Genomic DNA, 113,648 nt, shown 5'->3' with positions numbered 1-113,648 from the left:
CAAACCCGCGATCGCCGGCGAGACATGGGCGTTGGCAGGCCGCGCCGCATCGATGAAGACATCGCATTCGGAATCGAGCCCCATCGAACGGTTGTTCATGTTCGCCGAACCCACCCGCAGCACTTCGTCATCGATGATCATGAGCTTGGCATGGACATAGATCGGCGTGCCGTCCGCGGCGACCGGATAGTAGATGCGGAAGCGACCGGCACGGTCCGCCTCGCCCAGCGTCCGCACCAGTTCGACGCGCGCGGTATCCATCGCCACCTGCTCCAGCCAGCCGTCCGCCGTCAGCGGATTGACGATCAGGAACTCCGGCGGATCGTCTTCCAGCAGCCGTTCGCAGATCGCCTCGGCTATCGCGCGCGAGGCGAAATACTGAGTTTCGGCATAGACGAAGCGGCGGGCGCGGCGGATCTGCTCCACGAACAGGGCCTCGATCTCGCTGACCTGGGGGCACTCGCCATATTCGGCGCGGGTCCGGGCAATGCCGACTTCCACATTCTCGAATTCGGCGCGGAGCTTGTCAGGCCAGGGGCTGAAGTCCTGCGGCACGCAAGGCGCGATCTCCGCACCGCCCGCAACCTTCCAGCGCTCGCGCCCCAATTCGCCCAGCGCGGCGGCCACTTCGCCCTCCATCACCATCGTCACGTCGTGCCAGGGGCCATAGAGCCCTCCGGTCGGGCGGCGGCGCCGAGGGTCCTTGGGCAGATGGTCCGGGGTGTCCCAGCGATCGGAAGTCATGTCGATACCGCCGCACGCCGCGAAGACATCGTCCACCACCACGATTTTCTGATGGTGGCTGCAGCCGATCGGATGCGCACCGTCGAACTTGAAATCGATTCGCGCCTGCAGCGCCCAGCGGATCAGGTCGAAGACCATCGTCCCGCGAAAGAGCGACTTCACGAGCGAGATGTTCCACTTGAGCAGCAGGATCTCCAGCCGGGGGTTCGACTTGACCAGCCAGATGATGAAGGAACCGAGCCGCGCGGGAAATTTCTGGCGCCGCCCGCGTTGCCACCAGCGGCGGCCCGAGGCGAGCAGGATCCGCGAATCGAAATCCCAGCCGATCAGGAAGATGCGTTGCCGGGCTTCTTCCATCACGCCGCGCATCAGTTCGAAATAGTCGGCCGCGTCGATCACCACATAGGCGCGCTTCGCCATGGCGTAGCGCCAGACCGATGGCGAAGCCGCTGGGTCCTGGCCTCCCCCGTTAGCCGAGTTTTGTATCATCACTTACCTTGCTGGATCAGCCGTCGCCCGCGATCAAGGGTTGAGATCGAGGGATGTTCCGAAGGGCATTTGTCCGACATGTGACACGACCCGCCGCCCCTGAAACCTGCGAATGGCCGATTTCCGCCACTTCACCGTAAAAAAGAGCCGCTTTGACGGTTGATCCGGCACCGTTCAGCGGCCATTCCGTTGCAAGTGTGCAACATGCACCGTCAAAGTCCGTTCCTTCCCAGTGCTAACCCACGCGGAACGGGCTTCCAGCTTTCGGGTTGGAACAAATCGTCCGGGTCGTGAATTTTCCGGACCACCATTCACGCTTCCGCAGCGATTGCGCGTCGGAAGCCTCCGAGCCGGAACCGTTGGGTCGGTTCCCGCATCGAGAAGGAGTATGCCATGAAGAAATCTCTCATCGCCGCCGCGATCGCCGCCGCGACCTTGTCCCCGGTGACCGTCATGGCTCAGGGCACGGCTGCTGCCGCCACCGCCGCCCCGACGGTAGGTGCCAAGGTCTATGCCCCCGATGGCTCCGAAGTCGGTACCGTGGAAGCGGTCCAGAACGGTGTCGTCACCGTGAACACGGGCACGGCCCGCGCCGGCCTGCCCGGCACCGCTTTCGCCATGCGCGAAAAGGGCCTGACCATCGGCATGAACAAGGCCGACCTCGAAGCCGCCGTGAACGGCGCCAAGGCTGAGAGCAGCGCCGAACTCGCCACCGCCTTCGTGGCCGACAAGCCGATCAAGAGCAGCGACGGCGTCGTTCTCGGCACCGTGAGCAAGGTCGAAGGCGACGACGTCTTCGTGGCGCTCAACAACGGCTCGGTCGCCCAGCTCAAGAAGTCCTACTTCGGCCTCGGCGCAGACAAGTCGCTGACGCTCGGCATGACGTCCACGGCGTTCAACTCGCAGCTGCAGGCCAGCGCCGGCGGCCAGCCGGGTGCGGATGCCCAGGCTGCTCCCTCGGCCACTGCCGCCGCGGGCGAGACCCCCAGCGGCCAGTAATCGCCTGAGGGCAATCTGATCGAAAGGCCGGGAGCGCAGCTGCGTTTCCGGCCTTTTTCGTTTCAGTCTGATCCGGCCTCTCAGCCCGCCTGGTATCGCAGATACGAAAAACCCCGCTGGAGCCAGGCTCCGCGGGGTTTTCAGTGCATTGGTGCAAGTGGTGCGCCCGGAGCGATTCGAACGCCCGACCCTCAGATTCGTAGTCTGATGCTCTATCCAGCTGAGCTACGGGCGCACAATTTGCCCTATGTGGTGCCATTCCCTGCCGAAGGAGAGAATGGTGCGCCCGGAACGATTCGAACGTCCGACCCTCAGATTCGTAGTCTGATGCTCTATCCAGCTGAGCTACGGGCGCAAATGTCATTCTCCAACCAAAGACCATACCCCCGAAGGAGAATGGTGCGCCCGGAACGATTCGAACGTCCGACCCTCAGATTCGTAGTCTGATGCTCTATCCAGCTGAGCTACGGGCGCGTTGGAGAGGCGCCAATAGGAGCGCTTCGCCTTGCCGTCAACGCCTATATCGCGTTCTGCGCCAAGATTGTGGATAAGGCTGCGGCGAGCGGATAGTCGAGCGGCGGCATGTCGAGACCCGGGATCTCGCCGGGCATGTACCAGCCCAGCGCTTCGGCCTCATGGGCCTCCGGCTCGCCCTCCCAGGCACGGCACGCATAAAGAAGAATGACGATGGCACGGCCGCCCCCGCTCTTGGCCCTGACCTTGGCAGCCTCGTCTCCGGACGGCAGGCTCCCCGGCCCGCTCGCGAAGCCCACCGGCATGAGCGCTTCCGGCGCCAGCGCCACGCCCAGCTCTTCATGCAGCTCTCGCGCGGCAGCCATCTCGGGCGTCTCGCCTGCCTCGACTTTGCCGCCGGGGAACTCCCAGAGCCCGCCGTGTTGCGACGCCAGAGCCCGCTGCTGCATCAGCACGCGCCCGTCCGCGCGTAGCAGAGCCACGGCGACGACCAGCAAGGGTGTAAGGAAATTTTCCAGGGAAACGCCCTCCTTTAGGAACTCTTTAACGCTAAGTCGCTAATTCAATCAATGATTGGGGGCATTGCAAGTATTCATGACAGAATCATCATTTCTTGCCCGCCTTCTTCGAGATGAAGATGGCGCCACTGCAATAGAGTATGGCCTGATTCTGGCCATGATCGTCCTTGCCATACTTGTCGCGCTCAACAGCCTTGCATCGGAAACGATCGCCTTGTGGGCATCCGTCAGTGATAAGTCTGCAGCGGCTACATCCGGTCAGTAATTACTTTCTCTGTTTAAGTTTTTTTCAACACTTCCAGCCTAGATCCCAATCTGTCCAAAGCGCCGAAGCGAGTGCCTGGCGGGGCGGACCGGGTACACAAGACTGCTTTCATTCAGGAGACATGACATGAAGTTTCTCGCCAAGCTGCGCCGCAACGAAGAAGGCGCCACCGCAATCGAATACGGCCTGATCGCCGCTCTGATCGCCGTCGCCGCGATCGCCGCCATGCAGGGCCTGGGTTCGAACCTTAAGACGACGTTCACCAAGACCTCGACCGCGATCGAAGGCGGCAACACCGCATCTGAGAGCGAATAATAGCTCCATAAGCAATTCTAGAGGGCGGCGGGGAAACCTGCCGCCCTTTTTTATAAGTCGTATGTTTGAGGCCAACGCCGCGATCTACCTTAGCCGACGTCATCCTGAACTTGTTTCGGGATCCACCGCGGGCCATGAACCGCGGCGTCTTGTGCGGCACACATCCTGAAATAAGTTCAGGACAACGCTGGCAATTACCGAAACTAGGCTTCAATACGTCACCAGCTTCACCCGCTGCCCCGGAACCAGCCGCGCACCGCTCCCCAGTCCGTTGAGCACCAGAAACCGCTCCACGGCCCCATCGCTGTACGCCATGCGCGATGCCAGCGACTGCACGGTGTCGCCAGCCTTTACAGTCACGACCGCCAGCCTTCGCGGCTTGACTTGGCCCGCCTCGCCTGCGGAAATCCGGCGCATGCTCTTGAACATCGCGTTGAACGCGCCCGCGCCGCCGACGCGCGTGATCGTCAGGAAGTGATAGGCCTTGCCGCCGCCGAAGTCGTAGGCGAACACGGCCACATCCACCGGACCGCTGGACGCCTGCACTTGCGCCACGCCATAGGCCGCCGGAATGCCGTTCACGTTCGCGCTCTCGATGCTGGACGGCACGATCCGCGCCTGCCCTGATTCGGTGAGGCTGGAAAACACGGTCTGGATATAAGCATCCAGTCCCGTCCCCATCGGTCCGCCCGAGAACTGCGCCTTCCCCGAATCGCCGTTGATCGAAACCGCCTGGGTTCCATTCACGAGGTAGAACCCCTCGGGCGCCTGGAACGCCAGGCGCAGCTCGGGATGGGTGAAACGGTTGCCGTCGATAATTCCCTGCTTGGGATCGTCGCCGTAGACCAGACCATCGATCCGGGTGAGAAATTCGTCGCGGTTGGTCATGCCCGTCGCCGAGGCGCCTGCCTGGGCCTGCGCATCGCGCACGCGGGAGGCCGGGTCCGGGTGCGTTGAGGCCCACTGCGGAACCTGATTCGATGTGCCGCGCAGTTGCGCCTCCAGGGCCGTCTGGCGCGCGAGGCTATCCAGCACGGTCGCCATGGCCCGCGGATCGTAGCCCGCCCGCTTTAGGTAAGTGATGCCAAGCCGGTCCGCTTCCAGCTCCTGACTGCGCGAATATTTCAGCGTCAGCATTTGCGAGCCCTGTGAGGCCAGTTGCTGCCCCAGCCTGCCGAAAGCGCTGTCCCCCAGCAGGACACCCGACAGCAAGGATCCCAGTACGCCCAGCAACTGGTTGCGCGAGGCGGCTTCCTGTCGCTTGGCCGAATGCCGTGCGGCGACATGACCGACCTCATGCCCAAGCACCCCGGCCAGTTCCGCCTCGTTGTTCATCAGGGCCGTGAGCTGACGGGTGACGTAGATATAGCCGCCCGGGATCGCGAAGGCATTGTTCACCGGCGAGTTCAGCAACGTGACGGTAAAGTCGCCGCGCGCGTTCGAAAGGCCGGACTGGATTGCGATGTTCTTGCCGACCTGCTCGACATAACTGGCCTGAGGGCCGGTCACGGCGCCGCCGAATTCGGCGAGGAGATCGGGGTGCGCCTTGGCGCCTTCCGCCTTGTCGGCACGGCTGATGGCGTTGACAGTGGCCGGGCGGGCCGCGGCAGCGACGGCAACGCCTGTCGTGCTTGGCGCCAGGGCCAGCAGCGCGGCGCCCGCGCAAGTCGCGGCGAAAGCGCCCCTGAGCGCCCGAACCGGTTGGTATGCAGACATCTTCTTCCCCTCGGACGATGGCAATTCTTCGCGTTTCTCCCGTGAAGCAACGGGAAGGATAATGCGAGGTTCCCTCCGCTCAGCCGCGCGCCAGTGGATGGCGCGCGTTTACCAGCGCCACCAGCCGCGCGCTGTCGACATGCGTGTAGATCTGGGTCGTCGCGATATCCGCATGCCCCAGCAGCATCTGCAGAACGCGCAGGTCCGCCCCGCCTTCGAGCAGATGCGTCGCAAAGGCATGGCGCAGCACATGCGGAGACACGCGCGTGGGATCGATTTCCGCGCGCACCGCCAGCGCCTTCAGCAATTGAAACAGGCGCACCCGCGTCAGATGGCCGCTTTCCCCGGTGGAGGGGAACAGGAATTTCGACGTGCCGCGTCGTACCGCCAGCCACCGCGAGAGCACCATGCGCGCACGGCCGCTCACCGGCACCATGCGCTGCTGCCCGCCCTTCCCCGTCACATGCAGGAAAGGCGCATCGCGCGGCACCGCGGCGACCGGCAGAGAAACGAGTTCGGTGGCCCGCAGGCCCGAGCCATAGAGCAATTCCAAAAGCGCCAGCAGCCGCACCGCGTCGGAGCGCTCCCCCGCCGCCTCTGCCTCGGCCGTGGCCAGGAACCGCTCCACTTCCGCATGCGAAAGCATACGCGGCAAGGGCCTGCGCGTGCGGGGGCGCGGCAGCGAGCCGGAGGGATCGTCTGCACGCAGGCCCTCGTCCACCAGGAAGCCGTAGAATTGCCGGAGCGCCGAACAGCGGCGCGAAAGGCTGGATGCTGCGAGCCCGGTCCAGGCCTCTCCCAGGCCGGCCAGCGAATCGCCGTCGGCAGCCGCAAGATCGCCCAGCACCTCCTCGGCGGCCGCAAGATCGCGCCGATAGGCGGCGAGCGTGTTGGCCGCGGCCCCGCGTTCGGCCGCCAGCATCGCCAGGAACCGTTCGGCGTGGCTTCCGCCCGCCATCCCGGTCAGGCCCGTGCCACGGCTTCCGCGGCGATCATCCGCGCCTCGGCATCGAGGCCGACCGTGCGAAGCGCAGAGACGATGTGGTAGAGGTAACGCGGCGTCATCCGCTGCCAACTGCTGCCCTGCATGCCGAGACCGACAAGCAGGGCGACGCTGGCGGCATCGCCGTCCGTGGCCGCCTTGTCGATGGCGGCGGTGAAACGGGTCGCGCTGTCCAGCTGCATGCCCCAGTCGCCCGAATAGCGCGAGGCCGCGCCTTCATCGATCCGACCCAGTCCGGCAAGTCCGGCGACAAGGAAGGCGCTGCGGCGCTTGTTCTGGCTGTCGTCGGCCCCGTAATAGGTATCCACCGCGCCCGAATCCACGGCCCGGATACGGCCCGGCGCAGCGAGCGTCAGCAGGCCCCAGCCCTCGCTGCCCGACGCCACGATCGGCGACCAGGCCAGCGCATTGGTATCGTAACCCGCCGAAAGCATCGAGGCGATCAGCGCAGCGGCATCGTCCTCCATGTCCTTGCTCGGCGCAATGCGCGCTGCGGCTGCGGCGGTCAGCACCTGGCGGGCATAGGCAGCCTCCCCGGTCGTGCCGGTCCAGAGGTTCTGCATCGCGGAAAGGCGCGCGCCGGGCGCTTCCAGCGTATAGGCATCGCGCAGGCTTTCTGCGCGCTTCTGCCATTCGCCGGTCACTTCGGGATCGGCATAGACCTGCGAATAGAGGTCGACCATCGCGGCATTGGAAAGCACGCCGCTGGCCGCCGCCCGGTCGGCGGCAATGGCCCGGCGCTCCAGGCCGACCATCGGCGCAAGCGCGGTGGCATAGTCGTACATCCGCCCGGCGCCGGACATGGCGCTATCGGGCGGGGTGAGACCAACGCCGATCGCCAGGCCGTAGCGCCAGGGCGTCATCGTATCGACGCCGTCCCACTCGATCGTCACGGCCTTGCGTGAACGTCCCGCAGCGCCTGCGTACTTCTGCGCGAGCAGCGAATCGATCCGCGGCATCTTGCCGCTGACGCGGGCCCGCTCCAGCCGGGCGAGCGCGGCGGCGCCACTGCCCCGGAAGGCATCGCAGATCGACTGCGCGGCGCTCCATTCGGCAGTGTCGTCCTGCATGCCCTGGATCGAGAGCACCGGGCACATGCCGGTGAAATCGGCCGTGCGCTGGTAGATGTCGAAGGCCTCGCGGGTAATACCCGGCGTGAAGTTCGAGATATCCAGCCCCTGCAGGACCGCGCGGGCGGCGTCCGTTTCGCCCATCCGAATCAGCAGGCCTACGCGAAGGCCGAGGAATTGCTGCGGGCTCATGCCCGGCGGCGCCTGGAGCCGCGAGGCGAGCGCGCGGCGCAGCAGGATATGCCCCCAGCGCGAGACCAGCGCCCCGCGATTGGCGGCGATGGCGGTCTGCACCAGATAGGGGTTCTGGGCGGAGAGCGAAGCTGCGGCCATCCCGCCCTCGCTCTCGTCGACCAGACCGATCTGCTCCATCGAGCGGCGAGCGCCCGCCGGCATGTCGAGATCGAGCTTGTCGGTCAGCAACTGTTCGAAGGCCTCGGGCGACATGCCCTGCAGTTCTTCAAGCGTGGGCATGCGCGTGAGCGTGCTCTTGCCGCTGGCGTCGGTCGTCACGAAGCCGCTGGTGGGAAAGCTCGGCGCATCCTCCACCGGCAAGGCCTGGATCACCGGGGTCGAAACCGAGCGCGGCGCGCTCGACGGCGATGCCGGTGCGGCGACCGAAGGGCTTGCCGCCGGGCGACTGGAAGGCCGCGGCGGCGCAGCAGGCGCGGCGCTTGGCGTGGCGCGCGCGGGCGGTTCGTCGAACATCTTCGGCAGTAGCGATTCGGGCGCATCCTGCGCCACTGCCCACACCGAAGTCAGCGCCAGCGAAACGCCGGCCAGCAGATGCCAGGACCGTACACCCAGGCTCATCGGGGCAGCTCCGGCACCGGAATCGGCTCGACGATATCGCGCACCGGCGAACGGCCGCCGTCCGACCATGCCCAGGCGCCCAAAAGGACCGCCCCCAGGACTGCCACCGGAGCGACGATGGAAACGGCAGCCACGCCTGAGAACTTGCGCCTGCGTTTTTGTATCGTCACTCGCCTTCCTTCACCGATGCTTGCGCTGCGACCTAGCGCAACTATAGGCGATGGAGCAATGGACGTTCAACAAACCCGGTTTTCCGCGCAGGAAATTGCCGCACTCGCGCGGCGCATCGATCGCCCCATCGTGCTGGTGGGTATGATGGGCGTGGGCAAGTCCAGCGTGGGCAAGCGGCTCGCGACGCTTCTCGAATGTCCTTTCGTGGACGCCGATGAGGAAATCGAGCGTTCCGCGCAGATGACCATCCCGGAAATCTTCGAAACCTACGGCGAATCCTACTTCCGCGACGGCGAGCGCCGGGTGATCTCCCGCCTCATCGAATCCGGGCCGGATTCCAGGGTCGGACGCTGCGTGATCGCCACGGGCGGCGGCGCGTTCTGTAATGAGATCACGCGGCAGCTGATCCTGGACAAGGCCATCACGGTCTGGCTCGACAGCGAAGTGGAAACCCTGGTCGAGCGCACCGCGCGCAAGGACAACCGCCCCCTGCTCAAGGGCGGCGACCCGCACGAGATACTCGGCAGGCTGCGCGACGACCGGCGGCCGCACTATTCGCAGGCCCCGATCCATGTGCTCAGTCACAGCGGGCCGCACGTCCAGACGATCAACAACGTCCTGCAGGGAATTTCGCAATGGCTGTAATCCCCGTCGATATCGCCGGCCGCCCTTACGAAGTGCGCGTCGGCGCCGGCCTCCTGGCCGAACTCGTCCCGCAGTGCCGCGGCCTCCTGCGCAAGCGCGGCGTGCCGATCATCACCGACGTCAATGTCCACGCCGCCTGGGGCGCCGTGGTAGAGGCCAACCTGCGCGAAAACGGCCATGAGCCGCACTGGCGCATCCTGCCCGCCGGAGAGGCCACCAAGTCCTGGGAAGAACTGGCCGCCACCGTGAACTGGCTGCTCTCGCTGGAAGTGGAGCGCGGCGATCACATCCTCGCGCTGGGCGGCGGTGTCATCGGCGATCTCACCGGCTTCTGCGCCGCCGTGCTCAAGCGCGGCTGCAAGTTCATCCAGGTGCCGACCACGCTGCTGGCCCAGGTCGATTCGAGCGTGGGCGGCAAGACCGCGATCAACACGCCCGCCGGCAAGAACCTCGTCGGTGCCTTCCACCAGCCTTCGCTCGTCCTGGCCGACCTCTCCGCGCTGGAAACGCTGCCAGAGCGAGACTTCCTGGCCGGTTATGCCGAAGTGGTGAAGTACGGCCTCATCGACGATGCCGACTTCTTCGCCTGGTGCGACACCAACGCGGCCGCCATGATCGCCGGCGACAGCCAGTTGCGCGAATATGCGGTGGCCCATTCCGTGGCGAGCAAGGCCCGCATCGTTGCCGAAGATGAGTTCGAGACCACCGGCAAGCGCGCGCTGCTCAATCTCGGCCACACGTTCGGCCATGCGCTGGAGGCCGAGACCGGCTTTTCCGACCGCCTGCTCCACGGCGAAGGCGTGGCGCTCGGCATGGTGCTGGCCGCACGCTATTCCGCGCGCCGCGAACTCATGCCGCGCGCCAGCGCCGAGCATATCGCCCGTCATATCGGGGAGATCGGCCTGCCTGCCGGGCTTGCGCGGCTGGGTCTGGACTGCGACGGCACCCGCCTGGTCGATCACATGCTCCATGACAAGAAGATGGACGCGGGCACCCTGCCCTTCCTGCTGCTCAAGGGAATCGGCCAGACCTACCTCGACAAGCAGGTTTCGCTGGAGGACGTCGCCGCCTTCCTCGACGAGGAACTCGCCCGCCCGGACTGACCGGCTCTTGGCAAACCACGCCCGACCGACTGATTTCACTCGCAAATGTTCCGATGTCCCGTGCCTCGCGCGCGGTGACTGCCGAAACCCGATGCCTCTCCGCACGTTCTGATTCTGTCCCGCCACGCGGGAATGTGGCGCCGATCGCAAACCCTTTTTTGGGAGGTCCGGGGGCGTACGGGAAGGCGACAGGTCGATCGGGTCTGTCGCCTTTTCCCGTTTGAAGAGAGGCGCTTGGGCCTCGCAGGCCGTGCAATCCTTGGCCTGGCGTGACATTACCATGACGCGCCACTATGGTGCGCGCTTGGATAACAAAAGTACCGGGCCGCACCAGACCGCCATGACACTTTCCGAAGCCACTCCCGAACTCGACTTCCCCGAGGAAATCGAGCGCAACGACCGCGCATTCCTGGGCCACCCCAAGGGCCTGGGCTATCTCTCCTTCGTCGAGGGATGCGAGCGCTTCTCGTACTATTCGATGCAGACCCTGCTCGTGCTCTACATGGTGAAGTACCTGCTGCTGCCGGAGAACGTCGGCAAAGTCGCCGGCCTGTCCTGGCTGCGCGGCTGGCACTACGCCGGGCTGGAGGGACAGCCGCTGGCTTCGGCGATCTTCGGCGACTACACCTCGCTCGTCTACCTGACCCCGATCCTGGGCGGCATCGTCGCGGACCGCTGGCTGGGCCGCAAGGCCACCCTGATCGCGGGCGCCGTGGTCATGTCGCTCGGCCACTTCCTCATGGCGTTCGAGGGCATGTTCCTCTTCGCCCTGATCTCGCTGGTGGTCGGCGTCGGCCTGTTCAAGGGCAATATCGCCAGCCAGGTCGGCGAACTCTACAAGCCCGGCGATTTGCGCCGCGCCATGGCGTTCCAGATCTTCTACATCGCCATCAACGTCTCGGTGATCGTCGCGCCGCTGATCGCGGGCACGCTGGGCGAGGAAGTGGGCTGGCACTACGGCTTCGGCACGGCCGGGATCGTCATGGTGCTGGGCCTCGTCATCTATCTCAAGGCCGGGCACTGGCTGCCCGCCGACAACCGCGCGGCCAAGGGCGACAAGACGCCTCGCTCACGTCTCGCCCGCGGAGACTGGCCGCGCCTCGGCGCGCTGGCCGTGCTGGTGCCGGTGCTCGCCATCGCGATGATGACCAACCAGGAGATCTTCAACGCCTATCTCGTATGGGCGGACGCCAAGTTCCAGCTGACTTTCTTCGGCACCACCCTGCCGACGAGCTGGATGATCACCGTGGATGCGACCCTCAGCTTCTCCATGCTGGTGGCCGTAGCCGCGTTCTGGAAATGGTACGCGGATCGCACCGGCCGCGAGCCCGACGAACTGGGCAAGATGATCATCGGCTCGGTCTTTTCGATCATCGGCGGGTCATGCCTGGTCATCGCCGCCGCAACGGCCGGGGACGCCAGGATCGGCCTGTTCTGGCCGGTCATGTTCCACTTGTTCAATTCGATCGGCTTCGCGCACATCATGCCGGTAAGCCTCGCGCTCTTCACCAAGATCGCGCCGCGCGCGCTCAACGCGACGGTCGTCGGCATCTATTACCTGGCCTTCTTCGGTGCCAACAAGATCGTGGGCGAAGTGGGCGGCTGGTATTCCTCGATGGACACCGTGTCGTTCTGGCTGATCCACGTCGCTGCCGCAGCCGTCGGCCTGATCGCGTTCTCGGCCTTCAAGATCGCGCTGGGCAAGACCCTGGCAGGTGAGCCGGCGCCCGCCTGACAAGGCGGGATCGCCACCCGACTTTCGTCATCGCGCACTTAGCGAAGCGATTCAGGGCGGTTTACACCGCTCCGGATTGCTTCGTGGGCTGCGTCTCCTTGCAGGTGACGAAAAGGGCTGAGCAACTCAGCCGAACACCGCCACCGACTGCATCCCCGCAATCACCGGCGCGCCCGCAGCGCTCCACTGGAGAATATGCTCACTGGCCCCGCCGTCCCGCGCAAATGCGCTGGTGGTGCGCAGCAGCCACCAGCCGTCCTCGGTGACCGGCGCCGGTTCCAGCAGATTGATGTGCCAGTGCATCGAGCTGATCGGCACGCGGAAATTGAGCAGCGGCAGCACCGCCGTCGGCAAGGCATCGCCGACCAACACCGCTTCCAGCGCCGGATCGAGGCCGCCGCGCTCTTTCAGGCGCACCCACCAGCACATATCCGCCTCGCCCAGCGCCGATTTCGGCAAGGCGAACCGCGCATCGAAGTTCCGCTTCAGAAATTCGGGCGCCACGTCCAGCGGCACCGGCCTGGCATCGGCCACCGGGTTCACGCCCTCCGGCATCGGATAGCCGGCGATATCCGCCGCGCTCTCGATCTGGCGCATGAACACGAAGCTGGCGGTGAAACCCACGCACTTCTCGTTCGCAAGCTCGGCAGCTACCCAGGTGGCATTGCGCCCCTTGCGCACGATCCGCGCCCGCGCTTCCACGCGGCCAGCCAGCGGCGCGATCATCGCGAACTGGCCGGAACGCAGCGGCGGCAATTCGGGATCGAGCCGCTGCGCCGCCGCCAGCGCAACCGCCGAAGTCAGCCCGCCGTAAGCGGTGCGGCCCTGAAGCCAGTCTTCGGTGATATCGAAAACGAAACCGCCCTCGATCTCCTCCGCGCTCGCCAGAAGCGCAGCAAACCCCGTCATCAGAACAACCTCGAACCGTTGGGCACCGGCTGGTCCGGTGCGAAAAGGACCACCCGGCCCTCCTCGTCCGCGAAGCCGAGCGTGAGCGCCTCGGACACGGCCTTGCCGATCTGGCGCCTGGGGAAATTCACGACCGCCGCCACCTGCCGCCCGATCAATTCTTCGGGAGAATAGAGCGCGGCGACTTGCCCCACGCTCTTTCTCTCGCCAACGCCGGGACCGAAATCGATCCGCAATTTAAGGCTCGGCTTGCGCGCTCCCTCGTAGACTTCGGCGGCGACGATCGTGCCGACGCGGATGTCCACTTTCAGGAAGTCGTCGAAGCTGACTTGCTCAGCCGCAGGCGCGGCGGGGTCGTGGTCCAGGTGCATTTACTCCATTTCGAGGATGACGGCGTCCACCGCAAGGCTTTCGCCTGCCTTGGCATTGACCGCCTTCACCACGCCCGACTTCTCGGCGCGCAGGATGTTTTCCATCTTCATGGCTTCGACGACGGCCAGCGGCTGCCCTGCCTCAACCTTGTCCCCCTCGCCCACATGAAGCGCGACGAGCAGGCCCGGCATCGGGCAGATCAGGAACTTCGAGAGATCCGGCGGGATCTTTTCGATCATGTGCTTGCTGAGCGAAGCCACGCGGCTGGGCAGGATCTGCACATTGTGGATGCAGCCGCGCGTGGTCATCCTGAGGCCCGTGCGCGTCGGTGCGACGCGGATGCCGATGGCCTCGCCATCGATCTCGGCTTCGATCAGCCGGTCACCGGGGGTGTATTCCATTGCCAGTTCGACAAAGGCGCCGTTCACCGTGACGTCCTCGTCGTCGATGACGACTTCGTAGGCCGCCTTGTCGATGGTGACGGTCCATTCCGAGGGCGGCGACAAACGATGCGGCGCCAGTTGCCCGTCGACCCGGCGTGCCCGGTCTGCCCGCGCAGTGGCGACGAAAGCGGCGACGGCAGCCAGCTTGCCCTTGAGGTCCTCCGACGCGGGCGCGCCGGTAAAGCCCTCGGGATATTCCTCGGCGATGAAGCCCGTGGTCAGTTCGCCCGAGCGGAAGCGCGGGTGCTGCATGATGGCCGAGACGAAATCGATGTTGTGGCCAAGGCCCTCGATCTCGAACAGGTCGAGCGCGGCCACTTGCTTGTCGGCGGCTTCGTCGCGCGTTTCGCCCCAGGTGATGAGCTTGGCGATCATCGGATCGTAGAACATCGAAACTTCGCCGCCTTCGTAGACGCCGTCATCCACGCGCACGCCATGGATGCCGCGACGGCCGTTCTCGGCGCCGTCGTCGTCCCAGCCGTCCACCGGCGGCTGATAGCGCACGAGGCGGCCGGTCGAGGGCAGGAAGCCGCGATAGGGGTCTTCGGCATAGACGCGGTTTTCGATGGCCCAGCCGTCGATCTTCACGTCCGCCTGCGTCATCTCCAGCTTCTCGCCCGCGGCGACGCGGATCATCTGCTCGACCAGATCGACGCCAGTGATCGCTTCGGTAACCGGGTGCTCGACCTGAAGACGGGTGTTCATTTCGAGGAAGTAGAAGCTCTCGCCGGTCGCATCCGCGCCCGAGACGATCAGTTCGACGGTACCTGCCGAATAGTAGCCCACCGCGCGCGACAGCGCGACGCACTGCTCACCCATCGCCTTGCGCATCGCGGGGGTCACGAAGGGCGACGGCGCTTCCTCAACCACCTTCTGGTGGCGGCGCTGGATCGAGCATTCGCGCTCGTTCAGGTAGAGGATGTTGCCGTGCTTGTCGCCGAGGATCTGGATTTCGATGTGGCGCGGGTTGAGAATGAACTTCTCGATGAAGACGCGGTCGTCGCCGAAGGAATTGAGGCCCTCGCGCTTCACGGACTCGAAGCCCTCGCGCACGTCCTTTTCGTCGTAGGCCAGGCGCATGCCCTTGCCGCCGCCGCCGGCGCTGGCCTTCATCATCACCGGATAGCCGATCTCGTTCGAGATCCGCACGGCGTGCTCGGTGTCCTCGATCTCACCGACAAAGCCGGGGACGACGTTGACGCCCGCCTGCTTGGCCAGCTTCTTGGATTCGATCTTGTCGCCCATCGCGGCGATCGCGCCAACGGGAGGCCCGATGAACTCGATGCCCTCTGCGGCCAGCGCTTCGGCGAAGGAGGTGCGCTCGGAGAGGAAGCCGTAGCCGGGGTGCACCGCTTCGGCGCCGGTCTGCTTGCAGGCCTGGATGATCTTGTCGGCAATCAGGTAGGACTGCGCAGCGGGCGCGGGACCGATGTGAACCGCCTCATCGGCCATCTGCACGAACGGCGCGCGGGCATCGGCGTCGGAATAGACGGCAACGGTCTGGATGCCCATGCGGCGCGCGGTCTTGATCACGCGGCAGGCAATCTCGCCCCGGTTTGCGATGAGGATTTTCTTGAACAACCCCGTAACTCCCAAGTCAGCCGCCGTGCATGAAGAAGCCGGCGTCGATCACCAAAACCATCGCTCAGAGCGTCGCGGCGAGGATGAATATCCCCGCCGGCACACTCATCGTTCGTCTCCCTGAACTTGTTTCAGGGTCCATCGCGCCGCACAGGCCATCGGCCCGGGGCGCGAAATGGATGCTGCAGCGCGTCCAGCATGACGGGTTTGCAAGCGGAGAGCACCGGGCATCAGTTCCCCGCGCTCCCATAAGCGCGCAGCTGTTTCGTGCGCGCCTCGGTCAATCCCTTGAGGCAGCCGTTCTGCTGAAGCGGCCAGATCGTGCCGCTTTCCTCACGCGGGCCATTCTCCGAAAGGCACTGGGCGTCGCGCCAGGCGAGCCACTTGCGCTGCGCATCGAGCAGCCGATTGAAATTGCCAACGGGTCCCTGCTTGTCGGCAGCTTTCGCCTTGGCCACCGCCTTCCCCCAAGCCTCGTTCATCACCCGATCGGCGGACTGGAAGTCGCGATACGAACACACGTTCATGTCCGTCTGCGTCATCGCATTGGCGCAATCGATCGGGGGCTGCGAGGCCAGGAGAAGGATCGGCAGGATCATGCGCGGGTCACTCGGCCGCTTCCAGCTTCGCGCAGCCCTTGGGCATCCGCTGGGCTTCGACTTGCGCCTCGGTCAGTTCGATGGCCATCGGCTTGATGCCGAGGCGCGCGAACATCGCCATGTCGCTGTCGTCGCCCGCGTTCGGCGCGGTGAGCAGCTGGTCGCCCGTGAAGATCGAGTTCGCGCCGGCCATGAAGCACATCGCCTGCGTCATTTCCGACATCGACTCGCGCCCCGCCGAGAGGCGCACCATCGACAGCGGCATGGTGATGCGCGCGACCGCCACCGTGCGCACGAATTCCACGTCATCGATCTTGGCCAGCGGAGTGTCGGCCAGCATGTCGCCCAGCACGGTGCCCTTCACCGGAACCAGCGCGTTGACCGGCACCGACTGCGGGTGATCCGGCAGGGTCGCCAGCGTGTGGACGAAGCCCACGCGGTCGGCACGCGTCTCGCCCATGCCGACGATGCCGCCGGAGCAGACGTTGATGCCCGCCATGCGCACGTTCGACAGCGTGTCGAGGCGGTCATCCATCGTGCGCGTGGTGATGACCTGGTCATAGCGCTCGGGCGAAGTGTCGATGTTGTGGTTGTAGTAGTCGAGCCCGGCGTCAGAAAGCATGTCCGCCTGATCGGGCGTCAGCATGCCCAGCGTCATGCAGGTTTCCATGCCCATCGCGCGCACGCCCTTCACCATCTCGATGATGGCGGGCATGTCGCGGTCCTTGGGGTTGCGCCAGGCGGCGCCCATGCAGAAGCGGGTGGACCCCTGATCGGCCGCCTGCGCCGCACGCTGGAGCACCTGCTGCACTTCCATCAGCTTGGTAGCCTTGACCCCGCTGTTGGCCGAAACCGACTGCGAGCAATAGCCGCAGTCTTCCACGCAGCCGCCGGTCTTGATCGAAAGCAGCGTGGAAAGCTGCACTTCGTTGGCCTTGTGGTTGGCACGGTGCACTTCGGCCGCGCGGAACACCAGTTCGGTGAACGGCAGATCGAACAGTGCCGCGATTTCCTCACGGGTCCAGTCGGTACGGGGGCTGATGGAAGGGGTTTCGGTCATAGTCATTCCTCAGGCAGAGCGCGCGGGATGACGCGCGGCCAAACCCCGGTCATAGGGGCAAGCGCGGCGTCGATCCAGCGTGACCATCCTTATTCCGCCACTTCCAGCGAAGAACCGAGCGGCGGCATGTTGTGGCCGAGCAGGCGCAGCACGTCAGCCGCGCATTCGACGACGTTGGTGCCGGGGCCGTAGATGCCCTGAACGCCGGCACCCCGCAGGAACTCATAGTCCTGCGGCGGGATCACGCCGCCGGCGATCACCTTGATGTCGCTCCGGCCCGCTTCGCGCAGTTTCTGGATCAGTTCAGGGATCAGCGTCTTGTGACCGGCCGCGAGGCTGGACGCACCGACCACGTCGACCGCGCTTTCCAGCGCGAGCACGACGGTCTCTTCCGGCGTCTGGAACAGCGGACCCGAAACGACGTCGAAGCCCATGTCCCCGAAGGCCGAGGCGATGACGTTGGCGCCGCGATCGTGGCCATCCTGACCCATCTTGGCGACCAGCACCTTGGGCTTGCGGCCGAGACGGCGCTCCACCGCCTGCACGCCGTCCAGCACCTGCTGCCAGCGGCTGTCACCCTCGTAAGGCGCGCCATAGACCCCCTTCACCGGGGTCGGCTGGGTGCCGTAGCGCTGGAAGCTGTCTTCCATGGCCGAGCTGATCTCGCCCAGCGTGGCGCGGGCGCGGGCACACTCGACGGCGAGCGCGAGGAGGTTGTTCTCGATGCTGGACACGCCTGCCGCGCCGTCACGCAGCGCCTTCAGAGCGGCCTGGCACTTGGCCTCGTCACGCTCCGCCTTCATCTTGTTGATGCGGGCGATCTGGCCTTCGCGGACCTTGGCGTTGTCGACTTCCAGCGTCTCCAGCAGGTCCTCGCTGGCGAGACGGTACTTGTTGACGCCGACGATCACGTCGTCGCCCCGGTCCACCCGCGCCTGGCGGGCGGCGGCGGCGGTTTCGATCATCGCCTTGGGCCAGCCGGCAGCGACGGCCTTGGCCATGCCGCCCTCTGCCTGCACGCGTTCGATGATCTCCCAGGCCTGGTCGACCAGCTGCTGCGTCAGCGATTCGATGTAGTAGGACCCACCCAGCGGATCGACGACATTGCACATGCCGGTCTCCTCCTGGATGATGATCTGCGTGTTGCGGGCGATGCGGGCCGAGAAGTCGGTCGGCAGCGCGATCGCTTCATCCAACGCATTGGTATGCAGCGACTGGGTGCCGCCCAGCATCGAGGCCATCGCCTCGATCGTGGTGCGGATGACGTTGTTGTAGGGATCCTGCTCCTGCAAGCTCACGCCCGAAGTCTGGCAGTGGGTGCGCAGCATCTTCGAACGCTCGTCCTTGGCGCCCAGCTCCGTCATCACCCGGTGCCACAGCACGCGCGCGGCGCGCAGCTTGGCCACTTCCATGAAGAAGTTCATACCGATGGCGAAGAAGAACGACAGGCGGCCTGCGAACTTGTCGATATCGAGGCCCGATGCCACGCCGTACTTCACGTATTCCGCGCCGTCCGCGATGGTGAAGGCCAGTTCCTGCACCTGCGTCGCGCCGGCTTCCTGCATGTGGTAGCCGGAAATCGAGATCGAGTTGAACTTCGGCATCTCGCGGCTGGTATAGCCGAAGATGTCCGAGATGATCCGCATGCTCGGCTCGGGCGGGTAGATATAGGTGTTGCGGACCATGAACTCCTTGAGGATGTCGTTCTGAATGGTCCCGTCGAGCAGCTTGCGGTCGACGCCCTGCTCCTCACCGGCAACGATGAAGAAGGCCAGGATCGGGATGACCGCACCGTTCATCGTCATCGAGACCGACATCTTGTCGAGCGGAATGCCGTCGAACAGGATCTTCATATCCTCGACGGAATCGATGGCGACGCCCGCCTTGCCCACGTCACCCACGACGCGCGGGTGATCGCTGTCATAGCCGCGATGGGTGGCAAGGTCGAAGGCGACCGAAAGGCCCTTCTGGCCCGCCGCGAGGTTGCGGCGATAGAAGGCGTTCGATTCCTCGGCAGTGGAGAAGCCCGCGTACTGGCGGATGGTCCAGGGCCGGCCGGCATACATCGAGGCGCGCACGCCGCGCGTGAACGGCGCGAAGCCGGGAAAGCCGGGATCGACGGTCACGTCCTCGGCGGTGTAGAGCGGCTTCACCGCAATACCCTCGGGCGTGTTCCAGGTCAGGTCCTTACCCTTGACCTCCTTTTCGGCGGCCGCCTTCCAGTCATTGATGTCTGCCATTGTCCGCATCCCTTTCGGCCCGCTTTCATTGCGGCGGACCGTAATCTATCTCAGTGACCGCCTTTGGGCGTTTCCATGATCTCGGTAAGCTGACCGCCCATGTCCCTGGGGTGTACGAAGAAGATCAGCGTCCCGTGCGCGCCCACGCGCGGCTCACCCAGCACGCGCTTGCCGAGGCTTTCGAACCAGGCCTTGGCGGCGTGAATGTCCGGCACTTCGTAGCAAATGTGGTGCTGACCCCCGAGCGGGTTCTTCTCCAGCCACTTGCCTACGGCCGAGTCCGCGGCAGTCGGCTGGAGCAGTTCGATCTGCGTACCTGCCGTGCCACCTTCACCCGGCGTATTGACGAAGCAGACGCGCACCTGCTGGCTATCGAGCACGAACGGCTCGGTAATATCGGTAGCGCCCATCACGTCGCGATAGAACGCGATCGAGGCGTCGAGATCGGGCGTGGCGACGCCGATGTGGTTGAGACGGCCGAGCTTCACGCCACATTCTCCAGCACGAGAGCGATGCCCTGCCCGCCGCCGATGCACATCGTGACTAGCCCGTACTTCCCGCCCGTGCGCTTCAGCTCGTACATGCACTTAATCGCGAGCATCGTGCCGGTGGCGCCGACCGGGTGACCGATCGAGACGCCCGAACCGTTGGGGTTCACCTTCTCCGGATCGAAGCCCAGCACCTTGGAAACGGCGGCGGCCTGCGCCGCGAACGCCTCGTTGCTCTCGATCACGTCGATCTGGTCGAGCGAGAGCCCGGCGCGCTTCAGTGCCACGGGAACCGCCTTGATCGGGCCTTCGCCCATGTAGGCAGGCTCGACACCGGCATGGCCCCAGGCGACGATCTTCGCCATCGGCTTCAGGCCGCGCATTTCGACTTCCGAAGCGGTAGCCAACACCACGGCAGCGGCGCCGTCATTGATGCCCGAGGCATTGCCCGCCGTGACCGCGCCATCCTTCTTGAAGGCAGGCTTCATGCTCGCCAACGTCTCGGCCGTCGTGTCTGCCCGGACATGCTCGTCGGTGTCGAACACGGTCACGCCCTTGCGGGTCTTCACTTCGATGGGAAGGATCTGGTCCTTGAAGCGGCCTTCCGCGATGGCGCGAGCGGCGCGCTGGTGGCTGGTCGCGGAGAGCGCATCCATGTCCTCGCGGGTGACGCAGTGGCGCTCCGCCACGTTCTCCGCCGTGATGCCCATGTGATAGCCGCCGATGGCGTCCGACAGGCCGACCGTCAGCGCGTCTTCCTGCGTGTTCGCGCCCATCTTCTTGCCCCAGCGCACGCCGTGGTCGTGATAAGGCACGTTCGACATCGACTCCGCGCCGCCCGCGACGGTGATCCCCGCCTCGCCCAGCTTCATCATCTGCGCGGCCGAGACGATCGCCTGCACGCCCGATCCGCACAGGCGGTTGAGCGTCAGCGAGGGCACTTCGAACGGCACGCCGGCATTGATGCCGATCACGCGGCTGAGCATCTCATCCTTGGCGCTGGTCGGCATGACCTGGCCGATGACGATGTGGCCGACGTCCTCCGGCGAAACGCCCGCGCGGGCCAGTGCCTCGGTCACGACCTTGCCGCCGAGATCGGACGGCATGAACGACTTCAGCGAACCGCCGAAGTCACCGACTGCCGTGCGCACGCCGCTGACGATGTAGATGTCTTCCATGACCTGACTTCCCAATCTTGCTTCTGACACATGCCGTCTTTCGCGGCCTGGAAGAGATCGCGGAACTCTCAAAAAGGAGGTGTCCCGCGATCCTCATGCGCCATCAAAGCGGAATGTTGTCGTGCTTCTTCCACGGATTTTCGAGGCTCTTGGTCCGCAGCTTGCGCAGGCCCAGCGCGATGCGCTTGCGGGTCGAGTGCGGGTAGATCACCTCGTCGATGTAGCCCCGGCTTGCCGCCACGAAGGGATTGGCGAAGCGGTCTTCGTATTCCTTGGTCTTCTCGGCAATACCTTCGGACGAGAGGCCGCGGAAGATGATCTCCACCGCGCCCTTGGCACCCATCACCGCGATTTCGGCGGTCGGCCAGGCGTAGTTGAGATCGCCGCGGAGGTGCTTGGACGCCATCACGTCATAGGCGCCGCCATAGGCCTTGCGGGTGATCACGGTGATCTTCGGCACGGTCGCCTCGGCATAGGCGAACAGCAGCTTGGCGCCGTGCTTGATGATGCCGTTGTGCTCCTGGTCGGTGCCCGGCAGGAAGCCCGGAACGTCCACGAACGTAATGATCGGGATGTTGAAGGCATCGCAGAAGCGTACGAAACGCGCGGCCTTCTTGGACGAGTTGATGTCGAGCACGCCCGCCAACACCATCGGCTGGTTGGCGACGACGCCCACGGTCTTGCCCTCGATGCGGCCGAAACCGACGATGATGTTGCCCGCATGGAGCGGCTGAACCTCGAAGAAGTCACCCTCGTCGAGCGTCTTCCTGATCACCTCATGCATGTCGTAAGGCTGGTTGGCCGAAGGCGGGATCACGGTGTCGAGGCTTTCCTCGGCGCGGTCCCAGGGATCGGCACAAGGACGCTCGGGCACTTCCTCGCGGTTGTTGAGCGGCAGGAAGTCGAAGAAATCGCGCGCCGCCAGCAGCGCCTCGATATCGTTTTCCAGCGCCAGGTCGGACACCGAAGTCTTGCTGGAATGCGTGATCGCACCGCCCAGTTCTTCCTGCGTGACGACTTCGTTGGTGACGGTCTTCACCACGTCCGGCCCGGTGACGAACATGTACGAGCTGTCCTTCACCATGAAAATGAAGTCCGTCATCGCCGGCGAATAGACCGCGCCGCCCGCGCACGGGCCCATGATCAGCGAAAGCTGCGGCACCACGCCCGAAGCGAGCACGTTGCGCTGGAACACTTCGGCATAACCGCCAAGCGAGGCCACGCCTTCCTGAATGCGCGCGCCGCCGGAATCGTTGAGGCCGATGACGGGCGCGCCCACCTTCATCGCATTGTCCATCAGCTTGCAGATCTTCTGCGCGTGACGGTGCGAGAGCGAACCGCCGAACACGGTGAAGTCCTGGCTGAACACGAAGACGAGGCGGCCGTTGATGGTGCCCGATCCGGTGACGACGCCGTCGCCCGGGATGCGCTGGCTTTCCATGCCGAAGTCGGTGCAGTCATGTTCGACGTAAAGGTCGAATTCCTCGAAGCTGCCTTCATCCAGCAGAATGTCGAGGCGTTCGCGCGCGGTCAGCTTGCCCTTGGCATGCTGCGCGGCAATGCGCTTTTCGCCGCCTCCCAGCTTCGCTGCGTCGCGGCGCTTCTCCATTTCGGCGATATTGGCTGACATCCGGGTTCCCTTGGCAAGTGACCTTGGCGGCACGAATTATTGCCCCTGCTAGGCAGGTCGAGGGGGGAAGGTCAATAGTTTTAAGTGATCGGTTAAATGACAAAAGTGGCAGGTTCGCGCGGATTTCGCCCCACCGATGTGTTTGGGCGCGGTTCGATCGTCCCGGCGCGTTATCGCGCTGCCGCGGGGTTTTCCCGGCCTGACCCGCAAACGAAAGGCGCCGCCACCGAACCGACGGTGACGACGCCCTCTCGTTCCGCCTTGGCGGATCGGCCGACAGATTGCGGCAATAACCGCGTGGCGGGCAAAGCCGCCCGCCCGGCCGCCTTATTTCATGAGCACCAGTTCCTCCGACATGGTCGGGTGAACGGCCACGGTAGCGTCGAAATCGGCCTTGGTGAGCCCGGCCTTCACCGCAATCGCGGCGGCCTGGATGATCTCCGGTGCGTCAGGCCCGATCATGTGCAGGCCGACGACCCGGCCCGTCGTGCCTTCGCAGACCATCTTGTAGAGCGAGCGCTCGTTGCGGTGCGCCATGACGTTCTTCATCGGCCGGAAATCGCTGGTGTAGATCTCCACCGATCCGAGTTCCTGCCGCGCCTGCGCCTCGGTCATGCCCACGGCGCCGATCGGCGGATGGCTGAACACGGCCGAGGGAATGCAGGCGTAGTCGAGCGTGGTCGGCTTGTTGCCGAATACGGTATCGGCAAAGGCCTGCCCCTCGCGGATCGCCACCGGGGTAAGCTGCACGCGGTTGGTGACATCGCCCACGGCGTAGATGTGATCGACATTGGTCCGCGAATGCTCGTCGACCCGGATCGCGTTCTTGTCATCGAGCGCGACGCCGACATTCTCCAGCCCCAGCCCCTCGACATTCGGCACGCGGCCGGTGGCGAAAAGGACGCAGTCGACCTCGAGAGGCTCGTGATTGGTCATCGTGACCGTCAGCGAGCCGTCGGCATTCTTCTCGATGCCGCTGAAATCGGCATTGAAGCGGAAGTCGATGCCCTTGGTGAGCGAGATCTGCAGGAGGCGATCGCGCATGCTTTCGTCATAACCGCGCAGAAGCTGGTCGGAGCGGTTGATCAGGGTCACCTTCGAGCCGAACTGGTGGAAGATGCCGGCAAATTCATTGGCGATATAGCCTGCGCCCGCGATCAGGATGCGCTTCGGCAATGCGTCCAGATGGAACGCCTCGTTCGAGGTGATGCCCAGTTCGTGGCCCGGGCAGGACGGCACATGGGGCCGCGCGCCGGTGGCGACGAGGATGACTTTCGCGGTCTTCTTCGCGCCGCTCGCCAGCGTGATCTCGTGCGGGCCGGTGATCGTGGCGCGCTCGTGGAAGATCTCGACCTTGTTGTTCTCCAGGGTCTGCGTGTAGATCCCGTTGAGCCGGTCGACGTCGCCCAGCACGTTGTCGCGCAGCTTCACCCAGTCGAAGTGGCAGGCCGGGATTTCCCAGCCAAAGTGACGGGCATCTTCCAAATCCTCGGCGAAATGGGCGCCGTAGACGAGCATCTTCTTGGGCACGCAGCCCCGGATGACGCAAGTGCCGCCGACCCGGTACTCTTCCGCCACCGCCACGCGTGCGCCATGCGCCGCTGCGATCCGGCTGGCGCGGACGCCGCCCGATCCGGCGCCGATGGTGAAGAGATCGTAGTCGAATTCTGACATGCACTTGCTCCTGCTGCGCCGGCTTGCGTCCGGGCACGGCGCATATGGGGCATGGTGCCTTCGATTGCCAACGGACGTTTTGTCGGAACACGACCTCCGTTGAGCGCAAAAATATTGTCAACTAAAACAGTTGAGTTTATCGGAGTCGCATCACGTTCCGCATACCTACAGGACAGCCTGCGCCAGCGGACATCGGCAAAAGCCCCACTGCGGGCCTACTCCTAGTTTCGGGAGACGAGCGAAATGGCAAAGACGAACCAACATCCCACATCCCCGCAGGAGCCTCTCGTGCTTCTGATCCCCGGCCTTGACGGCAGCGGACCTGGCCACTGGCAGCGCCGCTGGGCCGAGGAGATGGACAATGCCCAGATGGTCGACCTTGGACTATGGGAAAAACCGCATCGCAATACCTGGATCAACCGCCTGAACCTCTCGGTCCAGCGCGCGGGTCGGCCGGTGGTGCTGGTGGCGCATAGCCTGGGATGCCTCCTCACGGCCTGGTGGGCGAAATTCGAGCAGCCCGCCTGGTCCTCGCCGGTGATCGGCGCCTTGCTGGTCGCCCCGCCGGAAGTGGACTTCTTCCCGCGCGACGACCGGCTCAACGGCTTCGCGCCGACGCCGAGCGACGAACTGCCCTTCCCCTCGATCCTCGTGGCCAGCCGCAACGACCCGTGGATCGGCTTCCCCACCGCCCGCCTGCTGGCACGGCAATGGGGCAGCCAGTTCGTGGATGCGGGCGATACCGGCCATATCAACGCGGATTCGAAGATCGGCAGCTGGGAGGACGGCAAGCAGTTGCTGCGCCAGTTGGCCGGAGGTGCCGCTTCGCCCCAGCCTGCGCACACGCCGCTTCATGCGGATTGGTCGGAAGGCCTTGAATACCGTTCCTGAAGCGCACAGGCCCGGGAATGGAGAACGGGGCAGGTCGCCATGCGGCCTGCCCCGTTTCTCATGAGACCGGAATTTCAGGGGGCCTTGTCTCGGCCCCCTATCTCAGGCGATTCCCGAAAGCTGCAGAAGTGCCTCGGTCGAGGGATCGAACGTGGTGCCGCCCTTCTCGATCTGCTTGGCGATTTCCTTGCCCAGCTCGACACCGAACTGGTCGAAGGGGTTGATCTCCATCAGCACGGCATTGGCGAAAGTGCGGTGTTCGTGGAACGCCACCAAGGCGCCGAACGTCGCCGGCGAGATTTCGTCCAGCAGGATCGTCGCCGAAGGACGGTCGCCCGCATAGGCCCGCGCCGGGTCCTCGCTCGCCTTGCCGGCCATCAGCGCCGCGCCCTGCGCGAAGCAGTTCGACAGGAGAATGCGGTGATGCGCGGGGTTGAGATCGTCGCCCGGGGCAATCGCGGCGATGAAGTCCACCGGCACCAGGTTGGTGCCCTGATGGAGCAGCTGGAACACGGCGTGCTGCGCGTCCGTGCCCACGCCGCCCCAGGTGATCGGCGCCGTCGGCCCGTCAACCGGCGAGCCGTCGTACTTCACGCTCTTGCCGTTCGATTCCATCTCCAGCTGCTGGAGATAGTCCGGCAGCAGCGCCAGCCGCTCGTCATAGGCGAAGACGGCGCGGGTCTGGCAGCCGCGCAGGCGGGTGTAGTACTGGTCGGCGAAAGCGGCGCGCAGAGGCAGGTTGGCGAGACCGTCGGTATCGCGGAAGTGCATGTCCATTGCCGCCGCGCCGTCGAGGAATTCGGCGAAATCCGGCCAGCCCAGCGCCATGGCGACCGGAAAACCGATCGACGACCAGAGCGAGTAGCGCCCGCCGACGCTTTCCGAGAACGGCAGGATGCGAGTCTCGTCCACGCCCCATTCCACGGCCTTTTCCGGCGCTGCAGTGAGGGCGACGACCCGTCCGTAGGGGTCTTCCACGCCGTTCTCGCGCATCCACGAAAGGACGCTTTCGGCATTCGTCATCGTCTCGATGGTGGTGAAGGTCTTGGACGCCACGGCCAGCATCGTCGTTGCCGGGTCGCACTTGGCAAAGGCCGCTTCGAGCGCACAGCCGTCGATGTTGGAAACGACCTGAACGTCCACCATGGCGCCGTCGCGCGCGAGCGCGTCGATCGCCAGCGCCGGGCCGAGGGCCGAGCCGCCGATGCCGACGTGGATCAGATGCTTCACTTCGCCCATGGCGCCGCGGTGAATGGCCTCGACAATGGCGGCCATGCGGGCGTGAAACTCATGCGCAAGTGCCACGCTCTCGTCGCTGCCGACGCCGCGCTGGGCGGTATGCTCGGCAGCGCGACCTTCTGTCGGGTTGACGATTTCGCCGGAAAACAGCGCCGCGCGGCGCCCGGCGAAGTCGGTGGCTTCGGCCAGTTCCTCGAAAGCGGCGATATGGGCGGCATCGAGGTGAGTTTTCGACCAGTCGAACCGCATGGCGCCGGGGCTGGTCTCGTCACCCAGCTCCAGGCGAGTGGCGAGCAGGTCGAGACGGGCCGGATCGGCGTCGAACAGCTCGGCAAGCGTCGGTTTGGGCAATCCTTTCAGCTTGTTCCATACCGTTTCGCTCATGCCATGGTTCCTTTGTTCGGGTTGGGGGCCAGCCTTATGCCCAGCAGGCGGCAGAAGGCCAAGGTCATTCTTGCACCCATCTCTGCGCAGGACGCACGTCAGGAACATGACGTTTTTGGTCGATACGGATGTGTCTCTGCTCGGTATGTCACTTGACGGATGGCCTCGCGCGCAACAAGGGTTCGAGCCATGAGCGACATCGAAACCGCGACTTCCGGCCCCGCATCCGACAAGTCTGAACTACCCTCATCGGGGCCTGCCTCAAGCGGCGGCGGCAAGCCGGTCGTGAAGGACGCCAAGAAGGATGCCAAGAAGGATGAAGGCTTCTTCTCCTTCCTGCTCTGGCTGGTGCTCGGCGTCGTGGTGCTGCGCAGCTTCATCATCTCGCCGTTCAACATCCCGAGCGAGTCGATGCTGCCCCGGCTGCTGAACGGGGATTACCTGTTCGCTTCCAAGTGGTCCTACGGCTATTCGAAGTATTCGCTGCCCTTCAGCCTGCCGCTGATCCCCGGCCGCGTCTTCGCCGGCCAGCCGGAACGCGGCGACGTGGTGATCTTCAAGGCGCCCCCAGGCAACGATGTCGACTACATCAAGCGCGTCATCGGCCTTCCGGGCGATGAAGTGCAGGTGAAGGGCGGACAGGTCTGGATCAACGGCAAGGCGGTTCCGCGCGTCAAGCAGCCCGACTTCGCGCTGCCGGTCACCGCGAACACCCATTGCTACGCCCCCGAGTTCGAAGGCAAGGATGCCGCCGGTGGCCCGGTCTGCAACTATCCGCAGTTCCGCGAGACCCTGCCGAACGGGAAGAGCTACAACGTGCTCGACCTTGGCCAGACCCCGCAGGACGACACTGGCGTCTACATCGTGCCCGAAGGCCACATGTTCCTGATGGGCGACAACCGCGACAATTCGCTCGACAGCCGTTTCCCGGCGATCGAGGGCCAGGGCATCGGCATCGTCCCGCAGGACAACCTGGTGGGCAAGGCCGCGGTGATGATGTTCTCCACCGACGGCGATGCGGAATGGCTCAAGCCCTGGACCTGGTTCACCGCCGCCCGCTGGAGCCGGATCGGGAGCGTGATCTGAGTGCTTGAAGCAAAGGACCGCGAGTTCCTCGCCGAAGTCACGGGCAACCTTCCGGGCGACGAAACGCTCTGGCTGGCCGCCCTCACTCACGGCAGCACCGGCGAGAAGCGCAATTACGAAAGACTGGAATTCCTCGGCGACCGGGTCCTCGGACTCTCGGTCGCCGAATGGCTTTTCGAAAACAGCGAGGAAGCGGAAGGCCGCCTTTCGCAGCGCCTCAACGCGCTCGTCAGCCGCCAGACCTGCGCGCAAGTCGCGCGGCAGATCGGCCTCGGCCCGCACATGCGCCTCGGCAAGCAGGCGCGCGACGACGGCGGGCTGGACAGCGACAATATCCTGGGCGACGTGATGGAGGCCCTGATCGGCGCCTGCTTCACCGAGCGCGGCTTCGAAGCGGCGCGCGTGATGGTGCGCAAGCTGTGGTCCGAATCGATGCACGGCAAGGCCGGCAAGCGCAAGCACCCCAAGTCCGCATTGCAGGAATGGGCCGCCGGAAACCGCCGCCGCATGCCCGAATACAAGCTGGTCGAACGCTCCGGCCCGGACCATGCCTCGCAGTTCACGGTGGAGGTCGCGGTCCACAATGTCGGCGCCGCGCGCGCCACGGCCAATTCCAAGCAGGATGCCGAGACTCGCGCTGCCGAAGAATTCATGAGAAAATTCGGCTGATCCTTCGGCAGGACCGACTGGAGCGAGCCGGGACACCAATCGGAACGTCCCGCGTTTAGCCCTGGACCTGTCGAAAACGAAAATCGCCGAAGACCCAAAGCACGCAGGCGCCGAGCCTGACCAAAGGAATGACAATGACTCAAAAATGCGGACTCGTCGCCGTGATCGGTGCGCCAAATGCCGGCAAGTCCACGCTGGTCAACGCGCTGGTCGGGCAGAAAGTGGCGATCACTTCGGCCAAGGCCCAGACCACCCGCGCGCGCCTGCTGGGCATCGCCCTTGCCGATGACGTGCAGATCATCCTGGCCGATACCCCCGGCATCTTCGAGCCGAAGCGCCGCCTGGACCGGGCGATGGTCGCTGCAGCCTGGGAAGGCGCGCAGGAGGCCGACGCCATCCTGCTGGTGGTAGACCCGATCAAGAAGCGCCGCCACGAGCTGGAGCCCCTGCTCGAAGCGCTGGCGACGCGTGCCGAACGCAAGATCCTGGTGATCAACAAGGTCGATGCCGGCGCCAAGGAACCGCTGCTGGTGCTGGCCCAGGAACTCACCGGCAAAGTCCAGTTCGACGAAGTGTTCTTCGTCTCCGCGCTCTCTGGCGACGGCGTGCCCGAGCTGAAGGCCCATCTCGCCGGGCTCATGCCGGAAGGCCCCTGGCACTACCCGGAAGACCAGGTCTCCGACGCGAGCGAGCGCCTGCTCGCCTGCGAGATCACCCGCGAGCAGCTCTACAAGCAGCTTCACGAGGAACTGCCCTACGACGCCGCGGTGCGCCCGGAAGCCTATGAGCAGCGCAAGGATGGCTCGGTGGAGATCCGCCAGCAGATCGTCGTCACCCGCGACAACCAGCGCGCCATCGTGCTGGGCAAGGGCGGCTCGAAGATCAAGTCCATCGGCGAGGCCGCGCGCAAGGAACTGGGCGAAGTGCTTGGGAAGAAGGTCCACTTGTTCCTCCACGTCAAAGTCGAGGAAAACTGGGCCGACGCCCGCGATTTCTACGAAGAGATGGGGTTGGACTGGGTCAAGTGATGGCACGTTTCACGTCGACGGCGTTGTCAGCCGCCGTCATGATTTCCGGCACGCTGGCGCTATCGGCCGCGCAGGCCCGGGCTGCCGAGGCCGAACAGAGCGTAGCCGTCGAGGAAAGCCTCGTCGGGCAGCGCTACGTGGCGATCGGCTCCTCCTTCGCGGCCGGCCCGATGCTGCCGCCGGCCAAGTCCGGCGCTCCGGCACGCTGCGGCCAGAGCATGAACAACTATCCGACGCTGCTGGCAGAGCGCTTCGGAATGATCCTGACCGACCGCACCTGCTCGGGCGCCACGACCAACAATGTCCTTGGCCCCTGGGGCGAGATCGGCCCGCAGATCAATGCCGTCACCCCGCAGACACGGCTGGTGACGGTGACGATCGGCGGCAACGACCTCAACTACATCGGCAATCTGTTCACCGCCACCTGCCTCTATCGCGCCAGCCAGATGCCGGCGGGCAGCAAGCGGGCCGCCTGCGGCGCCGTGAAGGTCCCCACCGAAGTCGACTACGCGCGCGACGAGATGCAGATGATGGAGATCGCGCGCCGCATCCGCACGGTCGCTCCGCGCGCGCGGCTCGTCTTCGTGCAGTACCTCACGCCCCTGCCCCAGGCAGGATCGCTGTGCGCCGTCACGCCGGTCAGCGAGGATCACGCCGCCGTGGTGCGCCGTACCGGACAGCGGCTTTCGGAAATCACGGCCCGCGTCGCGCAGGCCTACAATGCCATCGTCGTCGAGATGAACCAGTCCTCCTCCGCGCATACGCCCTGCGATCCGCTGCCCTGGATGATCGGATCGCCGGAAGGCTATGACGGCAGCCAGGGCCTGCAATGGCACCTGAACTTCGCCGGCATGCAGGCCACCGCCAACGACATCGCCTGGTGGCTGACCCGTAGCGGCGTGAAGGCGCCGCGGCCGACGCTGACCCTGCAGCCGCAAGCGGCGCCCGCGCCGATGATCGCCACCCCGCCCCCGCCGGCTCCACGGGCAACGCCCACGCCCGCACCTACCGGCAGCGCGGCCAAGCCCGGCATCAAGAGCCAGACCGGCGTCAAGTCGCGGCGCTAGGCCTTCTCGGCCAGGCGCCAGCGGGCCAGGCTCGCAAGGGCCGCCACCACCGCCAGCGAAGCGGCCATGAGCATCGGCGCCGGGCCTTGTCCGGCGCCGAGCGACAACATCGTCCCGATCATCGCCGCGCCCAGCGTCTGGCCGAAGAGGCGTCCGGTGGCGAGCAATCCGCCTGCCGCTGCCGACCGCGCGCGCGGGGCGTTGCCCACGACCATGCGGGCATTGGGCGAGAAGAACAGACTGAACCCGAAAGCTGCGACGACCAGCCGCCAGGCGATCGCAAAGGCGCCCGGCTGCGCGGGCAGGAACGCCAGCAGCACCAGCCCGGCGACGGCAATGCCCATTCCGACCAGCCCCATGATCGAGGGCGAGACATGGTCCGAGAGCCACCCCGCCACGGGCGCCACCACCAGCATCGTCAACGGGAACGGCAGGACCAGCAGGCCCACTTGCTGGGCGCTATAGCCCATGCCCTGCTCCAGCCGGAACGGCAGTGCCACGATCAGCGCCGCCGAACCGATGAAGGCGGCCACGGCGGCGATCGTGGAGAGGCCGATGGCCGGCCGGGCCATGAGGTCTACCGGGAAAACCGGATTGGCTTTGCCCCGCTCCCGCCGTGCCAGCAGCAGGGCCGAGCCCAGACCGCCCAGCGCCACGACGATGCCCAGTTCCACCATGCCGCCATGTGCCGCGAGTTCCAGGCCGCCGATCAGCATAGCGAAGCTGGCCGCACTCCACAGCCCGGCGGCCCAGTCAAACGGGGTTTCTCCCCGCTGCGGCTCAGGCAGGAAACGCCCGATGACGAGCGAGATCAGCGCGAACGGCACTGCCGCCACGAAGACCCAGCGCCAGTCCGCATGGGCCACGATGAAGCCTCCCAGCACCGGCGCTAGCGCGTTCGACGACGCCACGATCACCGAGTTGATGCCCAGCCCGCTGCCGAGCTTTGCCTTGGGGTAGATCTGCCGGATCAACGCGGTGCCCACGCTCATGGCCATGCCGGCACCCAGCGCCTGGCCGGCACGGATCACCAGCAGCATCGGCAGCGAATTGGCGAGGAACGCCAGCGCCGAAGCGGCCATGAAGATCACCTGCCCGGTCTGGTAGACCCGTCGCAGCCCCAGGCGCTCGCCCAGGTTGGCGAAAGGCAGGAGCGCCATGACCATGACGAGCTGGTAGACCGTCACCACGTTGACGACGACGCCCTCTTCCACCGAAAGCTCGCCCGCAATCGTCGGCAGGGCGACATTGGCGATCGTCCCGTCCAGCACGAACAGCGCCGTGCCGAACGAGATGGCCACGATCGCCCATATGCGGCGCGGCATCGGCAGGCCGCTATCGCCCTCGTCCTTCAAGGCGGCCGGGGTCACGCCTTCATCGTCTCGCATTCGCAGCATGATCTTCCAACGCCTGAGTTCCGCTCCGGTCGCAAGGTGGCTCGGGTAAGAAATTGTCGCAAGCCATCCGAAGGGTGGGTGGCGCCGGTGTCTCCATACCGCAACCTTGCCCCGGCATGACACGGCCGCGCCATCGCCTGCCCGCCGTATCGGGGCACGAGGGCGGGTGAAAAAGGGTCGAAGCAATGATCGGAATCGCGCGGCTGACGGCGGCGAGGATCGCCCGCGCGGGCAATGTCGCACCGGCACGGCCGGCGGTCGCCTCGCCCCTGCTCTACCTGGGCGCGGGACTGATCCTCCGGCTGATGATGTTCGGCAAGCCGGCTTTCCAATCGGATGAGCAATTCTACCTGCTGGTCGGCCAGCGCATGGCGCAGGGCGCCTTGCCTTTCGTCGATATCTGGGACCGCAAGCCTTACGGCCTGTTCCTGTTCTATCGCAGCCTGTTCGCCCTGCCCATCGACCCGGTGCTGGCATATCAGCTCGCCGGCCTGGTCTTTTCGGTTCTCACGGCGCTGGTGATCGAACGCATGGCCCGCGCCATCGCGCCTGCCCGGGCAGCACAGGCCGCGGGCCTTGCCTACCTGCTCTACCAGCCGGTGTTCAACGTGGCACTGGGACAGGCGCCTGTATTCTACAATCTCCCCGTTGCGCTGGCCGCCCTGATCGTGCTTCGGGCCATGCCGCGAAACCGGGATGCAAGGCTGGTCCTGCGGGGATGCGCCGCCATGCTGCTGCTCGGCCTGGCCCTGCAGATCAAGTATAGCGTCGTTTTCGAGGGCATGGGTTTCGGCATGATGCTGCTGCTTCGCGGGCGGCGGGACGGCTGGGGCCTGCCGCGGCTGGCTCTGACCGGCACGGTCTGGGCCGGAACCGCCCTCGCCCCCACTCTCGCCGTCTGGGCCGGCTATGCCGCGGCAGGGCACGGCGCGGCATTCGTCCAGGCCAACTTCCTCTCGATATTCGGCCGCGCCGTCGATCAGGCAGACGCTTTCGCGCAACTGGCGAAAGAGGGCCTGGCGATGACGCCCTTCGCGCTCGCCATCCTGCTCGCGCCGCGACGTCATGCGCTTCCAGGCGGAACTTGTCCCGCCATGCTTCCGGCCATGCGCGTCTGGGCGCTCGTCGCCGTGCTGGGATTCCTGGCTTTCGGCACCTGGTACGACCATTATCTCGGGCCGGTCCTCGTGCCCCTTTGCCTGCTGTCGGCCCCTGCCCTCGCCCGCGAGGCTCGCGGCGAGCGTTGGTACGGACGGCTCCTGCTGGGCTTCGGCCTGCTGGGCGCTCTGGTGGTTCCCGCCCTGCAAGTGCGCGAACGCGGCACGGCGGCGGACTTTGCCGCCGCCAGCCAGGCGGTCGCCCGCGAACTGCGGGGCCGCTGCCTCTATGTCTACGAAGGCGACAGCGCCCTCTACCGCACCACCAATGCCTGCATTCCCACGCGCTTCGCCTACCCAAGCCATCTCAATGCGATGAACGAGGCCGGCGCTCTGGGAGTCGATCCCGAGGCGGAAGTCGGCCGAATCCTGCAGAGCCGCCCCGGCGTGATCGTGGTCTCGGAATCGAGCCGTCCCAACCTGCCCAATCTGCGGACCCGCGCGCAGATACGAAAAGCCCTCGCGCACTCATATGAGCGCTACGAGGGCGTCATCGTCGGCACCCGGAAATTCGGGCTCTACCGGCTGAAACCGGCCTTCTGAACCAGGCCCGCTGCTTCAACGGCGAGCCCGGCTGGCGGGTCAGCGCGCCTTGGCGACCGCAAAGCCGTGCTGGCGCGCGGCATCCTTGGTCGATTCCTCGGTGCGGTTGAGCGCCTTGGCGATTTCCTTCAGACCCTTGCCCTTACCGGCCAGGGTCTGAAGCTTCTGCAGTTCCTCCGGCTTCCAGGGCTGCTTGTGCTTGGCGATCTTGTCGCTCATTCGGCTGCTTCCTTCTTGGGCTTTGCCGGAGCCTTGGCGGTGGCTTTCTTTGCGGCAGGCTTCTTGGCTGCGGGCTTCTTGGCTGCAGCAGGCTTGTCCCCGGCGTCCTTTGCGGCCGCTTTCTTTGCAGGCGCTTTCTTGGCCGAGGCCTTCTTGGGCGCCGCCTTCTTCTTGCCCTTCGCCGGGCCCTTGGCAGCCTTCTCGTCGATCAGCGTGATCGCCTGCTCGGCCGTCAGGTCCTCCGGCTTCTGGTCGCGCGGCAGGGTGGCATTGGTCGCGCCGTCAGTGACGTAAGGCCCGTAGCGACCCGCCAGCACCTTGATCTCGCCGCCCGATGTCGGGTGAGCGCCCAGAACCTTGATCGGCTCGGCTGCCGCACGCGAACCACGCCCGCCCGCGCCCGCCGCCGCTTCGGCAAGCTTGGTCACGGCCATGTTCATGCCCGTCTCGAACACTTCGGCGGTCGAGCGCAGGCGGGCATATTTGCCGTTATGCGCAAGATAGGGGCCGTAACGGCCGATGCTCGCGGTGATGTCGTTGCCGGTTTCCGGGTGCGGCCCGATGGTGCGCGGCAGGCTGAGCAGCTTGATCCCCCATTCCAGCGTGAGTTCATCGATATCCTTGGGTATCGACGCGCGCTTGGCTTCCTTGCCTTCGCCGAGCTGGATGTAGGGACCGAAACGTCCCGAACGACGCATGATCTCAAGGCCGGTTTCGGGGTCCTTGCCCAGGCCTTCGTCATCGCCGCCATCCGCGGCGCCGCCGGGCTGTGCGAACTTGCGGGTGAACTTGCACTCCGGGTAGTTCGAGCAGGCAACGAAAGCGCCGTAGCGACCGCCGCGCAGCGACAGGCGGCCCTCGCCGCACTTCGGGCAAAGACGCGGATCGGTACCGTCCGCCTTGGGCGGGAACAGGTAGTCGGACAGGAATTCGTCCAGCGCCTCGGTCACTTCCGAGGGCTTCTTTTCCATGACTTCGTCCGACTTCGGCTTGAAGTCGCGCCAGAAGGCTTCGAGCAGCGCCTTCCATTCCTGGCGACCGCCCGAAACGTCGTCCAGCTCGTCTTCCATGCCCGCCGTGAATTCGTAGGCGACGTAGCGCTGGAAGAAGCGTTCGAGGAACGAGGTGAGAAGTCGGCCCGATTCCTCTGCGAAGAAACGGTTCTTCTCGGTGCGGACGTAGTTGCGATCCTTGATGACCTGGATCGTCGCCGCATATGTCGACGGACGGCCGATGCCGAGTTCTTCGAGGCGCTTGACCAGGCTGGCTTCCGAGAAACGCGGCGGCGGCTGGGTGAAGTGCTGCTCGGCCGTGACGCCCTTTTTCGCCGGCATGTCGCCCGACTTCATGAACGGCAGCAAGCCGCCGTCGTCATCTTCGGACTTGTTGTCCTGACCTTCCTCGTAGACGGCAAGGAAGCCCGGGAACTTCACCACCTGGCCCGAAGCGCGCAACTCGTGCTGGCCGGTGCCGTCCCGGAGAGTGACCGTGGTGCGTTCGAGCGCGGCCGAGGCCATCTGGCTGGCCATGGCGCGCTTGAAGATCAGGTCGTAGAGGCGCGCCTCGTCGCCCGAGCCGAAACGGTCGCGGGTGAACTCGGTCGGCCGGATCGCCTCGTGCGCTTCCTGCGCATTCTTCGCCTTGGTCTGGTAGATGCGCGGCTGCTCGGGCAGGTAATGGCCCGAAAACCGGTCCGTGATCGCGGCACGGGCGGCCGAGATGGCGCTGGGGTCCATCTGCACGCCATCGGTACGCATGTAAGTGATCGCGCCGGCTTCATAGAGCGTCTGCGCCACGCGCATGGTCTGGCTGGCCGAGAAGCCGAGCTTGCGCGCCGCCTCCTGCTGCAGGGTAGACGTGGTGAACGGCGGCTGCGGGTTGCGCTTGTGCGGCTTGGTCTCGACCGATTCGACGGTAAAGGCACCGTTTTCGACAGCGGCCTTGGCGCGCATCGCCGTGCCTTCTTCGCCGATGCTGAGGCGATCGAGCTTCTTGCCCTCGAAAGCGACCAGCTTGGCGGCGAACTCGGTGCCGTCATGCGCCATCTGTGCCGCTACGGACCAGTATTCCTGCGGCTTGAAAGCCTCGATCTCGCGCTCGCGGTCGACGATCAGGCGCAGGGCCACCGACTGCACGCGGCCGGCCGACTTCGCACCCGGCAGCTTGCGCCAGAGCACCGGCGAAAGCGTGAAGCCGAACAGATAGTCCAGCGCGCGTCGGGCGAGATAGGCGTCGATCAGATCCTGATCCAGCTCGCGCGGGTGGGTCATCGCCTTGGTGACGGTATCCTTGGTGATGGCGTTGAAGGTCACGCGCTGCACGTCCTTGGGCAGCGCCTTGCGCTTGGCCAGAAGCTCGCGCACGTGCCAGGAAATCGCTTCACCTTCGCGATCAGGGTCAGTCGCGAGGATCAGGCGGTCTGCCCCCTTCGCGGCGTCGGTGATCGCCTTCACCTGCTTCTGCTTGTCCCCGTAAAGCTCCCAGTCCATCTCGAAGCCCTCGTCGGGACGGACGGAGCCATCCTTCGGCGGAAGGTCGCGGACGTGGCCGTAGCTGGCGAGAACCTTGTAGTCCTTGCCGAGGTACTTCTCGATGGTTTTCGCCTTTGCCGGCGATTCTACGATGACTAGCTGCATTCTTTCAGACTCTGTGTGCCCCTGGGCGACATGCGCCTTACGTGCGCATATACGTGTACGCATAGGGTGGGAAGCGATTGGGGCACTCGTCAAGCGCCCAGATATGGCATCTTCATTTCAAACCAAAATTCAGGTCAGGTTTCTGCCCTGGCTGCGGGAAACCCGCCTTTCCCGCCGCTCACCGCGACCAGGACGCTCAGGACAGACTGACCCTGCCCCCCGCATGACGCTGCAGACGGCCACCGATTTCGAGTTCGAGCAGCGCCATCTGCACCGATGGCGCGCCCGCGCCCGACTGGCGAATCAATTCGTCGACCGCTACCGGCGCGCTCGTCAGCAGGTCCGCCACACAGATTTCGGGCGGCGCCACAAGCGGCCGATCCTCGTCCTGCCACTGCGACTGGGCTTCCTGTAAGCTGGCGGTCATCCGCGATCCGGGTATGCCATCGAAACCGGAAAGCAGTTCGATGACGTCCTCCACCGATTGCACCAGCACGGCCCCGTCGCGAATGAGCTGGTTGCAACCATGCGAGCGCGGATCGAGCGGCGAGCCCGGCACTGCCATGACCTCGCGCCCCATCTCTCCGGCGAGCCGCGCGGTAATGAGCGACCCGGACTTCGGCGCCGCCTCCACCACCAGGGTCCCCGTTGCCAGCCCGGCAATGATGCGGTTGCGAGTGGGAAAGTGACGGGCCAGCGGCTCCGTCCCCGGCGGCTGCTCTGCAAGCAGCAGGCCCTCGCTGGCGACACGTGCCTGCAAGTCGGCATGTTCGGGCGGATAGGCGATGTCGATCCCGCTGGCGATCACGCCTATGGTCGAGCCGCCCGCCAGAGCGCCGGCATGCGCCGCGCCGTCTATGCCCCGCGCCAGACCGGAAACTACTGTGAAACCCGCCTCGGCAAGGCCATGCGCGAAGTCCCGCGCCAGACGCACGGCACCTGCCGAAGCGTTGCGCGCGCCCACGACAGCCACGGCCGGGCGGCCCAGAACGGCAAGATCGCCGCGATAGGTCAGGATCGGCGGCGCGCCGTCGCTATGGGCGAGAAGCTGCGGATAATCCGGCGAATCGTGAAAAAGATAACGCGCACCGGCCTTTCGCGTCGCCGCGATTTCCGCCTGGACCCGGTGTTCGGACGCCGCTTCGTATGGCCGTCCTGCCCGTCCGGCGAGATCCGGAAGCGCGCCGAGCGCCGCGCGCGCCTCTCCAAACCGGCCGAGAAGCTGCCTGTACGTAATCGGGCCGATATTCGGCGAGCGCAGCAGGCGAATGCGGGCGAAGGCTTCCTCCTGCGAGAGCGCAGCGGCCTCCCCCGGCGGTACGCCCTGCTCCGCGCGCCCCGCCCCGGTCACGGCTTCTTGCCGCTCCCGATCCTGGGTTCCGTTCCGGCGCGCAGGCGGGCGAGGTTCTCGCGGTGCTGGAACACCACGATAGCGGCGATCACGGCGAGCACGCCGGCCGCCTCACCATGACCCAGCAACAGGGCCGCAATCGGCGCGACGACGGCGGCCGTCATTCCCGCAACAGAGGAAATCCGCAAGGTCAGCAGCAGTCCGATCCAGGTCACGGCATAGGCAAGCCCCACCGGCCAAGCGAGCCCGAAGGCGATGCCGGCGGTGGTGGCGACCCCCTTGCCGCCCTTGAAGCCCAGCCAGACCGGGAAACAGTGGCCGAGAAACGCGCCGAGCGCGGCCAGCCAGGTCCATTCCGGCAGGAAATGAGCAGCGATCAGGACCGCGGCCAGGCCCTTCAGCAGGTCCAGCAGCAGGGTGGCGGCCGCCAGCCCCTTGCGGCCCGTGCGCAGGACATTCGTGGCCCCGATGTTGCCCGAACCGATCGAGCGCAAGTCGCCGGCCCCGGCCATGCGCGTAATCAACAGGCCGAAGGGCACCGAACCGAGGGCATAACCCATAAAAAGGGCGAGAATCCAATCCATGAACGCCTCTTAAGAGCCTGCGTGAAAATCCGCCAGAGGTGCATTCGCCGCGCCGCTGTTCGATGGCTCCATTTCGGCGCAGTCTTACCCGGTTACGCGCAAATCGCGAGCGGACTTGCAGCTTTGAACATTGCTCTTTCCCGTGCCGAGCGATTAACAGGGTACAAGGTCCAGGAAAAACGATGTCCCCAATGCCCCATGCGCTGCCCGCGACGTCCGTCGCTCCCGCTTCCGCCGATCCCACTTCCGTCGAACCCATTTCCGTCGAACGGGGCGCGCCGATCCTGCTTTTCGATTCGGGCGTGGGCGGGCTCACCGTTCTGGGCGAATTGCGCAAGATCCTGCCGCAGGCGCCGGTGATCTATGCCGCCGACATGGCCGGCCTGCCCTATGGCACCAAGAGCGAGGCGCAAGTCACCGCGCGCGTCGCCGGGCTGCTCGGCCGCATGACGGAGCGCTTTGCGCCGCGTCTGGTCTGCATCGCCTGCAATACCGCCTCCACGATCGCGCTCGGCATGGTGCGCGAAGTGCTGGAAGTGCCGGTTGTCGGCACGGTCCCGGCCATCAAGCCTGCCGCCGCGATGACCCGAACCGGCGTCATCGGCCTCCTGGGCACCCAGGCAACCGTCCGGCAGGCCTATGTCGACAGGCTGGAGCAGGAATTTGCGCCGGGCAAGCGCCTGCTGCGCTATGGCGGCCCCGGCCTGGTCGAAGCCGCCGAAGCCAAGCTGCGCGGCGAGCCGGTCGACCTCTCCGCGATCGTCCGGGCCGCAGAGGCTCTGCGCGCCATGCCCGGCGGCGAGGATATCGACACGCTGGTGCTGGCCTGCACTCATTTCCCTCTGCTCGAAGAGGAACTGGCGCAGGCTTTCGGCTCCGGCGTCCGCTTCATCCACGGCGCCGCGGGTATCGCCCGGCGCATCGCCCAGCTTACCGAGGGCCAGGAATACGCTCGCCAGCAGCCGGACCGCGCGTTATTCACCGGATCGGGAGAATTTCCCGGAGCGTATGGCGATGCGCTGGCTCGCTACGGGTTGCCGGAGGGTGGACGGTTTTGACGCCGCGACTGAACCTGTTGCTGCTCATCCTGGTGCTCCTGCTGGGCGTGCCGCTCTACTGGTTCCAGTTCGACGCCAGCGCCCCCGGCGCCAAACCGCTGCCGATCACCATGTCGCGCCTGCGCGAACTGGCCGAGGGCATCCCCGGGCCTGCCCCTGTCGCCTTGCGGCAGGAAGTCCTGGGCTACCATTCCGAACTCTACAACCGCATCGCCGCCGGCAGCGGCCTGCGGCCGGTGAGGCTGGCCCTGCGCGCTTTCGAGCTGGTCGTTCCGGGCCGTGCCCCGATCCTGATCGATGCCGGCACCACGCCCGTCGATGCCAGGAAACGGGACGTGGAGGATTTCGACTTCTCCGCCCAGAGGCGCGTCGACGAAGCGGCCGAAATCGCCACGATGAAGCTGGTTCTGCTGGATCGGCCGCTCCACCGGGGCAATCCGGCGCTGGCCTCGCCCGATGCCGTGCCGCTTCCCGATCTCGGTGAAGGGGAGCCGCGCGCGGTGGCGCCCGGCGTGGTCGCCATTCCGCTGAAGGGCCTGCCCGACCGCGCGATGATGGTCTACATCCGGCTTGAAGACGGCCGCGAATATCTCTTCACCGGCGATGTCGCCAAGATCGATGCCAACTGGATGGAGGGCCGCCCGCCGGCCCGCACTTTCGCGACGATGCGAAACGGCGATGAGCGCCGCCTGACCGTCTCCTGGCTCATGACCATCAAGGCCCTGAAGCGGGCCGCCCCGGCGATGATCGTGGTTTCCGGGCACGAACCGCGAGACGTGGCGGGGATTGCAAGCGGATTTGCAAAAGATCGATCACAGTCCGCAGGACAAGCTTCTGGCCATGTCCCGATCGATCATGTATTTGCCCGCAGCAACGGGTAATAGCCCTTGGGTAACAGCCCCTTCAAGGCGAACGCAGGATAGAGCCTAGGTGAACTACGAAAACATCTTCGATCAAGCGATCGAGCGCCTCCATTCGGAAGGCCGCTATCGCGTTTTCATCGACATCCTGCGCAACAAGGGTGCCTACCCGAATGCCCGCTGCTTCGCCGGTCACAATGGACCGAAGCCGATCACGGTCTGGTGCTCGAACGACTATCTCGCGATGGGCCAGCACCCCAAGGTGATCGAGGCCATGGAAGAGGCGCTGCACGATGTGGGCGCCGGTTCCGGCGGCACCCGCAATATCGGCGGCAACACGCACTATCACATCGAACTTGAAAGTGAGCTGGCCGACCTTCACGGCAAGGAAGGCGCGCTGCTGTTCACTTCGGGCTATGTCTCGAACGACGCGACGCTCTCCACCCTGGCGAAATTGCTGCCGGGTTGCGTGATCTTTTCGGACGAACTCAACCACGCCTCGATGATCGCCGGCATTCGCAATTCGGGTTGCGAAAAGAAGGTGTTCCGCCACAACGACCTTGAACATCTCGAGGAACTGCTGGCCGCCACCGACCCCGCGCTGCCCAAGCTGGTCGCTTTCGAGTCGGTCTATTCGATGGATGGAGACGTCGCCCCGATCCACGCGATCTGCGACCTGGCCGAGAAGTACAACGCCCTCACTTATATCGACGAAGTCCACGCGGTCGGCATGTACGGCCCGCGAGGCGGCGGGATCACCGATCGTGACGAAGCGGCCCACCGCATCGACATCATCGAAGGCACGCTGGGCAAGGCGTTCGGCGTGATGGGCGGCTATATCGCCACCAACCAGAAGATCATCGACTGCATCCGCTCCTACGCACCGGGCTTCATCTTCACCACCTCGCTTTCGCCGGTGCTCGTTGCGGGCGTGCTCGCCTCGGTGAAACACCTCAAGGGCTCCAGCGCCGAGCGCGAAGGGCAGCAGCGGTCGGCCGCCCTGATGAAGCAGATGTTCCGCGATGCGGGCCTGCCGGTCATGGATTCGACCACGCATATCGTGCCGCTGATGGTCGGGGATCCGGTGAAAGCCAAGAAGATCAGCGACATCCTGCTCGCGGAATATGGCGCCTATGTGCAGCCGATCAACTTCCCGACCGTGCCGCGCGGCACCGAACGCCTGCGCTTCACGCCCGGCCCGGCGCATACCGAGGCGATGATGCAGAGCCTCACCGAAGCCCTCGTCGAAATCTGGGAACGGCTGGAAATGCGCCTGGCGGCCTGACCGCCGCGCGCTTTCGCAGTCGCAACATTTTCTTTTGCAAAGGGCTCCCCGTTCCGACGGCGGAGCCCTTTTCATTTGCGCATCGGCCCCCAAGTTCCTCCCGTCGCCTCCGCGCGTCTCTCCCGACGCTTTCCCCCGCGACGACGTGACCAGAAGGACTTCCATGGCCAAGCTGTTCGAGCCGATCACCATCGGCAACCTCACTCTCGACAACCGCATCGTCATCGCGCCGATGTGCCAATATTCCGCCGAAAATGGCCGGGTGACGGACTGGCACACCATTCACCTCGGCAATCTGGCGCAGTCCGGCGCGGGCATCCTGACGATCGAGGCCAGCGCCGTCAGCCCCGAGGGCCGCATTTCCTACGCTGATGTCGGGCTGTGGGACGATGCCACCGAACAGGCGATGGGCCAGGTGCTGGAAAGCGTGCGCCGCTGGTCCGACATGCCGATTGCCATCCAGCTTGCCCATGCCGGACGCAAGGCCAGCACGGCCAAGCCCTGGGACGGCGGCGCGCAGATCGCGCCCGATCACGAGAACGGCTGGCAGACCGTCTCGGCGTCGGACCTGCCGTTCCTGCCCGACGAGAACCCGCCCGAAGCGCTCGACCGCGAAGGGCTGGCCCGCATTCGCGACGCCTTCGCCGACGCCGCCCGCCGCGCTGCCCGCCTCGGCATCGATGCCGTGCAGATCCACGGCGCTCACGGCTATCTGCTTCACCAGTTCCTCTCGCCGCTCTCCAACAAGCGCGAGGACGAATATGGCGGCAGCCTGGAAAACCGCATGCGCTTCCCCCTCGAAGTCTACGATGCCGTTCGCGCCGCTTTCCCGGCCGACAAGCCGGTGACGATGCGCGTTTCCGGTACCGACTGGGTCGAGGGTGGATGGGACGTGGAACAGTCCATCGCATTCGCCAAGGCGCTGGAAGCGCGCGGCTGCGCCGCCTACCACGTTTCCAGCGGCGGACTGGACGCGGCGCAGACGATCCCGGTCGGCCCGAACTATCAGGTTCCGCTTGCCCGCAAGGTCAAGGACGCGGTGTCGATGCCGGTGATCGCCGTCGGCCTCATCACCGAGCCCGAGCAGGCCGAAGCCATCATTGCGACGGGCGAGGCGGACATGATCGCGCTGGCCCGCACCGTGCTCTACGATCCGCGCTGGCCCTGGCATGCGGCTGCGGCCCTGGGCGCCAAGGTCAAGGCGGCCCCGCAGTTCATGCGCAGCCAGCCGCGCGCCTACAAGGACCTGTTCGTCCAGGCCTGAGGCAGCGCCGCCGTCCCGGACGCGATCCGGGACGGCAGCAGCACTCACGAAAAAGCCCGCCGGAATTGCTCCCGGCGGGCTTTTCTGTAATCGGATGGCTCAGATCAGCGCAGCGACACCACATTGTCGGAGACGCGCGGATCCTTGCGCTCGCCCGTGTAGAGGCTCGCCATCGGCTCGTCGGCGACGTTCAGCACTTCGCCCGTGCCGAAGCCGTTGAAGGCCGTGCGCATGGCCGCGCCGTAAGCGCCGAGCATGCCCACTTCGATCCAGTCGCCCGCCTTGATGTCGGCCGGGAGCATGAACGGGCCTTCCATGAAGTCCGCGTCGTCGCAGGTCGGGCCGTAGAACGAGAAGCCCTCGAGATCGTCCGAACGCTCGCCACCGACGGCGGCCTCACGCGAGATGCACTTCACCGGGAAGCGCCAGGCGACGTGGGCGGCATCGTAGAGCGCGCCATAGGCACCCTCGTTGATGTAAAGCTCATCACCGCGGCGCTTCTCGACCTTGACGATCATCGAGCTGTACTCGGCCGAGAGCGCACGACCGGGCTCGCACCACAGTTCCGCGTTGTAGGCGATCGGCAGGGCTTCGAAGTGACGGTGGATGACCTGGAAATAGTCTTCCAGCGGCGGCGGCTCCATGCCCGGATAGACCGAGGGGAAACCTCCACCAACGTCGATCATGTCGATGACGACACCGGCGTCGGCAATCGCGGCGCGTGCGCGCTCGAGGGCCTGGACGTAGGCGAAAGGCGTCATCGCCTGCGAACCGACGTGGAAGCATACGCCCAGCCAGTCAGCAACCTGACGGGTGGCCTGGAGCAGCTCTCCAGCATCGGCAAGATCGACACCGAACTTCGAGGCGAGGCTCAGTTCCGAATATTCGGAAGAGACGCGCAGACGCACGCAGAGGCGCAGGTCCGTCGCGCGGCTGCCTTCCGCGTCGGTGGTCGCTTCGAGGATCTTCTCGACTTCCTCGATCGTGTCGAGGCTGAAGGTGCGGACGCCGTGTTCGAAGTAGGCTTCGCGGATCGCGCTGGCCGTCTTCACCGGATGCATGAAGCACAGGGTCGCGTCGGGCAGTGCCCCGCGAACCATGCGCACTTCACCGATGGAAGCGACGTCGTAATGCGTGATGCCATTCGCCCAGAGGATCTTGATAAGATCCGGCGACGGGTTCGCCTTCACGGCATAGAGCGCCTTGCCCGGAAACTTCGTTGCGAAGAAACGGGCCGCGCGCGCAGCAGCATGCTGGCGGTTGAGAATAACGGGTTCGTCGGGCGCGATTGCGCGCGCTACAGCCGGTGCGTCAAGAAATTCGAGCAACTCAAGGGACCCCCAAACGGAATTGTTAATGACAAGAGCTGCCTTGCGGTTTGGAAGTCCCCATGGGGCAGCGAGGGGCGGGATATAGGGCTCTCAAGCTGAATCGCAAGTGAAAAAAGGTCCGTTTCACAGAAACGTCATAATCGGAAATCGGGCGTGAAATCATGCCGCCTCTCCACTTGGTTTTTCTGCGACTTTACAGAGCGTTAGCTCGCGCAACCCTAACCGGTCATCCGTCATGAAAGGGACACCTGGATATGCCGGTTTCACAGCTACAATGCAGGAGGGACCGGACGAGTTCTTTCGAGTCGACCAGGAGGGGACCGAGTGGGGGAATCGCGGGACGGATCGAGCCGTCCCGCGTTGATTTCAGGGGGTTCCCTTAGCTGAGACGGTCGCGGAAATCCTCGTAGCCGAAGCGGCGGATGCATTCGAGCGAGTCGGTCTCGGAATCCCAGAGCCAGATCGAGGGAAGCGGAACGCCGTTGAAGGTCGTGGTCTTCACCATCGAATAGTGCGCCTGATCGAGGAACGCGAAACGTGCTCCGGGCTCGGCGGCGACGGGCAGGACGTAATCGCCGATCACGTCGCCGGCCAGGCACGAAGGCCCGCCAAGCCGCACCGGCTCGCCTTCGCCCTCTTCCTTTTCCCCGAGCATCGCGGGCCGATAGGGCGCTTCGATCACGTCCGGCATGTGGCAGGTCGCGGAAATGTCGACGATCGCCACGGGCATGCCGTTATGCGCCACGTCGAGCACGGACCCCACCAGGATACCCGCATCGAGCGCAACGGCCTCACCCGGCTCGATATAGACTTCGGCGCCGGTGTCCTCCTGAAGGTCGATCAGGAATTCCACCAGCTCGTCGCGCTGATAGTCGGCGCGGGTGATGTGGTGGCCGCCGCCCAGGTTGATCCACTTGAACTGGCCGAAGAACGGTTCGAGGTAATCGAAGGCCTTGTCCCAGGTCCGCCGCAGCGGCTCGAAGTCCTGTTCGCACAAAGTGTGCATGTGGATGCCGTCGATCATCTCGACATGCTCTTCGGTGAGCTGGTCGATCGGGAAGCCCAGGCGCGAATGCGGTGCGCAGGGGTCGTACTTCGGCACTTCGCCTTCGGCATGCATCGGATTGACGCGCAGACCGATGTCGAAGTCCTCTCCGCGCGCGCGCGCCGCCTCGATCTGCGCCCAGAAGCGCTCGATCTGCATCGGTGAATTGAAGATCACATGGTCCGACAGGCGCAGGATCTCGTCGAGATCCTGTTCCTTGTAGGCCGCGCAATACGTCGCGATCTCACCATCGTAGAATTCCGAGGCGAGACGGGCTTCCCACAGGCCCGAGGTGCAGACACCGTCGAGATATTCGCCGACGATCTGCGAAGTCGACCACATCGAGAAGGCCTTGAGCGCGGACAGGACCTTGGCGCCCGATCGTTCGCCGACATCGGCCAGCACGCGCAGGTTGCTGCGCAGCCGGGCCGCATCGACCACGAAACTGGGGCTGTCGACGCGCGACAGGTCGAAATGGGCGAAAGCTCCCGGATCACCGGCGCGGGTTTCCATGTTCGTTCAGTCCTTTTCGGATGGCCCCCGCGAAGGGAGCCGAATTTGCAACCAGATGGCCCTGCCTGCGCACGGCTTCAAGAACACGTCAGCCGAACGGGCCCTTGAAGATGAACCAGGCCCCTGCCCCGACCAGCGCGAAGCCGACGATCTCGTTCAACCCCGGCTTCTGACCGAACAGCGCCCAGGCCACCAGGACGAAAGCCATGAGCGACATGGCCTCCTGCAGCACCTTGAGCTGGCCCAGCGAATAGACCTGGCTGCCGATCCGGTTGGCAGGCACGGCCAGGCAATATTCGAAGAAGGCAATGCCCCAGCTCATCGCCACGGCCACCCACAAGGCTTTGCCAGGCATCTTGAGATGGAGGTACCAGGCGGTGTTCATGAAGATATTGGAGCCCGCCAGCATGGCCACGGGCGCAACGAAGGTCCAGTTCACGGCCGCCTCAGTCGACGCAGATGGCGTTGACCGCCTTGCCCTGCTTGACCTCGGCATAGCAGCCATAGAGCTTGTCGTCGGCCTGGCAGGTCCCGCTCGCGGCCTTGTCCGGAGACACGGCGCCCGCACTGCCGACGCACTTGCCCTGGCACTGCGCGGAATCGGTGCAAGGCTTGCCCGCATCGGCGTAGGGATGGACGCATTGCTCCATGCCCAGCATGCCGCGGCGCTGCACGGTGCCGCCTGCGGACTGGCAGGCTGCGCGATCGTCCGCGCTCATGTCGCGGTTATAGTCCTGCCCCTCGCCCTTGTGTCCGGCCGGCTGGGTCGGCGGTGTCGGGCTGGCGGGTGCCGGGGTGGAAGGCGGCTGCGGACCGTCCTGCGGCGCGCAGCCGACCAGCGCGAGAGCGCCGAAGGCAGCGACGAGGACGGTCCGCAGCCCTGCCATCAGAACGCCAGCGGTCCGTCGAGTTCCTCGACCGTCCACGGCAGGCCATGCTGGTTGAGCATGTCCATGTAGGGATCGGGATCGAACTGCTCCATGTTGAACACGCCTGCACCGCTCCACTTGCCGGTCAGCAGCATGGCCGCGCCGATCATCGCCGGAACGCCGGTGGTGTAGCTGACGGCCTGGTTGCCGGTTTCGGCATAGGCGTCTTCATGGTCGCAGATGTTCTTGATGTAGAACGTCTTCTCGCCCGAACCATCGAGCGCTTCGCCGGTCGCGATGTCGCCGATATTGGTCTTGCCCTTGGTCGTGGGGCCGAGCGAGGCCGGCTCGGGCAGCACGGCCTTGAGGAACTGGAGCGGGATGATCTCGACGCCGTTGTAGATCACCGGGTCGATGCGGGTCATGCCCACGTTCTGCAGTACGGTAAGGTGCTGGATATAGGCATCGCCGAAGGTCATCCAGAAGCGCGCGCGCTCCATCTCGGGGATGAACTTCGCGAGGCTTTCCAGTTCCTCGTGATACATCATGTACATGTTCTTGGGACCGACGGCCTCGAAGTCGAAGCTCTGCTTCACGCCCATCGCCGGGGTCTCGACGAATTCGCCGTTCTCCCAGTGGCGGGCCGGCGCGGTCACTTCGCGGATGTTGATTTCCGGGTTGAAGTTGGTCGCGAAAGCCTGGCCGTGGTCGCCGCCGTTGCAATCGAGAATGTCGAGCGTGCGGATGGTCTTGAGCTTGTGCTTCTTCAGCCACATGGCGAAGACCGAGGTCACGCCCGGATCGAAGCCCGAGCCGAGCAGCGCGGTGAGGCCCGCTTCCTTGAACTTGTCCTGGTAGGCCCACTGCCAGTGATATTCGAACTTGGCCACGTCCTTGGGCTCGTAGTTCGCGGTATCCATGTAGTTCACGCCGGTCGCCAGGCAGGCGTCCATGATCGCGAGATCCTGATAAGGCAGCGCGAGGTTGACGACGAGTTCCGGCCCGATCGAGCGGATCAGCGCGCTCGTCGCGGCCACGTCATCAGCGTCGATCGCATAAGTGCTGATCGAGACGCCGGTGCGCGCCTTGACCGACTCGGCAATCGCCTCGCACTTGGAGACCGTGCGGCTCGCGAGGTGAATGTCCGAGAAGATGTCGGGATTCATCGCCATCTTGTGGACCGCGACCGAACCGACGCCGCCTGCGCCGATCACCAGAACCTTGCTCACCAATCTGTCTCCTTAACGCGATGCTCGCGAACAGCCGCATATAGAGGCCCTGTGTGACAACTCAACTGTGAGAGTTTTTGCCCGACCTGACGGGCGGGGCAAAAACGACGGAGGTCGAAGGCGTACCAAACAAAAGACTGTCATAATCCGCCATCGTCCCGTCATCGCGCGGTCACGCCGCGGAGGCATTGGAGCCGCACAAGCTTCTTACGGCCCGGGGGTCCGCCGAACGATGTCCAATGCCCATCCCGCATCCAACCTCATCGAAGGCGCCGTTGTCCGCCAGGAAACCAGGCGCGGTGCGCGCCTGCTCGACAAGGCCTTCGCGCTCGCCTTCAAGGGCCTGGTCTACGCGCAGATCTGGGAAGACCCGGTCGCCGACATGGAAGCCCTGCAGATCGGGCCGGATAGCCGGGTCATCACGATCTCCAGCGGCAGCTGCAACGCACTGTCCTATCTCACGGCAGACCCGGCCGCGATCACCAGCGTGGACCTCAACACCGCGCACATCGCGCTCGGCCGCCTCAAGATCGCTGCGATCCGCAACCTAACGGACTATGCGGACTTGCGCCGCTTCATCGGCGAGGCCGACCATCCCGGCAATTTCGCGACTTATCGCGAGCGTCTTGCGCCCCATCTCGACGAGGCCACCCGCCGCTACTGGGAAGGCCGCGACCTGGTGGGCCGCCGGCGCATCAAGGGCTTTACGCGCGGCATCTACAAGCAGGGCCTACTCGGCCACTTCATCGGCGCCGCCCACGTCCTTGCCAAGCTCTACAAGATCGACCCGAGCGAGATCCTCGGCGCGGAAACGCTGGAGGAACAGCGCCGGGTGTTCGACGAACGCTTCGCGCCGATTTTCGAACGCAAGCTCGTGCGCTGGCTGACCGACCAGCCCGCCTCGCTCTTCGGCCTCGGCATTCCCCCTGCGCAATACGACGCGCTGGCCGGCGGCAACCGCATGGCCGACGTGCTGCGCGCGCGGCTGGAGAAGCTGGCCTGCCACTTCCCGCTCGACGACAACTACTTCGCCTGGCAAGCCTTCGGCCGCGGCTATGGCCGTGAGGCCAAGGCGCCGCTGCCCCCCTATCTGCAGGAAGCCAATGTCGAGCTGGTACGCGAACGGCTGGGCCGGCTCACCTTGCGCCACGCAAACTTCACCCAGGTGCTGAAGGAAAGCGCCGAAGCCTCGCTCGACCGCTATATCCTGCTCGACGCGCAGGACTGGATGAGCGACGCGCAGCTGACCGAACTCTGGAGCGAAATCACCCGCACCGCCCGCCCCGGCTCGCGCGTGCTGTTCCGCACGGCCGCGGAGCCGACGCTCCTGCCGGGCCGAGTGCCCGAGGAAATCCTATCGCGCTGGGACTATCGCGAGGAGGAATCGCGGGCGGCAACCCAGGCGGATCGCTCGTCGATCTATGGCGGCGTCCACCTCTACGTGCTGCGCGGCTGAGCGCCGGACGATGACCGGAACCGCCGTTTCGCAGGATCATGCGGCCCTGATGGACAAAGTCTATCGCGGCCAGCGCCACATCTACGACTTCACGCGCAAATACTACCTGTTCGGCCGGGATCGCCTGATCCGCGAACTCGATGCGCGGCCCGGAATGGCCGTGCTCGAAGTGGGTTGCGGCACGGGCCGCAATCTCGAACTGATCGCAGCGGCATGGCCGGACGTGCAGTGCCACGGCTTCGACATCTCCAGCGAGATGCTGAAAAGCGCGAGCGCCCGGCTCGGCCCGCAGGCGCAGCTGGCGCTGGGCGATGCAACGCGGTTCGATTCGCAGGCCCTCTTCGGCCGAACCGGCTTCGACCGGGTCGTGCTCTCCTACACCCTCTCGATGATCCCCGGCTGGCAGGCGGCGCTGACGCAGGCCGCCGCAGCGCTGGCGCCCGGCGGTGTCCTCCATGCGGTCGATTTCGGCGATCTTTCCGGCCTGCCCTCTCCCTTGCGCGCGGCGCTCAGGGCCTGGCTGGGGAAATTCCACGTATCCCCGCGCCTGGACCTGCCGATGGTCGCTGCGCGCCTCGCGGGGGAGCATGGCCTGCGGATCGAGGTCCAGCGCGGACCGCTTGGCTATTATCAGATGGTGCGCCTGATCCGCTGAGGCTATGCCCCCGGGCATGACGCACTCGCCCGACTATCGCCCCACTGCCGCAGGCGTGGCCCTGGCTGCCCGCAAAGTCGCGGAAATCCTGCCGCGCACGCCCCTGCTTCCGCTAGAGTTCGAGGGCCGCACCATCTGGTGCAAGGCCGAGAGCCTCCAACCCGTAGGCGCCTTCAAGATCCGCGGCGCCTGGCACCGGCTCACCGCATTGAGCGAAACGGAGCGGGCGCGCGGCGTCGTCGGCGTCTCCAGCGGCAACCATGCGCAAGGCGTGGCCTGGGCCGCGCGCCGCCTGGGCATTGCCGCTGCCATCGTCATGCCCATCGACGCGCCCGCCGTGAAGCTGGACAACACCCGCGCCCTGGGCGCCGAAGTAATCCTCTACGATCGCCCCGGCGGCGAGGACCGCGATGCGGTGGCCGGTCGGATCTGCGCCGCCCGCGGCGCCACGCTCGTCCATGCTTTCGGCGACCCCTGGGTGATCGAGGGACAGGGCAGCACCGGCACTGAAATCGCCGCGCAAATGGCGGAACTGGGCCTTGAAGCCCCCGATCAGGTGGTGGCGCCCTGCGGCGGCGGTGGCCTCACGGCCGGCCTCGCCCTCGCCTTGCCGGACGCCCGGATCGTCCCGGTCGAGCCGGAAGGCTGGGACGATGTCTGCCGCAGTCTGGCGGCAGGAGAGATCCAGCGCGTGGCCGCCGATGCCCCTCCCACCGCCTGCGACGCTCTGCAGACGCCGGCGACATGGCCCGTCAATTTCGAGATCATGAAAGCCCGCTGTCCCTTCGGCCTCGTGGCGACACCGGCAGAAATCCGCGCTGCCCAGCGCCTGGCCTTCGCCAAACTGCGTCTCGTGATCGAACCGGGCGGCGCCGCGGCGCTGGCGGCCGTGCTGGCAGGCAAAGTCGACCTGACCGATCGCACCGCCGTGATCCTCTCGGGCGGCAATACCGATGCCGAAGCCTTCGCACGCGTCCTTCGGGAAGACGCCTGAACCCAGCGCTCCGCTTTTGGCGAAATCCCGTTTCGAGATGCTTTCATCTGAACGTATTTTCTGGACGAGGCCCCTGCTCCGTATTATTCTTGCCTCAAAGGGATAACTTTGGGTTGGGAGACGGGCGTGAGCACACGCAGCGAGTCATATTCGGTCGTCTCCATCCGCTGGGGTTTCGCAACTCTGGAAACGCTTCTGGTGCTGGTCACGCTGGCTGCGCTCACCAATAATCTGCTGGACGCGGACTGGGGCCTTAGCTGGTCGACTTTCTTCGTGGGCATGATCGGCAGCACCTGGGCTCTGGTGATCTACCAGCTCGTCGCAGCCCAGATGGCCGAAAAGGACGGCGATTCCTGACGGGTCTTCGCGATCCGATCTTCCGGTGCTAGGGCCGGGGCATGGATTTCGACGATCAGCTCCGCCGCTATTTCGGCACCGACGACCTTTCGACCATCGCACCCACCACGCTGGAAACCGGCATCGATCGCATGCGCGTCGATCTGGGCATGGAGAAGGACCGGAGCCGCCGGTTCGCGCTGTGGTCCCTGCTCTATCTGTTCAACGCCTCGCCGGACCTCGACGTCGCTTTCGACAATGATGAGGACCGCAACGCCGCGCGGGATTTCATGGACATGATGGCGAAAGCGCAACAGGCTGACTGATCCGGCGCCGCCGGTTCAGTCAGCACACATCCGCGCTTCAGGTAACCCGCAGCTTCAGGCGCGCTCGAAATAGCTCGCGAGTTCGACGTGGGTGGACCAGCGGAACTGGCCCACGGGGCGCAGTTCCACCAATCTGAAGCCCGCCTCGATCAGCCGCGCGGCATCGCGCGACCAGCTCGACGGATTGCACGAGATATAGACGACGCGGTTCACCGTGGACCCGGCGATGCACTCCACCTGCTCGCGCGCGCCGGCGCGCGGCGGGTCGAGCAGCACGGCCTCGAACTTGCTCAGTTCGTCGGGCTGGAGCGGGTTGCGGAACAAGTCGCGGTGCGCGCTGAACACCGGCAGTTGGGCGCTGTCCGCGGCGGACTTGCAGGCCAGATGCGCATCGCGCGCGGCTTCGGCTGCCAGCACTTTGGTCTGCGGTCCGGCCAATGCCAGCGCGAAAGTGCCAAGCCCGGAAAAGAGATCGGCAACCGTCGCCGCGCCCTGAAGCCAGCCACGCGCCGCTTCGACCAGCGCTTCCTCGCCGTCCACCGTCGCCTGCAGGAACGAGCCCGGCGGAAACGGCACATGCACGCCGCCGAGTTTCACGGTGACCGGCACCGGCTCCCACACGGTTTCGAAGCCGTAGCCGCCGTCCATGGTAAGGCGCGCGAGGCCATGTTCGCGCGAGAAGTCGAGCATCGCTTCGGTCGCGGCCAACCCCTCGGCAGTGAGTCCCTTCACGCCAAGGTCCACGCCCTGGTCAGTCAGGGTCATCTCGATATCGGCGGCCATGCGCGCCTGCTGGTGCCGGGCCGACTTTCCGGGCTTGCCGCCCTTCTTCGCCGGTGCCGCCTTGCCCATCATGATGAGCAGCTTGCGCAGCGGACCGAGCACCGCAAAAAGCTCCGGCGCCATGACCGGGCACTCGTCGAGCTCTACCAGCCGGTGGGACTTTGCCTCGCGGAAGCCGATGACGATGCGCCCGCCCGAGCTTTCGGCGCGCAGCGACACGCGGCGGCGCGCGCCCGGCGGGGACAAGTACGGAGCGGAGATCGTCTCCGCGCCCAGTTCCTGCGAGGCCGAGGCATTGGCGACGCGCCCTTCGACGAAGGCGGCCAGGCTTTCCTCGTCCAGCTGCTGGAGCTGGCAGCCGCCGCAGCGGCCGAAATGGGTGCACGCGGCCTGGATATGGTGCGGCCCCCATTCCAGGGTGCCGTCTTCGCGCAGCAGGTCGCCCGGCGCGGCGCCCCAGGCGAAGCGCCCGCTCGCGGTTACGCCGTCGCCCTTGGAGGCGATTCTCAGGATTTCTTCGGTTTCGGTAGTCACAGGCAGGCCGCTAGCGCAGCCGGGACCATTTGTCCAAGCTGACCGGCAGTAAAGGCAGGCGGACACCGCCGCGCGGCCTCTCCGTGGAGCCAGACGCCCTCGCAAGCGGCGGCAAAGCCATCCGCTCCGGCGGCGAGGCGGCTGGCGATGCAGCCGGCCAGCACATCGCCGGTTCCGGCCGTGGAGAGCCACGACGTCGCGCGGGGGGCGCAGGCCAGTCGGCCATCGGGCGCGGCGATCACCGTATCCGGCCCCTTGGCGACGACGATCAGCCCTGCCGCTTCCGCCAGCGCCAGCGCCCGGCGCGGCTTGCTGCCCGTGCCGTCGAGACCGAAAGCACGTTCGAGCGCCAGCAGTTCACCCTCGTGCGGCGTCGCCACGGTCGCCGCCTTGCGCTCGGCCAGATGGCGCGGGCCCAGCAGCACCAGTGCATCGGCATCCACCAGGGCCGCAGCCGAATCGGCCAGGGCGATCGCCAGTCGCTCGCGCGCGGCAGTGTCGCGGCCGAGGCCCGGTCCCACGAGAATGGCCGTGTTGCGATCATCGGCCAGTACGTCGATCAACTTGCCCTGGTCGACCACGAGGTCCGCGGGAACATTGCGCTTGCTGTTTGCGAACAGCTTCACATAGCCCGCTCCTGCTCCCTGCGCGGCCAGGCTCGCCAGTACCGCCGCGCCGGGCATTGCGCCGCCGACCACGGCCAGCAAGCCGCGCCGATATTTGTGCGCGTCAGGCCCGGGCGCCGAAATCCGCGGCTTGCTCACGGCCGTTGCCGCGCCCGACACCGGTTCCACACCGATCGGCACCAGGCGCAAAGCCCCCATTCTGGCGGTCGCCGGCATCAGGAAATGGGCGAACTTCCATGCCCCAAGCGCCAGGGTGAGGTCATAGCGCGGCAGCACTTCGTTCAGCACCATGCCGGTATCGGATTGTACGCCGCTGGGCAGATCGACGGCGATCCGGTGGTGATGCGCCTCGGCCAGACGGTTCAGCAGCGTGAATTGTTCCGCCGAGAGCGGCCGCGTCAGCCCGCTACCGTAGAGGCAGTCGACGAAGACATCGCCTTCGGCTGCGCCCGCCTGTCCGGCGTCCAGCACCCGGCCCTGATAGAGCGCGCGCGCATGCCGCGCGGCATCGGACTTCGGCTCGCCCGCGGCCACCACGGCGACCTGGCCCCCGCGCTCGCGGATGGCCTCGGCCATGACATATCCGTCGCCGCCGTTGTTCCCCGGGCCGCACAGCACCGTGACCCGCCGCCCGGCGCATATCCGCCAGATCCACTCGGCCGCGCCGCGCCCCGCCAGTTGCATCAGCGCATCGACGGAAGAACCCGCCGCCATCAGCGCCTCCTCCGCGCCGCGCATCTGCGACACGGTGAGGATCTGGCTATCGTGCGGGCTTGGACTCTGCGGCATGGGGCTTCCTCGTGACCGGAAACAGGTAACGGTCCGCCCCGAGGCTGACGTCGAGCCGATCACCGTCCAGCCTTGTTACCGCCACTTGCGCCCCATCGGCAACCGCCAGCCCGCTGCCGTCGGTCATGACCGTGAAGCGCCGGAACCCGCCGTCCGGATGATGGACCACCAGCACCAACCGGTCCTGCTCGCGCACGCGCTCTACCGCGCAGACCGGTTTAAGTTCCGCCGAACCGGCGACGGCGCAGGGAATGCGCTCTCCGCCTTCGGCCTGCTCCGGCACCTCATGCCCGGCAGAGCATGCCGCAAGAGCAAGGGAAAGCGGCAGGACGGTGAGGAATTTCATGGCCATGCGCCTTGCTACAGGCGCGAGCAGCGCGGCGCCAACGCCATGTGCAAGGCAGACCAAAATGGGACACCGCCTCCCCGGATCGCATCCGGGGAGGCGGCATGCATGCCTTAGCGACGCTTGAGCTGGGTCACGTCGCGCACCGCGCCCTTGGCGGCGCTGGTGGTCATCGCGGCATAGGCCTGGAGCGCGGCCGAAACCTTGCGCGGGCGCGGATGCACCGGCGACCAGGCATCGGCCCCGCGTGCTTCCTGCTGGGCGCGGCGATGGGCCAGAATCTCGTCCGAAACCATCAGGTTGATGGTGCGGCCGGGGATGTCGATCTCGATCGTGTCGCCGTTCTCGACCAGCCCGATAGCCCCGCCCTCGGCGGCTTCCGGCGAAGCATGTCCGATCGACAGGCCCGAGGTGCCGCCCGAGAAACGGCCGTCAGTCAGCAGCGCGCAGGCTTTGCCCAGGCCCTTCGACTTCAGGTAGCTGGTGGGATAGAGCATTTCCTGCATGCCCGGCCCGCCGCGCGGCCCTTCGTAGCGGATGACGACCACGTCGCCCGCGCCGACTTGCGCGCCAAGGATGCCCGCGACCGCCGCATCCTGCGATTCGTAGACGCGCGCGGTGCCGGTGAACTTCAGGATGCTGTCATCCACGCCCGCCGTCTTCACGATGCAGCCGTCCTGCGCGATATTGCCGTAGAGCACCGCAAGACCGCCGTCCTGGCTGAACGCGTGCTCCTTGCTGCGGATCACGCCGTTCTCGCGGTCGAGATCGAGTTCTTCCCAGCGGCGGCTCTGGCTGAACGCGGTCTGCGTCGGCACGCCGCCCGGCGCCGCCTTGAAGAATTCCTGCACCGAAGGCGCATTGGTGCGCGAGATGTCCCAGTGGTTCAGCGCATCGCCCAGGGTGCGCGCATGAACGGTCGGCAGGTCGGTGTGCAGCAGGCCCGCGCGGTCAAGCTGACCGAGGATCGCCATGATGCCGCCGGCGCGGTGGACGTCTTCCATGTGGACGTCGTTCTTCGCCGGCGCGACCTTGGACAGGCACGGCACCTTGCGGCTGAGGCGGTCGATGTCCTCCATCGTGAAGTCCACGCCCGCCTCCACGGCGGCGGCGAGCAGGTGGAGCACGGTGTTGGTCGATCCGCCCATGGCGATGTCCAGGCTCATGGCGTTCTCGAACGCGCCGAAGCTGGCGATATTGCGCGGCAGGGCGGTCTCGTCGTCCTGCTCGTAATAGCGGCGGCACAAGTCCACGGCGAGGCGACCGGCCTCCAGGAACAGGCGCTGGCGATCGGAGTGGGTGGCCAGGGTGGAGCCATTGCCCGGCAGCGAGAGACCCAGCGCTTCGGTCAGGCAGTTCATCGAATTGGCGGTGAACATGCCCGAGCACGAACCGCAGGTCGGGCACGCCGAACGCTCGATCGCCTGGACTTCCTCGTCGGTATAGCTCTCGTCGGCGGCGGCGACCATGGCGTCGACCAGGTCGAGCGCCTGCTCCTTGCCGCGCAGCACGACCTTGCCCGCTTCCATCGGTCCGCCGGAAACGAAGACCACCGGAATGTTGATGCGCAGCGCCGCCATCAGCATGCCCGGCGTGATCTTGTCGCAGTTGGAGATGCAGACCATGGCGTCCGCGCAGTGGGCGTTGACCATGTATTCCACGCTGTCGGCGATCAGGTCGCGGCTGGGCAGCGAATAGAGCATGCCGTCGTGGCCCATGGCGATGCCGTCATCCACCGCGATGGTGTTGAATTCCTTGGCGACGCCGCCGGCCGCCTCGATCTCGCGCGCGACCATCTGGCCCAGGTCCTTCAGGTGGACGTGGCCGGGCACGAACTGCGTGAACGAGTTCACCACCGCGATGATCGGCTTGCCGAAGTCCCCATCCTTCATCCCCGTCGCGCGCCAGAGGCCACGCGCGCCCGCCATGTTGCGGCCGTGAGTGGAAGTGCGTGAACGATAGGCGGGCATTGTGCGAACTCCGGGATTTTTCATGGGCACGGCGCGGGACAGCTACCGTCTCGACCGCGCCCCTACGACAAGTGCCTGGCTTTTGCGAGGCATAAAATTTCCAAAAACGCGCTTTTCGCTTTTCGGATCGTGCGGAACTAGCCTCGGGGCTCCGGGCCGAAACGGTTTTCACCGGGCTTGCCGGACCGGGCGAGCAGCAGGATTAGCGCGCCAAGGGCTGCAAGATAGCAGAGATTGTTGAGGAACAGCAGTCCGAACAGCCGGGTGTCGAACACCGGATCGGCAAAGAGCACGGGCATCCTGGAGAAACCGAAAAACAGGAACGGCAAGGGCAGCAGCGCCCAGGCGCCCGAACGCCCCGTGTCATGCAGGCGGCGCACCGCAGCGGCGGCGATCAGCACGATCAACACGGCCATCGTACCCTCCAGCGCCAGCACGAACGGGCCCATGTCCGGCATCAGTTCCGGATGATGGCCTTCTATGCTGATCTCATAATGGCCCGGCCCCGAAGTGATCGTCGCCTGATCGGGATGCTCCAGCGCGAACTTGCGCATCTTCGCCATGGACGCGAGCACTTGCGGCGTCATCGCGGCAACGCCGCCGAGCAGGACCAGCCCGACCACCACGGCCGCCCATGGCCAGAATGCCGCGCGGGTTTCACGACCGGAGAATTTCGCCAGTCGTACAAGGTGATAGCCGATCATGTTGCCCCCGGATCAATCTCCGGCAGCCTATCCGCGCCGCGCCTTCGCGACAACCCGGACGAATCAGCGAAGCCCGTCGGCGACCGCGCTGCAGATACGGGTCATCCGTTCCGCCCAGACCGCCTGTCCTGCCGCATCGGCGATCTGGTCCTGCCGGATCTCGATGGAGAGGTAGGGGCGGCCATGCCTTTCGGCGTGACGGTTCATCGAGGCGTTGAGCACTCGGCCCGAGTAAGGCTCCTGGTCGCCCACTGTCAGGCCTTCGGCTTCCAGCAGCGGAATGGCGAGACGGGCGGCGCGATCGTCCTCGTTGTAGAGAATGCCGATTTCCCAAGGGCGCGGCTTGTCGCAAGTCGCCAGGCCGGGAGTGAAGCTGTGAAGCGAGACGATCAAGGCGGGAGCGGCTTGCTCCAGCGCCTGTTCGAGCGCCGTGTGATAGGGATCGAAATAGGCCGCGACGCGCGCTGCCCGGCCTTCATCGCCGATCATGTTGCCGGGGATCGCATAGCCGTCCGAAACCTCGGGAAACATGCCGGGCATGCCGATATCGCGGTTGAGGTCGCAGACCAGGCGGCTGATCCCGGCGAGCCAGCCCCACACGCCCGGAGCCACCATGCGCTGCGCCACCCCCGCCACGCCGATGTCGATGGCGATGTGCTGGTTCATCAACTCGGCGGGAATACCTAGGTCGATCCCCTCCGGCACATGGTTCGAAGCATGATCCGCCACGACGAGAATGCCGCCCGCGGCCGGCGTGCCGAGCACCCGGTAGACTTTACCCGCCGCTTCGGGGTCTGAAATATCGGAAGTTTTCAACGCAGCTTCCCGGATAATTGCCACCAATCGGCATGGTCTGCCGCGATCCTTGCCGCGGCCTGGCTTAAGGCTTCCTGACTCTCGTAGAGGGCGAAGCACGTCGCGCCGGAGCCGGACATGCGCGCCAGGAACGGCGCGGTGTCCCGCAAGGCCGCGAGCACTTCGGCTATCACCGGGCATAGGGCGATCGCCGGGTCTTCCAGGTCGTTACGACCGGCCAGGGCGATCTGCCGCAAGGTTCCGCTCGGCATCGGCCCGCGGTCGCGCTGGTCCCAGGCCTTGAACACCGGCCCGGTCGGCACGGGCGCGCGCGGGTTGACCAGAAGGACAGAGCAGCCTTCGAGGTCGTTCTCCGCCACTTCGGCAAGATCGGTGCCCGTGCCGGTGCCGATGCAGGGCCGCGACAGCACGCAGGCGGGCACGTCCGCGCCCAGTCTTGCCGCCCGCGCATGCCAGTCCTCGGGCAGGCCATGGGCACGCTCGACCATGCGGAACACCGCGCCGGCATCGGCCGATCCGCCGCCCAGCCCCGCCGCAACCGGCAAGCGCTTTTCGAGATCGACCGCCCAGCCCTGCTTCCCCTCGCCATGCGGCAGCGCCAGCAGCGCCTTGGCGACGATATTGCCGAAAGGATCGTCGATCTTCCCGGCAAATTCGCCGTGCGTGGTCAGCCGGTCCGCCTCTGCTGGAGTCGCAGCCAAGGCGTCCCCCGCATCGACGAACGCGAACAGGGTTTCCAGCTCGTGATAGCCGTCCTCGCGTCGCCTGCGGACATGAAGCGCGAGGTTGATCTTGGCGTAGGCGATTTCGGTCAGCATCGCACCGTCCATGCCGCGCCGCGCGCGGAGAGGCAAGTTGAGCTTCGCCGGCCCGGTACTCCGCCGCTATTCGTCCGTACGCACTTAGAGACTGCTTCCGTCACCCGACCGGCAACGAAAAAGGGGAAGGCCTGGCCCTCCCCTTCTCGATCACATATTCGGATAGTTCGGGCCGCCGCCGCCTTCCGGCGTCACCCATTCGATGTTCTGGGTGGGGTCCTTGATGTCGCAGGTCTTGCAGTGGACGCAGTTCTGCGCGTTGATCTGGAGCTTGGCGCCCGCACCGTCCGGATCGACGAATTCGTAGACTCCGGCCGGGCAATAGCGCGCTTCCGGCCCGGCATAGAGCGGTAGGTTGATCGCGGTCGGGACGCTGGCATCCTTGAGCTTCAGGTGGACCGGCTGGTCTTCCTCGTGATTGGTGAACGAGTAGGACACGCTGGTCAGGCGGTCGAAGCTGATGACACCGTCGGGCTTGGGATAGGCGATCGGCTGGTAGAGATCGGCGCGCTGGAGCGTCGAGGCGTCGGTGTGATGCTTCATCGGCTTGGCCAGGCCGAAGCCGAACAGCGTGCGCAGCCACATGTCCGCGCCGGCCAGCACCGTGCCGATTTCCCCGCCCCACTTGGCGACCATCGGCTCGGCATTCTGGACGAGCTTCAGTTCCTTGGCGATCCAGCTTTCGCGCACCGCCGTATCGTATTCGCCCAGCGTGTCCTGCGCGCGGCCCGCGTTGATCGCCGCGGCCATCGCCTCGGCCGCCAGCATGCCGCTCTTCATCGCGGTATGCGTGCCCTTGATGCGCGGCACGTTGACGAAACCGGCCGAGCAACCCGCCAGCACGCCGCCCGGGAAGGCCAGCATCGGCACCGACTGCCAGCCGCCCTCGTTGATCGCGCGCGCGCCGTAGGCAACGCGCTTGCCGCCTTCCAGGATCGCGCGGATTTCCGGGTGCTGCTTCCAGCGCTGGAATTCCTCGAACGGGTAGACGTAGGGATTCTTGTAATCGAGCGCGGTCACGAAGCCGAGCGCCACCTGGTTGTTGGCCTGGTGGTAGAGGAACCCGCCGCCCCAAGAATCGGTCTCGCTCATCGGCCAGCCCTGGGTGTGGATGACTCGGCCGGGAACGTGCTTGTCGGCCGGAATGTCCCAGAGTTCCTTGATGCCGATGCCGTAGATCTGCGGCTGGCAATCCGCTTCAAGGTCGTACCTGGCCTTGAGCCGCTTGGTCAGGTGGCCGCGCGCGCCTTCGCAGAACACGGTGTACTTGCCCAGCAGGTTCATGCCCGGCTGGAAGTCGGCCTTGGGATTGCCCTCGCGGTCGACGCCCATGTCGCCGGTCTGCACGCCGATCACGGCGCCGCTCTCGTCATAGAGGATCTCGGCGGCCGGGAAGCCCGGGAAGATCTCGATCTCCAGCGCCTCGGCCTGTTCGGCCAGCCAGCGGCAGAGATTGCCCAGCGAGCCGGTGTAATTGCCCTCGTTCGACATGAACGGCGGCATGACCAGGTGCGGCAGACCGAACTTCTTCTTCTTCGTGAGATGCCAGTGCCAGTTGTCGGTCACCGGCGTTTCCGCCAGCGGGCAGCCGTCCTCGCGCCAGGTGGGCAGCAGTTCGTCGAGCGCCCTGGGATCGATCGTCGCGCCCGAAAGAATGTGCGCGCCGATCTCCGAGCCCTTCTCCAGCACGCAGACCGACAGCGCCGGATCGACCTGCTTCAGCCGGATCGCCGTGGCAAGGCCGGCAGGCCCACCGCCGACGATGACGACGTCATACGGCATCTCTTCGCGTTCAATCATTGCGTCCACTGAGCCTGCCCCTAATTTAGTCGCTCGATTAATTTTCTCGAAATGCCTTGATTGGTGGAAGCCAAGAGGTCAAGACCCAGCCGATGGATCAGGCCTCAAATCGGCAATTTCTGGACGATATCACAGGTGCGCTGGACTGGTGGCGCGAGGCCGGGGTCGATTTCGACTTCCTGGACACGCCGCGCCAGTGGATCGTGCCCGAGGAAGAACGCGACGAAAACGGCGGCCGGATTCCCCCGCGGCGGCGCCCCCCGGTGCAAGTCGACGCGCCGCCGGCCCTGCCTTCGCGGATCGATCCGGCGCTGCTGCCGGCCGACCTTCCGGCCTTCCGCGACTGGTGGATGCGCGAATCGCTGCTGGACGACGGCGGATCCGCCGGGCGCATCCTGCCCTCGGGGCAAAGCGGCGCGCCGCTCATGATCGTCGTCGAGACTCCCGAGCCGCAGGACCGCGAAACGCTGCTGACCGGCCCCCAGGGCAAGCTGCTGGACGCGATGCTGGCCGCCTTCGGCACCCGGCGCGAGGAAGTTTACCTCGCCAGCGCCCTGCCCCGCCACGACGCCCTGCCCGACTGGCGCGCCGCGGAGACTCGCGGCCTTGGCGATGCGCTGGCGCGGCACGTTAACCTTGTGGCCCCGCAGCGACTCATGGTGCTGGGCGGAAACGTCCTGTCGCTCATTGGCCACGAATCGCCGCAACGCGCTGCCGTTTTAAGACAATTTCATCATGAAGGATGTGTTATACCGCTTCTGGCCGGGTGGGGGCTCGCCGCGCTGATGCAACAACCGCGCGCGAAGGCGAGCTTCTGGAGCGCCTGGCTAGAGTGGTCAAAGTCTGAAACTGACAAGTCGGTATCAACCGCGCCGGAGGATCAGAAGTCCTGAAAGGACCGATTTCCGCCGGCGATTAGGTCGCACGATGCGGGGAATGAATTTGAAAAGATCCGGCATGGAGAGAAACCGCAAGGGACCCTGGCGCGCCAGCGCAGCCACAGGCGTCACTTTTGCCGTTCTCACCGTCATGTCCGCCCTGGGCGCAAGCCCGGCCATCGCCAACAGCGCGGCCGTGGAATATTTTCGCTCGCGCGCGGACAATACCGCGGTTCCCTCGCTGCTGAGCCAGGATGACCGCGCCTATTACAAGCAGGCTTTCGACGCCGTGGACTCGAAGGATTGGTCCACTGTCCAGCGCTTGCTGGCAGACCGTCCCGAGGGCCCGCTCCACCAGCAGCTTCGCGCCGCTTACTATCTTGCGTCCGGCTCTCCCAAGATCGAGCTTCCCGCGCTGCAATCGTGGCTGGCCGAAGGCACCGACCTGCCCGGCGCAGACCAGATCAGCCGCCTGGCCCTCAAGCGCGGCGCGCTCAACGTGCCCTCGCTTCCCGCCGAGCAGCAGTTCGCCCGCCTGCCGACCATGGTGAAGCGCGTGCGGCCCTCCTCGATCGACGACGGCACGATGCCCGCCATGATCGCAAGCGGCATCAACGACCGCATCAAGGCCGACGATCCCACCGGCGCCCGCATGCTGCTGGACGGCATCGACGCTGGCCTCAGCCCCTCGACCCGGGCCGAATGGCGCCAGAAAGTGGCCTGGAGCTTTTATATCGAGAATCAGGATGCGCAGGCCTATCAGCTAGCACAGCTTGCCGCGATGGGCACCGGCCCCTGGGTCGGCGAAGCGTGGTGGACCGCCGGTCTGGCCGCCTGGCGTCTGGGTGACTGCGACGGCGCGGCCGACGCTTTCGACAAGACCGCCAAGTCGTCCGAGAACGCCGAACTCACCAGCGCGGCGCACTATTGGCGCGGCCGCGCCCTCGTGCGTTGCCGCAAGCCGGAACAGGCTTCGGCAGCCCTGCGCCTCGCCGCCGCCCGCGACGAGACGCTTTACGGCATGCTGGCCGCCGAGCAGTTGGGCATGAAGCTGCCGGAACAGCATGCCGCGGCGGACTTCACCCAGAACGACTGGCAAGTGCTGCGCACCAACACCAACATCCGCACGGCCGTGGAACTCGCCGAGATCGGCGAGGACAGCCTGGCCGACGAAGTGCTGCGCCACCAGGCCCGCATCGGCACCCCGGACCAATATGCCTCGATCACGCGCCTTGCCCGCGATCTCGGCCTGCCCTCCACCCAGCTCTGGATGGCCTATAACGCGCCCTTCGGCGGCAAGCCCGAGCCGGCAAGCCGGTTCCCCACCCCCAAGTGGAACCCGGTCGGCGGCTGGAAGGTCGATCCGGCACTGGTCTATGCCCATGCCCTTCAGGAATCGATCTTCCAGACCAGCGTCGTCAGCCCGGCGGGCGCGCGCGGCCTGATGCAGATCATGCCCGCTGCCGCGCGCGATCATGCCAATTCGCTCGGCTACACCGGCAACGCTTCCGATCTCAACAAGCCGGAAGTGAACCTTGCCTTCGGCCAACGCCATCTTGAGATGCTGCGCAACGATCCGGGTACGCAGGGCCTGCTGCCCAAGGTCATGGCCGCCTACAATGCCGGTCCGCTGCCGGTGCGCCGCTGGAACTCCGAAGTGAACTGCCAGGGCGATCCGCTGCTCTGGATCGAATCCTTGCCGTACTGGGAGACGCGCGGTTACGTGAACATCGTGCTGCGCAATTACTGGATGTACGAGCGTCAGGCCGGAGGCCAGTCCGAAAGCCGCATGGCGCTGGCGCAGGATATGTGGCCGACGTTCCCCGGCCTCTCGGGCTCGCAGGCCGTCCGCATGACGGCGAACGGGGCAATCGTGCGTGGCCATTGATCCCGAGCGTGTCTTCAAGCCCATCAATATCGCCGTCCTGACCGTCTCCGACACGCGCGGCCCCGAAAACGACACTTCGGGCGACATCCTCGTCCAGCGCATTCGCGACGCCGGCCATGCCCTGGCCGACCGCGCGATCGAGCGCGACGATGCCGACGTGATCGCCGCAAGGTTGAACGCCTGGATCGACGATCCGAACGTGGACGCCATCGTCTCCACCGGCGGGACCGGCCTCACCGGGCGCGACGTCACGCCCGAGGCCATCGACCGGGTGAAGGAGCGCGACATTCCGGGGTTTGGAGAGCTGTTTCGCTGGCTTTCGTACAAGACCATCGGCACGTCCACCGTCCAGTCCCGCGCCTGCGCCGCCGTTTCGCGCGGCACTTACCTCTTCGCCCTCCCCGGCTCGAACGGCGCAGTGAAGGACGGTTGGGACGGCATTCTGGCCGAGCAGCTCGACAGCCGGAACCGTCCCTGCAACTTCGTGGAACTGATGCCGAGGCTGCGAGAGAAGTAAGCTCGGCGGCCCTCAGCCGCCCGGCCCGTCACCGCTTGGCGGACAAACTGAGCGTCTCGTAAGGGACTGCTTGCTCAGGCGAAAATCGGCAGTTTTGCAGCGTCTTCCTCGCTGAGCGTGATGCCGAACGTCTCGCCCAGAAGGCGGGCATATTCGGCGGCGGTTTCGATCTGGCGAACTTCGCTCTTGCCGTGACGGCCGATCGTGAACTGCCGGTCGCTCAAGGACGCGAAGCCGCCTTCCAGCACCACGCTGGCGACGCAGAGCGTGGTGAAGCGCGTGCCGGGCCGGGTCGAGGTCCAGTGGTTGCTCATCTCCAGGTCGTCCTGCGCGACATCATCGAGATCGAACACATATTGCGGCTGCCAGTCGCCGTGGGGAGCGCCGCGTCCATCGGTGGCGCCTGCGGGACCGGCGCGTTCGAGCCGCCATTCACCGCCCAGCGATCCGCGTTCTCCGCCGCGCAGAAGCCTGTGCCAGGCGCCGTCGCCGGTCTGCACTTGCGCGCCGTCTTCAAGCGGGAGCGGCGGAACGTAGCTGCCGCCGAAGCCGGCATCGGCAATCCAGGCCTCGCCGTCCAGATTGACCAGCAGCAGGGTATGGGTACGGGGCGGAACCACGCCCTCGCCCAGCCCCAGCAGCACGCGGGCCAGCAGGGGCCGGTTGACCAGCCCCATGGCCGAAAGCGCGTCGGCGTAGAGGCGGTTCTGTTCGAAGCAATAGCCCCCGCGACCGCGCGTCACGAGCTTTTCGAAGACGCTGGCACTGTCGATGCGGATGCCCTGTCCCAGCGGTATCGCGAGGTTTTCGAAACCGATCGACCGGCGATGCGCCGTCTGCACCGCGCCCAGCCCTTCCGAAGAGCGGGCCGGCATCTCGGAAAGGCCGATACGGGCGAAGTAACGATCGATGTCCATGTGCCGTTTCTGCACCGCTCGCCCCCGCGGGGCAAGCCTGTGGATAAGCTGTGCAAAGCCTGGGGACTGGCCGTGGAAAGCCGGTGGAGCGACAGTGGAAACCCTGTGGGTTTCCCGCTTCGCCCCGCCCCCTCCGGCAGGATCAGTTCGCTGCGGTCAGCGCTTCGTGGAAAGCCTTGATCGCGGCGGCTTCGTCGCCGTTCCAGACCGCCCCCGATACGGCCAGGAAGTCCGCGCCGGCCTTCACCAGAGGAGCACAGTTTTCAGGCGTGATCCCGCCGATGGCCACGCAAGGGATCTCGAAGATCGCCTGCCACCATTCGAGCAGGTCGACGCCCGCCATGTGCTTCACCTGCTTGGTCGTCGTAGGGAAGAAGGCCCCGAACGCCACGTAGTCCGCGCCGGCCTCCCCCGCATCCATGGCCAGGTGGCGGCTGTCGTGGCAAGTCACGCCGACTTGCGCATCGCGGCCGAGCGCATTGCGCGCCTCTTCCACCGTGCCGTCTTCCTGGCCGATGTGCACGCCATCGGCGCCGAGACGCTTGGCCAGGCTGATCGAATCGTTGACGATGAACGCCACGTCCCGTTCCCCGCAGATCTTCTGCAGCGGTTCCGCAAGCCGCGCGGCCTCGTGCTGGTCGAGGTCCTTGACCCGGAACTGGAACGCCGCGACCGGCGCCGCATCCAGCGCACGCGCCAGGCGATCGGGAAAGCCGCCGCCCACTTCGAGCGGCGAGATAAGATAAAGCTGCGTCGGTTCGCGTTCGTTTTCGTCCATGCCGCGGCCCTAGCGCGTCCTCGGGCTCAGGAAAAGGCTTCCTCGTCCGATGAGGCATTGGCGCAAGGGCTTCAGTTCGGGCAAGGTTCAGGCGCGATGCGGTTTCTCGGCGAGGAGCCGCCCCAAGTCCCTCTCCCCCTACCGTGTGAGGATCATGAGAAGCCGCGCCCTGACGACTGCCCTTTCGCTCGCGACCGCGTTGGTCGCGCTGTCTGCCTGCCGGATCATTCCAGCCTCCCCTGTGCGGCCCCATGCGCCCGCCTCGACTCCGGCACCAGCATCGGCCCCTGCCCCGCTCCCGCCGCCAACCGCCCCGGACCCGGAAGTGCTGGCCCCCGAACCGGATGTCCATGCAGGCGGTCCACCGGCCACCGATTTCTACACCCCGCAATCCCCCCCGCCGCGCGCGCCCTACGAGGGACCACCGCTCGCTTATACCCGCATCGGCGAGACGGTCTTCGTCGACGGCCCCAAGGTGACCCCGCTCGCGCTGCTGGAGGACAGCCGCTGCGCCGAAGGCACCCAATGCGTCTGGGCCGGCCGCCTGAGAGTTCGCGTTCGCGTGGACCTGGGTTCGGGGCCGCGCGAAGTGGAGATGACGCTGGGACAGCCCGTGCAGATCGCGGATGGACAGCTCGACTTGCTGGATGCCCTGCCTCGGCCCACTGCCGGCAGGAAACCGGCGCCTTTCGCCTACCAGTTCGGCTTCCGCTTCATGGGCGGCCTCTGACCGCTGCCAAGCAGCCAAGGACCTGACGAAAGGCCGTAACGGAAAAAGGCGGCGCCTTGCGGCACCGCCCTTCCTTCAAGCGAAAATCCCCGGGCAGGATCAGGCGGCGGTGGTCGCGCCGACCTTTTCGGTAGAACCCGCGAAGATTTCGTCGATCGCCTCGCTCAGCGCGGCGTCGAATTCCGCGTCGCTCATCTGCGAGCGCAGGTCTTCCAGCAGCGCGCGGCTGAAGCTGGCGATGATGCCCTTGTTCTTTGCCAGTTCGGCGCAGGCTTCGGTGCGCTTGTAGCCGCCCGAAAGCGCCACCACGCGCAGAACCTTGGGGTGCGAAACCAGCGGGTCGAACGTGCCCGGCACGATCGGCAGCGAAAGCTTGAGCATGACGCGCGTGCCTTCCGGCAGGGCATCGAGGTTCTTGAGGATCTCGGCCAGGAGCAGCGAATCGCACTCGGCGCGAGTCTCGCTCTTGATGTTCACTTCCGGCTCGATGATCGGCATCATGCCGTGCGAGAGCACTTGGCTGCCGATCTCGAACTGCTGCTTCACCACGGCGGCGATGCCTTTGGCATTGGCCGAATTGATCACCGAACGCTCTTTGGTGCCGAACACGCCGAGCGCCTTGGAACGCTCCAGCAGGGCATCGAGGGTCGGCATCGGCTTCATCAGCTGTACGCCGTTGGCTTCGTCTTCCAGGCCCTTGTCGACCTTGATGAAGGGAACCACGCCCTTGGCGATCAGCGCCTGCGGAGTGGGCACGCCGGCGACTTCGCCATCCATGGTCCGCTCGAACAGGATCGCGCCGATCACCTTGTCACCGGTGAAGGCTGGCGAGGCGATGATGCGGGCGCGCATCTGGTGGATCAGGCCGAACATCTCCTCTTCGCTCGACCAGGCGCCTTCCTCGATGCCGTAGCCCTTCAGGGCCTTGGGCGTGGAGCCGCCGCTTTGGTCGAGCGCGGCGATAAAGCCGTTCCCGCCGGCCATTTTGGCCGCCATTTCCGAATATTGCATGGTTTTCTCCTCCTAGTTGTATCGACAACCTGAAACGGGCTTATTCCCCGAGCCACCGTTTCGCAACTGCGGCAAAAGGCTATCCGTCGGTTGGGTGATCCGTTCCGGCGAAGACGCGCGCGCGCTTGCGGCGGCGCAGCATGTCGGACAGCAGCATGCGCGCGGGAACGTCGATCCAGCGCACGCAGAACCACGCGACGAGGAGGCACGCGCCCAGGAACGCGAAGGCCATCAGCACTTCGTTGTAGTGGAGGTCGTCCTTGAAGTAACGCATCGGCTCTATCAGCGCCCAGTGCACGGCATAGAGCGCGAACGACACCTCGCCAACGAACCAGGCCGCGGGCGCCAGCTTTCGCGAGGGTTCGACGCGCGATCCCAGCCAGACCAGCAAGGGGGACAGCAACAGCGTGCAGGCAAGGTCGTAGTGGCTGGCCGATAGCCAGTGGGGATCGGCCAGCAGCATTGCAGCGATCGCGGCGAGGCAGGCCAGCCCGCCGAGCGTCGCCGGCCGGTGCGCGGGCTGGCGCAGGCGCGCGATCAGCATGCCGGCGCAGAAGGAGTAGAGCGTGCGGGCCAGCGCCACCGACCACTCGTTCCAGATCGCACCGATATTGCCCGAGCCGTTCTCCAATACCGCCGGGGCGAACCACCATGCCGAAGCCGCGCAGACCGCCAGCAGGGCGAACCGCGGCAGGCGGAACAGCAGCAGGATCATCACCAGATTGGCGACAAGCTCGTAGAACAGCGACCAGGCCGGGACGTTGAGCGGAAACAGGGTGTTCGTCAGCGGGGACGGCAGCATCAGCGCATTGATGGCGGTGCTGATCACGATCGTCGGCACGCGCAGCGAAGTGTCACCGCCGGTATAGTGGCGTACCAGGCCCACCGTGGTCGTCAGCAGCACGCCGACGAGAAACAACGGATAGAGCCGGACCAGGCGCTTGGTCATGAAGTCGCCCGCGCCCATGCCTCCCTGCCAGCGCGGCAGGTAGCTGGTGCAGAGCACGAAGCCCGAGAGCGCGAAGAAGAAATCCACCGCGACGTAGCCGTGCGGTGCCTGGGAGATGTTGAAGTGGAACAGCGCCACCGCCAGCGCGGCAATCCCGCGCATGCCGTCCAACGTGACGTAACGCCCGTGCCACGGCGGCGCGACTTGGTCACGGTGGCTCATTCCTGCGGCATCCCCCTCTCGACGTCCCGGACCTGATCCGGGACCGCCGGCCCTGAACGGCCCCTTCGCGGCGGCGCGCTTCGCATCCCCGCCCAAAGACCTGTCATCGGTCCCGGATCAGGTCCGGGACCGATGGTGTAATCGACTCAGGCCGAAAGCGCGGCCACGCCCGGAAGTTCCTTGCCTTCCATCCATTCGAGGAAGGCGCCGCCTGCCGTCGAGATGTACGAGAAGTCGTCCGCCACGCCGGCGTGGTGAAGCGCCGCAACCGTATCGCCGCCGCCGGCAACCGAGACCAGCGAGCCCTCGCGGGTCAGCGCGGCAGCGGTTTTTGCCAGGGCCACGGTGGCCGCATCGAAGGGAACCGTCTCGAACGCACCCAGCGGCCCGTTCCACACGAGCGTGCGGCAGGTCTTGAGCACGTCGCCCAGGGCTTCGACGGCCAGCGGGCCGACGTCGAGGATCATCTCGTCAGCGGCCACTTCATGAACGTTGCAGGTGCGCAAGCTGGGCGGATTGGCGGCGAATTCCTTCGAGACGACCACTTCGTAAGGGAGGTGGACGGTGCAGCCCGACTGGTCGGCCACGTCGAGGATCTCGTTGGCCGTGCCGGTAAGGTCGTGCTCGCAAAGCGACTTGCCCACGTCCACGCCCTTGGCGGCCAGGAACGTGTTGGCCATGCCGCCGCCGATGATGAGGTGATCGACCTGGGTGACGAGGTGCTTGAGCACGTCGAGCTTGGAGGAAACCTTCGCGCCGCCGACGACGGCCGCGACGGGCTTTTCGGGCTTGCCGAGCGCCTTGTCGAGCGCCTCGAGTTCGGCCTGCATCGAGCGGCCGGCATAAGCGGGCAGCACATGGGCAAGACCCTCGGTCGTGGCATGGGCGCGGTGGGCGGCGGAGAAGGCGTCGTTCACGTAGAAGTCGGCATTGGCGGCAATGGCCTTGACCAGCTCGGGGTCGTTCTTTTCCTCGCCCTTCCAGAAGCGCGTGTTCTCCAGGATGGCGATGTCGCCCGCGCGCAGGATGCCGACCGTCTGCTTGACGACGTCGCCGGCGATCTCCGGCACGAACATCACTTCCTTGCCGAACACCTTTTCGACCGCGCCCACCACCATCGACAGCGACATGGTCGAGACGCGCTCACCCTTGGGGCGGCCGAAGTGGGCCAGCAGCAGCACCTTGGCGCCCTTTTCGGCCAGTTCCAGCACTGTCGGCGCCGCGGCGCGGATGCGGGTGTCATCCGTGACCTGCCCGTCGTTCATCGGCAGGTTGAGGTCGACGCGCACGAGCGCGACCTTGCCCGTCACATCACCAAGGTCGTCAAGGGTCTTGAAAGCGCTCATTGCTCGATCCTTATCTCGTCACCGACGGCGATCGTGCCGTCTGTCAGCACCGTGCCCAGCACGCCGCCCCGCCAATCCGGCAGGAGCGCGGCCATGAGCCCCGGCACCACGTCTTCCATGCGGCTGCATGGGTCGCATTCCATGGTCACTGCGATGCGCAGGCTTTCGCCGATGGCGATGACGCAGCCTTTCTCGCGCGGAAGGTGCATCCCGTTCACCCGCAGGCCTTCGACCAGCAAGTTGGCGCGCCGTGCATGCCAGGGCGGACAATCGCCCTCCGCCAATCCCAGGTCGCGCAGCGCGGCCAGCCAGTCTTCGGCTGCCAGCAGCGAGACCTGTCGGCGCGGCACCCGGCCCGGACGCACCGCGCCGCGAAAGTCCCCCTGGACTCCCGCGGCGGCAGTTACGGCGGCGGACCGCAATTCCTCCATCGGCGCGCGCGGCCGTTTGCGCCGCGCGATACCGATGAGGCGGCCCGCCTCCATCAACGCCTCAGAGCAGGCGCATCAGAGGAACTTGGCCATTACGCCGGCCGTGTCGACCATGCGGTTGGAGAAGCCCCACTCGTTGTCGTACCACGACAGGACGCGGACCAGCTTGCCTTCGAGGACCGAAGTCTCGAGGCTGTCGATGGTCGACGAATGGGCGTCGTGGTTGAAGTCGATCGAGACCAGCGGTTCTTCGGTGAAGGCGAGCACGCCCTTGAGTTCGCCCTCGGCCGCTTCCTTGAGCAGCGCGTTGACTTCTTCGGTGGTGGTGTCGCGCTTCGGCACGAAGGTCAGGTCGACGACCGAGACGTTCGGGGTCGGCACGCGGATCGACGAACCGTCGAGCTTGCCCTTCAGGTCCGGAAGAACGAGGCCCACGGCAACGGCGGCGCCGGTGCTGGTGGGGATCATGTTCATCGCGGCAGCGCGGGCGCGGCGCGGATCGCTGTGGATCTGGTCGAGGATCTTCTGGTCGTTGGTGTACGAGTGGATCGTGGTCATCAGACCGCGCTCGATACCGATCTTCTCGTGCAGAACCTTGGCGAAGGGCGCCAGGCAGTTGGTGGTGCACGAGGCGTTCGACACGACGACGTGATCGGCGGTCAGTTCCTTGTGGTTCACGCCGTAAACGACGGTGAGGTCCACGCCCTTGGCAGGCGCCGAGACGAGCACGCGCTTGGCGCCTGCGTCGATGTGCTTGGAGGCCGATTCCTTGTTGGTGAAGAAACCGGTGCATTCCAGAACGATGTCCACGCCCTGCGCGGCGTGCGGCAGGTTGGCGGGATCGCGCTCGGCCGTCACATGAATGCGCTTGCCGTTGATGACGAGATCGGTGCCGTCAACTTCCACGGTACCTTCGAAAGTACCGTGGACGCTGTCGCGCTTGAACAGGAGAGCATTGGCCTTGGCGTCCGCCAGGTCGTTGATCGAAACCAGCTCGAGGTCATGGTCCGTGCGTTCGAGAATGGCGCGAGCGACATTGCGCCCGATACGTCCGAAACCGTTGATCGCAACCTTGGTCGCCATTGCAATAATCTCCTCTTTAAACGCTGAGCTTGTTGAGAATCTTCGGAACGATCGCCTCGACGGTGAAGCCGAAGCGCGCGAACAGGTCCTTGGCCGGGGCCGAGGCGCCGAAGCGGTCGAGACCGATGTTCAGGCCGCCGTTGCGGCTCTGTGCGGTATAGCGTTCCCAGCCCATGGTCGTTCCGGCCTCGATCGAGACCTTCAGGATCGACGCATCATGGGGAAGGATCTCGTGCTGGTAGGCTTCGTCCTGCGCGGCGAAGAGTTCCATGCACGGCATCGAGACGACATCGGCGCCGATGCCCTGCGATTCCAGTGCGTCCTTCACCTTCACGGCCAGTTCGACTTCCGAACCGGTGGCGATCAGGATCACCTTGCGGTCGGCGCCGGCATGGCGGAGCGTGTAGGCGCCGCGGGCCGAGAGCATGTCGCCGCTGCTGCGAAGCTGCGGCAGGTTCTGGCGGGTAAGGGCCAGGACCGAAGGCGTTTCCTCGGATTCGAGCGCGATGTTCCAGCACTCCGCCGTCTCGATCACGTCGGCCGGGCGGAACACGTAGAGGTTCGGAATCAGGCGCATGGACATGACATGCTCGACCGGCTGGTGAGTCGGACCGTCTTCGCCGAGACCGATCGAATCGTGCGTCAGCACGTAGATCACGCGGGTCTGCTGCAGCGCCGAGAGGCGGATCGCATTGCGGCAGTAGTCCGAGAAGATCAGGAACGTGCCGCCGTAGGGGATCACGCCGCCGTGCAGGGCCATGCCGTTCATGGCCGCGGCCATGCCGAATTCACGGATGCCGTAATAGACGTAGCGGCCGCCGTAGTTCTCGGGATTGAACGGATCCTGGCACTTGGCCTTGGTGTTGTTCGAGCCGGTGAGGTCGGCCGAGCCGCCGATCATCTCGGGGATGGCCGGGGCCAGCACGTTCAGCCAGTTTTCCGACGCCTTGCGGGTGGCGACGGTGGATTCGCCTTCCAGCCATTCGGCCAGCTTGGCGCGGATCGCATCGGCTTCCGGCAGTTCGCCGGCCATGCGGCGGCTGAATTCCTCGCCCTTGTCGGAAGCGGCCAGGCGGCCGAACCATTCCACATGGGCAGCCGCGCCGGCTTCGCCCGTGGCGCGCCAGTCGGCCAGGATCTCTGCCGGGATCTCGAAGGGAGCCGAGGTCCAGCCAAGGTATTCGCGGGCCGCGGCGACTTCGGCATCGCCCAGAGCGGCGCCGTGAACGTCATGACCGCCCTGCTTGTTGGGCGCGCCTTTGCCGATCACCGTGCGGCAGGCGACGAGCGTGGGCTTGTCCGAAGCGGCGGCAGCGGCCAGCGCGCGTTCGATGTCCGCGAAGTCGTGGCCGTCGCAGTCCAGCGTTTCCCAGCCGGCGGCGCGGAAGCGCGCGGGGATGTCTTCGCTGGTGGAGAGCGCGGTATCGCCGTCGATGGTGATGTGGTTATCGTCCCACAGCACCTTGAGGCGGCCCAGCTTGAGATTTCCGGCGAGGCCGATGGCCTCGTGGTTGATGCCTTCCATGAGGCAGCCGTCACCCGCGATGACCCAGGTCTTGTGGTCCACAAGATCGTCGCCGAACGTGGCATTGAGATGACGTTCCGCCATCGCCATGCCCACGGCCATGGCCAGACCCTGGCCGAGCGGGCCGGTGGTGCATTCCACGCCTTCGATCAGGAAGTTTTCCGGATGACCGGCGCAGACCGAGCCGAGCTGGCGGAAGTTCCGGATGTCGTCCATCGTCGGGCTGGCATAGCCGGTCAGGTGGAGCAGCGAGTAGACCAGCATCGAGCCATGGCCGGCCGACAGCACGAAGCGGTCGCGGTCGGCCCACTTGGGCTGTGCGGGGTCGAACTTGAGGAACTTCGAGAACAGGACGGTCGCGACGTCGGCCATGCCCATGGGCATACCAGGGTGGCCGCTGTTGGCCGCCTGGACCGCGTCCATCGACAGCGCCCGGATGGCATTGGCCATCGGCGCGAGACGGTCAGCAGCAAGGGTCATCGTGAAGGCTCCGGAAACGGAAAGAATGGGACGATTCGAACTTGCCGACCCCCTTTAGGGCGAGGCCGTCTCCCGTCAAGTTCACCTAAGGAGGATTGGCCTGCCGCCTACATGAGGACTTGTACAGGGATGCGCCAATCATATGGTGGCACATTCGTCTCGTCTGATCGAATGCACTGTGAACAAGGCGGGGCAATTGATTGCCTTTTGGCGTTTTCACGGTAGCGCAGGCGGCAATGGAAAAGGTGACGAACGAGGCCGCTACAGAGCAGGCAATCGACAGGATCCGGGCCGCACTCGCACGGCTGGAAAGCGCGGTATCGCATAGCCGCGACTTGCAGGACCGCCACGGCCGCCTGCGCGGCACGGTCGAGGACACGCTGGGCGAGATCGACGCGCTGCTGGCGCAGCACCGCCAGCCCCAGCATCTCCCCCCGCAGCAGAAGCCCTGAGCCAATGGCAAACATCTCCCTGATGATCGGCGGACGCGAATTCATGCTCGCCTGCGCGGACGGCGAAGAGGCTCACCTCACCCGCCTGGCCGAGATGATCGACGAAAAGCTGGCCCAGGCCGGCGCAGTGGGACAGACCGAGCCGCGTATGCTGCTCTTCGCCTCGCTGATGCTGGCCGACGAACTGCACGAGCTGCGCCAGCGCGCCCAGCAACCCGCGGCGGCGCCGGTCGCCACCCCGCCGCCCGCGCCGGTACCGGAAATTCCCGAGGTGCTGGTCGAGGAACTGGCGCGGATCGCCGATCATGTCGAAAAACTTGCGGACCTCCTTGAGCAGAGCGCTCCGAACGCCTAACTAGGGGATGACGGGATCTGCCCGGCACGAGCCGTTCGAACATCCCTGAGGCTATAAGCAATCCAATGGGGTCTGTCCCTGCCCGGACCGTGGTCCGACGCACATGGTCCCCACCTGACGTCGAGGCGTCAGAGGATTTCTAGGCAACGACCCAAGGTGGACCCGTCACCCACTCCGCACAGGCCCCGAAGGCCCGCTTTCGGCCTTATCCTTTCGGCACGCGAGATGCCCGAATTCCGACATGCCGCGAAGGCGCTTCGGTGGTATTGTCGCGGTTCCGAACTTTCTGGCCTGATATTCTAGAATGGGACTCACGGTGGATTCGTCGCCTCCTCTCTCCCCCACGATCGAGAAAAGCGCCTTGCGCAAGGCGCATCGCGCCGCGCGTACGGAGCATGTCGCCTCGCTGCCGCAGGGCATGCGGGCGCTCGTCCTCAATCGCCCGCCCGCGCCTGTCGCGGAAATGATGCCCGAGGGGCTGACGATCGGCCTCTACGCCCCCGTGCGTGACGAAGCTCCGGCTTTCGGCTGGGCGCGATGGCTGTCCGAACACGACCGGCGCATCGCCCTGCCCTGGTTCTCGGAGCGCGAAAGCGCGATGGAGTTTCGGGAGTGGGCCAATCCCTTCGACGAGGAACAGCTGACGATCGGCCCCTGGGGCGCTCTTCAGCCCCTGCCCGACGCACGGCCGGTGGTCCCGGCCATCGTCGTGGTGCCGCTGCTCGCTTTCACGGCCCAGGGGCATCGCCTCGGCCAGGGCGGCGGCCATTACGACCGCTGGCTCGAAGCCAATCCCGACGTTCCCGCGATCGGCCTTGCCTGGGACTGCCAGTTGGCCGAAACTCTCCCCCTGGAGCCGCACGACCGCATTCTCGACGCGATCGTGACGCCGACCAGAATCTACGAGGGAGAGATCTGACTTGCGCGAAACCCCGACCTGGCGAATCCCCATCGGGGTGCTCGCGCTGTTTGCGGCGCTCTGCGTCTACGGCCTGCTGCTGGCGCGCTACCTGCCGCCGGTGATCGGCAACTGGCATGTGCTGCTGCAGACGCCGGTCTACCTAGCCCTCGGCATCGTATGGATATTGCCGCTGAAGCGGTTTCTGATCTGGATGGAGACCGGGCGCTGGGGATGATTCCCCGGCGCTTTTTTCTTGCCCCGCGCACGGCCCTGAAACGGAGCAGGCAAAAGAAAAGGCCGGGTGTTAACCCGGCCTGTTTCGTATCATTGCTTTACCACCTCCCGGGAAGGAAATGGCGCGAGTGACGGGGCTCGAACCCGCGACCTCCGGCGTGACAGGCCGGCACTCTAACCAACTGAGCTACACCCGCGCAGCAATGTATGTGAGGTTTTTAGACTACCTCAAGTCGCTGGTTTACCAGCATTTCCCCTGCCTGTCACAGGCAGGAAATTCCCAAGTGGCGCGAGTGACGGGGCTCGAACCCGCGACCTCCGGCGTGACAGGCCGGCACTCTAACCAACTGAGCTACACCCGCGTTCTTGCGGTTGCGTCCGCTTGGGAGGCCGCCCTCTATGTCAGCACCGGGTGCCTGTCAACGCACTATTCCAGGCCAGGGAAGATTTTTGCGACGACGCCGCGACTAGCCTGTGGACAGTTTCGACAGCCCGCGGATTTTCGTGAGGTTTAGGCCGGTTTCATGGCCCGAAGGCAAAGTCCGGTGCCTTCGCGCGAACAAAATGGCAGGAAAAAACTTTCCGGTAACGCCGGATCAGGCACGACAGGAGCGGAAGGCCGAGTTGGTCGAGGGGCGATTCTGCATCCTTGAGCCACGCACATCGGCAATCGGGCCCATCAACTCTGTCGGACTTGATATGGCACCGCCGCCTGGAGAGGCACGCCCGCCGATGCACCCCCCGCCCTGAGGCCTCACGCGCCCATGCGCGGCTTCTCGTACTTCCAGTTGCGCGTCTTGCCTTCGGCGATCCATTCGGCCGCCTGGGCCATGCGCTTGTCCCGCGTTGCCGCCGTCTTCGCCTCGGTGATCCATTCGAGATAGTCGCGCCTGTGCGAGGGCGCGAATCGTTCGAACGCCGCCTGCGCCTGCGGCACCGCCGCGAGCAAGGCGGCGAATTCTGCGGGCATGGGGATTTCCGGACGCGGCTTTCGTTCGGCTCGCGCCCTGGCAGGAGGACGGCCGCCAAGAATACGATCCGCCGCTTCGTGCAGCAGTGCCGACAATTCGGCTTCGCGGGGCATGTCCGCCTCGGATGCCACACGGATGAAACGGCGCGACATGGCATCGCCGTGGATACCGAAAGCGCAATGCGCCTTGAACGCGCTCATCCCGGCGACGTTCTTGCCCCGCACGGTAAAGTGGGGGACGCTCCACTTGATGGCCTCCTCGGCCTCAGGGAGCGCGCTGTGCGCCATGTCGCGCAGCTGTTCGAGCAAGGGGCGCAGCGGCTCAGCAGACCGGGCGATATAGTCATCGACACGCGGATCCCTGCCCATATGCGCTGCTCCAGCCCCTCAGCCTAACCCGCCAGAATAAGCGCCGGCGCCTCGATCAGCTTCTTGAGGTCCTGCGCGAAGCTGGCTGCATCCCACCCGTCTACCACGCGGTGATCGCAGGACATCGAGATATTCATGATCTTGCGCTTTTCGATGCGCTCCGCGCCGTCCGCGCCCTTCACGAACATCGGCCGCTCGACGATGCGGTTCGGACCGATGATCGCCACTTCGGGGCGATTGATGACCGGCGTGGTCGCCACGCCGCCCATCGGCCCGAGCGAGGTAACGGTGATGGTCGATCCCGAAAGCTCGGAAGACTTCGCAGACCCGTCTCGCGCCGCATTGGCGAGACGGCCGATCTCGGCGGCGAGTTGCCAGAGGTTGCGATCCTGCGCGTCGCGGATCACCGGGACCATCAGGCCCGCGGGAGTCTGCGCCGCCATGCCGAGATGCACGGAGCCATAGCGCGTCACCACGCCCGCCTCGTCATCGTAATGGGCGTTGAGCATCGGATACTTCGGCAGCAGCTTGCAGATCGCGGCGATGAGGAACGGCAGCATCGTCAGCTTGGGGCGACCGTCCACATTGGCTCCCCTCCCCGCATTGAGCTGTGCGCGCGTTTCCTCCAGCGCCGTCACGTCGAATTCCTCGACATAGGCGAAATGCGGGATCTGGCGCTTGGACGCCGCCATGTTCTCGGCGATGCGGCGGCGCAACCCGATCACGCGGACCTGTTCGTCCTGACCCTTTCGCCCGGCCGGCTGGAAACCGCCCGCGGCGTTATAGGACAGGAAGGCGTCGAGATCCGCATGACGCAGGCGGCCGTCTTCGGCGGGGCGCACTTCGCCAAGGTCGATGCCGAGATCGGCCGCCCGCTTGCGGACCGCCGGGCTGGCCATGACTTTCGAATGAGCGGCCGGGCGCGGCTGCGGGGCCTTGGCACCAGCGGCAGAAGGAGCAGGTTCCGGAGCGGGCGCCGGAGCCGGTTCGCGCTTCGGCTCGGGAGCCGGTGCCGCCGCCTGCTCGACGCGCGCGACATCATCGGCATCGGGCGTTTCCGCCGCGATCCGCTGCTCGACCACAGCAGCCTTCGGCGCAGGCGCACGGTCGACCTCGTTGCCGGCGCCTTCGACCTCGATCACCACCAGCGGCGAGCCGATGGCGATCACGTCGCCCGCCTCGCCCGCCACTTCGATCACGGTACCCGAAACCGGGCTTTCCATCTCGACCGTGGCCTTGTCAGTCATCATGTCGGCCAGACGGCCGTCTTCCTCGACCGTGTCGCCGACCTTGACGTGCCAGGCGACGATCTCGGCTTCTGCGATGCCCTCGCCGATGTCCGGCAGGCGGAATGTGAAACGACCCATCGGATCAATCCTTCATGAGCCGATCGACCGCCTCGCCAATGCGGACGGGACCGGGGAAATAGGCCCACTCGAGGCTATGCGGATAAGGCGTGTCGAAACCCGTCACGCGCTCCACCGGCGCCTCGAGATGATAGAAGCAGCGTTCCTGCACGAGCGTCACCAGTTCCGCGCCGAAGCCGGACGTGCGGGTGGCCTCGTGTATCACCAGACATTTGCCCGTCTTCTCCACCGACTTTTCCACAGTGTCGATGTCGAGCGGGACAAGGCTGCGCAAGTCGATGATCTCGGCATCGATGCCCTTCTCGGCCAGGACTGCCTCGGCCACATGGACCATGGTGCCATAAGTCACGACGGTCAGCGCCGCGCCCTCACGAACCACGCGCGCCTTGCCGAGCGGAATGCGGTAGTAGCCCTCCGGCACCTGGCTTCCCGGCAGACCCTTCCACGGCCGCGAAGGGCGGTCGTAATAGCCGTCGAACGGGCCGTTGTAGATCCGCTTCGGCTCGAAGAAGATGACCGGGTCGTTGTCCTCGATCGCCGCGATCAGCAGGCCCTTGGCGTCATGGGGGGTTGCCGGGATCACCGTCTTGAGACCGGCGACATGCGTGAACAGCGCCTCCGGGCTCTGGCTGTGGGTCTGGCCGCCGAAGATGCCGCCGCCGAACGGAGAGCGCACGGTGATCGGCGCGACGAATTCGCCGGCGGAGCGATAGCGCAGGCGCGCCGCTTCGGAGACGAGCTGGTCCAGGCCCGGATAGATATAGTCCGCGAACTGGATTTCCGGCACCGGGCGCAGGCCATAGGCGGCCATGCCCACGGCAGCGCCGATGATGCCGCATTCGTTGATCGGCGTATCGAACACGCGGTTCCTGCCAAACTTCTTCTGCAGCCCTGCCGTCGCGCGGAACACGCCGCCGAAGTAGCCGACATCCTCGCCCATGACGACGACATCGGGATCGCGCGCCATCATGATGTCGAGCGCGTCGTTGATCGCCTCGATCATGTTCATCGAACGGCTCGGCGCGTCGTGGAGGCTGACGGGGTTTTCCTCGATCATGGTCCTCACTCCTTCCACTCCGGCCATTTGATCTGTCGCTCGCGAATGGCCTGCTCGGCCTGTTCCTGGAGATGCCATGGCAAATCCTCGAACACGTCTTCGAACATGGTGTGGAACGGATGGTGCAGACCGTGGCCGAGGATGCCGTTCTTCTCGGCCTCCTTGGTGGCCGCCTTGACCTGCTCGGCCAATTCGCGGTCCATCGCCTGGTGCTGATCCTCAGACCATTCGCCCAGCGCGATCAGATGGCGCTTGAGGCGCATGATCGGATCGCCCAGCGGCCAGTCCTCCGCCTCGCGCGCGGAGCGGTAGGCGCTGGGATCGTCCGAAGTGGAGTGGCCTTCCGCGCGGTACGTGAAGTGCTCGATCAGCGTCGGGCCCTTGTTCGCGCGGGCCCTGTTGGCAGCCCATTCCATCGCCGCGTAGACCGCCAGGATGTCGTTGCCGTCCACGCGCAGCCCGGCGATGCCATAGCCCGCCGCCCGTGCCGCGAAGGTCGTGCGCTCCGCGCCGGCGAAGCCGGAGAAGCTGGAGATCGCCCACTGGTTGTTGACCACGTTGAGCACGACCGGCGCGTTGTAGACCGCCGCGAAGGTCATCGCCGCGTGGAAGTCGCCTTCCGCGCTGGAGCCTTCGCCCACGAAGCTGGTGGCGATGCGGGTGTCGCCCTTGATCGCGCTGGCCATGGCCCAGCCCACCGCCTGCGGGAACTGCGTGGCGAGATTGCCGGAGATCGTGAAGAAGCCGTAGTCCTTGGCCGAATACATGATCGGCAACTGGCGGCCTTTCAGGGGATCGGCGCGGTTGGAGTAGATCTGGTTGATCATCTCCACCAGCGGATAGCCGCGGGCGATGAGGATGCCCTGCTGGCGATAGCTGGGAAACACCATGTCATCCGCCGCAAGCGCATGGGCGCAGGCGATCGAGATCGCCTCCTCTCCAGTGCACTTCATGTAGAAGCTGGTCTTGCCCTGCCGCTGGCCGCGATACATGCGATCGTCGAAGGCGCGGGTAAGCGCCATCGTCGCGAGCATGCGGCGCAATGTCTCGGCATCGAGACCGGGATTCCACGGACCGACCGCGCGGTCGTCGTCGCCCAGCACGCGGATCATGTCCAGCGTCAGGGGCCAGGTATCCTGCGCCTCGCAGGCCTCGTCCGGCCGGGCCAGAAGGCCCGGTTCGGGGATTTCCAGGTGCGTATAATCTACCGTATCGCCGGGCCGATACTTCGGCTCGGGGACATAGAGATCGAGTGGCGGCAAATTGCCGCGTGGCTTGCCTGTGCGAACCGGGCCTTCGGCCATTCTGGTTATCCTCTCCCGATGTTACGGGCCGCGAAAACCTGAACTGCGCAAGGAAAAAGGGACGAACCTGGCGCGTTTCAAAATTCCACGGTCAGGTCATATTATTTCAACCTCCAGCAATGTCAATCCATAGTGAGAGGCATCGAAACCAGCCTCAAACCGCCACGGGAGCGGCGATATGGGCCTGCGGCGCGTAGCCCGAGACCACGAAATCCTCGATGCGGTAATCGAAGATCGAATCGGGCTTGCGGGCGATATCCAGATGGGCCTCTCCTTGCGGGACCCGCGAAAGCTGCTCTTCGACCAGCGCCGCGTGATTGAGGTAGAGATGGACATCGCCGCCCATCCAAACGGCCTCGCCCGGCTCAAGGTTGCATTGCTGTGCGAACATCCGCGTCAGGAGCGCCAGGGACCACATGTTGAAGGCGAAGCCCAGGCCCAGGTCGCAGCTTCGCTGGTAGAGCGCGCAGGAGAGCCGGCCATTGGCGACGTGGAACTGGTAGGTCTTGTGGCAAGGCGGCAGGGCCATGGCATCGAGTTCGGCGACGTTCCAGCCTTCGATGATGTGGCGGCGGCTGCCGGGATTGGCCTTCAGGCTTTCCACCACTTGCGCCACCTGGTTCACGCCGTCCGCACGCTTGCGGAACAGGCCCTCGCCCGCATCCTCGTAGACCGGCCAGTCGACCCATTGCTTGCCATAGACCGGGCCGAGATCGCCCCATTCCGCGGCAAAGGCCGCATCCTCGACGATGCGGCGCGAGAAATCGGCGCGCGCGATCGCCTCGCCGGTTTCGCGGCGATAGCGGTCCAGGGGCCAGTCGGTCCAGATTTCGACGCCTTGTGCGCAGAGAGGGCGGATATTGGTCTCTCCGGTCAGGAACCAGAGCAGTTCGCGGGTGGCCGTCTTCCAGTAGACCCGCTTGGTGGTGAGCAGCGGCATCGCCCCGCCGGACAAGTCGAACCGCACGGTCGCGCCGAAAACCGAGCGCGTGCCGACGCCGGTGCGATCCACGCGCTCGTCGCCCTCCTCCCAGATGCGGCGCATGAGATCGAGGTATTGCCACTCCCAGTGGCGCGCGGCCTTCGGGGCGGCGCCAGTATCGGGGCCGGAGTCAGGGCCGGAGTGAGAGGCAGAATCGGCGGTCAGTGTCTCGGTCATGCCGGGGAGCCTAGCCCAATGCCGACGCCAAGGAAAATAGCGGCGAGGCTTGCGGAGAGAAGGAAAGGAAAAAGGCGGCCTTCCCTCCACTGTTGCACCCAGGACACAGTTTCCGGCGAATGATCCTCGCGCATTGATAGTCATTCCTATTAGCGTTAACGGCGCAGTTATTGAGAATGACTTGCATGAGGGAAAGTCTATGAAATCCGCCCGCTCGCTCGCCCTTTGTGGCGTTGCGCTCCTTGCCGTATCGACCGCCGCCACTGCCCGTGCAGAGGATCAGGCCCCGAGCGTTGCTGGCGAAACCGGCGTGGAAGATGGCAGCATCGTCGTCACGGCCGGCGTTACCGGTACCAAGACGGAAACGCCGCTGATCCAGGTCCCGCAGCCGCTCACCGTCATCACCTCCGATACGTTCACCTCGCAGGGCGCCATCTCGATCAGCGACACGGTGAAATATGCCGCCGGCGTCCTGGCCAATCCCTACGGCCGCGATACCCGCGTGGACGGCTTCAACATCCGCGGCATCGATGCGCTGCAGTTCCGCGACGGCATGCGCGACATCTTCAGCTATTACGCCAGCATCACGGCCGATCCCTACAACTTCTCCCGCGTGGAAATCGTGCGCGGCCCGGCATCGGTGCTGTTCGGCCAGGGCTCGATCGGCGGCCTCGTGAACCTGGTCTCCAAGACCCCGGAGTTCAAGACCGGCGGTGAAGTGAACCTCGTCTACGGCAGCTTCGACCGCAAGGAAGCCATGGGCGACGTCAACCTGGCCCTGGCGGACAACCTGGCGATCCGCGCTGTCGGCCGCGTGCGCGATGCCGATACTTACGTCGATCACGTCCCCGACGACCGCGTGATGTTCGCCCCGTCGATCCGCTGGCAGCCCACCCCCGACACCGACATCGTGCTGACCGGCCTCTACCAGGAGGACGATACCGGATCGACTTCGCAGTTCCTGCCCATCGTCGGCACGTTCAGCCCCAACCCGGCGAACCCCACCGGCCGCCTGGGTCGATATACTTTTGTGGGCAAGGCGGGCTGGGATCGCTACGCTGGTCGCACGCTGCAGGGCGGCGGCGCGATCACGCACAAGTTTTCCGACGCTGTCCGCCTCAGCGTCAAGGCCCGCTACATCGACAGCGACCTCGAATACAAGACGCACTACGCCGACAGCTATTCCTATCCGCTCGATCCGTACTCGGTCTATGGCACCGATGGCCGCACCATCGGCCTGACCGCCGATGCCAGCGACGCGCGGATGAACGTCTTCTCGACCGACAACAACCTGCAGTTCACCTTCAACACCGGCGCCAACATCGAACACAAGCTGCTGGTCGGCCTCGACTACAGCTGGAACAAGGTCGGCAAGCGCAATGCCAGCGGCAACGAAGTGGTTGATCTCTACGACATCGACTACGATGCCTTGCTGACCTACGAGCCCACCGGGCCCTTCGCCAATGTCAGCCAGAAGCAGCTTGGCGTCTACGTTCAGGATCAGATCCGCTTCTACGACCGCGTCTCCGTCGTGGTGGGCGCCCGCCGCGACCACGTGACGTCGTCCGCAGGAACCGAGGACAACGCCACGACATTCCGCGCCGGGATCATTGGCGAGATCGGCGCCGGCTTCTCACCCTTCTTCAGCTATACGGAAAGCTTCCTGCCGCTGGCCGGCACGCTGGCCGACAGCACGGGCACGCCCGGCGCGCCCTTCAAGCCCCAGACCGGCAAGCAGTTCGAAGCGGGCGTGAAATGGCAGCCGGAGCCGAGCACGCTCGTGACGATCACGGCCTTCCACATCAAGCAGCGCAACCGCGTCATCTATGGCCCCGGCTCGGCCATCGACCAGTCCGGCGAACTGACCACGAAGGGCGTGGAATTCGAAGCCAGCCATACCCTGCCGGGCAACTTCGAACTGCTGGTGAACTACGGTTACAACCAGCTCAAATCCGAAGTGAACAGCAGCCTCGACTATATGCCCCGCCACACGGCATCGGTATGGTCGACCAAGACCTTCGGCGTCACCGACGACGCCCAGCTGCGCCTCGGCGCCGGCGTGGTCTACAGCGGCAAGAGCATTTCGACCGGACTGATGGACCCTTACGGCCTGAACCCCAGCGTCATTCCTGCCGGTTCGCTCTATTCGGTCGTCACGCCTTCGCGCACCACCGTCGACGCCCTGGCGGAGATCAACTGGGATAGCTGGCGCCTCGCACTCAACGCGACGAACCTGCTCAACAACAAGTACTTCGCCTCCTGCCTGGCGCGTGGCGACTGCTTCGTGGGCGCGCCGCGCAACGTCATGGCGACCCTGGGCTATCGTTTCTGATAGCCTGAGCGCAAAAAACCCGTGCTTCCGCATGATCGGAAGCACGGGGCTTGCAGGATCTGGCGAGTGGCTGCGACTTGAGAGTCGAACATGCCGTTCGCCGAACCTGGACAGCGGGGCGGGCCATGCCCGCCCCGTTTTCCTTACAGGCCGTCGAGGCCCTTGCTGACCAGGATGTTCACCGCAACGCGGCGGTTCTGGGCCTTGCCTTCGGCAGTGTTGTTGTCCGCCAGGGGATCGGCTTCGGACATGCCGGTCGGCGTCAGCATGCGATAGGGCTTCCAGCCGCAAGCCTGCTGCAGGTAGTTGACGACCTTGCCCGCGCGCTTCTCGCTGAGAGCCTGGTTGAAATCGGGGCTGCCCGTGGAGTCGGTGTAGCCGACGACCAGCAGCAGCGCGTTATCCATGCCCTCGGCCGAGCTGGCGGCCGCGCAAAGCTCCTGCTGTGCCTGGGGCGACAGGACGGCCTTGCCGGTGTCGAAGTTCACGTTGGTCGTGCTCTTGACGTTGTACTGGTCGATATCGCCCATGCGGCCGCGCAGGGCTTCGGTGGCAGCCGTCTGCTCGGCAAAGCGCTGGTCGGTGCCGTTATGGATCATCGAGGCGGTCTTCAGATCCTTGTTCTGAAGATTGATCTGGCTGGCGACCAGACCCGCGCCCGACTGCATCGTCTTCACCGTCACCGGCAGGCCGTTGAGCAGCTGGGTGGCGGGCAGCTTGTTGCTCGCCATGCCGAGGAAGCCGCCGCTGGCCTTGATCTTGGTGGCATCGTTGATGGTGATGACCGAATTGGCGCCATCCGCGCTGGTCACCTGCATGCGGGCGCCGCTGCGCGCGGAAATGATGCCCTTTACTTCGGGGCCTTCGGTCATTTCGCCCGCGTCAACCGGGCGATCGCCGTAAACGGTTGCCGAAACGTCGGCCGCAGGCGGTTCCTGTTCCTGCGCCTGGACAGACAGGCTGACCGAGGCAGCGCCGGTCAGCGTGGCGAGCAGCAAGAGAACTTTGGGGCTTTTGGACATGATAGACATCGCGCTACTCCTTCAAACTCGACCAATCGGGCCTGCGTACAGCAGCTTTTCGTCCGACTGCCGGCGGGGCCAAAATGCGCCCTCGGCTGTCGAAGCCCGTCCCTTTAGCTTCGTATGATATGCGGCACGGAGCCTCACCTGAACGCTATGGATCTTCTGGGTGTTCAGATTAACCTTGCGGGCGCATGAACACCCCCGGCATGCCGGGTGGTTGTGCAGGTAATTCGGGCGCGCCGTGCGACGAACCGTTGTCTACAGGGTCGCTCGGGGCATCATGTCTTGTTGAAGGCGCGCAATATAGAACCCGGCGCAGTGGTGATCCCTCGCCGTCAATACACAAAGCAATCGTCTGAGTTCACGGGCAAATTTGCCGCAGCGCTGCGACGGAGCGGCCTTAGCTGTTCGTCCGGGCCTGCGAATCTGTTGCGGCGCTGCCTGCGACAACTTCGAGCCCGAGCGGCCTCCTCTGCCGTCGGCTTTCAGACATGGCGCACATGTCCTTGGATAGGCGTGGTTTTTCGAGCGACCAACGACCGACGACCGGAGCAGCGAAAATGCTGCCGGTCATCGGGTGCGTTCGGTAGCGGGAGTTCAGGCCGAGGCTTCGGTGATGAGCCGGGCCTGCGCCATCGTCAGCTGGGCGATCACGTCGCTCAGCAGATAGACTTCGCGGCCGCGCGTCCAGGGCTGCGCGGAGCGGGGATCGTAGTGCACGGGCAGCGGCACTTCGCGCGCGGCGGCGGCGGTCATGCCGTGCTTGCGCGACACCAGGATGCAGCGCTTCACATGGTCGCGGTGGCCCACGACGGCCACTTTGCCCAGAGCCTGCGCCGTACCCGCCCGGGCGACGGCGGCTTGGGCCACTCCGTCCGTGCTGAGGTAGGTCTTGCGCCCATCCGCGCCCTTCACCGGAAAGATCGCGAAGACATCCTTCATCCGGTACTTCTCGGCCAGGATCTGCGCGATTTCCCACTGCGCGTAGACAGGCACGTCCCGCACTTGCCTGATGGCATGAACGGCATCGGCCAGCATGGCGTTGATCGGACCCGCCTCGGGCGTTTCCTCGCCGTCCGAAAGGCCGGTCCTGGGATCGACCTTGCCCGTGGCCGAGCGGTAGCCGAAGCTGTACGCGACGACACTCTCTGCCTCGCGCACGGGAAAGCTCGGATATTCCCAGCGAAATCCGGCGTCGGCAATATGCGATGCGAGCTGGCGCGCGGTGGCCTCGTCGCCCAGTTCGCCCTGCAGGGTCTGCGCCATCAGCTGTTCGAGGGAGCCGAGATCCGCCCCCCGTGCCCTGCCGGGATCGAGCGCCTGCGCCAATGCGGATGGTGCGGCCAGGAGAGTCGTCGGCGCACCGACAAGAAGCATTCGCCGTGTGGTCATGGCATGGTCCGTGATGGAAGGTGCAAGGAATTCCCGCCGCCATGTCGGTGGCGGCGGGACAGGTCTGCTTGCCGGGTTGGCGTCAGAATTCGAAGTTGACGAAGCCGCCCACCGTGCGCCGGGCATTGGGCGAGGTGTAGTGGAGCAGGCCCAGCACGCCGTACTGCTGCCAGCCAGTGGAGAAGTACTTGTCGAAGAGGTTGCGGGCATAGACGCCCACTTCCACGCGGCTGTTCGGCAAGGTGACGCTGACCCGGCCATTGACGAGGCCATATCCCGGCACGTTCGAATAGGCTGGCTGGCCGACGACGGTCCAGTACTCGCTGCGATAGGCATAGTCCGCGTGAGCGCGCAGTCCCATGCCCGAGCCGAATTCGTGGTCGTAGTCGATCGAAGCGGTGCCCGACCATTCGGGCGAGTTGGTCAGGCGCGTGCCGGTGTAGTTGGTCGTCGCGTTGTAGACGTAGTCGGTGAACTTGGCGTCGGTATACGTCACCGCGCCGGAAAGCTGCAGGCCGCGCATCGGTTGCACGACCAGGCTGCCTTCGATGCCCTGGGTGCGCAGGCCACCGGCATTGCCGATCACCGTGGCGTTGATCAGCCCCCCCGAACCGTCCGGGATCTGCGTCAGGATCGTCGCCTGGAAGTCCTTGAAATCGGACCGGAAGGCATCGAGGTTGAAGCGCAGCCGGCGGCCGAACCATTCGGACTTGATACCCGCTTCCCAGGCCTTGACCGTCTCGTCCGCATAAGGCGCGTACTTGTTGCCGACGAAGGCGATGCCGGCCGGCTTGTAGCCGGTGGAATAGCTGGCATAGACCATGACATTGTCGGCAAGCTGGTACTGCGGCGCGATGCGGAACGAGAAGTTGTCACCCTTCACGCGGCCGAAGTCGAAAGCCGGCGCGGCGCTGGAGGCCACGAAGTTGGGCGTATAGCCCGCGACCGATACCGGGTTGATGGTGACGTAGTCCAGGCTCTGCGAATTGTTGTCATGCGTGTAGCGGGCGCCCAGCGCCAGGCTGAGGCGCGGCGTGAAGTTGAACTTCAGCTGGCCGAAGGCCGCCATGGTCTCGTTCACGGCATCGAACAGCGAGGCATTGCCGTCCTCGCCAATGGCGCCGGTCAGCGCGATTAGCGTCGGCAGCGGCGTGCCGGCGGCATTGTAGAGCGGCTGGCCGCCGGTCGACCACTGGAGCTGGGTCTGGCGGGCATGAAGGCGGTTGTAGAAGGCGCCGACGAGATATTCCACGAAGCCGCCGGTCGGCGAGGCGAGGTGGATTTCCTGGCTGAACTTGTCGGTATCGAGCTGGCCCAGGTTGAAGGGGATATAGGCGTAGCGGTCGTAAGGCGTCAGGCTGGCCGGGGTCGAATTGTCGTAGCCGGTGACGCGGTAGGCCGTGATCGAGGTCAGGTCGTGATCGCCGATCTTGGCATTGGCGCGCAGCGAAGCGCCCCATTCCTCCGTGGTGATCTCACCGAACGAGGAGTCCGCCGTGTCCGCGCTCCGGGGGCCGGGGTAAACGCCCAGTTCGTTGAGGATCGCCGTGACTTCGGCCGGCTGGCCCGAGACCGGAGTACGCACGCTGCTGTCCCAGTGATAGGCATAGTCGCCGGAGACCGTCAGGTTGAAGCTGTCCGAAGGCTCCAGGTAAAGGCGCGCGCGGCCGCCATATTCGTGCTGCGAGCCGACCTTGCGGTTCAGCGTCACGTTGCGGCCGAAGCCGTCGAAGGCCTGGTCGAAGCCCGAGACGCGCAGCGCCGCGATCGGGCCGAGCGGGACGTTGACCGTGCTGTTGAGGATGCGTTCGTCATGCTCGCCGAAGCTGGCGCTGCCGCGCAGCGACCATTCCCCGATCTGCGGCTTGGTGGTCGTCACCGCGATCACGCCCGAAGTGGCGTTCTTGCCGAACAGCGTGCCCTGCGGGCCCATCAGCACATCGACGCGGGCGATGTCCACCAGGCCGGTCAGGCCGTTGGCGCGCTGCCCGTCCATCACCACGTCGTCGACGACCACGCTGACCGACTTGGCGTTCGAGAAGTCGAACGAGGTGCTGCCCACGCCGCGGATCTGGAAGGCCGCGCCCTGGGTCGGGTCATACTGCACGCCGGGCATCGTGTACTGAAGATCGGTGACCGACGTGTAGCCGGTCTTGGCCAAGGCCTCGCCGTCGATCGACTGGATCGCCAGCGGCACTTTCTGGCTGCTTTCGGCGCGGCGCTCGGCCGTCACGGTGATTTCGGGAAGGGCATCGTCCGCGTTCGGGCTCGCCTCTTCGGCATGCGCGGCCAGGGACCAGCACGGCGCCAGCGCGCCGGCGAGAATCGTCGAGAGAAGGTGGATGGTACGCTTGCGCGGGAAAGCAGACATGGGGGCTCCGTCCTGTTGACCGTGGGTCTCAGGACGCGCCTCTAGAACGGCATCATGACTCTTTCAGGACAGCCGTATTGTCTTTTTTTCGATATTTTACGTCATATCAAAACACCTGTACTGCCTTCCGTGAGAAGCCGGACCATATCCGGCCCCGGCAACCAATCCGCTTCCGTGGCCAGGCTGCGCAGGCCGTTGCCGATCGAGGCCACGACCAGCGCCTGGACCCGCGCACGGTCCGAATCCACGGGAACACCCAGCCACCCGGCATATTGGGCATGGACGTTTTCGGCGCGGCGACGGCGCATATCGATGGCGAAGGGCCGAAAACCCGGATCGGTCAGCGCCGCAAGCGCGCACTCGTGCGTCAGGCGGATGATGTCGCCGCTGCCCAGCCTGGCACCGGTGTCCCGGATCTGGCCGCGCAGCCGCAAGTAGACCGCCTCCACCCCCGCGAAGAGAATGTCGCGATGGGTGGGGAAATGGTGGGCCACGCTTGACGTCGCCACGCCCGCGACTTGCGCCACCGCACGGTGGGAAAGCACGCCCACGCCCTGCCCCACGATCAGGTCCGCGATATGCTCGGCGATGGTGCTCTTGGTTCCCTGCTGCGGCAGCGCGCTCTCGTCGAGCGCGGCGGCAGCGGGCACGGCCAGCCGCTCGACGAGGGCCATGTGCCACCGCGACCCGGCCGGGTCGCCGCTGCCCTGCCCGCCGCGCAACATGCCGCGCACCGTGGAATGGCGCAGCAGCCGGTAATCGGTCTCGTCGGACAGGACGATCGAGAAGACCTGCTCATCCAGGCAATAGCAGGCGATGAAGCGCGCCACCCGCTCGCCCTCCGGCGTGGACGGCAGAATGTCGCGCCAGAGCCCCTCGGCCTCTTCGAACAGCAAGGCGATGGCCGGCAGGGCGCTCGGCTCCCGAGCCGCCAACAGGGCCAGTTCGCAAGTGACGATCGCGGAAGTGCGGCGGCCATGCGCGCCCTCGTCCAGCCATTCGCAGACGAGATCGGCCAGTAGCCCCGAGCCGAGCACATCGTGCCCCGCCACGCGCGCGCCCCATTCCCGCCGCGCGCGGGCCATGAGTTCGATCTCCCGGTCAAGCACGGCCGCGATCAGCGCGGCACGATCGCCGATGCGATAGCTGATCGAACCGACGGAAGTCTCGGCTTCCTCGGCAACGGTGCGCAGGCTCATGCCCGAGATCCCGCGCGCCGCCGCCACGCTGCGGGCGGCATCGACGAGGCTGGTGATGTCACGCGGGTTGGAGCGGGTTTTGCGGTCGCCTGGGGATGTCATCCCACCGTGCATATCGCCCGTGGCGGCGCAGTCCAGACGGCGCCGCGTATTTCCGCATGGCGCAAGTGAGAAGGCGGCCGGTCGCGATGTCCGGCCGCCTTCGCGAAGCGGATCAGAACTCGATCGAGGCCGAGGCCTTGAAAGTACGCGGTCCGCCCTGGAGCAGCTGGGTGCCGAACACGGCGAAGGCGGATGCCCAGTACCGCTTGTTGGCCACGTTATCGACGTTGAAACGCAGCGTCAGCGGCCTGTCACCGCCCAGCAGCGCGACATAGCGCGCGCCGAGGTCGAAGCGCGTCCAATCGTTCAGCTCCAGCGTATTGGCCCGGTTCACCGCCTGCTTGCCGGTGTAGACCACGCGTCCGGTCAGGGTGAGCGCGGGAAGGAAGGGCATGTCCCATTCCACGTTGGCGTTCGCCAGCAGGTCCGGCACGCCCACCGCGTCATTGCCCTCATCCACGCCGCCATCGGTACGGCGCAGCTTGGCATCGTTGTACGTGATGCCGCCGATGACGCGCAGGCCGTCGGTCGGCTCGCCGTCCATGGTGAATTCGATGCCGCGGTTTCGCTGCGTGCCGAAGTTGCCGAATTCATAGAGGCCGAGGTTGTCCGCATCGGGACGATAGAAACTGTTCGGCTTGTCGATCTGGAACACCGCCAGCCCGGCATTGAAGCGGCCCAGGTTCACCTTGCCGCCCACTTCGTACTGGACCGACTTGACCGGCGGCAGGACCTGCCCGCCGTTGGACACGGCCACATCGACGCCGTTGATGTTGATCAGGCTCGCAGCCGCAGCGCCCTGAGCGAGGCCTTCGATGCGGTTGCCGTAGAGCGACAGACCCGCGACCGGCTTGACCACCACGCCGACCACCGGCGTGATCGCGTCCTTGTCATACCCTTGGGTTCTGGCGCCATCGCTATAGGCGTAAGATGTCGTCTTGATCTGCTGAAGGCGCAGGCCGCCGGTAACGAGGATGCGATCGTCCCAGAAACCGACCGTATCGGACGCAAAGACGCTGGCCACTCGCGTGCGGCTGATCGGGAACGGATCGTCCAGGTCGCCGCCCGAGAAGGAGGACGCCGGCCGCGCCACCTCGGGGGTATCGTAAAGGTTGGTCGTATAGCTCTGGAAGAAATCGTAGGCGTTACGGTTGACCTGCCAGCTTGCAGCCACCCCGACGTTCACCTCGTGGCTGACGCCGCCGCCGTTCAGCTTGACGCGAAGGCCAGCCGTCGCCGATTCGTTGTTGTCGGTGCGCGGGATCCGCGAGCCACTGCCCGTGGCGGCGCCGGTGGCCGGATCAAGCAAGGTGATCCCGGCCGTGATCTGGTCTTCCTTGCCGTCGCGCGCGCCGAACTTGGCGTAGACCATGGCATTGTCGGACAAGTCGTATTCCGCGCTGAAGGTGCCGAAGAAGTCCGTCGTCTGGATGAGGCTCCAGGGCTGGGAATAATTGGCATCGGCGCCCGGTACGCGCGGAATCACGTCGCCGATCGCGACTTTGGGGCGCCAGTTGGACTGGCGCAGGCGCTGGTAGTTGACGTTGAACATGGCACGCAGCGGGCCGCTGTCGTAATCGACCGTGGCGCCCACGACATAGCTCGAATGGAATTCGTCCTTGATCGCGATGTCGCCGCGGCGCGCCGATCCGTTGACGCGAATGCCCCACTCGCCGTTCTCACCGAAGCGGCGCGCGACATCCACGGCGCCCGAGAAGTGGGAATCGGAAGTATAGCCCACCGTCGCGCGGATCATGTCCCGCTCGGCCTTCTTGGGCATCAGGTTGACGCTGCCGCCGATGCCGCTGCCGCCGGGAGCCGCACCGTTCAGGAAGGCGCTGGCACCATTGATGACCTGCACCGAAGAGAACAGCTCCGGCGCGACGAGCTGGCGCGGGGTGATGCCGTAGAGGCCATCGAAGCCGATGTCGTCCGAATTGAGTTCGAAACCGCGGATGACGAACACTTCCCCGGCAATGCCGAAGCCCAGAGTGGTGCGGATCGTCGGATCGTTCTCCAGCACTTCGCCCAGGGTGTCGGGCTGCTGATTCAGGATCAGTGCCTCGTTATAGGCGCGCAAGTTGAACGGGATGTCTTCCGCCGCCTTGTTCCCCAGCGCGCCGAGGCTGCCGCTGCCGCTGACCTGGGTCTGGTTCATGCGCTGCGCGGAAACGAGAATTTCCGCAGCGCTTTCCGGCGCGGGATCGGCCTCCTGCGCCAGCACCGCCATCGGCGCCAGGGCGCTCACGCCTGCCAGGAGAAGCGCGGAAAAACGAAAGGTCTCGCGATTGTTGATTGTCATGAATTCCACCCTGAATCTTGTTCCCGGGTGCATGACGCATGTGCGAATGAGTTGCAATAACTGAAATATGGCGGTTACACGAAGCGTGCCCGGATGCCTGCCCCGCACTGCAGCATTGGCCGGCAATCTCGATAATGAGGACAGGCTCTTGCGGTTTCCTTTTGGAAGAACCCGGCTTCCGCCGCTGCCGGAGACCTGAGTCCGACGCGAACTCCAGACAGCAAAAAACCCAGCGTTTCCGCTGGGTTTCTAAGCCTCACCCGAAGGTGAAATGGTCGGGGAAAGAGGATTCGAACCTCCGGCCCCTGCCTCCCGAAGACAGTGCTCTACCAGGCTGAGCTATTCCCCGACCGGGTGGGCGTTCCGAAGAGCGCCCGGGGCAGGAGCGCGCCTATATAGGGCGACTCCGGGGGTGGCAAGGGCCCAATCCGATTTTTGTGCGCCATGACCCCGAATGAGCCCGCAAACACCCCTGCCCGCCACCCGAAAACCAAGGAAATTCCAGCAAAAACAGAAATTTCCACAGGCTCGTTTTTCTTGATCCTACCCTGCCGAAGCCATGCGCTTGCGGGTCCTGCTCTTGGTGAAAGGGCACGAATCGCGTGGTTCGCACGGGCGGATACCTCTTTCGGCCAGCCCTCTTGTCGCACCTCCGACGCTCGGGCAGAACGGCGGTGAGGATGCGCGGTCGCCAGGAGTGACGATGCGAAACCTGCCTTTCCGCCTTATCCCGCCAGTCTGCGCCGCCGTTTGCGCCGCCATCTGCTCGGCGCTGTCTGGCCCTGCCTTCGCATCCGGGCAGGAGGCCGTGCTGACGCCCCTTGCGCTCTCCCCCGGCCTCAACGCCGTGCCTGACATTGCCGGCACCGGACAGGAAGGCTCGATCGCGCAGCTCTGGCGGCAGAACAACAAAGTGCGCGGCCAGCACATCTTCCTGGTAAAGGTCGGCGAGATCGCCGCCACGCTGGAAGGCCGCGAGCAAATCATCGACATGCCCCATGTGGGTGACGACGTGATCCGGTCCGTCCGCTTCGCGCGCGGGAATTTTCGCGGCAAGTCCACACTCTATATGCTGATCGCCAGCCGCGATGTCGGCACTTCGCCCTATGAGGCAGCGACCACGCACATACAGTCCTTCGCTCTGGTGCAGGATCATGCGGCTTTCGACTTCGCGCCGGTGCGCAGTTTCGTGGCCGCGCAGAAGTATTGCCATGCCGACGCGGCGCTCCTGGCGGAGCTGAACTTCCCGCTCTCACCCATTTACGCCGGGCGCGTGACGCCGACGGGATGCTGAGGCCAGGCACCGAGCGGTAGCCGAACCCCGTCAGCGGCCTTGCACGAGGCCCGCGGCGACGGGCATTCAGCCGCCGCGAAGCAGTTGCACGCCCCAGTCGCGTTCGAACAGGTAAAGCAACAGGCGAGCCGCTTCCCCGCGCGGCCCGGCCAACCCGCCATCCCGCTCGATCAGCAGGCGCGCGTCGTCATGCGCCAGCGGCAGCAGCTTGGTGATCTGCTCCAGACTGGCGATGCGGAACGGAGTGTCGCCCGACTGCCGCGTGCCGAGCAGTTCGCCGCCGCCGCGCAGCTCGAGGTCTTCCTCCGCCAGCCGGAAGCCGTCCTGAGTTTCGCGCATCAGCGCCAGGCGCTGGCGCGCGGTTTCGCTGAGTTGCTGCCCGCGCAGCAGCAGGCAGGTCGATTTCTCGCTGCCGCGCCCTACCCGTCCGCGCAGCTGGTGCAGCTGGGCAAGACCGAAGCGCTCGGCCTGCTCGATGACCATGAGCGTCGCATTCGGCACGTCGACGCCCACCTCGATCACGGTCGTCGCCACCAGCACCGATGCCGCGCCGCTGGCGAAGCGTTCCATGCCCGCGTCCTTCACATCGGGCTTGAGCTGGCCGTGGACCAGCACCACCTGTTCGCCGAAGCGCTCCTTGAGCACGGCGTAGCGGGCCTCGGCCGCGGCCAGGTCGTCGTTCTCGCTCTCGCTGACCATGGGGCAGACCCAGTAGGCCTGCTGCCCGGTTTCGATATGACGGGCGATGGCCCCGGCCACGTCGTCCATCCGCTCGACGGAGACGACCCGGGTATCGATGGCCTGGCGCCCGGGCGGCAGTTCGTCGAGCTTGGAGACTTCCATCTCGCCATATTGCGCCAGGGTCAGCGTGCGGGGGATCGGCGTGGCCGTCATCGCCAGGGTATGCGGCGTGCGGCGGCCCTTGCGCGCGAGCATGAGCCGCTGGCCGACCCCGAAGCGGTGCTGCTCGTCGATCACCACCAGGGCGAGATTGCGGTAGGACACCGTGTCCTGGAAGATCGCATGAGTGCCGACGATAATGTCGATGGTGCCGCCGACCAGGCCCATGAGAATCGCCTCGCGCGCCTTGCCCTTGTCGCGCCCGGTGAGCAGCGCGATCTCGACGCCGGTGCCCTGGAGCATCCGCTCCAGAGTCTCGTAATGCTGCCGCGCCAGAATCTCGGTCGGCGCCAGCAGGGCCGCCTGCGCGCCCGCTTCCACCGCGATCAGCATGGCGTTGAGCGCCACCACCGTCTTGCCCGCGCCAACGTCCCCCTGAAGCAGGCGTAGCATCGGGGCGTTCTGGGCGATATCGCCCTCGATCTCGTCGATCGAGCGCTTCTGCGCGCCGGTCAGCGCAAAGGGCAGCTTCAGCCTGGCGCGCAGCGAGCCGTCGCCCTTCAGCGGCGTGCCGGATTGCTTCCGATTGCTCTCCCGCACCAGCATCAGCGCCAGCGCATTGGCCAGCAGTTCGTCATAGGCCAGGCGATCGCGGGCCGAGGCATGGATCCCGCGGTGCACTTCGCGCGCGGCGTCGTGCCAGGCCGGCCACTTCATCTTGTCGTAGAGGCTGGTCTCGATCCACTCGGGCAGCTCGGGCAAGACCTTGAGCGCCTGCTGGACAAGACCGGCGACGCGCCCCTGGGTCAGCCCTTCCGACAGCGGATAGACCGCCTCGCAAAGCTGGCCCACCGGCGCGGCACTGTCTTCCGAGACATGTTCGGGATGGACCATCTGGAGCATCTGGCCATACTGGTCGAGCCGGCCGGCCACCCAGCGCGTCTCGCCCACCGGCAATTGCTTGCGGGCGGTGAAGGACGCGCGGCCGAAATAAGTGATGGTGCAGACATTTCCCGCGGCATCCTCGGCCAGGACCCGGAACGGCCCGCGTCCGGCGGGGGAGCGATGCTCGCGCACCGTCAGCTGGACGATCACGTTCTCGCCCACGCTCGCGTCGTCGAGATTGGTGACCGCGCGCCGCTCCACGAAACGGTCGGGCAGATGGTAGATCAGGTCGCGAATACGCGTGAGCCCGAGCTTTTCGAGCGGACGCTTGAGCTTGGGTCCCACGCCGTCGAGGGCATCGGTCTCGGTGAACAGGCAATTCAGTGCTTCGGGCCGCATGGTCAGCCTCTTAGCGCGAGAACGGCTCCGTTCGCCAGACCGATGGGGAACGGATTTGCGGACAGCCACGTTGCTTTCGATGTCCCCCCCACCAGCATAGGAGAAATGCATGCTTCTTCCGCACGGAACCGTGTTCGCGATCGTCGACGGTGAAAACTTCGAACTTTATCGCAACTCGGGGCGCGAAGCCGCACCCAGGCTCACCTCGCTGGAGACCCCGGACCTCGAACCGACCAACTTCAGCGCGGGGTTCCGCCGCCATGATGCCCAGAAGCGCCATCAGGCGCGTACCGGCGACGGCAGCAACGACGCCCTGGACGAAAGCGCCCACGCCGCCGCCGTGGCCGGCTGGCTCAACCAGCAGGTGCTGGACCGGGAGATCGATCAACTGGTGATCGTCGCCGATCCCCGCTCGCTGGGCGAGATGCGGCGCCATTATCACAAGGAACTGAAGGGCGCTCTGCTGACCGAAGTGCCCAAGACGATGACCGGCCGCCCGAGCGAAGAGATCATCAAGGTGTTCCAGCGCTAAGCGCGCCGACAGACCCGACGGCGCCTGCCGGGAGGATCGCGAGAGATCCCGGCGGGCGCCGCTCGTTCGTTCCTCAAGGCCAAGGTTGCCCCGCCGAACCTTGCCCCAACCGGCGCGGCGCGGTAACGGCGCGGATATGACCGAACTTTCGCCTCAAGCCGCAGCGCGTCTCGCCAAACTGAAGTTTCGCGCCTGGCATCGCGGCACGCGCGAGGCCGACTACATGATCGGCTGCTACTTCGACCGGTTTCACGCCGAATGGTCCGGCAGCGATCTCGACCTCTTCGAAAAGATGATCGAGGAAGAGGACGTGGACATCATGGCCTGGGCGCTCGGCACCCTGTCGATCCCCGAAGAATATCGCGGCCCGCTCATGGACCGCATGATGAAGCTCGATTACGTCGACATTCCGCGTTGATGCCGTGCCCCCTCGGCACGCTCGGAACGCGGCATGAGCAGAGAATGACGCAAACTCTCGGACCCGCTCAGCCTGAGCTTGTCGAAGGCCCAACAACGACCAGATGACCGACTTCCAACGTATTCTCGCGGCGACTTCGCCCCTGACCCTCGCCTCGGTGACGCGGGGGGCACAGCCGCTGGTCATGGCGGATCTTGCCCGCGCCGCGGCAAGCAAGGCCGGAAACGGCCGCGCGGTCTTCATCGCCGACAACGAAAGCGCCATGCGCGCCGTGGCCGATGCCGCGCAGTTCTTCGCGCCGGAACTGGACGTCGTCGAATTCCCGGCCTGGGACTGCCTGCCCTACGACCGCGCCAGCCCTGCGCTCTCGGTCAGCGCGCGCCGCCTGGCCGCGTTGCACCGGCTTCAGCAGAAGCGCTCCGGCCCGCAGCTTCTGGTCACGACCGCCAATGCCGTGCTGCAGCGGGTGCTCACGCCGTTCCGCATCCGCGAATCGGTGCGCCTGCTCAAGCCCAATCTCGACATCGGCCACGAGAGCCTGATCGCGTTGCTGCGCCGCCAGGGCTACCAGCGCAGCGATACCGCCATCGACGCCGGCGAATTCGCCGTGCGTGGCTCGATCTTCGACATCGTCCCTTCGGGGCTGGATGGCGGCCTGCGCCTCGACTTCTTCGGTGACGAGCTGGAAACGCTGCGCCTGTTCGACACCGGCACCCAGCGCACGACCGGATCGGTGCAAGAACACCTCCTTCTCCCCGCGAGCGAGGCGCTGATCGACGACGACAGCGTCAAGCGCTTCCGCGCCCGCTACCGCGAGATGTTCGGCGCCAATGCCACGGCCGACCCGCTCTACCAGGCCGTCAGCGACGGCCGCCGCCTTGCCGGCATGGAGCACTGGCTGCCGCTGTTCGAGGATCGCCTGGTCACGGTGTTCGATCACCTTGCGGACGATGACCTGCTGGTGATCGACAGCTCCGCCCTGGGCGCCACGGACGAGCGCTTCAACGACATCGCGGACTATCACAAGGCCCGCCTCGAAACCTCGGGGCAGAAGGCGGGATCCTACCGCCCGCTGGCGACCGACGCGCTCTATCTCGCGCGCGAGGAATTCGAGCAGGCCGTCGCTGCCTTCCCGGTTCACCGCGCCGATCCTTTCGCGCAGCCCGAATCGAAAACGGTCATCGACTTCGGCTTCGGCAATGCCCGCGACTTCACGCCCGAACGGGCGCGCGGCGACAATGCCTACGAAGCCGCCGCCAGGCACTTGCACGCCGTCGCCAAGACCGGCCGCAAGGCGATCCTGGCCGCCTATTCCACCGGCAGCCGCGCCCGCCTCGTCTCGATCCTGGGCGAAGCGCAAGGCCCGGAACCGCGGCTCGCCGATACCTGGCAGGAAGCGCTCGGCCTGGCGGTTCAGGGGCGTAGCGCCGCGCTGGTGCTGCCGCTGGAAACCGGCTTTTCCAACGATACCGTCGAAGTCGTCACCGAGCAGGACATTCTCGGCGACCGCCTGGTCCGCCGGAAGAAAAAGAAGAAGGATTCGGACGCCTTCCTCGCCGAACTGGCGGCACTGACGCCGGGTGACCTGATCGTCCACATGGACCACGGCATCGGCCGCTACGAAGGGCTCCAGTCGATCCCGGTCGGCCAGTCGCCCCACGACTGCGTGATGCTGACTTACGCAGGCGGCGACAAGCTCTACATCCCGGTCGAAAACCTCGACGTTCTCTCGCGCTATGGCAGCGAGGCGGAAGGCGTCGCGCTGGACAAGCTGGGCGGCGAGGCATGGCAGAAACGCCGCGCCAAGCTGAAGGAGCGCATCCGCGAGATCGCGGGCGAACTGATGAAGACCGCCGCCGAGCGCGCCCTTCGCGTCGCGCCCGCGCTGCTACCCGAAAAGTCCTCCTACGATCAGTTCGTGGACCGGTTCCCCTGGCAGGAAACCGAGGACCAGGAACACGCCATCGACGACGTGCTGGGCGACCTTGCCGAGGGCAAGCCGATGGACCGCCTGGTCTGCGGCGACGTGGGCTTCGGCAAGACCGAAGTGGCCCTGCGCGCCGCTTTCGTTGCGGCCATGGCCGGCCAGCAGGTCGCGGTGGTCGCGCCGACCACCCTGCTCGCGCGCCAGCACTATTCAAGCTTTGCCGAGCGCTTCAACGGCTTTCCGCTGGAAGTGGGCCGTCTCTCGCGCCTCGTTCCTGAAAAGGAAGCCAAGGCAACGCGCGACGGGCTCTCCGCCGGCACTATGGATGTCGTCTGCGGCACGCATGCGATCCTGTCGAAAACGGTCAATTTCAAGCGCCTCGGCCTCGTCATCGTCGACGAGGAACAGCGCTTCGGCGTGAACCACAAGGAGCGGCTGAAGCAGCTTCGCACCGACGTTCACGTCCTGACGCTCACCGCCACGCCGATCCCGCGCACCTTGCAGATGGCAATGAGCGGCCTACGCGAACTCTCGACCATCCAGACCCCGCCGGTCGACCGCCTGGCGGTGCGCACTTACGTGATGGAATGGGACGAGATGGTGATGCGCGAGGCCCTGCTGCGCGAACACCATCGCGGCGGCCAGAGCTTCATCGTCGTGCCCCGCATCACCGACATGGCCGAAGTCGAGGAATGGCTGGCCAAGAACGTGCCCGAGGTGAAGGTCATCTCCGCCCACGGCCAGATGAGCGCGGGTGAAGTGGAAGAGCGCATGAGCGCCTTCTACGAAGGCAAGTACGAGGTCCTGCTCTCGACCACCATCGTCGAGAGCGGCATCGACATTCCGCGCGCCAACACGATCATCATCCACCGCGCCGACCGCTTCGGCCTGGCCCAGCTCTACCAGTTGCGCGGCCGCGTGGGCCGATCCAAGCTCCGCGCTTATGCCTACCTGACGACCCCTGCCGGCAATGCTCTTTCCGAAGTGGCCGAAAAGCGGCTCAAGGTCCTGAGCGACCTCGATTCCCTGGGCGCCGGCTTCCAGCTGGCCAGCCACGACCTGGACATTCGCGGCGCCGGCAACCTCCTGGGCGACGAGCAGTCGGGCCATATCCGCGAGGTGGGCTTCGAACTCTACCAGTCGATGCTGGAAGACGCGATCCTGGCCGCCCGCGCAGGCGGGGTGGGCCTGGAGAAGGATACCTCCGGCCTGTCCCCGCAGATCACGGTGGAAGCGCCGATCATGATCCCAGAGGAATACGTCCCGGATCTGGCCGTGCGCATGGCGCTCTATCGCCGCCTCAACGATGCGGACAGCAAGGACGAGATCGAATCGCTCTCGGCCGAGATGATCGACCGCTTCGGCCCCCTGCCCTCGGCGACCTCGAATCTCATCAAGCTCATCCAGATCAAGCGTCAGGCGATCGAGGCGCATATCGCCAAGATCGACGTCGGCCCGCGCGGCACTCTCGTCAGCTTCCACAACGACAGCTTCCCGAACCCGGCTGGCCTCATCGCCTATGCCGAGCGCCTCCAGGGCACCGTCAAGCTCCGTCCGGACAACAAGCTGGTCCTGCAGCGCGCCTGGGGCGATCCGAAAAGCCGCCTGAACGGCCTGCTGCAACTGACCAAGGGCCTGGCCTCGGTCGCCCGCAAGGGCTGAACCGACAACGACACCGCGCCTCCACGCCCGTCATCCTGAAACCAGTTCGGGATGACGGACGTGCGCGGATCCCCCCGGACAAGCCGAGGCCGCTGACGCGCCGATCTACATCAACGGCACCCTGATCCGCGCGATCAGCCCGCCGCAGGGCGACGTAGCGAAGGACAGGTCACCCCCGAAACGCATCATCAGCCGGTGCGCGGTGGGGATGCCCAGGCCGAAGCCCGGCGTATCGCGGGTACGCGCCTCGTCGAGCCGGAAGAACGGCGTCAGCACGTCCTGGAAATGACCGGGCGGAATGCCGGGGCCGGTGTCCTCCACTTCGATGAGCCAGTCCGCGCCTTCGCGGCGGATCGCGACCTCGGCCCGGCCCCCGAAGTGGATCGCGTTCTCGACCAGCGCGCCTGTCGCCAGGGCCAGCGGCTGGGGGAAGCTCTCGACCACGACTTTGTCCGCGCCGGACAGTCGCGCACGATCTTCATAAGGCGCGATCACCGCCCGCACCAATTCGCCCAGATCGACCGGTTCGGCCTCGGCAGACATGTGCTGCGCCCTCAGGTATCCCTGGAGCGAGGCCAGAAGGCCTTCCATCTCATCAATGCTGGCCTGCATGATCTCGGAGATCTCGGGATCGTCGATGAGATCGGTGGCGATCTGCTGGCGTGAGAGCGGTGTGCGCAAGTCGTGGCTGATCGCTTCGAACGACCGCGCCTGGTCTTCGAGCAGGCGGGCGATCCGCTCCTGCATGACATTCATCGAATGGGCGAGATTGCGAAGGTCCTCCGGCCCGCTCTCGCGGATCTCCACCCGCTGGCCGTGGCCGATGGCGTCGGCGGCCTGCGTCAGGCGGCGCAGCGGATTGGTCAGGAGCCTGAGGGCGATCAGACCGATGGCGATACAGGCCAGCGCCGTGCAGAACATCAGCGCGCTGGCCCGCAGCGCTATGGGCCACATCGAAGTGATGTCGCGCGAGCGGAAATTCAGCCACTTGCCGTCGTCGAGGCGGATCGACCCGATCAGGTCGCTCTTGCCGCCGCTGGCATCGGCCGTGGCGAGATTGAGCGGACGCGAGGCGAGCGAGGGTTCCCATTCGATCACCTGCCCGGCGATCTTGTGCAGCGTATCCGAATCCATCATCGCACGAACCGCCGGTTCGGGCGAGAACTCCGCCTTGAGATGTCCGGTCGTCATGATCGGTGCCGCCAGATTCGGTTCGAGCGAATGAATGCGGTCGCTGACGACGATGAGTTCCGCAATTCGCCGCGCATGGTCGGCGCGCAGGGTCTGCCGGTCGATCGCCTGGTAGAACAGCAGGCTGCCGATCAACTGGACGATGCCAAGCCCCAGAAAGACGACGGCAGCTAGGACCGCCAGGCGCGGGATGCTGATTCGGACCACGTTTCCTCTCGCAGGATGCCCGATTGTCATTCGCGATCTAGCGGGGGCGCCCATAACCAGCGCTCTCACCGGATGCGCCGTTCGTCAATGCGAAGTGGAGTTGGGAAACGTTTTGACACTTGCGGCCTTGCCGCAAACCCTTGCTCAAATGCATGTAAGGTGCAGAGCGACTTGCTTTCTTCCTCCGGTCCGGAGGGAAGAAAGAAGTGGCTCCCCGAGTAGGATTCGAACCTACGGCCATTCGATTAACAGTCGAATGCTCTACCGCTGAGCTATCGGGGAGCAGCCTGTCAGTGTTACCACCGCCGGGCAGGAGTGCGCCTATAAAAGGGGTATTCGGGGTTGGCAAGCACTCTGTAATGAAAATGTCGAGAAAACTTTTCCACAGGTCGATACCCGCGGTCAGACCTGGAACTGCTCCGCGAAGATGCGTTCTTCCAGCGTGAAGCCCGGGTCGAACAGCAGGGTCAGCTCCTTCTCCGCATTGGCGACGATGCGCACGGTCTTCACGTCGCGGACTTCCTTCTGGTCGGCCACGGCGGCGACGGGCCGCTTGCCGGGCTCGCGGATACGGAATTCCACTTCGGCGCTCTCGGGAAGGATCGCGCCTTTCCAGCGGCGGGGGCGGAAGGGGCTGAGCGGGGTCAACGCCAGCATCCGCGAACCCAGCGGCAGGATCGGCCCATTGGCCGACAGGTTGTAGGCCGTGGACCCGACCGGCGTGGCCACGAGCACGCCGTCGCCGACAAGCTCCTCCATCCGCACTTTGCCGTTGATCGTCACTTCCAGCTTCGCCGTCTGGCGCGTCTCGCGCAGCAGCGAGACCTCGTTGATCGCGTAATAGACGAAGCTGCGGCCATCGTGGCTGGTGGCATGCATCTGCAACGGCCGCACCGGCACGGCATGCGCCTCGGCAATGCGATCGGCGATCGGCACCCCGTCGTGCGGGCCGTTCATCAGGAAGCCCACCGTCCCGAGGTTCATGCCGTAGACGGGCTTTATCACATCGCGGTCGAGCATTTCATGCAGGACATGCAGCAGGAAGCCGTCGCCGCCCACCACCACCAGCACCTCGGCCTCTGCCGGATCGACCCAGGCGTGCGCACGCCGAAGCTCCGCCGCGCCATATTGGGCCTTGGCGCTGTCCGATACGATCAGTCCCAGCGTGGGTACGTCAGCCATTGAAATCCCCGGCGTAAAGCGGCGCTCGCACCGAAAGGGAGGCCCGTTCCGAAGAATGCATCGGCGCCCGTCTCATTTTGAAGCCCTTTTCATGCCGCGGACCTTTCGAATTTTGCATCGTTTGGCAAGGCCTTTGGCTATAGCACTCGCGATGGGCGAACGACGCAAGGGGCTGCCGCGAGGCCATGCCCGCCGGCTTGAAGACAGACTGACCGGGATTCCCGGCCTCGAAGCCGTGCGCGAACGCATCGCCGGGTGGCGCAGCGACGCCGAAAGCGCGCCGCAACATGCCCATGTCCATGCCATGCTGGTGGCGCTGCGGCGGCTCGACACGATCAACATGGCCTACGGCGCCGAAGCGGGCGACGGCGCCCTTGAGGAAGTCGCCGGCCGCATTGCCCATTTCGCGGGCGAGGAACTCGACGGACCCTGGCTGGTGGCCCGCGCCGGCGGTGGCTCCTTCGTGCTCGTCGCCAACGAGGCCTGCAGCCGCGAGCGCTGGCACCTCGTGGCCGACCAGCTGGCCGACGCGATTGCCCGCCCGATCGCGCTGCCTACCGGCGTGCTGCGCCTTTCGCCGCGCATCGCCCTGATTCGCGCCCTCACCGGGGAAAGCGTCGATTCGATGCTGGACCGGCTCGGCCATGCGCTGACAGGCCTGCAGGACCAGTCCGCCACGCGGCTGGGCTGGGCGGACGGCGAAGTCACCGTGCCGGGCCGATCGGCCGCGCAGCTCGAAGCGGACCTCCTGGGCGCCATCGACGGTGACGAGATCGAGATCCTGTTCCAGCCGCAGTTCAGCCTGGTGGACGAATCGCTCACCGGCGCCGAGGCCCTCGCCCGCTGGAATCACCCCGTCCTCGGCCGCATCGGCGCGGGCGCCCTCTTCGCGATTGCCGAGCGCGCCGACCACATCGGCCCGCTCTCGCGCCACATCGCCGCCAAGGCGATGGCGGCGGCGGGGCAGTGGCCGGGCGACTTGCGCCTTTCGATCAATGTCACCCCGGCCGACCTCGCCTTCGGCACGTATGTGCGCCAGATGCTGGACCTCGTGCGCGAGAGCGGTTTTCCGCCGCGCCGACTGACGCTGGAGATCACCGAGCAATCGCTCATCAGCGACATTACCCAGACCGCGCAGATGATGGCGGAATTCTCCTCGCAGGGCATTCGCATCGCCCTGGACGACTTCGGCGCGGGGTTCTGCAACTTCCGCTATCTCAAGGTCCTGCCGATCCACTATCTCAAGCTGGACCGCACGATGATCGAAGGCGTCGCCACCGACCGCCGCGACGTGGCGGTGCTGCGCGCGATCGTCGCCATGGCGCGGGCGCTGGACCTCGAAGTCATTGCCGAGGGCATCGAGGAAGAAGAACAGCGCGTCGTCGCCGCGCGCGAGGGCTGCGCCTATTACCAGGGCTTCCTGCGCGCCCAGCCGATGTCGGTGGCGATGTTCGCCAAGCTGGCGCGGGTCGGCGGCGAGAAGCCGAAGGACTGACGGGGGTCGGGGTGCGAGTTCGGCATTCCGTCCCCTCTCGTTCGTTAGCCGCCTTCCCCTCCTTTCGTCATTGCGAGCGTAGCGAAGCAATCCAGAGCCGCGCAGAGCCGCCCTGGATTGCTTCGCTACGCTCGCAATGAGGAGGGGGGATAATTGCGAGAGGGACTTGGATAACCGCGAGCGGTTTGGATAACCGCGAGCGGCTGTTGCAACGGCGAAGATGACAAACCCATCGCGCTAAACCGAAGCCGCTAGATCAACCTTCACAGCAAAACGCGCGCTTTCAGCCTTTCTGAAAGCGCGCGTGGCTTTGCCCGCGGTCCCGGATCAAGTCCGGGACGACAGTTTCCTTTAACTCTACCCGTTACGCCAAGGCGCCGTGGCAGTGCTTGTACTTCTGGCCCGAACCGCAGGGGCACGGCGCGTTGCGGCTGATCGGCAGGTCCGCATAGGGGTTTTCTCCCGCGGCACCCGCACCGACATTGGCCTGCGGGCTGCCTGCCAGCGAGCCGAACAGTTCCGGCATGAAGGCCGAGCCATCGCCATCGTTCGAATTGTCGAGGCCGGTCAGCGGATCGATGTGGCCGGTCAGGAAGTCCGGGAGTTCCGGCAGTCCGGCAGGTTCCGGAATGCGCAGTTCGCTCACCGAGAGAATGCGCGTCACGTCTTCGCGGATCTGGTCGAGCAGGCGTTCGAACAGGCTGAAGGCCTCGGTCTTGTACTCGTTGATCGGGGTCTTCTGGGCATAGGCGCGCAGGAACACCACCTGACGCAGCGCGTCGAGGGTGGAAAGGTGCTCCTTCCAGTAGTGATCGAGCCGGTCGAGCAGGATCGACTTCTCGACCTGGCGCCAGATCGCGGGATCGTCCTGCGACATCTTGGCGGCCATGTGCTCGTTGGCCATGGCGGCGATGCGCTCTTCGACCACTTCGGGATCGATGCCGTTTTCCTCGATCCAATCCTCGATCGGCACGTCCACCGCCAGGATATCCAGCGCCCGCGCCTTGAGTTCCGGCAGGTTCCAGTGCTCGGGATAGGAGCCGGCCGGGCAGGTGTCGGCGACGATGGCGTTGACGGTGTCGTTGCGCATGTCGACCACGACTTCGTCGACCGTTTCCGAATCCATGATGTCGGCGCGCTGCTCGTAGATGACCTTGCGCTGGTCGTTCATCACGTCATCGTATTCAACGACCTGCTTGCGGACTTCGTAGTTGCGCGCCTCGACCTTCTTCTGCGCGGTCTCGATCGCCTTGGACAGCCACTTCGAACCGATCGCCTCGCCATCGGCCAGGTTGCTGTTCATCATCTTGGCGAAGAGCGTGTCCGGGCCGAAGATGCGCAGGAGGTCGTCCTCCAGGCAGAGATAGAACTTCGAAAGGCCCGGATCACCCTGACGGCCCGAACGGCCGCGCAGCTGGTTGTCGATGCGGCGGCTTTCGTGGCGCTCGGTGCCGATCACGCAGAGGCCGCCGGCTTCGAGCACCAGGCGCTTCTGCTCGGCCACTTCCAGCTTGATGCGCGCGATCGCCTCGTTGCGCTCCGGCCCCTCGGGCATGTCGCGCAGCTCGTCCTCGACGCGGAACTCGACGTTGCCGCCCAGCTGGATGTCGGTGCCGCGGCCCGCCATGTTGGTGGCGATCGTCACGGCGCCCAGCGAACCCGCCTGCGCGACGATATGCGCTTCCATCTCGTGGAAACGCGCGTTCAACACCGAGTGCTTGACGCCTTCCTTGTTGAGGAAGTCCGACAGCAGTTCCGACTTCTCGATCGACACGGTGCCGACGAGCACCGGCTGGCCGGTTTCGTAGCGCTCACGGATGAGCTTGGCGATGGCGCCGAACTTGTCGTGCGTGTTCTTGTAGAACTCGTCTTCCTCGTCGACGCGCTGCACCGGCACGTTGGTCGGGATGGTGACGACGTTCATCTTGTAGATGTCGTAGAATTCCGGCGCTTCGGTGGCGGCCGTGCCGGTCATGCCCGAAAGCTTGGGATACATGCGGAAGTAGTTCTGGAAGGTGATCGAGGCGAGCGTCTGGTTCTCGGGCTCGATGCGGACGCCTTCCTTGGCTTCCACGGCCTGGTGCAGGCCGTTCGACCAGCGGCGGCCATCCATCATGCGCCCGGTGAACTCGTCGATGATGACGACTTTGCCGTCCTTGACGATGTAGTCGATGTCGCGCTTGAACATGACCACGCCCTTGAGGCTCTGGTCGAGGTGGTGGACCACCTGGGTGTTCTCGACGTCGTAGAGGTTCGATCCCACCAGCAGACCGGCGGCTTCGAGCATGCGCTCGGCCTTCTCGACGCCGTCCTCGGTCAGATTGATGTTCTTGGTCTTCTCGTCCATCTCGTAGTCTTCGGGGACGAACTGCTTAACGACCGCGTCGACCTGCATGTAAAGTTCCGACTTGTCGTCGGTCGGGCCCGAGATGATGAGCGGGGTGCGCGCCTCGTCGATGAGGATGGAGTCCACTTCGTCGACGATCGCGAAGTTGAAGGGGCGCTGCACCATCTGGCTGCGCTCGTGCTTCATGTTGTCGCGCAGGTAATCGAAGCCGAATTCGTTGTTGGTGCCGTAAGTGATGTCGGCGCCATAGGCTTCGCGGCGTTCGTACTCGTTGAGGTTCGGCACGATCACGCCGATGGTGAGGCCGAGGAAGTTGTGGAGCTTGCCCATCTGCTCGGCATCGCGGCGGGCGAGGTAGTCGTTGACGGTGACGATGTGGACGCCCTTGCCCTCAAGCGCATTGAGGTAAGTGGCGGTGGTGGCCACCAGGGTCTTGCCCTCACCCGTGCGCATTTCGGCGATCTCGCCGCGGTGGAGCACCATGCCGCCGATCATCTGCACGTCGAAATGGCGCATGCCGAACACGCGCTTCGAGGCTTCGCGCACGGTGGCGAAAGCTTCGGGCATGATCTGGTCGAGCGTGCTGCCATTGGCCAGCATTTCGCGGAACTTGGCGGTCTGCCCGGCCAGTTCCTCGTCGCTCATGGCCTCGAAAGCGGGTTCGAAGGCGTTGATCTGGGCGACGATCTTGTCGAGCGACTTGACGTAGCGTTCGTTGGACGAACCGAAAATGGACTTGGCGATGGCGCCGAACATGGCGGAGATCCCTGTTTTTCGTGAATGCGTATGTCGGATAAGCGCGCCTGCGTAGCGCGCAGGCACGGGAAAGGTTTCGCAAAAGAGCGAATGGGCAGCGCGCTTATTCGCGCGCGCGGTCTATCCCGGTCAGAACCGCGGGGATCATGCGCGAAACCGGCGCGGCCACCAGCGGCGGCGCATGACGGCGGGTATTGCGCAATCCGGGTTCGGGAAGCTGGGCAAGGGCGACCGGGGCACGCGGCGCCTTGGCGGCGACGGCGGCTTCGGTCAGCACGACCTGCAGGCTCGCCACCTGCGAAGCGCGCGCTTCGGCAGGGCCGATCTGCGCGGCAAAACCCGTCAACAGGGCCAGCAGGGTCAAGAGCAGGCGATTTGCCATGGCGGACCAGATAGGGGGCGCTTGACCCCGTGTCCACACAAGAGAGCGCCGCGCCCCAAATTACGCACGGAAGATCGCCGCAGGACTTCTCCGTTACTTCGCCGATGCAGCGACTCTTGACCTGTCACACCCACGCGCTACGCACCCGCCATGGCCTATCCCACCTCCCCGCTCGCCTCGCCCTTCCCCGCCATGCCGCCGATCGCCGGCGTCACGCCGCACGTCGTGCGCGCCGGGTACAAGGACTGGGGCCGATGCGACCTGACTTATGTGGAGCTGGACGAAGGCACGGCCGTCGCCGGGGTGTTCACGAAGAACCTCTGCTGCTCCAGCGAAGTCGAACTTGGCCGTGACAACGTGAAGCAGGGCCAGGCCCGCGCGCTTGTCGTCAACGCGGGCAATTCCAACGCCTTCACCGGCTATCGCGGGCGCGAGGCCGTCGAGCAGATCATGGACCAGGTCGCCGCCCATATCGGCTGCCCGCGCGAACAGGTCTTCGTCTCCTCCACCGGCGTGATCGGCGTGCCGCTGCCCAAGGACAAGGCGCGCGAAGGCGTGGAGAAGGCCCTCACCGCCGGGCCCTGCTCGTGGGAAGAGGTGGCCAACACCATCTCAACCACCGACACGTTCGCCAAAGGCGCGACGGCAACCGCGATGATCGGCGAGACCAAGGTCACGCTCGCCGCCGTCATCAAGGGTTCGGGCATGATCGCGCCGGACATGGCGACGATGCTCGGCTATGTGTTCACCGACGCCGCCGTGGAGCCCGCCTTCCTGCAGGAATGCCTCTCGGCCGCGAACTTCCGCACGTTCTCGTGCATCACGGTCGATTCGGATACGTCCACCAGCGACACCGTACTCGCCTTCGCCACCGGCAAGGCCGGGAATGCGCCGCTCTCGACCATCGCCTCGCCCGGTGCCCATGCCTTTGCCGCCGCGATCCATGACGTCTGCCGCCAGCTTGCCCACCTTGTCGTGCGCGACGGCGAAGGCGCGCAGAAGTTCATTGAGGTCGCCGTCTCCGGCGCCGTCTCGGACGAGAGCGCCCGCAAGGTCGGCATGGCCATCGCCAACTCGCCGCTGGTGAAGACCGCCATCGCCGGTGAAGACGCCAACTGGGGCCGCGTCGTCATGGCCGTGGGCAAGGCGGGCGAACCGGCCGACCGCGACAAGCTCTCGATCGGCTTCGGCGGCACCTGGGCCGCGCGCGAGGGCCTGCCGCTGGCCGACTACGACGAGGCTCCCGTCGCCGCCCACCTCAAGGGGCAGGACGTCACCATCGAGGTCGATCTCGGCCTTGGCGAAGGCGCCGCCACCGTGTGGACCTGCGACCTGACGCACGGCTACATCTCCATCAACGCCGACTACAGGAGCTGACGATGGCCACTCCGCAGTTCACGATCTGGGGTCGCCTCAACTCCCACAACGTCAAGAAAGTCGCCTGGTTCGCCGAGGAGCTGGGCCTGAACTACGTGCGCCACGATATCGGCGGCCAGTTCGGCTATACCGAGGAGTACCTCGCGAAGAACCCGAACCGGCTGGTGCCGATGATCGAGGACGGCAAGCTCTCGCTCTGGGAATCGAACGCGATCCTGCGCTACATGGCGGCCGAATATGGCGGCGAGCGCTGGTTTCCCCGCGATCCCATCGACCGGGCGCTGGCGGACCGCTGGATGGACTGGCAGATCACGTATGCCGACGCCCAGCGCGTGCCCTTCCTGGCCATGGCCCGCACCCCGCGCGAACAGTGGGACATGCCCGCCATCGCGCGCGACGTGCAGGCCTGCATCGCCCACCTTGCCGTGCTGGAGCGTGCCCTGAGCGAAAAGCCCTGGCTCTCCGGCGGACAGTTCGGCCTGGGCGACATTCCCATGGGCGTCTACGCCTATACCTGGTTCAGCCTGCCGCTCGACCAGTTCGGGCTGGACCGGCCCGAGTTTCCGGCCCTGACCGAATGGTACGCCCGCATCCGTGAGCGCAAGGGTTATGCCCAGCAGGTCATGATTCCGCTCACCTGAACCTCCCGCAAAGGCCTCCCGCATGATCACGCCCACGCTCAACGCCGCCGTCGAAACGATCATGCGCGAGGTTTCGCGGGATGTGATCCTGCCGCATTACCAGTCGCTTACGGCCGCGCAGATCGTCAGCAAGGCGGTGAACGACGTCGTCACCGTGGCCGACCAGGAGAGCGAAGCGATCCTCACCGAGCGCCTCACCGCCCTGCTCCCCGACGCCTCGGTGGTGGGCGAGGAAGCCACTTTCGCAGACGAGAGCGAGCTGCTCAAGCTGAAGGACCGGCTGTGCTGGATCGTCGACCCGCTCGACGGCACTAACAACTTCGCGGCCGGCAAGCCCCCCTTCGGCATGCTGATCGCACTGGCCGACCGGGGCGAGACGCTGGGCGGCTGGATTCTCGACTGCCTGACCGGCCGCTTCTGCCGCGCCTCGCTGAACGGCGGCGCCTGGGTCAACGAGGAACACCTCACCGCCCAGGCCACCGGAGAACAGCCGCCCGTCGCCGCGATCTCGCTGATCTTCACCGAGGAATCGCGCCGCGAACGCCTGCGCACCGAAGTCGCCCCGCACTACCGCATGGTCGACATCCCCCGCTGCGCCGCCGAACAATACCCCCGCCTTGCCCTCGGCCAGAACGACGTGGCGGTGTTCGAACGCACCTTGCCCTGGGACCACGCGGCGGGCGCCCTATTCCTCAACGAAGCCGGCGGCAAATGCGCCCGCCCGGACGGCACCCCCTACCGCGTCGACCAGTTCGACCGCAAAGGCCTGATCGGCGCCGCCTCGCCCGCCTTGTTCGAAGCGCTCGCCAACCGCTTGTCCGCACTGGAAGATTGAGGGACACTCGTCTGCGATAACGCAAGAACATCTCGCAGCCGGAGAACCCGAGCGGACCCTATTCGATCGTCACACCCGCGACACGCCAACTGCCGTCCTGTCGTGAGAGGGAGACCGTCTCCACCGCGTTCGCTTTATTAGCGAAACTGGTGCGGAATTTCACGACCTCATACCCCGAAGGCGGTGCCGGAAGGTTCTCCTGACGAAGAAACGTCCGAGAGATCACCGGCCCTAACGGTATGCGCACATTTTGATTGGTTTCGGCCCACACCTCCAACGTATTCAGCTTCTGGAAGGCCGAGCCGGTTCCCTCGTAACTTTTCTTCCATTGCCCCTGATCGATCAGGGTCAACCAATGACGGGCAATCTCTACCACTTCCGAACTGGCAGGCGTGGTCGAAGGAGCCGGTTCGGTGGGAGATGTCGGCGTAACCTGCGTAACGGTAACTAGCGCCAGAAGGCCAAGAGCAATCGACATGAGCAATACTCCGGTAACGATCCGGGGAGAGCGATCCGCCCGCCCCGCGCCGCCGATCGGCGCGCTGGCCTGATCGATCTCCCGCCGCGCCGCGTCATCCCCGATTGCCGTGTCCCCCAAGGAATTGGGGGAAGCCGTCTGCCCGTTTTCGCCTTCCGCATCGAGCAACAGGCGCGCCGCCTCGCGGCTGCTCGACACTTCCATCTTGCGCCGTGCTTCGCGAAGGCGCTCGTTGATCGTATGAACGGAAAGCCCCAGGCAGCGCGCGGTCGACTTTGCATCATGGCCGCGCACGATCAGACGGAGGGTCTGTTTTTCCTTCTCGGTAAGCCCCCAGAGAATATCGTTCACCGGCATGTTCATACTCTCTGCGGGTAAGTTCGACGCGCTGCCTTCACTACCCCAAAAAATCTGTACCCAAGGCGCGGATCAAGGGTTTTCGTCCTCCTCGCTATTTCCGAACCACACGGGCGGTCCTGCTCGCCCCAAAGAAAAACCCCTCCCGCCTCGCGGCGGAAGGGGTTTTGCTATCCGTCTTGGAACCGGCCGAAGCCGCAACGAACGCTTAGAGTTCGCCTTCGATCCAGCCCTTCAGCGCGCTCTTGGGAGCGGCGCCGAGCTTCTGGGCGACGGGCTTGCCGTCCTTGAACAGCACCATCAGCGGGATCGACTTCACGCCGATCTCGGCAGGGATGCCGGTGTTGGCCATGATGTCCATCTTGGCGATGGTCACCTGCTCGGAAAGCTCTTCGCTGATCTCTTCCAGAGCGGGGCCAATCATCTTGCACGGGCCGCACCAGTCCGCCCAGAAATCGACGAGCACGGGCTTGTCGGACTTGAGAACGTCTTGTTCGAAGCTGGCGTCGGTAACAGCGATGGTCGCCATGAATTGAAACTCCTCGGGTATCTCGGTTGAACGCAATCTAGGGACGAATTGCCATGAGGCAACGCTTGCACGGCCATAGGTTTACTGCGGCGGGGAAAAGTCCGGCTTGTGAGCGGCCAGAACGTCCGCCGGAACCGCGATCAGGCGCGGCACGGCGGTGTAGAGCAAGGCCACTTCCACGCGCTTTCCCGGGAAGGCCACTTCCAGCGCGGCGGCATAGGCGCCCATCTGGCGCAGCACCCCGCGCGGCACCTGTTCCAGACTCTCGGGCGGGCGGCGCGCGGTCTTGTAGTCGACCAGCCGGACGCGGTCTGGCTCGACCACCAGACGATCGATCGTGCCCGCCACCACCTGCCCGCCGACCACGGCGGCCACCGGAACTTCCGCAAGACTGGCCGGGCCGAATATCTCGGACCACGCGGCATTGCCAAGCACCGCCATGGCGCTGGCCAACATGGCCTCGCGGGCGTCTTCGGCCAAATCGGCAGCGTTGCGCGCGAGCCATTGCCAGCCCGCTTCCTCGCGCAAATCGGCAGCGACTTGCGGCAGGCGTTCGAGCAGCTTGTGCACCAGAGTGCCACGCCGCAAGGCATCGCGCCCGGCCCCCGGCGGGAACGGCGGATCGGGTGCGTCGTCCTCGCCCAGCGAAGAGGGCGCCAGCGGACGGGGCGGGCGCGGCTCCGCAGGTGGCGCCCGCTCCAGCCAGCGCGGCAGGGGTTCGCGCAAGGGCAGTTCGACCGCGCGAACTTCCGCCGGGAGCGGCTCCGGCGGCTGCCCGTTCTCGCACCGCGTGCCCCAGATCGCGTCCTCGACGTCCGCCTCGGCCGGGAACAGGGCGCGCAGCCGGGCGTACCAGCTCTTGTCGGCCGGGCCGTCCTTGTCGCGCCGCCCCAGCGCGCCGCCGATGAACAACGCCTCCTCGGCGCGGGTCATAGCGACGTAGAGCAGGCGCCAATGCTCCTGCTCGTCGCCCTCGCGGTTCTCCGCGATCCGGGCGGCGATACGGCCGACCTTCTCGTCCTTGGACAACGGCGGCAGCGGCACCTTGCGCCGCTCGTCGCGCGGATCGGCCAGGTCGAAACCGCGTTCGCGCGCAGCTTCGGGGTTGCCGGTCGCGTCGGCCAGGATGACGATGGGCGCCTGCAGGCCCTTCGAGCCGTGGACGGTCATCACGCGCACCAGGCCCGAGGCGGCATCGGCCTCGCGCTTCAGTTCTCCGTCGCCGGCATCGAACCAGGCCAGGAACCCGGCGAGGCTGGGCGTATCGGTGGCGACATAGGCCTGGGCGGCATTGACGAGTTCGTCGATGGGATCGTTGGCCTCGCTGCCGAGCCGGGCGACCAGCTTGCGCCGCCCCTGCCACGGCCCGACGAGCA

99 protein-coding genes and 7 tRNA genes (2 of these 106 running past the window's edge) are annotated in these 113,648 nt (G+C 65.6%); 38 read left to right on the top strand and 68 right to left on the bottom strand.

The features are described 5' to 3' along the window. Positions 1–1,233 carry the 5' portion of a phospholipase D-like domain-containing protein gene (locus ACZ1J6_RS09725; RefSeq protein ID WP_431568011.1) on the bottom strand. 303 nt of this gene lie to the left of the window's left edge, so only the first 1,233 of its 1,536 coding nucleotides appear in the window; its start codon is at positions 1,231–1,233; its stop codon lies off the left edge, out of view. Positions 1,234–1,626: 393 nt separating this feature from the next. Here ACZ1J6_RS09725 and ACZ1J6_RS09720 point away from each other — a divergent pair, with 393 nt between their 5' ends. Further along, the gene (locus tag ACZ1J6_RS09720) at positions 1,627–2,232 is read left to right on the top strand and encodes a hypothetical protein (protein WP_132262253.1); all 606 of its coding nucleotides are present in this window, start codon (positions 1,627–1,629) and stop codon (positions 2,230–2,232) included. Positions 2,233–2,390: 158 nt separating this feature from the next. On the opposite strand, the gene ACZ1J6_RS09715 is transcribed toward ACZ1J6_RS09720, so the two are convergent. The 4 genes from ACZ1J6_RS09715 to ACZ1J6_RS09700 form a co-directional block, all read right to left on the bottom strand. Beyond that, positions 2,391–2,467 (bottom strand) — tRNA-Arg (locus ACZ1J6_RS09715). Positions 2,468–2,510: 43 nt separating this feature from the next. Next, positions 2,511–2,587 (bottom strand) — tRNA-Arg (locus tag ACZ1J6_RS09710). A gap of 42 nt (positions 2,588–2,629) precedes the next feature. Continuing rightward, positions 2,630–2,706, bottom strand: a tRNA-Arg gene (locus tag ACZ1J6_RS09705). A gap of 44 nt (positions 2,707–2,750) precedes the next feature. Next, positions 2,751–3,203, bottom strand: coding sequence for a (deoxy)nucleoside triphosphate pyrophosphohydrolase (locus tag ACZ1J6_RS09700; RefSeq protein WP_465128069.1), 453 nt, complete (start codon positions 3,201–3,203; stop codon positions 2,751–2,753). Between the two features lie 97 nt (positions 3,204–3,300). Here ACZ1J6_RS09700 and ACZ1J6_RS09695 point away from each other — a divergent pair, with 97 nt between their 5' ends. Further along, positions 3,301–3,489 carry a Flp family type IVb pilin gene (locus ACZ1J6_RS09695; RefSeq protein WP_431568009.1) on the top strand — a complete coding sequence of 63 codons (189 nt, stop codon included), beginning with the start codon at positions 3,301–3,303 and terminating at the stop codon, positions 3,487–3,489. A 126-nt stretch (positions 3,490–3,615) separates the two neighbouring features. Further along, on the top strand, positions 3,616–3,804 hold the full coding sequence (locus ACZ1J6_RS09690) for a Flp family type IVb pilin (protein WP_465128068.1): 189 nt from the start codon (positions 3,616–3,618) through the stop codon (positions 3,802–3,804). A gap of 210 nt (positions 3,805–4,014) precedes the next feature. On the opposite strand, the gene ACZ1J6_RS09685 is transcribed toward ACZ1J6_RS09690, so the two are convergent. From ACZ1J6_RS09685 to ACZ1J6_RS09670, 4 genes are all read right to left on the bottom strand, one after another. Then, complete coding sequence (locus tag ACZ1J6_RS09685; RefSeq protein WP_431568007.1) at positions 4,015–5,520, bottom strand: M48 family metalloprotease; 1,506 nt, start codon at positions 5,518–5,520, stop codon at positions 4,015–4,017. Positions 5,521–5,599: 79 nt separating this feature from the next. Next, positions 5,600–6,478 carry a tyrosine recombinase gene (locus tag ACZ1J6_RS09680; RefSeq protein ID WP_431568006.1) on the bottom strand — a complete coding sequence of 293 codons (879 nt, stop codon included), beginning with the start codon at positions 6,476–6,478 and terminating at the stop codon, positions 5,600–5,602. A 5-nt stretch (positions 6,479–6,483) separates the two neighbouring features. Further along, positions 6,484–8,406, bottom strand: a complete 1,923-nt coding sequence (locus tag ACZ1J6_RS09675) for a hypothetical protein (RefSeq protein WP_431568005.1) — start codon at positions 8,404–8,406, stop codon at positions 6,484–6,486. Then, on the bottom strand, positions 8,403–8,576 hold the full coding sequence (locus ACZ1J6_RS09670) for a hypothetical protein (protein WP_166675155.1): 174 nt from the start codon (positions 8,574–8,576) through the stop codon (positions 8,403–8,405). The genes ACZ1J6_RS09675 and ACZ1J6_RS09670 overlap by 4 nt, the downstream gene beginning before the upstream one ends. Before the next feature lie 58 nt (positions 8,577–8,634). Here ACZ1J6_RS09670 and ACZ1J6_RS09665 point away from each other — a divergent pair, with 58 nt between their 5' ends. The 3 genes from ACZ1J6_RS09665 (at position 8,635) to ACZ1J6_RS09655 (ending at position 12,060) form a co-directional block, all read left to right on the top strand. Beyond that, positions 8,635–9,222 (top strand): shikimate kinase, encoded by a 588-nt coding sequence (locus ACZ1J6_RS09665; RefSeq protein WP_132262242.1) that lies wholly within the window; start codon positions 8,635–8,637, stop codon positions 9,220–9,222. Continuing rightward, positions 9,213–10,325, top strand: coding sequence for a 3-dehydroquinate synthase (aroB, locus tag ACZ1J6_RS09660; protein ID WP_431568004.1), 1,113 nt, complete (start codon positions 9,213–9,215; stop codon positions 10,323–10,325). The genes ACZ1J6_RS09665 and aroB overlap by 10 nt, the downstream gene beginning before the upstream one ends. Before the next feature lie 340 nt (positions 10,326–10,665). Continuing rightward, on the top strand, positions 10,666–12,060 hold the full coding sequence (locus tag ACZ1J6_RS09655) for a peptide MFS transporter (RefSeq protein WP_134092713.1): 1,395 nt from the start codon (positions 10,666–10,668) through the stop codon (positions 12,058–12,060). A 126-nt stretch (positions 12,061–12,186) separates the two neighbouring features. Here ACZ1J6_RS09655 and ACZ1J6_RS09650 read toward each other — a convergent pair whose 3' ends face one another. From ACZ1J6_RS09650 to gor, 10 genes are all read right to left on the bottom strand, one after another. Continuing rightward, positions 12,187–12,969 (bottom strand): thioesterase family protein, encoded by a 783-nt coding sequence (locus ACZ1J6_RS09650; RefSeq protein WP_431568003.1) that lies wholly within the window; start codon positions 12,967–12,969, stop codon positions 12,187–12,189. Next, positions 12,969–13,340: a tRNA-binding protein gene (locus ACZ1J6_RS09645; protein WP_431568002.1), complete on the bottom strand. Its 372-nt coding sequence runs from the start codon at positions 13,338–13,340 to the stop codon at positions 12,969–12,971. The genes ACZ1J6_RS09650 and ACZ1J6_RS09645 overlap by 1 nt, the downstream gene beginning before the upstream one ends. Further along, positions 13,341–15,365, bottom strand: a complete 2,025-nt coding sequence (locus tag ACZ1J6_RS09640; protein WP_431568001.1) for an ATP-binding protein — start codon at positions 15,363–15,365, stop codon at positions 13,341–13,343. 230 nt (positions 15,366–15,595) lie between these two features. After that, on the bottom strand, positions 15,596–15,964 hold the full coding sequence (locus tag ACZ1J6_RS09635; RefSeq protein WP_431568000.1) for a lysozyme inhibitor LprI family protein: 369 nt from the start codon (positions 15,962–15,964) through the stop codon (positions 15,596–15,598). Between the two features lie 7 nt (positions 15,965–15,971). Then, positions 15,972–17,024, bottom strand: coding sequence for a biotin synthase BioB (gene bioB / locus ACZ1J6_RS09630; RefSeq protein ID WP_134092708.1), 1,053 nt, complete (start codon positions 17,022–17,024; stop codon positions 15,972–15,974). A gap of 89 nt (positions 17,025–17,113) precedes the next feature. Next, positions 17,114–19,264 (bottom strand): methylmalonyl-CoA mutase, encoded by a 2,151-nt coding sequence (scpA, locus tag ACZ1J6_RS09625; RefSeq protein WP_465128067.1) that lies wholly within the window; start codon positions 19,262–19,264, stop codon positions 17,114–17,116. A gap of 50 nt (positions 19,265–19,314) precedes the next feature. Beyond that, positions 19,315–19,752 (bottom strand): methylmalonyl-CoA epimerase, encoded by a 438-nt coding sequence (gene mce, locus ACZ1J6_RS09620; RefSeq protein WP_431567998.1) that lies wholly within the window; start codon positions 19,750–19,752, stop codon positions 19,315–19,317. After that, complete coding sequence (bktB, locus tag ACZ1J6_RS09615; RefSeq protein WP_431567997.1) at positions 19,749–20,930, bottom strand: beta-ketothiolase BktB; 1,182 nt, start codon at positions 20,928–20,930, stop codon at positions 19,749–19,751. Before bktB ends, mce begins: the two co-directional genes overlap by 4 nt. Before the next feature lie 103 nt (positions 20,931–21,033). Then, positions 21,034–22,560 (bottom strand): acyl-CoA carboxylase subunit beta, encoded by a 1,527-nt coding sequence (locus tag ACZ1J6_RS09610; RefSeq protein WP_431567996.1) that lies wholly within the window; start codon positions 22,558–22,560, stop codon positions 21,034–21,036. 327 nt (positions 22,561–22,887) lie between these two features. Beyond that, the gene (gene gor, locus ACZ1J6_RS09605; protein WP_134092703.1) at positions 22,888–24,234 is read right to left on the bottom strand and encodes a glutathione-disulfide reductase; all 1,347 of its coding nucleotides are present in this window, start codon (positions 24,232–24,234) and stop codon (positions 22,888–22,890) included. A 288-nt stretch (positions 24,235–24,522) separates the two neighbouring features. Between gor and ACZ1J6_RS09600 the strand changes: the two genes are divergently transcribed. Further along, entirely contained in the window at positions 24,523–25,125 is a 603-nt protein-coding gene (locus ACZ1J6_RS09600) for an RBBP9/YdeN family alpha/beta hydrolase (protein WP_431567995.1), read from the top strand. Positions 25,126–25,227: 102 nt separating this feature from the next. Here the strand turns inward: ACZ1J6_RS09600 and pgi are convergent, their stop codons facing one another. Next, positions 25,228–26,748, bottom strand: coding sequence for a glucose-6-phosphate isomerase (gene pgi, locus ACZ1J6_RS09595; protein WP_134092701.1), 1,521 nt, complete (start codon positions 26,746–26,748; stop codon positions 25,228–25,230). Positions 26,749–26,937: 189 nt separating this feature from the next. Here pgi and lepB point away from each other — a divergent pair, with 189 nt between their 5' ends. From lepB to ACZ1J6_RS09575, 4 genes are all read left to right on the top strand, one after another. Then, entirely contained in the window at positions 26,938–27,834 is an 897-nt protein-coding gene (gene lepB / locus ACZ1J6_RS09590; protein WP_132262214.1) for a signal peptidase I, read from the top strand. After that, a complete protein-coding gene (gene rnc, locus ACZ1J6_RS09585; RefSeq protein WP_132262213.1) occupies positions 27,835–28,503 on the top strand; it encodes a ribonuclease III in 669 nt (222 codons plus the stop codon). Positions 28,504–28,637: 134 nt separating this feature from the next. Further along, positions 28,638–29,531 carry a GTPase Era gene (era, locus tag ACZ1J6_RS09580; protein ID WP_465128066.1) on the top strand — a complete coding sequence of 298 codons (894 nt, stop codon included), beginning with the start codon at positions 28,638–28,640 and terminating at the stop codon, positions 29,529–29,531. Continuing rightward, a complete protein-coding gene (locus ACZ1J6_RS09575; RefSeq protein WP_431567993.1) occupies positions 29,531–30,598 on the top strand; it encodes an SGNH/GDSL hydrolase family protein in 1,068 nt (355 codons plus the stop codon). Before era ends, ACZ1J6_RS09575 begins: the two co-directional genes overlap by 1 nt. Here the strand turns inward: ACZ1J6_RS09575 and ACZ1J6_RS09570 are convergent. Further along, complete coding sequence (locus tag ACZ1J6_RS09570; protein ID WP_465128065.1) at positions 30,595–31,986, bottom strand: MFS transporter; 1,392 nt, start codon at positions 31,984–31,986, stop codon at positions 30,595–30,597. The genes ACZ1J6_RS09575 and ACZ1J6_RS09570 overlap by 4 nt on opposite strands. Positions 31,987–32,180: 194 nt before the next feature. On the opposite strand from ACZ1J6_RS09570, the gene ACZ1J6_RS09565 reads away from it, so the two are divergent. Then, positions 32,181–33,695, top strand: a complete 1,515-nt coding sequence (locus ACZ1J6_RS09565; protein ID WP_431567991.1) for a hypothetical protein — start codon at positions 32,181–32,183, stop codon at positions 33,693–33,695. 39 nt (positions 33,696–33,734) lie between these two features. On the opposite strand, the gene ACZ1J6_RS09560 is transcribed toward ACZ1J6_RS09565, so the two are convergent. From ACZ1J6_RS09560 to plsY, 4 genes are all read right to left on the bottom strand, one after another. Next, positions 33,735–33,914 (bottom strand): hypothetical protein, encoded by a 180-nt coding sequence (locus ACZ1J6_RS09560; RefSeq protein ID WP_132262204.1) that lies wholly within the window; start codon positions 33,912–33,914, stop codon positions 33,735–33,737. Continuing rightward, entirely contained in the window at positions 33,911–36,550 is a 2,640-nt protein-coding gene (gene topA / locus ACZ1J6_RS09555; RefSeq protein WP_465128064.1) for a type I DNA topoisomerase, read from the bottom strand. The genes ACZ1J6_RS09560 and topA overlap by 4 nt, the downstream gene beginning before the upstream one ends. Positions 36,551–36,746: 196 nt before the next feature. Then, positions 36,747–37,901, bottom strand: coding sequence for a DNA-processing protein DprA (gene dprA, locus ACZ1J6_RS09550; RefSeq protein WP_431567990.1), 1,155 nt, complete (start codon positions 37,899–37,901; stop codon positions 36,747–36,749). Continuing rightward, positions 37,898–38,485: a glycerol-3-phosphate 1-O-acyltransferase PlsY gene (gene plsY / locus ACZ1J6_RS09545; protein ID WP_134092695.1), complete on the bottom strand. Its 588-nt coding sequence runs from the start codon at positions 38,483–38,485 to the stop codon at positions 37,898–37,900. Before plsY ends, dprA begins: the two co-directional genes overlap by 4 nt. A 182-nt stretch (positions 38,486–38,667) precedes the next feature. Here plsY and murI point away from each other — a divergent pair, with 182 nt between their 5' ends. From murI to ACZ1J6_RS09525, 4 genes are all read left to right on the top strand, one after another. After that, entirely contained in the window at positions 38,668–39,543 is an 876-nt protein-coding gene (gene murI, locus ACZ1J6_RS09540; protein ID WP_431567989.1) for a glutamate racemase, read from the top strand. After that, positions 39,540–40,424, top strand: a complete 885-nt coding sequence (locus ACZ1J6_RS09535; protein WP_465128063.1) for a hypothetical protein — start codon at positions 39,540–39,542, stop codon at positions 40,422–40,424. The genes murI and ACZ1J6_RS09535 overlap by 4 nt, the downstream gene beginning before the upstream one ends. Before the next feature lie 49 nt (positions 40,425–40,473). Continuing rightward, the gene (gene hemA, locus ACZ1J6_RS09530; protein WP_132262196.1) at positions 40,474–41,688 is read left to right on the top strand and encodes a 5-aminolevulinate synthase; all 1,215 of its coding nucleotides are present in this window, start codon (positions 40,474–40,476) and stop codon (positions 41,686–41,688) included. 163 nt (positions 41,689–41,851) lie between these two features. Next, the gene (locus ACZ1J6_RS09525) at positions 41,852–42,952 is read left to right on the top strand and encodes an NADH:flavin oxidoreductase/NADH oxidase (protein WP_431568021.1); all 1,101 of its coding nucleotides are present in this window, start codon (positions 41,852–41,854) and stop codon (positions 42,950–42,952) included. Between the two features lie 104 nt (positions 42,953–43,056). Here ACZ1J6_RS09525 and ACZ1J6_RS09520 read toward each other — a convergent pair whose 3' ends face one another. From ACZ1J6_RS09520 to ACZ1J6_RS09500, 5 genes are all read right to left on the bottom strand, one after another. Beyond that, a complete protein-coding gene (locus tag ACZ1J6_RS09520) occupies positions 43,057–44,280 on the bottom strand; it encodes a type III PLP-dependent enzyme (RefSeq protein ID WP_431567988.1) in 1,224 nt (407 codons plus the stop codon). 382 nt (positions 44,281–44,662) lie between these two features. Next, the gene (locus tag ACZ1J6_RS09515; protein WP_132262190.1) at positions 44,663–45,841 is read right to left on the bottom strand and encodes a carboxynorspermidine decarboxylase; all 1,179 of its coding nucleotides are present in this window, start codon (positions 45,839–45,841) and stop codon (positions 44,663–44,665) included. 88 nt (positions 45,842–45,929) lie between these two features. Beyond that, positions 45,930–46,280 carry a DMT family protein gene (locus ACZ1J6_RS09510; RefSeq protein WP_132262188.1) on the bottom strand — a complete coding sequence of 117 codons (351 nt, stop codon included), beginning with the start codon at positions 46,278–46,280 and terminating at the stop codon, positions 45,930–45,932. 7 nt (positions 46,281–46,287) lie between these two features. Then, the gene (locus tag ACZ1J6_RS09505) at positions 46,288–46,728 is read right to left on the bottom strand and encodes a hypothetical protein (RefSeq protein WP_431567987.1); all 441 of its coding nucleotides are present in this window, start codon (positions 46,726–46,728) and stop codon (positions 46,288–46,290) included. Further along, positions 46,728–47,939, bottom strand: coding sequence for a saccharopine dehydrogenase family protein (locus ACZ1J6_RS09500; protein WP_431567986.1), 1,212 nt, complete (start codon positions 47,937–47,939; stop codon positions 46,728–46,730). The genes ACZ1J6_RS09505 and ACZ1J6_RS09500 overlap by 1 nt, the downstream gene beginning before the upstream one ends. Positions 47,940–48,171: 232 nt before the next feature. Here ACZ1J6_RS09500 and ACZ1J6_RS09495 point away from each other — a divergent pair, with 232 nt between their 5' ends. The 5 genes from ACZ1J6_RS09495 (at position 48,172) to ACZ1J6_RS09475 (ending at position 51,706) form a co-directional block, all read left to right on the top strand. Continuing rightward, on the top strand, positions 48,172–49,395 hold the full coding sequence (locus tag ACZ1J6_RS09495; RefSeq protein ID WP_431567985.1) for a BtaA family protein: 1,224 nt from the start codon (positions 48,172–48,174) through the stop codon (positions 49,393–49,395). Between the two features lie 10 nt (positions 49,396–49,405). Then, positions 49,406–50,050, top strand: a complete 645-nt coding sequence (locus ACZ1J6_RS09490; RefSeq protein WP_132262181.1) for a class I SAM-dependent methyltransferase — start codon at positions 49,406–49,408, stop codon at positions 50,048–50,050. A gap of 16 nt (positions 50,051–50,066) precedes the next feature. Beyond that, positions 50,067–51,044 carry a threonine ammonia-lyase gene (locus ACZ1J6_RS09485; protein ID WP_431567984.1) on the top strand — a complete coding sequence of 326 codons (978 nt, stop codon included), beginning with the start codon at positions 50,067–50,069 and terminating at the stop codon, positions 51,042–51,044. Between the two features lie 126 nt (positions 51,045–51,170). Then, entirely contained in the window at positions 51,171–51,401 is a 231-nt protein-coding gene (locus ACZ1J6_RS09480; RefSeq protein WP_431567983.1) for a hypothetical protein, read from the top strand. Positions 51,402–51,442: 41 nt separating this feature from the next. Next, the gene (locus ACZ1J6_RS09475; protein WP_134092689.1) at positions 51,443–51,706 is read left to right on the top strand and encodes a hypothetical protein; all 264 of its coding nucleotides are present in this window, start codon (positions 51,443–51,445) and stop codon (positions 51,704–51,706) included. A gap of 54 nt (positions 51,707–51,760) precedes the next feature. Here ACZ1J6_RS09475 and ACZ1J6_RS09470 read toward each other — a convergent pair whose 3' ends face one another. From ACZ1J6_RS09470 to ACZ1J6_RS09435, 8 genes are all read right to left on the bottom strand, one after another. Beyond that, positions 51,761–53,023: a class I SAM-dependent RNA methyltransferase gene (locus ACZ1J6_RS09470; RefSeq protein WP_431567982.1), complete on the bottom strand. Its 1,263-nt coding sequence runs from the start codon at positions 53,021–53,023 to the stop codon at positions 51,761–51,763. Beyond that, positions 53,020–54,438, bottom strand: a complete 1,419-nt coding sequence (locus ACZ1J6_RS09465) for an NAD(P)H-hydrate epimerase (protein ID WP_431567981.1) — start codon at positions 54,436–54,438, stop codon at positions 53,020–53,022. Before ACZ1J6_RS09465 ends, ACZ1J6_RS09470 begins: the two co-directional genes overlap by 4 nt. Continuing rightward, positions 54,410–54,784, bottom strand: coding sequence for a hypothetical protein (locus ACZ1J6_RS09460; protein ID WP_243654038.1), 375 nt, complete (start codon positions 54,782–54,784; stop codon positions 54,410–54,412). Before ACZ1J6_RS09460 ends, ACZ1J6_RS09465 begins: the two co-directional genes overlap by 29 nt. Positions 54,785–54,897: 113 nt before the next feature. Beyond that, entirely contained in the window at positions 54,898–56,754 is a 1,857-nt protein-coding gene (gene ilvD, locus ACZ1J6_RS09455; protein WP_132262170.1) for a dihydroxy-acid dehydratase, read from the bottom strand. Between the two features lie 137 nt (positions 56,755–56,891). Next, the gene (locus ACZ1J6_RS09450) at positions 56,892–57,458 is read right to left on the bottom strand and encodes a DUF805 domain-containing protein (protein ID WP_132262169.1); all 567 of its coding nucleotides are present in this window, start codon (positions 57,456–57,458) and stop codon (positions 56,892–56,894) included. 63 nt (positions 57,459–57,521) lie between these two features. Then, complete coding sequence (locus tag ACZ1J6_RS09445) at positions 57,522–58,274, bottom strand: N-formylglutamate amidohydrolase (RefSeq protein WP_431567980.1); 753 nt, start codon at positions 58,272–58,274, stop codon at positions 57,522–57,524. Further along, complete coding sequence (locus tag ACZ1J6_RS09440) at positions 58,271–59,104, bottom strand: 4-(cytidine 5'-diphospho)-2-C-methyl-D-erythritol kinase (RefSeq protein ID WP_465128062.1); 834 nt, start codon at positions 59,102–59,104, stop codon at positions 58,271–58,273. The genes ACZ1J6_RS09445 and ACZ1J6_RS09440 overlap by 4 nt, the downstream gene beginning before the upstream one ends. Positions 59,105–59,242: 138 nt before the next feature. Then, entirely contained in the window at positions 59,243–60,892 is a 1,650-nt protein-coding gene (locus ACZ1J6_RS09435) for an electron transfer flavoprotein-ubiquinone oxidoreductase (RefSeq protein WP_465128061.1), read from the bottom strand. A 92-nt stretch (positions 60,893–60,984) separates the two neighbouring features. Here ACZ1J6_RS09435 and ACZ1J6_RS09430 point away from each other — a divergent pair, with 92 nt between their 5' ends. The 3 genes from ACZ1J6_RS09430 (at position 60,985) to moaB (ending at position 64,175) form a co-directional block, all read left to right on the top strand. After that, positions 60,985–61,785, top strand: coding sequence for a uracil-DNA glycosylase family protein (locus tag ACZ1J6_RS09430; protein ID WP_134092684.1), 801 nt, complete (start codon positions 60,985–60,987; stop codon positions 61,783–61,785). A gap of 64 nt (positions 61,786–61,849) precedes the next feature. Then, positions 61,850–63,658 carry a lytic transglycosylase domain-containing protein gene (locus tag ACZ1J6_RS09425; RefSeq protein WP_132262162.1) on the top strand — a complete coding sequence of 603 codons (1,809 nt, stop codon included), beginning with the start codon at positions 61,850–61,852 and terminating at the stop codon, positions 63,656–63,658. After that, a complete protein-coding gene (gene moaB / locus ACZ1J6_RS09420) occupies positions 63,648–64,175 on the top strand; it encodes a molybdenum cofactor biosynthesis protein B (RefSeq protein ID WP_134092682.1) in 528 nt (175 codons plus the stop codon). Before ACZ1J6_RS09425 ends, moaB begins: the two co-directional genes overlap by 11 nt. A 74-nt stretch (positions 64,176–64,249) precedes the next feature. On the opposite strand, the gene ACZ1J6_RS09415 is transcribed toward moaB, so the two are convergent. Continuing rightward, positions 64,250–65,092, bottom strand: coding sequence for an arylamine N-acetyltransferase family protein (locus ACZ1J6_RS09415; protein WP_431568437.1), 843 nt, complete (start codon positions 65,090–65,092; stop codon positions 64,250–64,252). A 142-nt stretch (positions 65,093–65,234) separates the two neighbouring features. Further along, positions 65,235–65,870, bottom strand: coding sequence for a thiamine phosphate synthase (gene thiE, locus ACZ1J6_RS09410; protein ID WP_134092680.1), 636 nt, complete (start codon positions 65,868–65,870; stop codon positions 65,235–65,237). A gap of 325 nt (positions 65,871–66,195) precedes the next feature. Here thiE and ACZ1J6_RS09405 point away from each other — a divergent pair, with 325 nt between their 5' ends. Then, positions 66,196–66,600 (top strand): hypothetical protein, encoded by a 405-nt coding sequence (locus ACZ1J6_RS09405; protein WP_207912790.1) that lies wholly within the window; start codon positions 66,196–66,198, stop codon positions 66,598–66,600. A gap of 99 nt (positions 66,601–66,699) precedes the next feature. Here ACZ1J6_RS09405 and ACZ1J6_RS09400 read toward each other — a convergent pair whose 3' ends face one another. The 6 genes from ACZ1J6_RS09400 to tkt all read right to left on the bottom strand — a co-directional run bounded on the left by ACZ1J6_RS09400 (position 66,700) and on the right by tkt (position 73,647). Continuing rightward, complete coding sequence (locus ACZ1J6_RS09400; RefSeq protein ID WP_431568436.1) at positions 66,700–67,611, bottom strand: fructose bisphosphate aldolase; 912 nt, start codon at positions 67,609–67,611, stop codon at positions 66,700–66,702. Positions 67,612–67,690: 79 nt separating this feature from the next. After that, positions 67,691–68,782 (bottom strand): acyltransferase family protein, encoded by a 1,092-nt coding sequence (locus ACZ1J6_RS09395; RefSeq protein ID WP_431568435.1) that lies wholly within the window; start codon positions 68,780–68,782, stop codon positions 67,691–67,693. Positions 68,783–68,928: 146 nt separating this feature from the next. Then, positions 68,929–70,128, bottom strand: coding sequence for a phosphoglycerate kinase (locus ACZ1J6_RS09390; protein ID WP_132262152.1), 1,200 nt, complete (start codon positions 70,126–70,128; stop codon positions 68,929–68,931). After that, a complete protein-coding gene (locus ACZ1J6_RS09385; RefSeq protein ID WP_132264040.1) occupies positions 70,125–70,559 on the bottom strand; it encodes an MOSC domain-containing protein in 435 nt (144 codons plus the stop codon). Before ACZ1J6_RS09385 ends, ACZ1J6_RS09390 begins: the two co-directional genes overlap by 4 nt. Before the next feature lie 75 nt (positions 70,560–70,634). Beyond that, positions 70,635–71,642 (bottom strand): type I glyceraldehyde-3-phosphate dehydrogenase, encoded by a 1,008-nt coding sequence (gene gap, locus ACZ1J6_RS09380; protein WP_132262150.1) that lies wholly within the window; start codon positions 71,640–71,642, stop codon positions 70,635–70,637. A gap of 16 nt (positions 71,643–71,658) precedes the next feature. After that, positions 71,659–73,647: a transketolase gene (gene tkt, locus ACZ1J6_RS09375; protein ID WP_132262148.1), complete on the bottom strand. Its 1,989-nt coding sequence runs from the start codon at positions 73,645–73,647 to the stop codon at positions 71,659–71,661. A gap of 236 nt (positions 73,648–73,883) precedes the next feature. Between tkt and ACZ1J6_RS09370 the strand changes: the two genes are divergently transcribed. The 4 genes from ACZ1J6_RS09370 to ACZ1J6_RS09355 all read left to right on the top strand — a co-directional run bounded on the left by ACZ1J6_RS09370 (position 73,884) and on the right by ACZ1J6_RS09355 (position 75,590). Continuing rightward, positions 73,884–74,099: a hypothetical protein gene (locus ACZ1J6_RS09370; RefSeq protein ID WP_132262146.1), complete on the top strand. Its 216-nt coding sequence runs from the start codon at positions 73,884–73,886 to the stop codon at positions 74,097–74,099. Between the two features lie 4 nt (positions 74,100–74,103). Then, positions 74,104–74,454 (top strand): cell division protein ZapA, encoded by a 351-nt coding sequence (locus ACZ1J6_RS09365; RefSeq protein ID WP_431568434.1) that lies wholly within the window; start codon positions 74,104–74,106, stop codon positions 74,452–74,454. A gap of 316 nt (positions 74,455–74,770) precedes the next feature. After that, positions 74,771–75,373, top strand: coding sequence for a 5-formyltetrahydrofolate cyclo-ligase (locus ACZ1J6_RS09360; protein ID WP_465128060.1), 603 nt, complete (start codon positions 74,771–74,773; stop codon positions 75,371–75,373). 1 nt (position 75,374) lies between these two features. Beyond that, the gene (locus ACZ1J6_RS09355) at positions 75,375–75,590 is read left to right on the top strand and encodes a DUF2842 domain-containing protein (RefSeq protein WP_132262141.1); all 216 of its coding nucleotides are present in this window, start codon (positions 75,375–75,377) and stop codon (positions 75,588–75,590) included. A 119-nt stretch (positions 75,591–75,709) separates the two neighbouring features. Here the strand turns inward: ACZ1J6_RS09355 and ACZ1J6_RS09350 are convergent. The 7 genes from ACZ1J6_RS09350 to thyA all read right to left on the bottom strand — a co-directional run bounded on the left by ACZ1J6_RS09350 (position 75,710) and on the right by thyA (position 81,701). Next, positions 75,710–75,786, bottom strand: a tRNA-Asp gene (locus tag ACZ1J6_RS09350). An 88-nt stretch (positions 75,787–75,874) separates the two neighbouring features. Next, positions 75,875–75,951 (bottom strand) — tRNA-Asp (locus tag ACZ1J6_RS09345). A 392-nt stretch (positions 75,952–76,343) separates the two neighbouring features. After that, positions 76,344–76,928 (bottom strand): YdeI/OmpD-associated family protein, encoded by a 585-nt coding sequence (locus ACZ1J6_RS09340; RefSeq protein ID WP_465128059.1) that lies wholly within the window; start codon positions 76,926–76,928, stop codon positions 76,344–76,346. A 23-nt stretch (positions 76,929–76,951) separates the two neighbouring features. Next, positions 76,952–78,295, bottom strand: coding sequence for a dihydrolipoamide acetyltransferase family protein (locus tag ACZ1J6_RS09335; RefSeq protein WP_431568431.1), 1,344 nt, complete (start codon positions 78,293–78,295; stop codon positions 76,952–76,954). A gap of 4 nt (positions 78,296–78,299) precedes the next feature. Then, the gene (locus tag ACZ1J6_RS09330; RefSeq protein WP_134094932.1) at positions 78,300–79,352 is read right to left on the bottom strand and encodes an alpha-ketoacid dehydrogenase subunit beta; all 1,053 of its coding nucleotides are present in this window, start codon (positions 79,350–79,352) and stop codon (positions 78,300–78,302) included. Positions 79,353–79,357: 5 nt separating this feature from the next. Beyond that, the gene (locus ACZ1J6_RS09325) at positions 79,358–80,656 is read right to left on the bottom strand and encodes a thiamine pyrophosphate-dependent enzyme (RefSeq protein ID WP_314463425.1); all 1,299 of its coding nucleotides are present in this window, start codon (positions 80,654–80,656) and stop codon (positions 79,358–79,360) included. A 154-nt stretch (positions 80,657–80,810) separates the two neighbouring features. Continuing rightward, positions 80,811–81,701, bottom strand: coding sequence for a thymidylate synthase (gene thyA, locus ACZ1J6_RS09320; RefSeq protein WP_465128241.1), 891 nt, complete (start codon positions 81,699–81,701; stop codon positions 80,811–80,813). Positions 81,702–82,014: 313 nt separating this feature from the next. On the opposite strand from thyA, the gene ACZ1J6_RS09315 reads away from it, so the two are divergent. Next, complete coding sequence (locus ACZ1J6_RS09315; protein WP_132262132.1) at positions 82,015–84,147, top strand: TonB-dependent siderophore receptor; 2,133 nt, start codon at positions 82,015–82,017, stop codon at positions 84,145–84,147. Between the two features lie 143 nt (positions 84,148–84,290). Here ACZ1J6_RS09315 and ACZ1J6_RS09310 read toward each other — a convergent pair whose 3' ends face one another. The 6 genes from ACZ1J6_RS09310 to ACZ1J6_RS09285 form a co-directional block, all read right to left on the bottom strand. Next, positions 84,291–85,178: an OmpA family protein gene (locus ACZ1J6_RS09310; protein ID WP_431568429.1), complete on the bottom strand. Its 888-nt coding sequence runs from the start codon at positions 85,176–85,178 to the stop codon at positions 84,291–84,293. A gap of 591 nt (positions 85,179–85,769) precedes the next feature. Then, positions 85,770–86,564 carry a hypothetical protein gene (locus ACZ1J6_RS09305; RefSeq protein WP_465128058.1) on the bottom strand — a complete coding sequence of 265 codons (795 nt, stop codon included), beginning with the start codon at positions 86,562–86,564 and terminating at the stop codon, positions 85,770–85,772. 82 nt (positions 86,565–86,646) lie between these two features. Next, entirely contained in the window at positions 86,647–88,935 is a 2,289-nt protein-coding gene (locus ACZ1J6_RS09300) for a TonB-dependent receptor (protein ID WP_431568427.1), read from the bottom strand. Positions 88,936–89,036: 101 nt separating this feature from the next. Beyond that, positions 89,037–90,236, bottom strand: coding sequence for a TetR family transcriptional regulator (locus tag ACZ1J6_RS09295; RefSeq protein ID WP_431568426.1), 1,200 nt, complete (start codon positions 90,234–90,236; stop codon positions 89,037–89,039). 112 nt (positions 90,237–90,348) lie between these two features. Further along, the gene (locus ACZ1J6_RS09290; RefSeq protein ID WP_431568425.1) at positions 90,349–92,538 is read right to left on the bottom strand and encodes a TonB-dependent receptor; all 2,190 of its coding nucleotides are present in this window, start codon (positions 92,536–92,538) and stop codon (positions 90,349–90,351) included. Positions 92,539–92,810: 272 nt separating this feature from the next. Next, positions 92,811–92,887: transfer RNA gene (locus ACZ1J6_RS09285), tRNA-Pro, on the bottom strand. Positions 92,888–93,241: 354 nt separating this feature from the next. On the opposite strand from ACZ1J6_RS09285, the gene ACZ1J6_RS09280 reads away from it, so the two are divergent. Continuing rightward, a complete protein-coding gene (locus ACZ1J6_RS09280) occupies positions 93,242–93,832 on the top strand; it encodes a hypothetical protein (RefSeq protein WP_431568372.1) in 591 nt (196 codons plus the stop codon). 66 nt (positions 93,833–93,898) lie between these two features. Here the strand turns inward: ACZ1J6_RS09280 and recG are convergent, their stop codons facing one another. Continuing rightward, positions 93,899–95,956: an ATP-dependent DNA helicase RecG gene (gene recG / locus ACZ1J6_RS09275; RefSeq protein WP_431568371.1), complete on the bottom strand. Its 2,058-nt coding sequence runs from the start codon at positions 95,954–95,956 to the stop codon at positions 93,899–93,901. 109 nt (positions 95,957–96,065) lie between these two features. Here recG and ACZ1J6_RS09270 point away from each other — a divergent pair, with 109 nt between their 5' ends. The 3 genes from ACZ1J6_RS09270 to mfd all read left to right on the top strand — a co-directional run bounded on the left by ACZ1J6_RS09270 (position 96,066) and on the right by mfd (position 100,495). Further along, positions 96,066–96,488 carry a host attachment protein gene (locus ACZ1J6_RS09270; protein ID WP_132262118.1) on the top strand — a complete coding sequence of 141 codons (423 nt, stop codon included), beginning with the start codon at positions 96,066–96,068 and terminating at the stop codon, positions 96,486–96,488. A 136-nt stretch (positions 96,489–96,624) separates the two neighbouring features. Further along, positions 96,625–96,906 (top strand): FAD assembly factor SdhE, encoded by a 282-nt coding sequence (locus tag ACZ1J6_RS09265; protein ID WP_132262116.1) that lies wholly within the window; start codon positions 96,625–96,627, stop codon positions 96,904–96,906. Between the two features lie 103 nt (positions 96,907–97,009). Continuing rightward, positions 97,010–100,495 (top strand): transcription-repair coupling factor, encoded by a 3,486-nt coding sequence (gene mfd, locus ACZ1J6_RS09260; RefSeq protein WP_431568370.1) that lies wholly within the window; start codon positions 97,010–97,012, stop codon positions 100,493–100,495. A gap of 105 nt (positions 100,496–100,600) precedes the next feature. On the opposite strand, the gene ACZ1J6_RS09255 is transcribed toward mfd, so the two are convergent. The 3 genes from ACZ1J6_RS09255 to ACZ1J6_RS09245 all read right to left on the bottom strand — a co-directional run bounded on the left by ACZ1J6_RS09255 (position 100,601) and on the right by ACZ1J6_RS09245 (position 103,075). After that, a complete protein-coding gene (locus ACZ1J6_RS09255; protein WP_243654035.1) occupies positions 100,601–101,893 on the bottom strand; it encodes a sensor histidine kinase in 1,293 nt (430 codons plus the stop codon). Positions 101,894–102,100: 207 nt separating this feature from the next. Further along, a tRNA-Asn gene (locus ACZ1J6_RS09250) sits at positions 102,101–102,175 on the bottom strand. A 120-nt stretch (positions 102,176–102,295) separates the two neighbouring features. Continuing rightward, positions 102,296–103,075, bottom strand: a complete 780-nt coding sequence (locus ACZ1J6_RS09245) for an NAD kinase (protein WP_134094980.1) — start codon at positions 103,073–103,075, stop codon at positions 102,296–102,298. A gap of 151 nt (positions 103,076–103,226) precedes the next feature. Here ACZ1J6_RS09245 and ACZ1J6_RS09240 point away from each other — a divergent pair, with 151 nt between their 5' ends. After that, positions 103,227–104,570, top strand: coding sequence for a GGDEF domain-containing phosphodiesterase (locus tag ACZ1J6_RS09240; RefSeq protein WP_132264038.1), 1,344 nt, complete (start codon positions 103,227–103,229; stop codon positions 104,568–104,570). 364 nt (positions 104,571–104,934) lie between these two features. Here ACZ1J6_RS09240 and secA read toward each other — a convergent pair whose 3' ends face one another. Together secA and ACZ1J6_RS09230 are read right to left on the bottom strand one after the other, a co-directional pair. Beyond that, the gene (secA, locus tag ACZ1J6_RS09235) at positions 104,935–107,673 is read right to left on the bottom strand and encodes a preprotein translocase subunit SecA (protein WP_314463445.1); all 2,739 of its coding nucleotides are present in this window, start codon (positions 107,671–107,673) and stop codon (positions 104,935–104,937) included. Between the two features lie 103 nt (positions 107,674–107,776). Continuing rightward, positions 107,777–108,055, bottom strand: a complete 279-nt coding sequence (locus tag ACZ1J6_RS09230) for a hypothetical protein (protein ID WP_132262108.1) — start codon at positions 108,053–108,055, stop codon at positions 107,777–107,779. A gap of 150 nt (positions 108,056–108,205) precedes the next feature. Between ACZ1J6_RS09230 and argJ the strand changes: the two genes are divergently transcribed. From argJ to ACZ1J6_RS09215, 3 genes are read left to right on the top strand one after another with little or no spacing between them, the layout of a single operon-like run. Next, complete coding sequence (gene argJ / locus ACZ1J6_RS09225; RefSeq protein ID WP_431568369.1) at positions 108,206–109,432, top strand: bifunctional glutamate N-acetyltransferase/amino-acid acetyltransferase ArgJ; 1,227 nt, start codon at positions 108,206–108,208, stop codon at positions 109,430–109,432. A gap of 2 nt (positions 109,433–109,434) precedes the next feature. Next, positions 109,435–110,073 carry a glutathione S-transferase family protein gene (locus tag ACZ1J6_RS09220; protein WP_431568368.1) on the top strand — a complete coding sequence of 213 codons (639 nt, stop codon included), beginning with the start codon at positions 109,435–109,437 and terminating at the stop codon, positions 110,071–110,073. Positions 110,074–110,095: 22 nt separating this feature from the next. Continuing rightward, positions 110,096–110,908, top strand: a complete 813-nt coding sequence (locus ACZ1J6_RS09215; protein WP_431568367.1) for an inositol monophosphatase family protein — start codon at positions 110,096–110,098, stop codon at positions 110,906–110,908. Between the two features lie 58 nt (positions 110,909–110,966). Here ACZ1J6_RS09215 and ACZ1J6_RS09210 read toward each other — a convergent pair whose 3' ends face one another. From ACZ1J6_RS09210 to addA, 3 genes are all read right to left on the bottom strand, one after another. Further along, a complete protein-coding gene (locus tag ACZ1J6_RS09210; RefSeq protein WP_465128057.1) occupies positions 110,967–111,749 on the bottom strand; it encodes a DUF4019 domain-containing protein in 783 nt (260 codons plus the stop codon). 202 nt (positions 111,750–111,951) lie between these two features. Next, positions 111,952–112,272, bottom strand: a complete 321-nt coding sequence (gene trxA, locus ACZ1J6_RS09205; protein ID WP_021235408.1) for a thioredoxin — start codon at positions 112,270–112,272, stop codon at positions 111,952–111,954. Positions 112,273–112,353: 81 nt separating this feature from the next. Beyond that, positions 112,354–113,648, bottom strand: the end of a protein-coding gene (gene addA, locus ACZ1J6_RS09200) for a double-strand break repair helicase AddA (RefSeq protein WP_431568366.1). The gene runs 2,260 nt beyond the window's last position; 1,295 of the gene's 3,555 nt are visible here — the last part of the coding sequence; the start codon falls outside the window, past its right edge; its stop codon occupies positions 112,354–112,356.

Source organism: Novosphingobium sp. BL-S-21 (genome assembly GCF_055521655.1).
Note: the sequence above shows the minus strand (reverse complement) of the source record. Positions and strands in the feature narration are given on the sequence as shown.

What these genes read in the sequence shown, in the direction of transcription:
- ACZ1J6_RS09680 (WP_431568006.1), bottom strand. Translation starts at nt 6,478, where the DNA reads ATGGCGGGCGGAAGCCACGCCGAACGGTTCCTGGCGATGCTGGCGGCC.
- ACZ1J6_RS09325 (WP_314463425.1), bottom strand. Translation starts at nt 80,656, where the DNA reads ATGGCCGAAGGCCCGGTTCGCACAGGCAAGCCACGCGGCAATTTGCCG.
- ACZ1J6_RS09340 (WP_465128059.1), bottom strand. Translation starts at nt 76,928, where the DNA reads ATGGGCAGGGATCCGCGTGTCGATGACTATATCGCCCGGTCTGCTGAG.
- ACZ1J6_RS09370 (WP_132262146.1), top strand. Translation starts at nt 73,884, where the DNA reads ATGGAAAAGGTGACGAACGAGGCCGCTACAGAGCAGGCAATCGACAGG.
- aroB (WP_431568004.1), top strand. Translation starts at nt 9,213, where the DNA reads ATGGCTGTAATCCCCGTCGATATCGCCGGCCGCCCTTACGAAGTGCGC.
- ACZ1J6_RS09695 (WP_431568009.1), top strand. Translation starts at nt 3,301, where the DNA reads ATGACAGAATCATCATTTCTTGCCCGCCTTCTTCGAGATGAAGATGGC.
- ACZ1J6_RS09230 (WP_132262108.1), bottom strand. Translation starts at nt 108,055, where the DNA reads ATGGCAAATCGCCTGCTCTTGACCCTGCTGGCCCTGTTGACGGGTTTT.
- ACZ1J6_RS09690 (WP_465128068.1), top strand. Translation starts at nt 3,616, where the DNA reads ATGAAGTTTCTCGCCAAGCTGCGCCGCAACGAAGAAGGCGCCACCGCA.
- pgi (WP_134092701.1), bottom strand. Translation starts at nt 26,748, where the DNA reads ATGAGCGAAACGGTATGGAACAAGCTGAAAGGATTGCCCAAACCGACG.
- ACZ1J6_RS09565 (WP_431567991.1), top strand. Translation starts at nt 32,181, where the DNA reads ATGATCGGAATCGCGCGGCTGACGGCGGCGAGGATCGCCCGCGCGGGC.
- ACZ1J6_RS09245 (WP_134094980.1), bottom strand. Translation starts at nt 103,075, where the DNA reads ATGGCTGACGTACCCACGCTGGGACTGATCGTATCGGACAGCGCCAAG.
- ACZ1J6_RS09440 (WP_465128062.1), bottom strand. Translation starts at nt 59,104, where the DNA reads ATGGACGGTGCGATGCTGACCGAAATCGCCTACGCCAAGATCAACCTC.
- ACZ1J6_RS09365 (WP_431568434.1), top strand. Translation starts at nt 74,104, where the DNA reads ATGGCAAACATCTCCCTGATGATCGGCGGACGCGAATTCATGCTCGCC.
- ACZ1J6_RS09645 (WP_431568002.1), bottom strand. Translation starts at nt 13,340, where the DNA reads ATGCACCTGGACCACGACCCCGCCGCGCCTGCGGCTGAGCAAGTCAGC.
- ACZ1J6_RS09415 (WP_431568437.1), bottom strand. Translation starts at nt 65,092, where the DNA reads ATGGACATCGATCGTTACTTCGCCCGTATCGGCCTTTCCGAGATGCCG.
- bioB (WP_134092708.1), bottom strand. Translation starts at nt 17,024, where the DNA reads ATGACCGAAACCCCTTCCATCAGCCCCCGTACCGACTGGACCCGTGAG.
- ACZ1J6_RS09395 (WP_431568435.1), bottom strand. Translation starts at nt 68,782, where the DNA reads ATGAGCCACCGTGACCAAGTCGCGCCGCCGTGGCACGGGCGTTACGTC.
- ACZ1J6_RS09335 (WP_431568431.1), bottom strand. Translation starts at nt 78,295, where the DNA reads ATGGGTCGTTTCACATTCCGCCTGCCGGACATCGGCGAGGGCATCGCA.
- scpA (WP_465128067.1), bottom strand. Translation starts at nt 19,264, where the DNA reads ATGGCAGACATCAATGACTGGAAGGCGGCCGCCGAAAAGGAGGTCAAG.
- ACZ1J6_RS09570 (WP_465128065.1), bottom strand. Translation starts at nt 31,986, where the DNA reads ATGCGAGACGATGAAGGCGTGACCCCGGCCGCCTTGAAGGACGAGGGC.
- ACZ1J6_RS09465 (WP_431567981.1), bottom strand. Translation starts at nt 54,438, where the DNA reads ATGCCGCAGAGTCCAAGCCCGCACGATAGCCAGATCCTCACCGTGTCG.
- ACZ1J6_RS09685 (WP_431568007.1), bottom strand. Translation starts at nt 5,520, where the DNA reads ATGTCTGCATACCAACCGGTTCGGGCGCTCAGGGGCGCTTTCGCCGCG.
- ACZ1J6_RS09265 (WP_132262116.1), top strand. Translation starts at nt 96,625, where the DNA reads ATGACCGAACTTTCGCCTCAAGCCGCAGCGCGTCTCGCCAAACTGAAG.
- ACZ1J6_RS09210 (WP_465128057.1), bottom strand. Translation starts at nt 111,749, where the DNA reads ATGAACATGCCGGTGAACGATATTCTCTGGGGGCTTACCGAGAAGGAA.
- mfd (WP_431568370.1), top strand. Translation starts at nt 97,010, where the DNA reads ATGACCGACTTCCAACGTATTCTCGCGGCGACTTCGCCCCTGACCCTC.
- ACZ1J6_RS09390 (WP_132262152.1), bottom strand. Translation starts at nt 70,128, where the DNA reads ATGAGCGCTTTCAAGACCCTTGACGACCTTGGTGATGTGACGGGCAAG.
- thyA (WP_465128241.1), bottom strand. Translation starts at nt 81,701, where the DNA reads ATGCGCCGCATCTGGGAGGAGGGCGACGAGCGCGTGGATCGCACCGGC.
- ACZ1J6_RS09650 (WP_431568003.1), bottom strand. Translation starts at nt 12,969, where the DNA reads ATGACGGGGTTTGCTGCGCTTCTGGCGAGCGCGGAGGAGATCGAGGGC.
- ACZ1J6_RS09315 (WP_132262132.1), top strand. Translation starts at nt 82,015, where the DNA reads ATGAAATCCGCCCGCTCGCTCGCCCTTTGTGGCGTTGCGCTCCTTGCC.
- lepB (WP_132262214.1), top strand. Translation starts at nt 26,938, where the DNA reads ATGAGCGACATCGAAACCGCGACTTCCGGCCCCGCATCCGACAAGTCT.
- ACZ1J6_RS09490 (WP_132262181.1), top strand. Translation starts at nt 49,406, where the DNA reads ATGACCGGAACCGCCGTTTCGCAGGATCATGCGGCCCTGATGGACAAA.
- ACZ1J6_RS09495 (WP_431567985.1), top strand. Translation starts at nt 48,172, where the DNA reads ATGTCCAATGCCCATCCCGCATCCAACCTCATCGAAGGCGCCGTTGTC.
- thiE (WP_134092680.1), bottom strand. Translation starts at nt 65,870, where the DNA reads ATGGACGAAAACGAACGCGAACCGACGCAGCTTTATCTTATCTCGCCG.
- ACZ1J6_RS09485 (WP_431567984.1), top strand. Translation starts at nt 50,067, where the DNA reads ATGACGCACTCGCCCGACTATCGCCCCACTGCCGCAGGCGTGGCCCTG.
- ACZ1J6_RS09525 (WP_431568021.1), top strand. Translation starts at nt 41,852, where the DNA reads ATGGCCAAGCTGTTCGAGCCGATCACCATCGGCAACCTCACTCTCGAC.
- murI (WP_431567989.1), top strand. Translation starts at nt 38,668, where the DNA reads ATGTCCCCAATGCCCCATGCGCTGCCCGCGACGTCCGTCGCTCCCGCT.
- argJ (WP_431568369.1), top strand. Translation starts at nt 108,206, where the DNA reads ATGGCCTATCCCACCTCCCCGCTCGCCTCGCCCTTCCCCGCCATGCCG.
- topA (WP_465128064.1), bottom strand. Translation starts at nt 36,550, where the DNA reads ATGCAGCTAGTCATCGTAGAATCGCCGGCAAAGGCGAAAACCATCGAG.
- era (WP_465128066.1), top strand. Translation starts at nt 28,638, where the DNA reads ATGACTCAAAAATGCGGACTCGTCGCCGTGATCGGTGCGCCAAATGCC.
- ACZ1J6_RS09430 (WP_134092684.1), top strand. Translation starts at nt 60,985, where the DNA reads ATGGATCAGGCCTCAAATCGGCAATTTCTGGACGATATCACAGGTGCG.
- bktB (WP_431567997.1), bottom strand. Translation starts at nt 20,930, where the DNA reads ATGGAAGACATCTACATCGTCAGCGGCGTGCGCACGGCAGTCGGTGAC.
- plsY (WP_134092695.1), bottom strand. Translation starts at nt 38,485, where the DNA reads ATGGATTGGATTCTCGCCCTTTTTATGGGTTATGCCCTCGGTTCGGTG.
- ACZ1J6_RS09215 (WP_431568367.1), top strand. Translation starts at nt 110,096, where the DNA reads ATGATCACGCCCACGCTCAACGCCGCCGTCGAAACGATCATGCGCGAG.
- ACZ1J6_RS09635 (WP_431568000.1), bottom strand. Translation starts at nt 15,964, where the DNA reads ATGATCCTGCCGATCCTTCTCCTGGCCTCGCAGCCCCCGATCGATTGC.
- ACZ1J6_RS09290 (WP_431568425.1), bottom strand. Translation starts at nt 92,538, where the DNA reads ATGACAATCAACAATCGCGAGACCTTTCGTTTTTCCGCGCTTCTCCTG.
- recG (WP_431568371.1), bottom strand. Translation starts at nt 95,956, where the DNA reads ATGCGGCCCGAAGCACTGAATTGCCTGTTCACCGAGACCGATGCCCTC.
- ACZ1J6_RS09385 (WP_132264040.1), bottom strand. Translation starts at nt 70,559, where the DNA reads ATGGAGGAATTGCGGTCCGCCGCCGTAACTGCCGCCGCGGGAGTCCAG.
- trxA (WP_021235408.1), bottom strand. Translation starts at nt 112,272, where the DNA reads ATGGCGACCATCGCTGTTACCGACGCCAGCTTCGAACAAGACGTTCTC.
- gor (WP_134092703.1), bottom strand. Translation starts at nt 24,234, where the DNA reads ATGTCAGAATTCGACTACGATCTCTTCACCATCGGCGCCGGATCGGGC.
- ACZ1J6_RS09330 (WP_134094932.1), bottom strand. Translation starts at nt 79,352, where the DNA reads ATGATCGAGGAAAACCCCGTCAGCCTCCACGACGCGCCGAGCCGTTCG.
- ACZ1J6_RS09300 (WP_431568427.1), bottom strand. Translation starts at nt 88,935, where the DNA reads ATGTCTGCTTTCCCGCGCAAGCGTACCATCCACCTTCTCTCGACGATT.
- ACZ1J6_RS09515 (WP_132262190.1), bottom strand. Translation starts at nt 45,841, where the DNA reads ATGGAAACCCGCGCCGGTGATCCGGGAGCTTTCGCCCATTTCGACCTG.
- ilvD (WP_132262170.1), bottom strand. Translation starts at nt 56,754, where the DNA reads ATGCCCGCCTATCGTTCACGCACTTCCACTCACGGCCGCAACATGGCG.
- ACZ1J6_RS09450 (WP_132262169.1), bottom strand. Translation starts at nt 57,458, where the DNA reads ATGATCGGCTATCACCTTGTACGACTGGCGAAATTCTCCGGTCGTGAA.
- ACZ1J6_RS09270 (WP_132262118.1), top strand. Translation starts at nt 96,066, where the DNA reads ATGCTTCTTCCGCACGGAACCGTGTTCGCGATCGTCGACGGTGAAAAC.
- ACZ1J6_RS09505 (WP_431567987.1), bottom strand. Translation starts at nt 46,728, where the DNA reads ATGGCAGGGCTGCGGACCGTCCTCGTCGCTGCCTTCGGCGCTCTCGCG.
- ACZ1J6_RS09655 (WP_134092713.1), top strand. Translation starts at nt 10,666, where the DNA reads ATGACACTTTCCGAAGCCACTCCCGAACTCGACTTCCCCGAGGAAATC.
- ACZ1J6_RS09305 (WP_465128058.1), bottom strand. Translation starts at nt 86,564, where the DNA reads ATGACCACACGGCGAATGCTTCTTGTCGGTGCGCCGACGACTCTCCTG.
- ACZ1J6_RS09460 (WP_243654038.1), bottom strand. Translation starts at nt 54,784, where the DNA reads ATGAAATTCCTCACCGTCCTGCCGCTTTCCCTTGCTCTTGCGGCATGC.
- ACZ1J6_RS09280 (WP_431568372.1), top strand. Translation starts at nt 93,242, where the DNA reads ATGCGAAACCTGCCTTTCCGCCTTATCCCGCCAGTCTGCGCCGCCGTT.
- gap (WP_132262150.1), bottom strand. Translation starts at nt 71,642, where the DNA reads ATGGCGACCAAGGTTGCGATCAACGGTTTCGGACGTATCGGGCGCAAT.
- tkt (WP_132262148.1), bottom strand. Translation starts at nt 73,647, where the DNA reads ATGACCCTTGCTGCTGACCGTCTCGCGCCGATGGCCAATGCCATCCGG.
- ACZ1J6_RS09610 (WP_431567996.1), bottom strand. Translation starts at nt 22,560, where the DNA reads ATGTCAGCCAATATCGCCGAAATGGAGAAGCGCCGCGACGCAGCGAAG.
- ACZ1J6_RS09310 (WP_431568429.1), bottom strand. Translation starts at nt 85,178, where the DNA reads ATGTCTATCATGTCCAAAAGCCCCAAAGTTCTCTTGCTGCTCGCCACG.
- ACZ1J6_RS09575 (WP_431567993.1), top strand. Translation starts at nt 29,531, where the DNA reads ATGGCACGTTTCACGTCGACGGCGTTGTCAGCCGCCGTCATGATTTCC.
- ACZ1J6_RS09295 (WP_431568426.1), bottom strand. Translation starts at nt 90,236, where the DNA reads ATGACATCCCCAGGCGACCGCAAAACCCGCTCCAACCCGCGTGACATC.
- ACZ1J6_RS09720 (WP_132262253.1), top strand. Translation starts at nt 1,627, where the DNA reads ATGAAGAAATCTCTCATCGCCGCCGCGATCGCCGCCGCGACCTTGTCC.
- ACZ1J6_RS09675 (WP_431568005.1), bottom strand. Translation starts at nt 8,406, where the DNA reads ATGAGCCTGGGTGTACGGTCCTGGCATCTGCTGGCCGGCGTTTCGCTG.
- ACZ1J6_RS09240 (WP_132264038.1), top strand. Translation starts at nt 103,227, where the DNA reads ATGGGCGAACGACGCAAGGGGCTGCCGCGAGGCCATGCCCGCCGGCTT.
- secA (WP_314463445.1), bottom strand. Translation starts at nt 107,673, where the DNA reads ATGTTCGGCGCCATCGCCAAGTCCATTTTCGGTTCGTCCAACGAACGC.
- ACZ1J6_RS09220 (WP_431568368.1), top strand. Translation starts at nt 109,435, where the DNA reads ATGGCCACTCCGCAGTTCACGATCTGGGGTCGCCTCAACTCCCACAAC.
- ACZ1J6_RS09665 (WP_132262242.1), top strand. Translation starts at nt 8,635, where the DNA reads ATGGACGTTCAACAAACCCGGTTTTCCGCGCAGGAAATTGCCGCACTC.
- ACZ1J6_RS09560 (WP_132262204.1), bottom strand. Translation starts at nt 33,914, where the DNA reads ATGAGCGACAAGATCGCCAAGCACAAGCAGCCCTGGAAGCCGGAGGAA.
- ACZ1J6_RS09435 (WP_465128061.1), bottom strand. Translation starts at nt 60,892, where the DNA reads ATGATTGAACGCGAAGAGATGCCGTATGACGTCGTCATCGTCGGCGGT.
- ACZ1J6_RS09425 (WP_132262162.1), top strand. Translation starts at nt 61,850, where the DNA reads ATGGAGAGAAACCGCAAGGGACCCTGGCGCGCCAGCGCAGCCACAGGC.
- ACZ1J6_RS09400 (WP_431568436.1), bottom strand. Translation starts at nt 67,611, where the DNA reads ATGCAATATTCGGAAATGGCGGCCAAAATGGCCGGCGGGAACGGCTTT.
- ACZ1J6_RS09475 (WP_134092689.1), top strand. Translation starts at nt 51,443, where the DNA reads ATGGATTTCGACGATCAGCTCCGCCGCTATTTCGGCACCGACGACCTT.